The organism is Microbacterium oxydans, from assembly GCF_006540085.1.
Lineage (GTDB): Bacteria > Actinomycetota > Actinomycetes > Actinomycetales > Microbacteriaceae > Microbacterium > Microbacterium oxydans.
The window spans coordinates 734,121-845,233 of record NZ_BJOG01000001.1; the positions used below are offsets into that span (position 1 = coordinate 734,121).

Genomic DNA, 111,113 nt, shown 5'->3' on the forward strand with positions numbered 1-111,113 from the left:
TCCTCGTGCCGGATTCCTCGAACGGGCCGAGGAGGGGCAGACTGGGTGCGTGCGAACCATCCGTGATCTCGACACCGTTGAACTCATCCTCGACGCCCAGGGCCTGCTCGACTCCATCAGGGGTCCGCAGCGCGTGGTGGATGCCGGAACCCTGCGTGCCCTGCAGCAGTCGGGCAACTACGTCGTCGGCTTCTTCGACGGCGAGGGCGAAGACGAGCGCATGGTCGGCGCGTCCATCGCCTTCTTCGGCGAGCCGGCCCGACGTGCGATGCACTCCCACATCACCGCCCTGCTGCCCGAGTACCGCGGGCGCGGCTGGGGTCGCGAGCTCAAGGAGCATCAGCGACAGTGGGCGTTCTCCCGCGACGTCGGCCGCATCACGTGGGTGTTCGATCCGCTGGTGGCGCGCAATGCGCACTTCTTCTTCACGGTGCTGGGTGCCCGTGCCACCGGATACTCGGTCAACCGCTACGGCATCTTCGGCGGCGGTGACGCGGGCGACGAGAGCGACCGACTCGACGTCGAATGGGCACTCGCCGACATCGCCAAGCCCCCGGCCGACGACGCGGTCGTGGAGACCCTCGAGATCCCGGCCGACATCGAGGCGCTGCGCGTCTCCGATCCTGCGGCCGCCCACGAGTGGCGCCTGCGCCTGCGTGCGCAGATGGAGGGCCTGCTCGGCAGCGGCCTCCGGATCGCCGGGTACGACACCGAACGCGGCTACCTCTTCACGGCGTGATGCGGGATGCGCGGAGTGCTCAGCGCACCCCGCGCATCAGCTTCAGCACGGGCTTCACGCTGAGCAGCAGTCCGATGCCGACGACGATCGCGATGCCGCCGAGGATCGAGAAGAACGGCACCTCGTCGTCGGGGTTGTAGAACCGCACGAGCTCGCCTGAGATCGCCGTGCCGAGCGCGATCGACAGGAAGAACAGCGCGACCATCTGGGTGCGGAAGACGGTCGGTGCGAGCTTGGTGGCCGCCGACAGACCGACGGGGGAGATGAGCAGCTCCGCCACGGTGAACACGAAGAGGATCCCGACGATCGCGAGCAGCGGTGTGGAGTTCTCCCCGCCACCGGCGAACGGCAGGAAGAGCAGGAACGCCGACCCCATGATGATCGCCGCCAGGGCGAACTTGACCGGCGTCGAGGGCTGACGCTTCCCCAGACGGGTCCAGATCGCCGCGAAGACGCCCGACAGGATGATGATGAAGACCGGGTTGATCGACTGCACCCACGACACGGGCATCTCCCAGCCGAACAGGTTCCGGTCCAGGCGCTGGTCGGAGTAGATCGTCAGCACCGTGAACTGCTGCTGGTACAGCGACCAGAACGCGACGCTGGTGATGAAGAGCGGCAGGAAGGCCCACACGCGCGAGCGTTCGGTGGCGTCGATCCGACGGCTGCCGAGGATCACCGAGAAGTAGGCGACGGCGGCGATGATCGTGACGCCGATCACGAGGGCGGCCAGGTTGTCCGGGCGGATCACCCCGGTCAGCACCAGGACGGCGATGACCACCACCGCGGCCCCGGCGATGACTCCGACCAGGAGGTACCGGGACTTCGGGAGTGGATTCGGCACCTCACGCGCCGAGGCGGGGAGCGACTTGCGGCCGAACGAGTACTGGATGAGTCCCAGCGTCATGCCGATGGCCGCGAGGCCGAAGCCGTAGTGGAAGCCCAGCGACGACTGCAGGATGCCGGTGAGGATCGGGCCCAGGAACGCGCCGAGGTTGATCCCGAGATAGAAGAGCGAGAAGCCCGCGTCGCGTCGAGGATCGTCTTCGCTGTAGAGAGTGCCGACGACGGACGACGCATTCGCCTTGAGTCCGCCGGATCCGACGGCCACGAGCACGAGCCCGACGCCCACGCCGACCGCGCCGGGGAGCAGCGCGAGGGCGAGGTGTCCCGCGACGATGACCATCGCGCTGACGAACAGCACCCGCTCGGCGCCGAAGAGGCGATCCGCGAGCCAGGCGCCCAGGATCGTCGACAGGTAGACCGATCCTCCATAGGCGCCAACGATGCCGCCGGCGACGGCCTTGGGGATGCCGAGGCCGCCCTCGGTCACCTCGAAGTACAGGTAGATGAGCAGGATGCCCTGCATGCCGTAGAAGCTGAAGCGCTCCCACATCTCGACGCCGAAGATGTGCACCAGTGCCCACGGCTGCCCGAAGAAGCGGGTGTCGTCGTCGCGGGTCCGCGGTGTTCGCGCTGCAGTGCTCATCCCCAGGACGCTACTCCGGCGCAGCCGCGGAGGCCAGGGAGCGCGCGGGAACGACGGATAGAATGGGATGCCCGTGTTCGCGGGTTCTCCTCCCGCATCCGACCATTGGAGCCACCATGGCCGAACAGTCCCGCCTCGACAAGGTCATCGCCCTCGCCCGCCACCGCGGGTTCGTGTTCCAAGCGGGTGAGATCTACGGCGGTTCCCGGTCGGCCTGGGACTACGGCCCCCTGGGCACGGAGCTCAAGGAGAACATCCGCCGCCAGTGGTGGCAGACCTTCGTGCGGGGTCGCGGCGACATGGTGGGCCTGGACTCCAGCATCATCCTCCCCAAGCGAGTGTGGGAGGCGTCGGGCCACGTCGCGACCTTCACCGACCCGCTGGTCGAGTGCCTGCAGTGCCACAAGCGCTTCCGTGCCGACAACCTCATCGAGGACTTCGAGGCGCGCAAGGGCCGCAAGGCCGAGAACGGTCTGGCCGACATCCCCTGCCCGAACTGCGGCACCAAGGGGCAGTACACCGAGCCGAAGGCCTTCTCCGGTCTGGTGAAGACGTATCTCGGCGTGGTCGACGACGAGTCCGGCCTCTACTACCTGCGCCCCGAGACCGCGCAGGGCATCTTCGTGAACTTCTCGAACGTGCTCACCGCGAGCCGCAAGAAGCCTCCGTTCGGCATCGGCCAGGTCGGCAAGGCCTTCCGCAACGAGATCACCCCCGGCAACTTCATCTTCCGCACGCGCGAGTTCGAGCAGATGGAGATCGAGTTCTTCACGCCGCCGGCTGAGGCCCAGGAGTGGTTCGAGCACTGGGTCGAGGCCTGCTGGAACTGGTTCATCGACCTCGGCATCGATCCGGAGAACATGCGTCAGTTCGACGTGCCGGAAGACGACCGCGCGCACTACTCGGCCGGCACGATCGACGTCGAGTACAAGTTCGGCTTCGCGGGCAAGGAGTGGGGCGAGCTCATGGGCGTCGCCAACCGCACCGACTACGACCTCTCCAGCCACAGCGAGGCATCCGGCCAGAGCCTGACGTACTTCGACCAGGCCACGGGCGAGCGCTACACCCCGTACGTGATCGAGCCGTCGTTCGGCCTCACCCGCGCGATGATGGCGTTCCTCGTCGAAGCCTATGTTGAGGAGCAGGTGCCCAACGCCAAGGGCGGTACCGACGTGCGCACCGTGCTCAAGCTCGACCCGCGTCTCGCACCGGTCAAGGCCGCGGTGCTGCCGCTGTCGCGCAACGAGAAGCTGTCGCCGCTCGCCCGCGAGGTCGCCGACACGCTCCGCAGCTCGTGGGCCGTCGACTTCGACGACGCGGGTGCCATCGGCCGCCGCTACCGTCGCCAGGACGAGATCGGCACCCCGTTCTGCGTCACGGTCGATTTCGACTCTCTCGACGACCGTGCGGTCACCGTGCGCGACCGCGACACCATGGCGCAGGAGCGCGTCTCGATCGACGAGCTGCACGCCTACCTCGCGGAGCGTCTGCGCGGCGCCTGAGCGCTCTCACCTCTCTCTCCCTCTCGCTCTCGCTCGCCCTTCGCCGAGACCCATCCCCACCGCCGAGACCCATCGTGATCGGAGCACGTAGGAGTGGGTCTCGAAGGGGAGGGTGGGTTTCGATCCCCGTCATGATCCCCGCACGGCGCGCGCGTAGCGCTCGGAGAGGAGCTGCAGGCGAGGGAGCAGCTCGGGCGGACTCTCGACCGTGAAATCCATCATCAGCATCCCGATGTAGGCGGCGATGGTGTCGAGGCTGTCGGCACCGGTGACGAGGATGCAGTGCTCGTCGTCGACGGGTTCGACCACCCCGACCGCGGCGTGGATGCGGTCGAGCACGGCCTCCGCCGGCGCGTCGATGCGCAGTCGGGCGTGCACGATCCACCCGCTCACCGCGATGGTCCGCATCGCGAAGGCCGTGTAGTCGCCACCCGGGAGCGGTCGCGCGTCGAAGCGGCGGTGCGTCGGCATCCGCAGGTCCATCCAGTCGACCCGGTACGTTCCCCACTCGTCGGCGTCGGGGTCGCGTGCCACGAGGTACCAGCGCCGCACCCAGGTGAGCAGCCGATACGGCTCGACCAGCCGGGGAGCCCCCTCGTAGTCGAAGCGCAGCCACTCCTGGTCGCGGATGGCGCGCGCGATGGCCTGCAGCGACGCGGCGTCGACTTCGGGGTCGGGCGCGTCGGTGTCGTTGTTCTCCGGGGCGCGGTCGACGCTGGAGCGGAGCGCGTCGACGGTGGGGCGCAGGTGCGACGGCAGCACCTGCTCCAGCTTGGCGAGCGCTCTCGCCCCCGACTCTTCGACCCCCGCGATGCCGGCGGCGGCGCGGAGTCCGACCGTGACCGCCACGGCCTCCTCATCGTCGAGGAGGAGCGGAGGGAGGGTGCCGCCCGCCCCGAGACGATATCCGCCGACGGATCCGCGCGTGGCATCGACGGGATACCCGAGCTCGCGCAGTCTCTCGATGTCGTGCCGCACGGTGCGCGAGGAGACACCGAGTCGGACGGCGAGGTCGGTGCCGGAACGCCCGGGGCCGGTCTGCAACAGGGCCAGCAGCGCGAGCAGTCGAGCGGTCGGATCGGCCATCGGAGCTCCTCGAAAAGTCGTGCATCCATTAGGAACGAATCCAACCTAATGCGCTCCTATCTTCGAGCTATGGACAACACGACGCTCAGCTTCCGCCCCTTCACCGTCTCGGTCTCCGCTGCCGAGGTCGCCGATCTTCAGGATCGCCTCGCCCGCACCCGCCTTCCGCAGCCCTCGCCGACGGACGATTGGGATGCGGGCACCCCCAACTCCTACCTGCGTGAAGCCGTCGCCGCCTGGCGCGACTTCGACTGGGCAGCCGCTCAGGAGAGGATCAACGCCGTCCCGCACTTCACCACCGAGATCGACGGCCAGACGATCCATTTCCTCCACGTGCGTTCGGCTCACGAAGGTGCGACCCCACTGCTGCTCGCCCACACCTACCCCGGCTCCTCGATCGACTACCTCGACCTGATCGATCGGCTGGTCGATCCCGTGGCGCACGGCGGCCGTGCCGAGGACGCGTTCGACCTCGTGATCCCGGATGCACCCGGCTACGGGTTCTCGCAGCCTCTGGCATCGGCGGGGTGGACGACGGCTCGGGTCGCGGAGGCGTACGACCGTCTCATGCGCGGTCTCGGTTACGAGAGCTACGGCATCCACGGTTCCGACAACGGCGCCATGGTGGCTCGAGAGCTGGGCCTTCGGGAGCCCGCGGGCTTCCTCGGACTGCACGTGCTGCAGCTGTTCTCGTTCCCGTCGGGCGACCCCGCGGAGTTCGAGAAGCTCGAGCCTGCGGACTACGCCGGCCTGGAGCACATGCAGTGGTTCCAGTCCGTCGGCGGCTACAACGCGATGAACTCGTCGCGTCCGCAGACAGTCTCGGTCGGGATCAGCGATTCCCCGGTGGGGCTGCTGGCCTACAGCGAGCTGTTCAACTCGTTCGGCAACGGTACGTCCTTGGTGCCGCTGGAGAAGATCCTGCTCGAAGTCAGCGTGAACTGGTTCGCGAACGCGGCATCGGGCATGAGCCGCAGTTACCTCGAGAACGCCAGGGCGGATGCCGCTGCTGCTGCCGAGGGCGTAGAGCCGCAGATCAACGCCGCGCGCACCGGGGTCGCGGTGTTCGCGGATGACTTCCAGACGATCCGGGTCTTCGCCGAGCGCGACAACTCGAACATCGTGCACTGGAGCCGCTTCGACGAGGGCGGGCACTTCGCCGCCCTGGAGCGCCCCGACCTGCTGGCGGGCGACATCCGCGCGTTCTTCGCCCCGCAGCACTGACTCCTGTCACGTCGGGCCAGACCCACGCTCCTCGCCGAGACCCATCCGCGCAAACGCTGTTGCGGATGGGTCTCGGCGCGCAGCATGGGTCTCGAACCTCGCGAGCACGCGAGCACGCTCGTGGCGCGACTCTTCGCCCGGACTCAGCCCGTGACCGTGAGGCGCACGCCCTCGCTGCCGCCGGCCTCGACCCAGGCCAGCGAGCGCTCCAGGATGCCGCGGAGCACGTCCAGATCGACCTGCTCCAGGTCTTTGATGTACAGGCAGCCGACACCGGTCGTGTGGGGGCCGAGTTCCGCCAGAGCTTCGGTGTGCGCGTCCACTCCGTCGAACAGGTAGATCGTCGTCGCGGCCTTGCGCGGGGCGAAGCCGAGCAGCCCGCTGTCGCCCTCCGTGCCGGTGGGGTAGCGGTAGTGGCAGGAGCCGAATCCGATGATGGTGCCCCAGGTCTGCGGCTCGCGACCGGTGATCTCCTGCATGAGCGCGGTCAGCGTCTCGGCGTCCCTGCGGCGCACTGCGGGGGAGGAGCGGGCGATGAGCCCGGCTACGTCATCCCCCGTCGGCTTCACTTCGTGGCCTTCGCCGCCGCCTTCATGGCCTTCTTGTGCTCGCGCACCTTGGCGAGGGAGTCGGGCGAGACGATGTCGGCCACGCTGCGGTACGACCCGTCCTCGCCGTAGGGGGCTGATGCCTCGCGCCAGCCCTCGCCGGTGAAGCCGTACTGCTTGCCGAGGAGGGCGAGGAAGATCTTGGCCTTCTGCTCTCCGAACCCGGGGAGTGCCTTGAGCCGCTTGAGCACCTCGGGTCCCGACGGGTCGCCCTGGGTCCACAGCGCGGACGCGTCGCCGCCCCAGTCGTCGACCAGGGTCTGGCACAGCGTCTGAACGCGCGTCGCCATCGACCCGGGGAACCGGTGCACGGCGGGGGTCTGCTTGAAGGCCTCGAGGAACTCGTCCGGCGCCATGCCGGCGATGGTGGCGGCATCAGCCGCTCCGGTGCGCTGCTCGATCTTGAGCGGACCGGCGAACGCGGTCTCCATCGGCACCTGCTGGTCGAGCAGCATCCCCACCAGCAGAGCCAGCGGGTTGTCGGTCAGCAGCTCGTCGGCGGCGGTGTCTCCGGTGATGTGAAGGGCCATGCCTCCACTCTGCCACCGCGGGGGCTGAGCGCGTCAGGCGCTGGCGGCGTCGTCCACGGAGTCGGCCTCCGGCGCGATGCCGTACAGGGCGGCCAGCGCGGCGGTGAACTCGTCGGCGCGGCCCGCGGCAGCGAGTTCGTGCGCACGCACGGTCGGGGTGTGCAGCAGCACGCCGGAGAGGTGTCGCAGGGCCTGCTCGACCTTGCCGTCCTCGTCGCCGCGTGCGCGGGCCCGGGCGATCTCCCGCTCGAGCAGCTCGAAGATGTGCGAGCGGAAGGCCACGACCGACGGGGTCACACTCTGGCGCGCGCCCACCACGTGGAAGGTCTCGGCGGCCTCGCGGACGACGCTGCGAGCGGCATCCGTCGCCTGAAGCTCTTCGAGGGGCGCGTGCAGTCGGATGGTCTCGAGGTCGAGCAGTGCGACGCCCTCGAGCGACGCGACGGCGGGGTCGACGTTGCGGGGCATGCCGAGGTCGACCACGAGCTGACTGTGCGTGCCGACGGGGCAGCCCGCCGCGGCGGGGCCGGTCGGCAGCTGCAGGTGCTCAGGGCCGAGGACCGGTTCCGTGGCGGTGGTGCAGGTGATGAGAAGGCTCGACCGTGCCGCGGTGCGGGCGTACTCGTCGGCGGTGATCGGCCGGATGCCGTGCTTCGCGGCGAAGACCTCGGCACGGCCGGAGGGCGAGTACACCGAGATGTTCACGGCGCCGCGCTCGCGGAGCGTCGCGAGGGTGACGGCCGCGTAGGCGCCGGTTCCGACCAGCAGCACACGCTCCGCAGACCAGTCGGCGATGCGGCTGTCGGCGAGTTCGAGCGCGAGGCGCACCAGAGAACGACCGGCGCGGCCGAGGGCGGTCACGTTCTTGACCTTGCGCTGAGCCTGGCTGGCGCGCTGGAAGAGGCGCTCGAGCTCGGGCGAGGTGGTGCCGTCCTTGCGAGCGGACTTGAGGGCGCGGCGCACCTGACCGGCGATCTCGCCCTCTCCGGAGACGACGGACTCGAGCCCGGATGCCACGGAGAACAGGTGCTCGGCGACGCGACGTCCGGCGTGGACGGTGTAGGCGCCGTCGAGGTCGGCGGCGGGGATGCCGGTGGCGGACTCGACCGCTTCGATCACGGCTTCGACGCCGATGGCGCCTGCGGCGGTGACCGGTTCGTCCATTTCCACGTACGCCTCGAAGCGGTTGCACGTCGCCAGCACGACCGCACCCTGCACACACGGCGTCATGCCCACGATGGTGGGAGCGACGTCGTCGGGGGTGCGGCTCAGGCGTTCGAGCAATTCGAAGGAGGCGGTCTTGTGACTCGCCGTGACACACAGCAGCACAGATCGATTGTACCGGAGCGTCTGCGGGCGAAGGGTCGGTAGCTCGAACTCGGCGGCTCCATAAGGGGTGGATGGGAGGATGGGAGTATGGCCCTCTCCGATGCCCCGCTCCTGCGCGCCCTCGCCGGCGACCGTCCCGCACACGCCCCCGTGTGGTTCATGCGGCAGGCGGGCCGCTCCCTCCCGGAGTACCGCGAGCTGCGTGTGGGCACCCGGATGCTCGACGCCTGCCTGACTCCCGACCTCGCCGCGGAGATCACCCTGCAGCCGGTGCGCCGTCACGGTGTGGACGCGGCCGTCTTCTTCAGCGACATCGTCATCCCGCTGCGGCTCGCCGGGGTCGAGGTGGAGATCGAGCCGGGTCGCGGTCCGGTGTTCGCGAACCCGGTGCGCACGGCGGCCGACGTCGAGCGCGTCACCGCGATCGATCCGGACGATCTGGACGGCACGGCCATCGCCGAGGCCGTGCGGCTCGTCACGGCCGAGCTCGGCGACACCCCGCTGATCGGATTCGCGGGCGCCCCGTTCACCCTCGCCGCCTACCTCGTCGAGGGCGGGCCGTCCAAGGAGCACCTGCGGGCCAGGGCCATGATGCATTCCGACCCGGAGTCGTGGAACCGCCTCGCGGGCTGGTTGGCGCGTGTCTCCCGTCGCTTCCTCGAGACCCAGCGCGACGCCGGGGCATCCGTCGTCCAGCTCTTCGACAGCTGGGCCGGTTCCCTCAGCACGGCGGACTACCGCGCCTTCGTGGCCCCGCACTCGCACGCCGCCCTGTCCGGCATCGGCCTGCCGACGATCCACTTCGGGGTCGGGACAGGTCCCTTCCTCGCCGACATGCGCCTCGACGGTGTTGCCGACGGCGTGGGTGTCGACTGGCGGCTGCCCCTCGACGAGGCCGCTGCGATCCTGGGGCCGGATGTCACGGTGCAGGGCAACATCGACCCCGCGCTGCTCTCCGCACCGTGGTCGGTCCTGGAGGCCCATGTGCGTGACGTCGTCGAGCGGGGTCGCGCGGCGCGCGGGCACATCCTGAACCTCGGCCACGGCGTGCCGCCGGAGACCGACCCGGATCAGCTCACCCGCATCGTCGAGCTGGCGCACACGATCTGACCGTCACCGCCCCCTGCGGAATCGTGCGCCTGATCCGTAGATCCGTGACGGTGAAGCGTCCGGGCGGGAGAACGGGGCGGTGCGAGAATTGACGGCATGAGCCCTGAGTCCTCGTCCGCCGAGCCCTTCGACCTGGCCGCCCGCGCGGCCGAGAAGCACGTGGTGGTCGTCGGTGGGGGCATCGGAGGGCTCGTCGCCGCGCGCGAATGCGCCAAGGTCGGGATGCGCGTCACCGTCCTCGAGGCCGAAGCGGTGCTCGGGGGCGCGATCCGCCGGGTCGACCTCGACGGTGTCACGGTCGATGCCGGGGCGGAGAGCTACGCCACCAGGGGCGGCCTCGTCCGCGCCCTCGTCGAGGAGCTCGATCTCGCCGATCGCATCGTGGTGCCGCAGGCCGGTGGCGCCTGGCTGGCAGGCATCCCCGGTGTCGGAGCTGCCCCGCTTCCGGCGGGCGGCATCCTCGGCATCCCTTCGAATCCGTTCCAGCCCGACGTCCGTCGCATCATCGGGTGGTCGGGTGTCTGGCGCGCATACCTCGATCGGGTGCGTCCGCCCCTCACGATCGGGCACCAGCTGAGCCTCGGGAAGCTCGTCGCGTCGCGCATGGGGGCGAAGGTGCGGGATCGACTCGTCGCCCCCGTGACGACGGGCGTCTACTCCGCGTCTCCGGACGACGTCGACATCGACGTCGCGGCCCCGGGGCTCAATGCCGCCCTGACCAGGGTCGGCTCGCTCTCCGGCGCGGTGCAGACCCTCCGCGACGAAGCCGCGGCGAAAGCTGCGGCGACAGCGCCGGAGGCCGACGGCACCGCCCCAGTCGTGGCGAAGACTCCTGGAGCTGCCGTCGAGGGCCTCTCCGGGGGGATGAGCACCCTCATCGATGCGCTCGCCGCCGACCTGAAGCGCCTCGACGCCGATGTGCGCACGGGCGTTCGGGTGCGCAGTCTCCGCAGGACGGGTGCGACGTGGTCTGTCGAGGCCGAGTCCGCGACGGATGCGGAGCACGGCGGTGAACCGGCGCTCGAGGGCGCACCGGCCGATGAGGACGTCGCGGCGGAATCCGCGCCACCGGTGATCGAGGAGCTCGACGCGGACGCCGTCATCATCGCGACGCCCGAGTCGACGGCGCGAGGACTCCTCGCCGCGGTGATACCGGACCTCCAGAAGACGCAGGCCGCGGCCTCGCCGGAGATCGAGATCGTCACGCTTCTCCTCGACGCCCCCGAGATCGCGTCCGCCCCACGGGGAACAGGTGTGCTCACCGTTCCGGGGAGCCACACGGCCAAGGCCCTGACGCACTCGACCGCGAAGTGGGGCTGGGTGGGGACTGCGGCGGGTTCCCGGGAGATCGTCCGCGTGTCGTTCGGAGCTCAGGGCGAGCCGGCCGCCACCGCTCGGCTGACCGATGACGCGGCGGCTGCACTGGCGCGGAGCGAGGCGGCCGCCCTGCTCGGAGTCGCCATCGCTCCCGAAGCCGTGATCGCCTCGCATCGCGGTCGGTTCGTCCAGTCGCAGCCCGCATCGATCATCGGATCCGGCGAACGGCGCACGGCCGCGCGCGCGGCGATCGAGGCGGTGCCCGGCATGGCCGTGGTCGGCGCCTGGCTTGCGGGGACAGGGCTCGCCCAGGTGATCCCCGACGCCAGGGATGAGGCCGACCGCCTCCGGCGCTTCCTTCTGTGGGACTGAGCGCTTCGACGGACTGAGCGCCATGACCGAGAGAGCGCTCCGTGTCAACCCTCTGACCCATAGATGCCGAAATCGGCATACGGGGTTACGCTGGGTACCTGGCCGCGGGGTGCGAGAGCCTGCGACCGATCCCAACCGGGCGAATCTGGCCGGACTACCGGAACAAGGTGAGGAGACCCCATGAAGGGGAAGATCGGACTCGTCGTCGGACTCGGCGTGGGCTACGTCCTCGGCACCCGTGCCGGACGTGAGCGCTACGAGCAGATCAAGACGCAGTGGCTCAAGGTGTGGCACCTCGATCCCGTGCAGGAGCAGGTCACCAAGGTCAAGGGCTTCGTCGGCGACAAAGCCGCAGCCGTCCCCGGTGCGCTCTGGACCGGCGTCGTGAAGGTCGCGAAGTCCGTCAGCGGCAACGGCACGCCGGGTCAGCGCCTCGACTCCGCGATCGCCACCGGTCGTGAGGCCGCAGAAGACCTGGCCGAGGCGACGGAGGAAGCGGTCGAGGCGGCGAAGGCCACGGCTTCGTCCAGCAAGACCTCGACGTCCGCCTCTTCCAAGCCCGCCGCGAAGAAGCCGGCTGCCAAGAAGCCCGCCGCGAAGTCGGCCACCAAGAAGTCCGGCGCCTGACATGCCCCGCGGATACCGTGATCGTGCCGACGACAGTCTGCTGACTCTCCTCGGGGATCTGCCGGAACTCGTCACGAATCTGGTCAAGGCCGAGATCGACGCGGCGAAGGCGTGGATCTCGCGCACCTCGAAGGACGCCGGCATCGGTTCCGTGTGGTTCCTCGTCGCGCTGTTCTTCCTGTTCTGGGCCGTGCCGGTGATCCTGGTCTTCGCGATCGCGGGTCTGTCGTCATGGTGGCCCGTATGGCTGTCCGCGATCGCGGTGTTCGGCATCCTGATCCTCGCGGTGCTGCTGTTCGCTCTGCTGGGCGTCCTCAAGTTCCGCAAGGTGCTCGCGCGCCAGAATCCGGCTCAGGCCGTAGCCGAAGACATCCGAATCGTGAAGGAGGCCGGCGATGACGAATTCTGAGTCGCTGCCGCGCACCGCCGTCCCCGGCGGGATCGTCGACCCGGTCGCCTCGGCTCGTGCGGAGCTGAAGGCCGCCCTCGCCGCGATCGAGATCAAGGGGAACATCCCGCGCCGGGTCGAGAAGGCGTCGACGCGAGCGGTGGCCAGGGCGCGCGTGTTCGCCGACCGCAACCCGATCGGGGCGGTCGCCGCCACCGTCGGCATCGCGGCGGCGGTCGGCGGCGCGGTCTGGGCGATCGCACGCTTCATCTCGCGCTGACACGCATCTCGCACTGACACGCATCTCGCACTGACACGCATCTCGCACTGGTGCGCAGCATTCCAGGATGTCGTGAGGCGCCCGTCCGGGTGATTAGCGGCTCCTGCGTAAACGAGGCAGACTGGGGAGCATGATGTCCGAAGAGCGCGATGAGAACCCGTCCGGCTTCACCCTCTGGGCCGTCTGGCGACGAAACCCCGACGTCCCCGTGACGGAGAACGACTCGACCGAGCTCGAGACGATCGTCTCCTACATCGAGGACTCGGGCGTGACCGTCCGCGGCTTCTACGACGTCTCCGGGCTCAAGGCCGACGCCGACCTCATGGTGTGGCTGCACGGTGACACGGCGGAGGAGCTGCAGAAGGCGCTGCGCCGCCTGCGTCGCACCGAGCTGCTGCGCTCCCTCCTCCCGGTGTGGAACGTGATGGGCGTGCATCGCGACGCCGAGTTCAACCGTTCGCATGTGCCGGGCTTCCTCCGCGGCATCGGCCCCAAGGACTGGCTCTGCCTCTACCCGTTCGTGCGCACGCCGGAGTGGTACCTCGCCCCGGAGGAGGAGCGTCGCACCATGCTCGCCGACCACGGACGCAAGGGCGCGGCGTTCAAGGGCGTGCTCGCCAACACCGTCGCCTCGTTCGCGCTCGGCGACTACGAGTGGCTGCTTCCGCTCGAGGCCGATGAGCTCACCGACCTCGTCGACATGATGCGCGATCTGCGGTACACCGACGCCCGCCTGTACGTGAAGGAGGAGGTGCCCTTCTACACGGGGCGCAGGCTCCGGTTCGACGAGATCGCGGACGTCCTCCAGTAAGCGCATGAGCACTCCCATCCGTCTCGGTACCCGTCGAAGCGCGCTCGCGCAGGCGCAGTCGGGTCATGTCGCCGCGGCTCTCGAGAAGCTGTCGGGGCGCCGGGTCGAACTCGTCCCGATCACCAGCGAAGGCGACACCAACCGCGCGTCGCTCTCCGAGATCGGCGGGCAGGGCATCTTCGCGACGCGTCTTCGCGAGGCGTTGTTCGCGGGGGAGTGCGACTTCCTGGTGCATTCGCTGAAGGATCTCCCCACCGCCATCCCTGAAGGGCTCGTGATCGCGGCGACCCCGAAGCGCGAAGACCCGCGTGACGTGGTCCTGACCCGTGACGGCACCGCGTTGCACGAACTCCGCTCGGGAAGCACCGTCGGTACCGGCTCACCGCGACGCATCGCCCAGGTCCACCGGCGAGCACCCGGCGCCGAGGTCGTCGACATCCGCGGGAACGTCGATTCCCGGCTCGCCAGAGTCGTCTCCGGTGAGCTGGACGCGGTGATCCTCGCGGCAGCCGGTCTCTCGAGGCTCGACGCGAAGTCGCCGCTCCGACGCGAAGAGCTCGGTCTCGCAGAATGGCCCACCGCGCCGGGACAGGGTTCGCTCGCGGTCGAGACCCGGGCGGACGCCCCGCAGGAGCTGCTCACGGCCCTCGCCGGTCTCGACGACACCGACACGCGTCTGGCCATCACCGTCGAGCGCGCGATCCTGCAGGGCCTGGATGCCGGGTGCCAGGCACCGATGGCCGCTCACGCCGTCGTCGACGGCTCCTCGATCCGCGTCAGGACCGTCGTGTACGCCGCTGACGGGGGTCGCCGGATCGGCCTCGACGTCACGGAAGACCTGAACGGGGAGTATATTCGTCGGAACGGCAGTGGCAATGGAGCGGATGCTGCCGATGGTGCAGACCCGATGCACGCAGCGCGCGAGCTCGGGTTCACTGTTGCCCGTCGGCTGCTCGATCAAGGGGCGGCCGGCCTCGTATCCCGAGAGCAATCCTCATGACCACTTCCGAAATCAAGCAGGACCGACCGCTGGACGGCTGGCGCATCCTCGTGCCCCGTGGCGGGCCGTGGGGCGACAGCGTCGCCGCGAGCCTGCGCGCGCTGGGCGCGGTCCCCGTCGTCGCCCCGCTCATCAACTTCGCGCCGACGACAGACCAGGCGACGCTCGACTCGGCGTTGGCGCAGCTGGCCGCCGGGGAGTTCGACTGGCTGACGGTCACGAGCGCCACCACCGTCGACGTGCTCTTCGCCCACAGGGCGGTCGTGCCGCGTTCGACCAAGATCGCCGCTGTCGGCGAGACGACCGCGGCGGCTCTGCAGGCGGTCGGCTACGAGGTCACGCTGGTCCCGGAGCAGGACAACTCCGCAGAGGGGATGGCACAGCAGCTCATCGCCCTCGAGAAGGAGCCGCGCCGCATCCTCGCGCTGCGCAGCGAGATCGCGAAGCCCGTGCTCAGCCGGCTGCTCTCCGAAGCGGGCCATGATGTGCACGGTGTCGTGGCGTATCGCACGGTCGGCGTCCCGGTCACGGAGCGGATCCGCCGCGATGTGGAGAACGGTCGGATCAACGCGATCCTCATCACGAGCGGTTCGGTCGCCGAGCAGGTGCGCGAGCAGTTCCCGGAGATCCCCGACGACACCCTGCTCGCGGCTATCGGCCCCCGCACCGCGAAAGACGCGCAGCGCGCCGGGCTTCCCGTGTCGGTGGTGGCCGACCGTCAGACGATCGACGCCCTGATCGAGGCCGTCTCGCACTTCACCCTTCCGCACGCGGCCGACGAGTTCGCGCCGTGAGCTTCCCCGACGTGCGACTGAGACGACTGCGGCAGTCTCGTGCAGTACGCGATCTGGTGCGCGAGACCTCGCTGCTGCCGGGGCAGCTCGTCCTCCCGCTGTTCGTGCGAGAGGGCATCACGGATCCCGTGCAGATCGGGTCGATGCCCGGTGTCGCTCAGCACTCCCTCGATTCGCTGCGTGCGGCCGCGGTCGAGGCTGCGGAGGCGGGGGTCGGCGGCGTGATGCTGTTCGGCGTCCCCGAGGTGCGCGACGCCCTCGGCTCGGGTGCCGATGATCCGCATGGGATCCTCAACGTCGCAACCGAAGCGCTCGCGGCAGAGGTCGGCGACGCGCTCGTCGTGCAGACCGATCTGTGTCTCGATGAGTTCACCGACCACGGACACTGCGGCGTGCTCGCGGCCGACGGCTCCGTCGACAACGATGCGACGCTCGAACGGTACACCGCGATGGCTCTCTCCCAGGCGCGCGCGGGGTCGCAGCTGCTCGGGCTGTCCGGCATGATGGACGGCCAGGTCGCCGTGATCCGCAAGGCGCTCGACAGTGAGGGCTTCACGGACACGCTCCTGCTGGCCTATGCGGCGAAGTACGCGAGCGCGTTCTACGGACCTTTCCGGGAGGCAGTGGACTCTCAGCTGAAGGGCGACCGTCGCACGTACCAGCTCGATCCGGGAAACCGTCGCGAGGGCGTGCGCGAAGCAGTGGTGGACGAGGCCGAGGGTGCGGACATCGTCATGGTGAAGCCGGCGATGGCCTTCCTCGACGTGCTCCGCGAGGTGCGCGACACCGTGAGCATTCCGGTGTGGGCATATCAGGTCTCCGGCGAGTACGCGATGATCGAGGCCGCCGGTGCGAACGGGTGGATCGATCGTCGAGCAGCCGTTCTCGAGTCCCTTCTCTCCATCCGCCGCGCCGGTGCGGATGCGGTGCTCACCTACTGGGCCACCGAAGCGGCCGGCTGGCTGCGCGACTGATTCACCGAGGAGCACTCCTTTCATGAACGACCGTAACGACGACCTGTTCTCCGCTGCCCGCGCGGTCATCCCCGGTGGGGTCAACTCCCCGGTGCGTGCTTACGGTTCGGTGGGCGGGACGCCGCGGTTCCTCGCTTCGGCGAAGGGGGCGAAGGTCACGGATGCCGCCGGCCGCGAGTATGTCGACCTCGTCGCGTCGTGGGGCCCTGCGCTGCTGGGGCACGCGCACCCGGAGATCGTCGCCGCGGTGCAGGAGGCCGCAGCCCGTGGCCTGTCGTTCGGCGCTCCGACGGAGGGCGAGGTCGAGCTCGCCGCGTTGATCGCCGACCGTGTGCGGTTCGGCGAGATCCGTCCTGTCGAGCGCGTGCGTCTGGTCTCCACGGGTACTGAGGCGACCATGACGGCCATCCGCCTTGCGCGGGGCGCCACGGGTCGCGACCTGTTGGTGAAGTTCGCCGGTCACTATCACGGGCATTCGGATGGCCTTCTCGCCGAAGCAGGTTCCGGCGTCGCGACGCTCGCGCTTCCGGGGTCGGCAGGTGTCCCGGCACCGATCGCGGCGCAGACGCTCGTGATCGGGTACAACGATCCCGAGGCGCTGGCTGCGGTGTTCGCGGAGCATGGCCAGCGCATCGCCGCGGTCATCGTCGAAGCCTCGGCCGCGAACATGGGCGTCGTGGCCCCGCTGCCCGGTTTCAACCGTCTGATCGCGGAGACCGCCCACGCCCACGGAGCGTTGATGATCCTCGATGAGGTGCTCACCGGATTCCGGGTGCACCCGGCAGGGTTCTGGGGTCTGCAGGCCGCTGCGGGCGAGGACTACCTGCCGGACATCTTCACGTTCGGCAAGGTCGTCGGTGGAGGCATGCCCTTGGCCGCGCTCGGTGGTCGAGCAGATGTCATGGATCTGCTCGCTCCCCTCGGGCCGGTCTACCAGGCGGGCACTCTCTCGGGGAATCCGCTCTCGGTCGCAGCGGGTCTCGCGACGCTGCGGCTCGCGACAGCGGAGGTCTATGCGACGGTGGACGCCGCATCTCTTCGAGTCTCTACCGCCCTCGACGCGGCCCTCACCGACGCCGGCGTGACGCACGCGGTGGCCACCGCGGGCAACCTGTTCAACGCCTCGTTCCGCGCGTCGGCGCCGAGGGACTACGCCGAAGCTCAGGCTCAGGAGTCGTTCCGCTACGCGCCGTTCTTCCACTCGCTGCGTGAGCAGGGGGTGGCGCTTCCCCCGAGCGTCTTCGAGGCGTGGTTCCTGACCGCGGCCCACGGTGAGGACGAGCTGCAGCAGATCGAAGCCGCTCTTCCTGCCGCGGCCGCTGCGGCCGCAGCTGCTCGTCCATAACCGCGCGTTGGTGAGGGCGCGTCCATGACCGCGCGTCCATGAAGGCTCGTCCGTGACTGTGCGTTCGCGCCTGTGCCTTCGTGGCGTCCGTGACTGTGCCTGTGCTTTCGTGGCGTCCGCGGCTGTGCGTTCTGGACCGCGGTCAGACGAACATGACGCGGCGCGGTGATGCGTCGGTGTAGCACCGGCCGAGCGGGCTGGTCCACTCGATGTCGCCGCCGGGGGTCTGTCTCGCGCGCCATCGGTGCTTCTCGGCGATGTCGGGATGCTTCAGCGCGTGGTGCCCGACGCAGAAGTGGCTCAGGTTGTCGATCGACGTCGCTCCGCCCTTCGCATGGTCGTGATTATGGTCGATCTGACACCGGTGGACGGGTGTGCGGCACCCGGGGAATCGACAGTGCTGGTCTCTGGCCTGGAGATGCCGCCGCATCGCCGCCGTCGGGGCGTAGGCGGCTGTGGCCGTCACGATGCCGGCGCGGTCGAGGAAGAGGCGGGACCAGCCGCCGTTGCGTCCGGCGAGGTCGCGGGCGATGTCGGGGTGCAGTGCACCAATGCCGTCGAGCTCGGCAGGCCGTTCGTCGATTCCGGCCAGCGTCTCGGCAGCGATCGTGACCTGGATGCGGGCGTGGATGCCCTCCAGAGCTGTGCCCGCCGCGGCAGAGGGATCCGTGGTCAGGAGCAGGTCGCTGAGCAGGTCGGTGCGGACCGCATCGATGCCTCGCTCATCGGTCGGGGCGGATGGGACACCGAGTGACGGATCCGTCGTGAAGGTGTCTCCGTCGCCGAAGATGACGTGGGCGTCGACGCGTGCGTCGCCGGTGTCCGGTCCGCAGGGTGGCTCGCTGTCGTACGGGTGGCTGTTGAGCACAGGGTCTTCGCGATGGGAGTCGTCGGCTCGCAGGTCCTGCAGAAAGACCCGATCGGCGCCCGAATCGAGGTCGTCCGAGGACAGCGCCGGTGTGTCATCGCCCGGAGAGGGATGGTCGCCTCGTGTGGCGATGACGTGCTGTGCGAGCCGGGTCAGTCGGTCGAGGATCGCGTGGGCGAGATGCTCCGGCAGCACGACCTGCAGCAGCGCGAGGCCGTCGTCGAGCGACCGCAGCGTGACTGACCGCTCCCCGTATGCCCGCCGATGGCGCTCGACCACGGTCTCGCAGGCGAGGGACGACGCGACGCGGCGCACCATCGCGCGGGTGCGTGCGGGAGAATCCTGCTCCGCGACGACGAGTGCGGCAGTGTCGTACAGGGTGAGCGCCTCGGTGGCGGCTCGACCATCGCGAACGGCCTGCCGCACGATGGCGCCCTCGCGCACGATCTCTCGAACGTGTGCCGCACTGATCGCGCCGCGTCGGAACGCGTCTCTGACGACCGGGTGCTCGGCCTCGAGGAAGAGGGCGTCTGTGAAGGCGTACTCGATGCTGCCCTTCGACACGCGACCGGCCGCCGAGTACTCGGCGATCATCGAGCGGTGGATCGCCTCGCGGTGCTGCGGCTGCTCGTGGACATCTTCTTCCTGCAGCCGCAGACGATCGGCGAGCAGCGCAGACGCTTCTGCCTCGAGGATCGCGATGCGTCGGCGCTTCTCCACCCACGCGTCGAGCAGCGTCTCGCGCTGATCGATGTCGTTCGTGGAGGGAGGCATGAGTCGGGTATAGTACATATGTTCGAATAGAGGAAGGGGATGTGGATGACTGGTGCTGATCGACAAGGGATCGTTGCGTTCCTGTGAGCAACTTCCAGACAACTGGCAGGGCCACGCTGGCAGACTGGGGGACATGGTGACGTTGCTGCTGGACCAGACGCAACTGGAGGTCGTGCTCTCGCCGATCGAACGTGCCGCCACCTTCCACCGTGACAACCTCCGGATCGCGCGCGACACCATCGCCAAGGTGCAGCTGACCGAAGATGCCTGGACCTGGCTCCGCGGCGTGCCGAACCCCGGCACGCACATCCCCGGCGTCCTCGCTGCCGGCAGCTGGAAGGCCGCGGGCAGCCTCGACTTCGTGCTGATCCGTCGCCGTCGTCCGAGCGTCGTGATCGATCTCGAGGGCGACGAGCAGTACCGCCGTCTGATCCTCACCACGAGCCACGGGCTCGCGCTCACGCAGGCTCTGCGACTCGACGTGTCGGATGAGCCCGCCAACGTCGAGGAGATCGTGGCGACCGCGCCTGTGCCGGTCTCGAAGGGGCGCCGTCGTCCGGTCATCCGTCCTCGGCCTGCCTGACGCGAGGCGGCTCAGGATTATGAATCCACGGTAGACCCGCTTCTGAATGCGGAACGCCCTCCGGGCCGAGAGGCCGGAGGGCGTTCTTCGTCAGCCGAGTCGCTCAGTTGCGACCGTGTTCGTCGTGGCCGTGCTCGTCGTGACGGTGTTCGTCGTGACGGTGTTCGTCGTCAGGCTCGCTCTGCTCGCCGGCACCGGCGTCGGCGGTTCCGGACTGCTCGGTGCCGTGTTCGTCAGCGCCGAACCCGTCGGGCAGAGACTCCTCGGTGGGCGACTCCTCCGTGGGGGACTCCTCAGCGCCCGGCTCCTCGGCTTCGGATGCGGCGGTGTCGCCCGCCTCTCCGGAATCCGTCGATGCGGCCAGCGGCACCGTGTCGATGACACCGGTGGATGCGACGGTCCAGTGCGCGCCCTCGTCGGAGACGCCGCCCTCGCCGTGCTGCTCCTCGGCCGTCTGGTTCTCGGTGCTCAGCGGGTAATCCCTGGGTTCGTCCTCGTAGTAGGCGCGCGCAGCCGCCGCGAGCATGGAGCTCACCGCCGCGGAGCGCGGATCCTCGTCGTCGGCGGTGACAGCAGCGACATCGTCGGAGGAGTCGGAGTCGTCAGAGGTGGACGCGAGAGTGTCGTCCTCCGTTGGGCCTGCGCCGAGCTGGTCGTCGGACTCGTCGGTGTGCGTCGATTCGGGTGCGTCGTGAAGATCGGCGAAGACCTCGACACCGCTGTGGTGCTCGTTTCCGTTCGCCGGATCCGCTGCCTGATCGCCTGCTGCCTCGGCCGGTGCGGCGGAGCCGAACAGGATCTCATCGAACGATCGTTCCGGAGACTCCTCGGAGGGTGCCTGCTCGGCCTGCGCATGCTCCGCGTCGTGTTCGGCGGCAGGAGCTTCGTCCGTCGAAGCCGAGGCGTCGGACGAAGGCGCGTCCGATTCGTCCGACGTGTGCTCGGAGCGGTCGCCCGTGTCCACGGATGCGGCGAGGTCGTCGACAGGGGCCTCGCCCGCAGGGGCGGCTGCGGCCTCAGCCGCCCAGGCGGCAGCGGCTGCCACCGGGATCGCGACCACGGAGTCGGCCGGAGCCGGCCCGGCCACGGAGGTCTCCGCCCCGGTGACCTCCGCTGCGGTGTCTTCGGAAGCGGTGTCTTCGGAAGCGGTGTCTTCGGAAGCGATGTCCTCCGCCGCGGTGACCTCCGCTGCGGTGTCTTCGGGGGCCGTCGCAGCGAGCTGCGGTGGCGTCGCCGAGATGCTCGGGGCGAACCGGCCACCGCGCATCAGGTCGATGAAGACGTCTTCGAGTGTCGGCCCTCGCTGGACGAGGGTGCTCAGGGCGATGCCCGCGTCGGCGGCGACCGCTCCCACCGTGCCGGCGTCTCCGCCGCGCACCGTGAGGCCCGAACGCAGCACCTCGATGTCGAAGCCGGCCTCCTGCAGCGCGGTCGTCAGCGCGCTGCGGTCCGCGGCGTCCACGATGACGGATCCGCCCTTGGGGTCGGCGAGAGTCTCGATCCCGCTGGAGAGCACGAGCGTGCCCTTCGAGAGCACGAGCACGTTGTCGGCGACCTGCTCGACTTCGCTGAGGACGTGCGACGACACGAGGACCGTGCGCCCTTCGTCCGCGAGGCGACGCATCAGGAGTCGCATCCAGCGGATTCCCTCGGGGTCGAGTCCGTTGGCCGGTTCGTCGAACACGAGCGCGCCGGGATCGCCCAGCAGGGCGTGGGCGACGCTGAGCCGCTGACGCATGCCGAGGGAGAATCCCCCGATGCGGGAGCCGCCTTCACCCTCGAGGCCGACCAGGGAGAGCACTTCGCCGACGCGGGCCAGGGGGATGCCGTTCGCCTTGGCGGCGATGGTCAGCTGACGCTCGGCGGTGCGTCGAGGGCGGTAGACCGTCTCCTCGAGCACGGATCCGATGGTGCGCAACGGCTGCCGCAGCTCGGCGTACGCCGTGCCGCCGATGGTCGCCGTGCCCGAGGTGGCGCGCACCTGGCCGAGGAGGATCCGCAGCGTGGTGGTCTTGCCGGCACCGTTCGGGCCGAGGAAGGCGGTCACGGCACCGGGCTCCACGCGCGCGGAGAAGTCCGAGACGGCGGTCACCTCATTGAAGCGCTTCGTCACGTGCGTGAACTCGAGCACCTGTCCTTCAGGCATCCGTGACCTCTCGTCGCATTTGAACAGTTCCTCCCTATCCTGCCGGAAAAGCCTGTCGGATCCCGCATTTCGCGCGGAATACCGCCTTCCCCGGAAGGGGTAGCCTGGCGAGCGTGACCGAATCCCACGCTGCAGACCGCATCCTCGTCCGCACCGAAGGCGCGCTCGGACGACTCACCCTCAACCGTCCGGAGGCGATCAACGCGCTCGACGTCGACATGATCGAGAGCCTCACCGCGGTCCTGAACGCCTGGCGTGACGACACCGACGTGCAGATCGTGCTGCTCGACGGGGCAGGCGAGCGCGGCATGTGCGCGGGAGGCGACGTGCGCGCTCTGCACGGGCAGATCGTCGCGGGTCAGGCTGACCAGACGGCGGAGTTCTTCCGTGCGGAGTACGCCTTGAACGCCATGATCGCCGAGTATCCCAAGCCCGTGGTGGCACTGGCCGACGGCATCACGATGGGTGGTGGCATCGGGCTGGCCGGCCACGCCGCGATCCGCATCGTCACGGAACGCTCGAAGCTCGCTATGCCGGAGACCCGTATCGGATTCACTCCCGACGTCGGGGGAACCTGGCTGCTCGGCCGCGCTCCTGGGCGTCTGGGCGAGTACTTCGGTCTCACCGGATCCACCATGAGCGGCGCTGATGCCGTCTACCTCGGCTTCGCGGATCACTTCGTGCCATCCGACCGTCTGGACGCATTGCGCGAGGCCCTCGCCTTCCGTGCCGACCCGACCGGTCCCAGTGAGATCGTGCTGCTGTTCGACGAGACCCCGGAGCCCTCGCAGCTCCCGGACGCGCGCGCGTGGATCGATGAGGCCTTTTCCGCCCCCACCGTGAGCGAGATCGTCGAACGATTGAAGGCTCAGGGGACGACGGAGGCGGCGGCGACCGCTGACCTGCTCGAAGACCTCGCGCCCACCGGGCTCACCGTGACGCTCGACGCCGTCCGCGAGGCGCGCGACCTGCCGGGGCTCCGCGCGGCGCTGGAGGGCGAGTACCGTCGCGTGATGTGGTTCGTGAACGAGCATCCCGACCTCGTCGAGGGCATCAGAGCGCAGATCGTCGACAAGGACCGCGATCCGAAGTGGAACCCGCCCACGCTCGCCGAGCTCGCGCCCGACGCCGGCGCCCCCGCGCGCGACTACGTCCCGCAGCCCACGTTGTTCTGAGCCCTCGGGGTCAGGGCGGGCACTCGGGGTCAGGGCGGGCACTCGGGGTCAGGGCGGGTCGCGGTTCCGCAGTGCGCTGCAATCAGCCGCACTTGTTCGCCCGCGTGCAGAAACCGCAGATCGGGGCGGGAAGCGGTTCGCTGTGAGCGAAGGTCCACCATGAGGGGGATACGAATGTCCGCGGATCGTGGCACTCTGTCTTGTGGCCGATTGTCGGTCGGCATCCGTCTGCCGAGAAATCCGCCGTTTCATCCTTCCTAGAAAGTCCGCCTGTGCTGGGAAAAATCCTCCTCCGTTATCTCTCCCGATACCGATGGCTGTTGCTCGCCGTGCTGGTGTTCCAGCTCGCGAGCGTGGCAGCCACTCTCTACCTCCCGCGCCTGAACGCCGACATCATCGACAAGGGCGTCGCCCGGGGCGACACCGGGTACATCTGGAGCACCGGTCTGTTCATGCTCGCGGTCTCGCTGGGGCAGATCATCGCCTCGGTCACCGCGACCTACTTCGCCGCGCGTGCAGCGATGGGTGCCGGGCGCGACATCCGCGCCGACGTCTTCGGCAAGGTCAGCGGCTTCTCCGAGCGTGAGGTGTCGCAGTTCGGTGCCGGTTCGCTCATCACCCGCAACACGAACGATGTGCAGCAGGTGCAGATGCTGGCCATGATGGGCGCGACCATGCTCGTCACGGCGCCGCTGCTCGCGATCGGCGGCATCTTCTTCGCGGTCCAGACCAACGTCGGACTCAGCTGGCTGATCGCCGTCTCGGTGCCGCTGCTGCTCATCCTGGCTGCCCTCGTCATCGGCCGCATGGTGCCGCTGTTCCGCAGTTACCAGGGCAAGCTCGACAACGTCAACCGCATCATGCGCGAGCAGCTCACGGGCGTCCGCGTGGTGCGTGCCTTCGTGCGCGAGCGCATCGAGGAGGAGCGCTTCCGCGGGGCGAACACCGACATCATGGTCGTGGGCCGCAAGGTCGGCTCGCTCTTCGTGCTGCTGTTCCCGCTGTTCATGCTCATCCTCAACGTCACGGTCGTCTCGGTCATCTGGTTCGGCGGTATCGAGGTGAACAACGGCACGGTGCAGGTCGGCACGCTGTTCGCCTTCATGCAGTACATCGGTCAGATCATGGGCGGCGTCATCATGGCGAGCTTCATGGCGATGATGATCCCGCGCGCCGCAGTCTCGGCCGAGCGCATCGGCGAGGTGCTCGACTCCGAGTCCACCCTCGTGCGTCCGGAGAACGGCGTCACCGAGTTCCCGGTCCCCGGATCCGTGGCGCTCGACGATGTCGAGTTCACCTACCCCGGGGCGGACTCGCCGGTGCTCACGGGCATCAGCTTCGCCGCCCAGCCGGGCGAGACCGTCGCGATCGTCGGCTCCACCGGTTCGGGCAAGACGACGCTGATCTCCCTCATCCCTCGGCTCTTCGACGTCTCGGGCGGATCCGTGCACGTCGGAGGCACCGACGTGCGCGAGGCCGACGTCGAGTCGCTCTGGGACAGCATCGGCCTGGTGCCGCAGCGTCCGTTCCTCTTCACCGGCACCGTCGCGTCGAACCTGCGCTACGGCCGTGAGGAGGCCACCGACGAAGAGCTGTGGCACGCGCTCGACATCGCACAGGGTCGTGACTTCGTGGAGGAGATGCCGGACGGTCTCGATTCCCGCATCGCCCAGGGCGGCACGAACGTCTCCGGCGGTCAGCGTCAGCGGCTCGCGATCGCCCGCGCGATCGTGCACCAGCCGAAGATCCTCGTCTTCGACGACTCGTTCTCCGCTCTCGACCTGACAACAGACGCGCGGCTCCGCCAAGCGCTGTGGCGGGAACTCCCGCACGTCACGAAGATCGTGGTCGCCCAGCGCATCTCCACCATCACGGATGCCGACCGCATCGTCGTGCTCGACGGCGGCACCATGGTGGGCGTCGGCACGCATGAGGAGCTGCTCGAGACGAGCGATACCTACCGAGAGATCGTCGAATCGCAGCTGGGGGTGGACGCATGAGCGCGCAGAACGACGACCAGCGCAAGGCCAAGCGGGGCCGCGGCAAGGCAGCTTCGTCCGTCGCCGAGGTCGAGCTGACCGCCGAGGAGAAGTACGAGGCCGAGCTCGCCGAGCAGGCGCGTCAGAACTCCGGCGACTGGGACAGCGTCGCACCGGGCAAGGCCGACAACTTCGGCCCCAGCTTCGCGCGCATGATCGGGCTGCTGAAGCCCTCGGCCATCTGGTTCGTCTTCGTGTCGATCCTCGGCGCGATCGGCGTGGTCCTGACGGTCGCAGCGCCCAAGGTGCTCGCCGAGGCGACCAACCTCGTCTACAAGGGCTTCATCTCCATCCAGCTCGGTCAGCCCACCGACGGCTTCCCCGGCTTCCCCGCCGGCACGTCGCAGGACGTGGTGGTCGACGCGCTGCGGGCAGGCGGACAGGACGACTTCGCGAACCAGGTCGGCGCGCTGGGAGACTTCACGGTCGGCCAGGGCATCGACTTCGACGCGCTGCGGCTCGTCATCGCCGCCGTGCTCGGCATCTACGTGGCCGCCGCCTTCCTCACCTGGATCCAGGGTTACGTCATCAACGTGATCATGGTGCGCACCATGTGGCGACTGCGCGAATCGGTCGAGGCGAAGATCAACCGCCTGCCCCTGGCGTACTTCGACAAGGTGCAGCGCGGCGAGCTGATCTCGCGCGTCACGAACGACATCGACAACATCACGCAGACGATGCAGCAGTCGCTCTCGGGCGCACTCACCTCGGTGCTCACCGTGATCGGCGTGCTCGTGATGATGTTCTCGATCTCATGGCAGCTCGCCCTCGTGGCCCTCATCACGCTGCCTCTCATGGGCGTGATCTTCGGCATCATCGGACCGCGGTCGCAGAAGGCCTTCGGCACGCAGTGGCGCAAGGTCGGCCGGCTCAACGCCCGTGTCGAGGAGGCGTTCTCTGGCCACGCGCTGGTGAAGGTTTTCGGTCGCGAGAAGGACGCACTGGACAAGTTCCAGGACGAGAACGAAGAGCTGTTCCAGGCGAGCTTCAAGGCGCAGTTCCTCTCCGGCATCATCATGCCGGCGATGATGTTCGTCGGGAACCTCAGCTACGTGGGCATCGCGGTGCTCGGTGGTCTGATGGTCGCCAACGGTCAGCTCCGCCTCGGCGACGTGCAGGCGTTCATCCAGTACTCGCAGCAGTTCACGCAGCCGCTGTCCGAGCTGGGCGGAATGGCCGCTGTCGTGCAGTCCGGCACCGCCTCCGCCGAGCGTGTGTTCGAACTGCTGGACGCCGAGGAGCAGGAGGCCGACGACGCCGATGCTCCCGAGCTCGTGGAGGGCAAGGGCGTCATCGAGTTCGAGAACGTCGCGTTCTCGTACACGCCGGATCGTCCGCTCATCCGTGATCTGTCGTTCCGGGTGGAGCCGGGTCAGACCGTCGCGATCGTCGGTCCGACCGGTGCGGGCAAGACGACGCTGGTCAACCTGATCATGCGCTTCTACGAGCTCAGCGGTGGACGGATCATGCTCGACGGGCAGGACATCGCCGAGGTGACCCGCGACGAGCTGCGTTCGCGCACCGGCATGGTGCTCCAGGACCCGTGGCTGTTCGCCGGCAGCATCCGCGAGAACATCCGCTACGGTCGCTCGACCGCGACCGATGAAGAGGTCCTCGCCGCAGCCAGGGCCACCTACGTCGACCGCTTCGTGCACGCCCTCCCCGAGGGATACGACACGGTGCTCGACGAGGATGCAGCGAACGTGTCGGCCGGTGAGCGTCAGCTCATCACCATCGCGCGGGCGTTCGTCGCACAGCCGTCGATCCTCATCCTCGATGAGGCCACGTCGGCGGTCGACACCCGCACCGAACTGCTGCTGCAGCACGCGATGGCCGCGCTCCGAGAGGGGCGCACGTCGTTCGTGATCGCGCACCGACTGTCGACCATCCGCGATGCCGACCTCATCCTGGTGATGGAGCACGGCGACATCGTGGAGAAGGGTACGCACGACGAGCTCATCGCCGCGCAGGGCGCCTATTGGCGTCTGTACCAGTCGCAGTTCGAGCAGGCCGCGACCGACATCGACGCCGAAGACGCTCTCACGGGAACGACGCCGGTCGTCGTCACCGGCGAAGCGGGCGACACCGATGCTGCGGGCGCGGAGGCTGCAGCCGCTGTGGCCGGCGCGTCCGTCGGCGCACAGGTGCCGGCAGCCGAGACGGCCGCGGCGCAGGCCCTGCTGGAAGACGGCGCTGACGGCTCCGATCACCGCTCCTGACCTACGGCATCAACGCACGACGCCCCACCGCCGCTCACGCGGGGTGGGGCGTCGTCGTAGGCGATCGCCGGGGAGTGCGTCAGGGCTGGTCGGCTCTGATCCCGAGCAGCTCGAGCGGGTGGGTCAGACGCCACCAGGGACTCGGCCCCTCGACATCCGCGGCCAGCACCAGCGGAGTCGTCGTGGTGTTGACCGGTCCTGCCGTGGTCAGCGTGCCCACCGTGTCACCCTGTTCGCGTTCTTCGCCGAGGTCGAAGGCGGTCGCGGCGGTCGCGGTCGCGCTGTTCCAGAGCACCACATCGGCGTCGGATTCGGTGATGACGTCGACCTGCTCGCCCCACGGAGTCGTGACGCTGCCGACCACGGTGTCCTTCGCGACGGCCGGCGCCTGCGCCTCCAGTGCGGATTCCGCCTCGGCGAACAGGGAACGCGTGAGAGCGAGTCGCTCGTCGTCTCCGGCTTGATTCAGCGCCGCGGCGAACAGGTGCACCGTGGTGTCACCGATCACGAGGTCCTTCGCGGTGAGAAGGTTCCAGCCGACCAGGGTGCCGGTCTTGATGCCGACGACACCGGGATCGTCGAGCATGCCGTTCGTGTTCACGACGGTGCCCGCACCCGGGAGGTCGACGGACTTGGTGCCGACGATCTCGGCGAAGACCGGGTTCTGCATCGCACGCTCGCCGAGCGCCACCAGGGCCTCGGGCGTGGCCACGTTGCGCTCGTCGAAGCCGGAGGGGGTCACCACGGTGATTCCGGTCAGGCCACGTTCGCGCAACCACACCTCTGCAGCCCTCGCGAACTCGCGCTCGGAGCCCCAGATCTCGGTCGCGAGCCGATCGATGTAGTTGTTCGCGGAACCCATGAGCGTCCCCTGCAACAGCTGGTACTCCGTGAGGACTCCGCCGATGGGCACGTCGAGGGCGGACTGGTCACTGCGCCGGTAGTCCCAGTACTTCACGCTGTCGGCGCGGGTGAACGAGAACTCGGGTCCTTGCTCCCCGACAGCGAGCGGCATGCGGTCGAGCACCATCAGACTGCTGACGACCTTGGTGATGCTCGCGATGCTCACGGCGTCGGGCACCGAAGCCGCCGTCGTCATGCCCGCGATGCCGACGGCACCCGCACCCTCGGTCGGCCAGGTCACGGCGGCGGCAGCGGCGGGAGTCGTCGCGAACTCGACCGACTGCACCGTCGGCGGCACCTCATGGAGGGGCCAGAGCAGTGTGGTGCCGGCGTAGACGGCGACGAGACCGGCGAGCGTGGCCAGCGGGACCAGGACACCCGGGCGGGCGATGGCGGGGCGAAGACGCGCACCGCGCAGCAGACCGCTCGATCGCTCGGCCTCCGAGGTGTCGTCGAGAGTGGCCGTGGCGGTGTGCTCGGCGACGGTCGCGGCGTCCACCCAGGTGAGAGCGGTGGCCGTCGTGGTGTCGTCGGCCCACCGGGGCGCGGCTGTCTCCGACGCGGTGAGTTCGCCGGAAGGATCCGGGACCGTGCGGTCGCGAGGGATGAACGGCGGCTTCGTCAGCGCGGGGTTGGCCGGTTCCGGGGCGCTCACGGCCTCCGGTGGAACGACGGGCTCCGGGTCTACGACCGTCCCCGGAGCATCCGCTCCAGGCGACGTCTGCTCGGCCGTCAGCACCGATCCGCCTGTCGCGGTGTCGGCGGTGTCGGCGGGGGCAGGGCCGTCGTCGCCGACGACGCCCGTCGCCTCGTCGGCGGGATCTGATGCGGTCACTCGTTTACGGTACCCAATCCCGCGCGTGTTCCGCGGCGCCGGGCCCTGTCGCCACGGGGGTGTCGCCGACGGTAGGATCGTCAGCACAACCACGGGAGTCCGGCGAGCCGGGCTGAGAGGGAGCGAATCGCGCTTCGACCGTCGAACCTGATCTGGGTCATGCCAGCGCAGGGAGGAGTTCAGATGAGTACGCCCACGTCCGCATCCACGCAGCAGGCATCCGCCGCCGCACAGGATCCGCACCGCACATCGATCTGGCGCTGGCGCGTCGTCGACATCGTCGTTGCCGCCGTCCTCGGCGTCGCGATCGGCCTCGTGTTCTGGGGATGGAACACGATCGGCTACGCCTGGTTCGGTGCGGCCGATGCTCTGACGCCGGGACTGGGCGGTATCGCCGTCGGCATCTGGCTGCTGGGCGGCGTCGTCGGCGGCCTCGTCATCCGCAAGCCCGGTGCGGCGCTGGTCGTCGAGCTCGTCGCAGCGATCGTGTCGATGCTGATCGGCAACGTGTGGGGCGTCTCGACCGTGCTGTCCGGCATCGTGCAGGGACTCGGCGCGGAGATCATCTTCGCCCTGTTCTTCTACCGGCGCTTCGGAATCGCGGTCGCCGCGCTCGCCGGTGTCGGTGCAGCGGTGGCTGCCTGGGTGTTCGAGCTGTTCTACGGCAGCTCGCCCAACATCCTGAAGTCCGTCGAGTTCAACACGATCTACCTGGTCAGCGTTGTCGTCTCCGGGGCGATCCTGGCGGGTGTCGTCGGTTGGCTGCTGGTGCGCGCGTTGGCGGTCACCGGTGCACTGAACCGCTTCGCCGTCGGGCGAGAGCACGTGCGCGAGGTCTGACCGTGACCATCGCCGCCCCGGCCCGCGTGCAGGCCGCGGGCTGGGGCTGGCGGTACGCCGGTCGGAAGCTCCCCGCCGTCGAGGACGTCTCGTTCACGATCGAACCGGGTGAGCGGGTGCTGCTGCTCGGCGCCTCCGGTGCCGGGAAGTCGACGCTGCTCGCGGGCCTGGCCGGGGTCCTCGGCGGCGACGACGAAGGGGTGCGAACCGGGTCGCTGCACATCGACGGTGCCGCCCCCGAATCCCGGCACGGTCAGGTGGGCCTCGTCCTGCAGGACCCCGATGCGGGGATCGTGCTGTCGAAGGTCGGTGACGACGTGGCGTTCGGGTGCGAGAACCTCGGTGTGCCCGCATCCGAGATCCCCGGTCGCGTCGCGGAGGCGCTGGATGCCGTCGGGCTCGATGTGCCGCTGCAACGCCCCACGAAGGCCCTCTCGGGCGGACAGAAGCAGCGACTGGTGCTCGCCGGTGTGCTCGCGATGCGCCCAGGGCTGCTGCTGCTCGACGAGCCGACGGCGAACCTCGACCCCGAGGGTGTGCGCGAGGTGCGGGCGAGCGTCGAACATGCCGTCGCCTCCACCGGTGCGACGCTGATCGTCGTCGAGCACCGCACACCGATCTGGGTCGATCTGATGACGCGCGTGATAGTGCTCGCGGCCGACGGCGGACTGCTCGCCGACGGGGAACCGGCCCAGGTGTTCGCGGCATACGGCGACGTGCTGGCGGACGCCGGGGTGTGGGTGCCCGACCGGGGGATCGACCTGCCCGTGCTGGAGCAGGTGTCGGCACCGGACGCGCTCACCGCGTCCGACCTGACGATCGGACGGGAGCATGGAGCGCCGGTGCAGCGCGGGCTCGACCTGCGCGTGCCGCGGGGGAACGCGACGGTGATCACCGGGCCGAACGGCGCCGGCAAGTCGACGCTCGCCCTCACGCTCGCCGGGCTCATCCCGGAGCAGGCGGGAGAGGTGCGGTCGGCACCGGAGCTGGCGGGGCGCAAGGGCACGAGCCCGATCCGCTGGACCTCGCGCGAGCTGCTCACCCGCATCGGGATGGTGTTCCAGGAGCCGGAGCACCAGTTCCTGGCCCAGACCCTTCGCGACGAGCTCGCGGTCGGACCGCGGGCACTCGGCTGGGATCAGGCGAAGACGGATGCGGTCGTTGACGGTCTTCTCGAACGCCTCGGCCTCGCCCCGCTCGCCCTCGCCAACCCGTTCACGCTCTCCGGAGGGCAGAAGCGGCGGCTGTCGGTCGCCACCGTGCTGGCCGGGGCGCCGGAGGTCATCGTGCTCGACGAGCCGACGTTCGGACAGGATCGCCGCGGGTGGATCTCGCTCGTCGCCCTGCTGCAGGAGGAGATCGCTGGTGGCCGGTCGATCATCGCGGTCACGCACGACGACGCGGTGATCCGACACCTGGGCGGTCATCGCATCGAGTTGGGGTCGTCGTCGTGACGGCGACCGAGACCGTGCGCCCGGTCTGGCTCGACGGCGTGAACCCGGTGACGAAGCTGCTGCTCGCCCTGCTGCTGTCCGTGCCGCTGTTCGCCTCCATCGACATCACGAGCGCGCTGGCAGCGATCGTCCTGCAGCTGCTCTGCCTGCCGTTGACGGGGCTGCGTCTGTCGACGGTGCTGAAGCGCCTGCTGCCGATCGTGATCTTCGCCCCGATCGCCGGTGTGAGCATGCTGCTGTATGCGGAACCGGCAGGGCGCATCTACTGGACGTTCGGCTTCGCGACGATCAGCGACGACTCCATCACGCTCGCGATCGCGGTGAGTCTGCGAGTGATCGCGCTCGGACTCCCCACGATCCTGCTGTTCGGCGGCACCGACCCGACCGAGCTCGCCGACGCGTTGGCGCAGGTGGCCAAGCTCCCGAGCCGCTTCGTGCTCGGCATCCTCGCGGGAACGCGCATGCTGGGGCTCTTCCTCGATGACTGGCGCACCATGAGCCTGGCCCGTCGCGCGCGCGGTGTGGGCGACCGGGGTGTGCTGCGACGGTTCTTCTCGATGGCGTTCGTGCTGCTCGTGTTCGCGGTTCGGCGCGGCTCGAAGCTGGCGCTCGCGATGGAGGCCAGGGGCTTCGGCTCCGGCATTCCGCGCACCTGGTCGCGTCCCTCCCGGTTGCACCCGCGTGATGCGGTGGCGGGGATCGGCGGAATCGCGATCATGGCACTTGCGCTCGCCGCCGCCGTGCTCGTCGGGACGTTCCGTTTCGTCTGGAGCTAGCTCCGGTCGAGCTGGAAGTAGTGCTCACGGTGCAGTGCGCACCGCTCGTTGAACAGCGCCGAACACCGTGGACATGCCGTCGCCGCGAAGTACTCGGCGATCGTGAGCTCATGCCCGCACGCACCGCAGAGGATCGCCCGTCTGTCGCGCTCATGGGCCGCCCATTGCTGCGCCGCATGCTTCACGGTCTCCTCGTGGCAGCGGTGGCACGGGTAGTACTCGCCGCAGCAGGCGAAGCGGATCGCGATGATGTCGGTCGGGCCCCGATAGTGCACGCACCGGGTCATGTCGTCGACGACCGGACCGAGCACACGCGGCCGATCGTCGGGCACGATACTCACGTCTCGTTCCAGAGTCGACGGTAGTACTCGAGGCGCTCGTGATCGGGGTCGACGCCGTAGGCCTCGATCAGTGTGTCCTCCCAGCCTTCGCCGAAGTTCCACATCGTGCTCATCGAGGCCACGGCGATGTCGGCCCAGCGGTCGGCGACACCGAGAGCGGCGAGATCCACGAAGGCGGCCGGCCGGCCTTCCGCGTCGAGAAGCGTGTTCGGCATGCAGGCATCGCCGTGGCACACCACCAACCGGTCGATCGACGGTTCCTGGAGCAGATCCTCGGGCACGACCGTGCCGCGATCGGCGGCGTTGGCGATCCGCCACTGCGTGCTCCACTCCCAGGGGCACTCGGCCACCGGCAGGGCATCGTGCAGCATCCGCAGGCCGACCCCGACCGCTCGCACCGCGGTCTCCGGCTGGTCGGCCCAGCGGGGGTCGACGGCGCTGCGGGCATCGATCGCGACCGTGACGAGCCACTCGTGTGTGTCGTCCTGGCCCTGCTCGATCACCTCCGGTACGGGGATCCACGTTCGTGCCCACCTCATGCGCTCGGCTTCGTCGCGCATGTTCGCCTCGTCGTCGAGTGGGCCCCACTTGATGTACCGCCCGTCGTCGGTGCGGAAGGTCAGCCCGCCGATCCCGTTGAGCCAGACCGGCTCGAGCGCGGCACCGCGCGCGAGCTCGCGAACCTTCATCGGCACGTCGAGGGAAGCGGAGGGAATGCTCATCCGTCCATCCTGCCCGACGGGCACCGCACCGGCTCAGCGGCGGTCGTCACGGAGGCCCTCCAGATAGGCGTTGTAGGCGTCGAGCTCAGTGGTGCCGTGCGCATCGGCATAGCGATCGGCCGCGGCGGCGCGTGCCGTGTCGTCGCGGAACCACCGGTGCATCACGTAGACGAGCATCAGCAGGGTCGGGGCTTCGCCGTACGACCATGCCAGCCCGCCGGCCAGCTGCTGGTCTTCGAGCGGATTCATCCCGAGCGCCAGAGTCGGTGCGACGAAGTGGTCGACGAGCATGGTGGTCGCCATCATCAGGAAGACGCCGAAGAACGCGTGCAGGGCCGCTTCGGCGAAGACGTCCAGGGCGCGACCGCCGTGCCCGAGCCGCACCGGGAGGGGATCGGAGCTCAGTACCGGGATGGTGAAGAGGATCCCGATAACGAGGAACCCGACCTCCAGAGCGAGGTGGCCTCCGGGTGCTGCGAGCACACGGTCGGCGAGACCGGCCAGGTACAGCCCGTAGAACGCGATCAGGTACATCGGCAGCGCGATCCACGGGCTCAGGATCCACCGGGCGATCCCGCTGCGGAGCCCTCCGTGCGCGATACGCAGCACGACGGCGCCCAGCCCGCGGTGCGGTGTCACCCGCAGGAGGAGCGTGCCCGGTGAGCCGAGGACCAGCAGCGGAGGGATCGCGATCATGAGCGTGAGCTGCTGGAACATGAACACCGACATCAGGGCATAGCCGTACACCTCGACCCCGAGGCCCGTGGTGGCGGCGAGCGCGATGCACCCCAGGAGGAATACGACGGTTCGCCAGACGGGCCACCGACGGTGCTGCCGCCACAACCGGAGCGCCCCGGCCAGATAGGCGACCGCCAGCACTACCGCGACCAGGGGTAGGAGGGGGAACGGCCCAGCGGCAGGACTGAAGACGACCGGTGTGAGGAAGTCTGCGAAGGTCGGCGGGGCATCGGGCATCCAGTCGTTCATCCGGCCGCGTCCTCCCGCGAGCCGTCCGTCCGGTCGATGGTCTGCGTCGTCCGCGCTGCCGCACGCTGGTCGAGCAAGAGCCCGACGACGAGGCCGACACCCCCGATCGCGAGCGCGACATCGGCGAGGTTCCCGATGAACCACCCGTAGGCGAGGAAGTCGGTGACGTGACCGCGACCGAATCCGGGGGGTGCGAGCAGACGGTCGAGCACATTCCCGATGGCACCTCCGAGTATGAAGCCCAACCCCCACGCCCGTCCCCTCGTGCGCGCGCGAGTCGCGGCGACGAACAGCGCGGCCACCGCAGCCACGCCCACCACGGTCAGCACCCACGTCGCCCCTGACCCGAGCGACAGGATCGCGCCGGGGTTGAAGGCGAGCTGCAGGCCCAGCGCATCACCCAGCAGGGGTATCCGCTCCGTCCGGCTGAGTCCTGCGATCGCGGCGGCCTTGCTCGCCTGGTCGATGAGCACGACGATGCCGGCGACGACGAAGGCGATCCCGTACCGGGGACTGTTCTCACGCGACATCGGAACCCTCTTCCCTCGCAGCGGCGTCCGCGCGGTCGCGCCGACGCCGCGCGCGCCCCGAGACGAGAATGCCGAGCGCTCCCGCAGCGAGGAGGAAACCGATCCCGAAGAGGAAGGCGACGCCGAGGAAGCCGAGATCGGTGCGCTCCACCGGCTGTTCGCCGTTCTGCTGTTCATGCGTGGTGCCGGTGGTGGGAGTGGGAGTGGGAGTGGAGGTCGGGGTGGGAGTCGGAGCGGTGGTCGCTGTGCGGCTTTGGACGTCGACGACACTGCGCTGCTCCCCGGCCGCTGCCGACTCCGCACCGATGAACACGATCAGGGCGCTGAGAGCGGCTGCAGCGATCGCCGTGCGGACCGGCCGAGAGGCCGTGCCGACCGGCCGGCTCACCGTCCTCGCCCGTCCGGAGCGAGCGGTTCGCCGTCGTTCGATGTGCGTTTCATGGGGTCTCCTTCGAAGGGGTGAGCGCGGGCGTGGCCTCGGATGTCGTCACGAGGGGGTCGCGGGATTCGGTGCGGGAGCGGGAGCGGGAGCGGGCGCGATCCGGATGCCGGGGCGTGGCCCCTCGTGGCAGGAAGCCGTGGAGCCGCGCGACACCGGCGGAAGGCGCCGTCCTGGTGACGGCGCTTCGACGATCAGGTACGGGAGAGACCCAGCTGGATCAGGGAGACCGCGGTCCCGCAGGGGTGCAGGGGAGAAGCCGGATCTGAGCGCAGCGCGCGCGGTGTCTCCCGGAGGGTCGAGAACTGTCCGGGGCGCCCGAGGACGCGAGAAAGCAGGAGCATCGCGGCGAGGCCGCACAGCACCCCGAGAATGCAGAGTGCGGCACCGACGAGGGTGCTCGTGACGGCGACCGGGAATGCGGCCTGGACCTGGGCCTCGTCCGTTTCGGCGTCGGCGCCGATCGCGGCGGTGTCGTCGAACGCGGCGGTGTCGTCGATAGCGGCGGTGTCGTCGATCGCGGCGGTGTCGTCGATAGCAGCGGTGTCGTCGAACGCATCGATGGCCGCGGCGGCGAGCGAGGGGGCCGCGCCGTTCTCCCCGGCATCGCCGTGTGCGGTCACCGCGAAGGCGAAGAGGAGCAGGAGCGCCAGGCTCACGGTGGTAATGAGGCGCATTATCACCGGCTGGTTGACAGTCGCCGTGGATCGGTGGATCCCGGGCGGGCGGCGCATTCTCCGGATCCTACTCCCACGACCTATCGCGTTCCTTCGAGCGGGAGACGGGAACTAGGCTCGGTCGCGACGCAGTTGCTCAGAGTCGTGGTGATACCAGGAACCACGTAGGCTGATACTGCGTTCCATCACGGCATGTCGCACGACGGCGTTCGAAGGAGAACATCAGATGCAGATCAGTGGACAGGGTGCACTCATCACCGGCGGAGCCTCCGGGCTGGGGCTCGCCACGGCGCGACGACTGGTCGCAGCGGGCGCGCACGTCACGATCATCGACCTCGCCTCATCGAAGGGCGCTGAGGTCGCGGACGAGCTCGGCGGTCTCTTCGTCGCGGCAGACGTCACGAACGCCGAGGAGGTGCAGGCGGCCGTCGCGGCCGCGCAGTCGGCGGCACCGCTGCGCGTCGTCGTGAACTGCGCCGGGATCGCCCCACCCGCCAAGGTGCTCGACCGTGAGGGCAACCCGGCCGTGCTCGCCGACTTCGAGCGCGTGATCCGGATCAACCTCGTCGGCACGTTCAACGTCATCTCCCAGGCCTCCGCCGTCATCGCGAAGAACGAGCTGCACGACGAGGAACGCGGTGTCATCGTGAACACCGCGAGCGTCGCCGCGTTCGACGGGCAGATCGGCCAGCCCGCGTACTCCGCGTCCAAGGGCGGCGTGCACGCGATGACCCTTCCGGTGGCGCGCGAGCTCGCCCGCTACGGCATCCGGGTCTGCACGATCGCCCCCGGCATCATGGAGACGCCGATGCTGATGGGCCTCCCGCAGGCGGCCCAGGACTCCCTGGGTCAGCAGGTGCCCTTCCCGTCCCGTCTCGGCCGCCCCGACGAGTACGCCGCCCTCGTGCAGCAGATCGTCGAGAACGGCTACCTCAACGGCGAGACCATCCGCCTCGACGGCGCCATCCGCATGGCGCCGCGCTGACCCCGCGGCTGTCCCTCCCCTTCGCGATCGAGAACCCAGGAGAACACATGTCCCTTGCAGGCAAGACCATCCTGATGTCGGGCGGCAGCCGCGGCATCGGCCTCGCGATCGCGCTGCGAGCCGCCGCCGACGGTGCGAACATCGCCATGCTCGCGAAGACCGACACCCCGCATCCGAAGCTCGAGGGCACGATCCACACCGCCGCCAAGCAGATCCGTGCGGCGGGCGGCCAGGCTCTCCCGATCGTCGGCGATGTGCGCGACGACGACGACATCACCGAAGCGGTCCTGAAGACGCAGGGTGAGTTCGGCGGCATCGACATCGTGATCAACAACGCCAGCGTCATCGATCTCTCCCGCTCGCTCGACCTGAGCGCCAAGAAGTACGACCTGATGCAGGACGTCAACGTGCGCGGGACGTTCATGCTCTCCCGCGCGGCGGTGCCGATCCTGAAGGATGCCGAGAACCCGCACATCCTCTCGCTGTCGCCGCCCCTCAATCCGTCACCGAAGTGGCTGGGCGCGCACACCGGCTACACCCTCGCGAAGTTCGGCATGACCATGGCGACGCTCGGCCTCGCCGCCGAGTTCGCCCGCGACGGGATCGCCGCCAACACGCTCTGGCCGCGCACCACGATCGCCACTGCCGCGGTGCAGAACCTGCTCGGCGGCGACAAGGTCATGGCCGCGAGCCGCACGCCCGACATCTACGCGGACGCCGCCTATGCCGTGCTGCTCAAGCCCGCCGCGTCGTACACGGGGCAGACCCTCATCGTGGAGGACGTGCTCGAAGCCGACGGCGTGACCGACTTCTCCCGCTATGCGGCGATCCCCGGCACCCCCGACACCGCCCTGTTCCCGGACATCTTCCTCGACTGAGCTCCCTGCTGCCCCAGCTGCCCGAAGTCGGAGGCCGAAGTCGGAGGCCGAAACAGAGACCATCCGACGTCAGGGCCGCGTGTCGGGCGACGCCACGCCGCACTGAACCTGGTTCGTCTCCGTTTTGGTTCGTCTCCGTTTTGGCGGGAGGGGGTGAGGGCGCGTGGTGTGGTGTGGGTGGGGTCAGAACAGCAGGTAGACCGCGCCGAGGATGGTGAGGGCGATCACGATGCGGTCGAACACGCGCTGATTCATGCGGCGGGCGACTCGCAGTCCGAGGAGCGCGCCGACGACGACGAGCGGGGCGAGCACGGCATCCATCAGCAGCACGGGCGTCTCGAACAGCCCGAGGCCCGCGAGGAAGGGGACCTTGATCACGTTGATGATGGCAAAGAACCAGGCGGACGTGCCGAGGAACACCTGCGCGGGGGTGCGGGTGGCCAGGAAGTACATCGACATGACCGGGCCTCCGGCGTTGGCGACCATGGTGGTGAAGCCGCCGAGGGTTCCGTAGGCGCCCGCGAGGATGATGCCGCTGGACGGGGGAGCCGCAGCGTCCGCTCTGCTCTGCCGCCACCGACGCCACAGGGTCACGGCGATCATCAGCAGCAGGATCACGCCGATCGCCCGACGGACCACCCCGTCGCCGGCGAGGGCGAGGAACGCGAAGCCGACCAGCAGCCCGGCGATCACCGCGGGAGCGAGCCGCAGCAGCGTCGGCCAGTGCGCGTGGCGACGGTAGGCGGTGAGGGCGAACAGGTCGCCGACCATCAGGAGCAGGAGGGTCGCCGCCGTCGAGGTGCGTGCCGGCAGCACGGCGGCGAACAGGGCGATGGCCAGGATGCTCCCGCCGGGCAGTGCCGTCTTCGAGATGCCGATCGTCACCGCGGCCACCGCGAGCGCGGCCCAGGCCCACGGGTCGAGGGCGATCACCGTTCGAGCTCGGCGACGATCGCGTCGTAGCCCCGTGCTGTGGCGAGATCGACCGGGAGCACGCCGTCCCCGTCGGGGATGCTCGTGTCTGCTCCGCCGTCGATGAGCGCGCGCACCACGTCGACGTAGGTGGAGGAACCGTCGCCGAGAACGATCGCCTCGTGCAGCGCCGTCCAGTTCAGGTCGTTGATGTGGTTCGGGTCGACACCGGCCTCCAGCAGGATGGCGATGGTCGAGAGGAGTCCGCGTTCGGCGGCGGGGATCAGTGCCGTGCCGCCGAAGCGGTTCGTGCTTGCGAGGTCGGCGCCGTTGTCGAGCGTCAGCAGGAGGATCTCGTCGTGTCCCCGCGCACCGGCGTACAGGTAGGCGGAGTCCTGGATGTCGTCCTTGGCGTTGACGTCCGCACCCGCGTCGATGAGAACGCGCGCCGCGTCGACGTGATCGGCCTTCGTCGCGGCGATCAGTGCGGTCATGCCCCCAGGCCCCCGTGCCTCGAGGTCCGCCCCGTCGTCGATCGCCTTCCGGACGGCGGAGGCGTCTCCGGACGCTGCGGCGGCGAGCAGATCGCGAGTGGCGTCGGTCATGGCGGGCTCCTGGGTCGATGAGCGCGGATCAGGTGCCGACGGAGGCATGGCCGACGTGCAGCCGGTCGCGGTCAAGAGCGCGACCGCGACGGCGCCGATCGACAGCATCCGTCGCGCACCCATGCATCCGGTATACCAAACGATGGGGAGTGTGCGGTGCTCGATCGCGTGGTGTCACTCGCGCGTGGCGGTGAGGGCCGCGGCGAATCGTGCGGCGCGCTGCTCGATGTCGGTCCAGTCGGCGTTCTTGATCGACGCGCCGTTCGCGAGGTCTCCGCCCGCACCGACCGCGACCGCTCCGGCGGCGAACCAGGCGGCGAGGTTGTCGGGGTTCACGCCACCGGTGGGCATCAGCGTGGCGTCGGGGAACGGTCCGCGGAGGGCGCCGAGGTACGACGGGCCACCGAGCGATGCGGGGAAGATCTTCACGACGTCGACGCCGAGCTCGAGTGCGCCCATGACCTCGGTCGGGGTCATGGCGCCGGTCATCACGACCCGGCCCGTGTCGAGCATGCTGCGCGTGAGGTGCGGCAGGGTGCCGGGGCTCACGAGGAACTCGGCTCCCGCGTCTGCAGCCTGCTCGGCCTGCGCGGCCGTGGTGACGGTGCCGGCCCCGACGTAGGCGGCGTCGCCGTGGCGGGTGATGAGCTCGCGGATGACGGCGGGCGCGTCGGGAGTGGAGAAGGTCACCTCGATGCCCGTGACCCCGCCGCGGATGATCGCCTCCGAGGCCTCGAGGGCCAGTTCAGGGGAGGGGGCGCGGAGGACGGCGAGGATGCCGGTCGTGCGGGCGCGGTCGAGACGGTCGGGCATGGGGCTCCTTCATCGGGCGGGCTCGTCCATTCTCCTGGGCGCAGCCTGTAATGACAACTCGATCAGGACGTGTGGGTGTGCGGCCAGGCGTCGATCACGTTCTTGGACTCCTTGAGTCCGAGCCCCGTGTGCTCGCGGAGGGTCTTGATCGCCGCGATGGCCGAGCCGCCCGCGACCTGCGCGTCGATCGTGGAGGCCACCGACGGCGGCAGCGAGGCGCGGACCGACGACGGGGTCGCGGTGATCGACGAATGCGGCGCGGTCGTGTGAGAGACGGCTGCGGGGTGCGGAGCCGTCGTGCTGACCGACCAGTGCTCGATACGGTCCTTCGCGTCTTTGAGCGAGACGCCGGAGTGATCGCGGTAGAGCTTGATGGCGTGGATCTTCTGACCCGCCACCACGAGGCGGTCGACCTCGGCGACGACCTCCGGGGTCAGCCCTGGAGCCGCAGCGGCGGAGGCGGAAGGGGCGGTGGAGAACCCCGGGGGATCCGGGAGTTTCGGGCGCATCCCTCGGACGGCCACGGCGAGGACGGCGACGACCACGATCAGGCCGACGACGATCGCGATGATCCACAGCACGGCATCCATGGCCTCAGTCTAGGGAGGCAGCCGCTCGCGCCCGGGGTCTTCCCATCCGCCACCGCGTACCCTGGAAGGTATGACCGAGACTCCCCGCACGCGCGAGACGCGCCCCGCAGCACCCGCGTCGTCGCGTTCGGGGGCCGTCCGCGAGACCAAGAAGCCGCAGGTGCGCCCTGCGACCGAGGGCTGGACGCAGCAGAAGGATGCCGAAGGGCGCCCGCTCCTGCAGTTCGCGAGCCCCAAGCGCGGGAAGCCCCCCGTGCACCTCGCCGACCTCACCCCGGCCGAGCGCATCGACAAGGTGAAGGAGCTCGGCCTGCCCGGCTTCCGTGCGAAGCAGCTCGCGACGCATTACTTCCGGCACTACACGTCGGACCCCGAGCAGATGACCGACCTCCCCGCGGACACCAGGGAGCAGCTCGTCGCCGGGATGCTGCCGCCGCTGCTCACCGAGGTGCGACGCCTCGAGACCGACCGCGGTGACACGATCAAGTTCCTGTGGCGCCTGCACGACGGGGCCCTGGTCGAATCGGTGCTCATGCGCTACCCCGGCCGCATCACGCTGTGCGTGTCGAGCCAGGCAGGCTGCGGCATGAACTGCCCCTTCTGCGCGACCGGACAGGCGGGACTGACCCGCAACATGTCGACCGCCGAGATCATCGAGCAGATCGTGCGGGCCAACCGGCTGATCGCCGAGGGTGGCCTGGGCGGCAAGAAGGCCGACGACCACAGCATGGAGCGTGTCTCGAACATCGTCTTCATGGGCATGGGTGAGCCGCTCGCCAACTACAAGCGCGTGATGGACGCCGTGCGCACGATGGTCGCCCCGCAGCCCGACGGCCTCGGCATGAGCGCTCGCGGCATCACGGTCTCGACCGTCGGCCTGGTACCGGCGATCAAGAAGCTCGCCGATGAGGGCATCCCGGTCACTTTCGCCCTCTCGCTGCACGCCCCGGACGACCATCTGCGCGACGAGCTCATCCCGGTGAACTCGCGGTGGAAGGTCGACGAGGCCCTCGACGCGGCCTACGACTACTACGCCAAGACGGGTCGTCGCGTCTCGATCGAGTACGCGCTGATCAAGGACATGAACGACCACGCCTGGCGCGCCGACCTGCTGGCGGACAAGCTCAACCAGCGCGGACGCGGGTGGGTGCACGTGAACCCGATCCCGCTCAACCCGACCCCCGGCTCCATCTGGACGTCGTCGGACAAGGACGTGACGGACGAGTTCGTGCGCAGGCTCAACGACGCCGGCATCCCGACGACCCTCCGCGACACCCGCGGCAAGGAGATCGACGGGGCGTGCGGTCAGCTCGTCGCCACGACCGAGGACGAGGCGGCTTCCGCCGCACTGGCCTGAGGCGTCGAGTCGGCCTGAGGCGCCGAGTCGGCCTGAGGCGCCGAGTCGGCCTGAGGCGTCGAGTCGGCCTGAGGGATGCCGTCGCGGCGTCCGTCAGCGGCGCCGAGTCGTTCGGCGCGGTCGAGCCACCGGGTGATGGTCGCGGGCGTCGCATCCTTGACGCCGAGCATGCGATGGGTGCGCACCGAGCGGATCCCGCAGAAGCGCATCGTTCCGCGGGCGACGTGGGTCTGCGCGGGCAGTCCCGTGAACGGTGCGAAGAACCAGGGCGTGTCCGCGAGCAGCAGCAGCCGGCCGTGCCGCGCCGGCAGCAGCCCGTCGGGGAGCCCAAGCTTGTTGTAGCGGTACTCCTGCTGCGGTAGCAGGGCCCTGTCGAAGAAGCCCTTGAGCAACGCCGGGACGGAGCCCCACCACAGCGGCGTCGCGATGACCACGGTGTCGGCCTCCTGCAACGCACGCTTCGCGTCGACGAGGTCGGGCTCCAGCGTCATGCGCTCGCGGTAGCCGAAGCGCAGGCTCGGGTCGAAGTCGAGGTCGCGCAGGGCGAGTGCGCGTGCGTCACCGTGCCCCGCCGCATAGCGCTGCGCGAGCGACGCGGTCAGGGAGCGGGCGTCGGGGTGGCCGTCGATCACGAGAGCGGGCATGGCTGATTCCTATCTGGACAGTGTCAAGCTGGTGGACACTGTCAAGATAGGAGAGGATGTTGCTCATGTCAAGTTCGAAGGACGGCTATCACCACGGCGATCTCGCCCGTGCGCTCGAGGACGCGGCGATGCAGCTGCTGGAACGCATGCCCGCAGCCGAGATCAGCCTGCGCGAGGTCGCACGCGCCGCGAACGTGAGCCACAACGCCCCGTACCACCACTTCTCCGACCGGCTCGGACTGCTCAAGGCGATCGCCGAACGCAGCATGGCCGACCTCCTCGAACAGGTGCGTACGGCGACCGAGTCCGCGTCGACGCCCGAGGCCGCGCTCACCGCCGGCGGCGGCGCATACATCCGCTTCGCCGTCGAGCATCCGCATGCGTTCGACGCGGTGTACGACCCCACGGTCTGCATCCCCGGCTCGCCCACGGCCACGATGGCCCCGCTGATCGACGGACTCGAAGCCGTGCTCGCCCAGGCAGCCGTCGGCGCCGGCCTCGATCGTCCGACCGATGCGGTGGCGCTGTGGGGGCTGATCCACGGGCTGGGCACCCTCGCCGCCGCCGGCCACTTCACCCTCGACGCGGCGCTCGCGACCTACGCTGCCGCGCTCGACCGGCTGCTCTGACGCCGCTCCGGTCGCGATATGACACCCGAATGGCCGCAGATGGCTGGAATATCGCGACGGGAGCAGCCAACCTGAGAGGCCGCAAAGGACTCTTCCACGTTTTCCACAGGCGATCTTTCGTAGATTGTTCGAATGCCCTATTCCGCCCATCGACCGGGTCGTTACGACTCGCAGGGTCGGATCATCCTCGACAGCGAACCCGACGCCGTCACGGATGACCTCGACTTCCTGCGCGAGTTCGAGCCCACCGGACCCGAAGACGCCGCCCGAGACGCGTCCTCGTCCGAGGCGACCCCGATCGCCGACGCCGTCACCGCAGAAGAGACCGCAGAGCCGGCCCCGGACGCATCCGCCCCGGTGAAGCCCGCACGTGCGCCCCGTGTCCGCCGGCCCCGCAAGAAGCGAGAACCCCGCGCTCCCGGCTCGCGCGCTCGCACCCTCGCGATCCTCGGCGGTGCGGAGGGCGAGATCCTCGACCGTGTCCCCGGTGAGACGCCCCGCTTCGTGCAGATGTTCTTCGTGCTCGCAGGCACCGCTCTGGTGTCCGCGATCTCGATGCTGTTCGCCCTGACCACCGGCGTGCAGGCGGCGGTCTGGCTGGCCGTGCCGCTGGCGCTGGTCTGGGCGCTCATCATCTTCAACCTCGACCGCTTCCTCACCTCGACCATGAGCTCGACGAGGAATGTCTGGCGCCTCATCGGGCTCGCCATCCCGCGTGTGATCATGGCTGCGATCATCGGCTTCGTCGTGGCAGAGCCGCTCGTGCTGCAGATCTTCCACAACGACATCGCCCGCGAGGTCGCCTCCACCAACATCACCCAGTCGCAGTCCGACCAGGAGGCTCTCGAGTCCGGTCCGGAGAAGATCGCGCTCGACGCGGCCTCCGCCAAGGTCGCCGAGCTCGAGAACCAGGCGGCCACGGGCATCGTCGCAGGAACCGACTCCTCGTCGGCCACCGAGTCGGCGGCTCAGGCCACGGTCGATGACGTCACCGCGAAGATGACCGCCCAGCAGGCCGTGATCGATCAGGCTCGGGTGCTGTATCAGTGCGAGCTGACCGGTGAAGGCGCCGGCACTGTTCCCGGCTGCACCGGCGTCAACGGCCAGGGTGCCAGCTCCGATGCCGCCAAGGCCCAGCTCGCCGAAGCACAGCAGACCTACGACGCGCTCGCCGCACAGCTGCGCACCGCGAACGAGGAGCTCGCCGCTGCCGGCACCGCGGCCAAGGAGAACACCACCTCGTCCGAGGCGCAGAACCGTGAGCAGGCGAAGTCGCAGCTGCCGACGGCTCGTGACTCCTACGACCAGGCGCTCGCCGCGTACAACGCGCGCGCCGATGCCGTGGCGCAGGGCAACGCGGGAGCGGTCGGCCTGCTCAGCCAGATCAGCGGACTGAACCGACTCAGCGAGAAGGAGCCCACGATCCTGTGGGCGCACATCCTGATCGCGGCCCTGTTCTTCATGATCGAGCTGCTGCCGGTGCTGGTCAAGGTGCTCACGAGCTATGGCGACCCGAGTCTCTACGAGAAGGCCGCCGCGATCCGCAAGCAGGTCGCCCTCGACAAGGTGACGGCTGAGGGGTTCCGCGACCGTGCGCAGATCGTGACGGATCAATCCCAGGAGATACAGGCGGAGTCCGGTTCCGGCGAGCCGCAGACGCGCGCGGAACGTCGGGAGGCGGCCGAGGCGCAGGAGCGGGAACGGGCGGAGAAGCGCGCGCAGGCGCAGACGCTCGAGGAGCAGGAGCAGCTGGTTCGTCCGACGATCGGCTGAGCTGAGCCACGCGGCAGGGAGCCGGTCGGCTGGTGCTCAGAGGAGCTGAGGAATCCGCTCCGACATCGGTGGTGCCTGCTCTGGTTCGATGTCGCGGATCCGGGTGGTTCGGAGCGCCGGGTCGTCGCGGACGGCGACGGCGATGGAGCGGATCAGCGCCACGGTGGACGGTGTGCGTGCCCAGTGCGCTCCTGTGATCAGCGCCTCGATCGCCGGAAGCGCCGCGTTCGCCGTGTCGGTCTCGCCGGACGACCACATCCGCATCCCGTTCACCGCGCCCGACGATGTGCTCACCGAAGGTATCCGCCGGCTCGGTGGGGCGTGGCGCGAGTATCGGGAGACTCTCGGGATGCGTTCCTAGGATGACCCGCATGACACGGATGCAGCGCCGGACTCTGTGGATCTCGATCGTCGGCGTGCTCGCCGTTCTCGCCTACGCCGCGTTCGCCGCCGTGCAGATCCTCGTGCTCAACCCGCTCGCCGCAGCCCCCGGTCGAACGCTCGACGAGATTCGTTTCGCGATGTCGGAAGCCGGGGAGAGCCTGATGCCGGGTCAGGTTCTTCTCGTCCTCGGCATCGGCGTCGCACTCGCCGTGGTGCTCGCGGTCGTCGCGGTCCGCACGGGCGCGCACCCGCTCGTCCCGGTGATGGGATTCCTGGCCCTGCTGATGCTCGGTGCGATCGGCTACTTCGCGGCCTCGTTCGGTGCCGGCATGGGGCTCGCCGACGCCTTCGGCATCAGCGGCGGCGACTACTCGCCCTGGGCTGTGCCGCTCTATGTCGTGAGTGTGCTCTCGGGGGTCGTGCTCGTCGCTGTGGGGGCCGTGGTCTCCGCGCGCCGAAGCGGTGCCGCAGCGCCCGACTGAGGCCGTCCGCCTCCATCCGGCCCCGCCGGCGCGGGCAGCCAGTAGCGTTGGTCCATGGTCAACTATCGCTATCTCGGCAACAGTGGTCTCAAGGTCTCGGAGATCACCTACGGCAACTGGGTCACGCACGCATCGCAGGTCGAGGACGACGCCGCGGTCAAGACCGTGCACGCCGCCCTGGACGCCGGCATCACCACCTTCGACACCGCGGACACCTACGCGAACACGGCGGCCGAGGTCGTGCTCGGCAAGGCCCTGGAGGGTCAGCGTCGCGAAGGGCTGGAGATCTTCACCAAGGTCTACTTCCCGACCGGGCCCAAGGGTCCGAACGACACCGGCCTGAGCCGCAAGCACATCTTCGAGTCGATCAACGGTTCGCTGACGCGTCTCGGCACCGACTACGTCGACCTCTACCAGGCGCACCGCTTCGACTACGAGACCCCGCTCGAGGAGACGTTCCAGGCCTTCGCCGACGTCGTCCGTCAGGGCAAGGCGCTCTACATCGGCGTCTCGGAGTGGACCGCGGAGCAGCTGCGTGAAGGGCACGCGCTGGCGAAGCAGCTCGGCATCCAGCTCATCTCCAACCAGCCGCAGTACTCGATGCTGTGGCGGGTCATCGAGGGCAAGGTCGTCCCCGCGTCTGAGGAGCTCGGCATCTCGCAGATCGTCTGGTCGCCGATGGCGCAGGGTGTGCTGAGCGGAAAGTACCTGCCGGGTCAGCCGGTTCCGGAGGGCTCTCGGGCGACCGACCCGCACAGCGGCGCCGACTTCATCAAGAGCTTCCTGCAGGACGACATCCTCACCGCAGTGCAGCGCCTCAAGCCGATCGCGGAGCAGGCGGGGCTGTCGATGCCGCAGCTCGCGATCGCGTGGGTGCTGCAGAACCCGAACGTGGCGGCGGCCCTCGTCGGCGCCTCCCGTCCGGAGCAGCTCGCCGAGACCGTCAAGGCCTCCGGTGTGAAGCTCGACGCCGACACGATGACCGCGATCGACGAGGCTCTCGGCGACACGGTCAACCGCGACGCCGAGAACACCTACTCGGTCTCACCGAAGTCCCGGCTCGTCTGACTTCCTGATCCAGACGCCGAGACCCATCGGAAACGCCGAGACCCACTCCCGCTGACGTGTGCGGGGGTGGGTCTCGGCGTTGGGGGTGGGTCTCGGCGCTGGGTTACTCCTTCACCGCGCCGGCGGTCAGGCCCTGGACGATCCAGCGGCTGGCGAGGGCGAACATCACCATCGTCGGGAGGATCGTCAGCACAGCCGCGGCGCTCATGGAGCCCCAGTCGATGTTGAACGTGGAGATGAAGCCGTTCAGCGCCGATGGCACGGTGCGGTTCGCGTCGGTGTTCATCAGCACGACCGACAGGAACAACTCGTTCCAGCAGTTCACGAAGTTGAAGATGAACGCCGCGATGATGCCGGGGGTCATCACCGGCACGAGCACCCGGAACAGGGCGCCAAGGCGCGAGCAGCCGTCGATCATCGCCGCTTCTTCGAGCGCGTCGGGGACGTTCTCGAAGAAGCCCCGCAGCATGACCGTGGAGAACGGGATGCAGATCGCGATGTAGACGAGGATGAGCCCCGGCTTGGTGTCGACGAGGCCGAGGTCGGTCATCATCGAGTACAGCGGTCCGAGGGCGATGAACGCCGGGATCATCTGCGTCAACAGGAACGCGATGAGCACCGCCCCCTTGCCGCGGAACTCGAACCGCGCCAGCACGTAGGCGCTGAGCAGCGCGATGAGCGTCGCCACCGCCCCGGCTGAAACCGCCACGATGGCCGAGTTCGCCAGGAACGTCCCGAACGAGCTCTTCTCGAACAGGCTCGTGAAGTTGTCCAGCGAGGGTTCGCTCGGCCAGTACTCGATCGGGAAGCGGTTGATGGTCCCCGGCGACTTGAACGCGGTGAGCGTGATCCAGTACAGCGGGAACAGGGTGATCAGCAGCCACAGCCCCAGGCCGACGACACGCACCACGCCGCCCGCCGTGACACGGGGCTTCGGGCGCGGTGCGGCCTTCGGGTCGGGGACCGTGATGCGACGGGTCTCCGTGACCGAGGATCCGGTCCGGACGGATGAGGTGATGGTCATCGCTGCACTCTCCGCATCGCCATCAGGTAGAACGCGCAGAAGACCATGAGGAATGCCACGACGATGAGCCCGATGGCGCTCGCGATGCCGTAGTTGCCCTGCTGCGTGTAGTTGATCATCCAGGTCGTGATGATGTGGGTCTGGTTGGCCGGGCCGCCGTTCGTCATCGCGTAGATGATGTCGGGGAAGTTGAAGATCCAGATCACGCGCAGCAGGATCGTCAGCAGCAGCGTCATCGAGATGTACGGGATGATGATGGAGAACAGCTGCCGCACCTTGCCGGCGCCGTCCAGGCTCGCCGCCTCCAGCATCTCGTCCGGCACCGACTGCAGAGCTGCGAGGATCATGATCGCGAAGAAGGTCACGCCGTACCAGATGTTCGCGACGATCACGGCGAACATCGCGAGCTTCGGGTCGGCCAGCCACGGCAGCGGGGCGTCGATCAGGCCCGCTTTCATGAGCAGGTCGTTGACGACGCCGAACTCGGCGTTGAACATCCAGCGGAACAGCATGCCGATCAGGAAGCCGGACACCGCCCACGGGAAGAACACCAGCGCCTGGTAGAGCCCGCGGAAGCGGAAACGCTTGCGCAGCGCGAGCGCGATGAGGAAGCCGATCACGAGCTGCGGCACGAGCGAGCCGACCACCCAGAGCACCGAGTTCCAGGCGACGGTCGGGAAGGCGGGATCCCGGAACACGGCGAGGAAGTTGTCGAAACCCACGAACGGCGTCGACGTCAGGTCCCACAGGTTCCAGTCGTGGAAGGCCATGCGGGCGCCCTGCAGCATCGGCCAGTAGGTGAACCAGCAGACGAAGACGATCGCCGGCGCGAGGAACGCCAGCAGCGTGAGCGCCGTGCGGCCCCGGAAGGGGCGGCGACGCGATGCCGGGGAGGCCCCGCCGGCCGGCTGCTGCGAAGCAGTGGCGACGGAGCCTCCCTCATGAGCGGTGCGGGCCACGGATCAACCCTTCTCCGCGGCGTACTTCTCGGTCCAGAACGCATCCCACGAGGCGAGGAGATCCTTCGTGGACATGTTGCCGAGCAGCACGTTCTGCACGTCCTGGTCGGACTTCTGGATCCACTCGGTCCACCAGCTGACCCCGCGCGGCTGGCGCACATTGACGTAGGTCTCCGGGTCCTCGGTCATGGTGACGTAGCTGGTCCACGGGCCGGACGAGTAGAAGTCGTCATCTGCGGCGGAGGCGATGATGGGCACCAGGCTGTTGGCCTGCGCGAACTCGGTCGCGGGCTCGGCGGACGACAGGAACTCGACCAGCTTGACCGCCGCCTCCTTGTTCTCGCTGTTCTCCGCGACGCCCCAGCCGGCGACGGCGAGAGGCTGCGCGGCCTTGCCGGACGGGCCGACGAGCAGCGGGGCGGTGTCCCACTGGTCCTCGGTCAGCGATGAGTCCTGCACCGTCGCGATGACCTCCGGGTCCTGCAGGAGGAAGGCCGTTGTGCCGTTCGTGAACCCGGCGACCATCTCGGGGTAGCCCCACGACACAGCGGACGGCGGCGACGCCTCCTTGAAGAGGTCGAAGTAGTCGTCGACGGCATCCTGTGCCTCGGGAGCCGCGAAGATCGTCGAGCCGTCCTCCATGAGGAACGCGTCCTCCGTGTCGAGGCCGTCGATAGTGTAGGCCTCGATCGCCGCGACGACGTTGCTGTTCGCGTTCTGGCCGCCGCGGAAGGCGTACCCGTAGATGTTGTTCGACGGGTCCTGGATCGCCGACGCCTGCTCCAGCAGGTCCTTCCAGCTGTGCGGCGGGCCGTCGAAGCCGGCATCCTTCACGAGGTCGGTGCGGTAGAACAGCGACAGCCCGTAGAAGCCGTAGGGGACGAAGTAGCTCTTCCCGTCCTCCGCGACCGAGGCGGACTGCGCGTTCTCGGTCAGCGCGTCCCAGCCGTCCCACTTCTTCAGGTCGGGCCCGAGGTCGTACAGCCAGCCGTTGTTCGCGAACGGCCCGACGGTGATGTCGCGCACCTCGAGCACGTCGACACCCTTGCCGGACTGCAGCATCTGCTGGATCTTCTGGTCGGCCTGCTCGGTGGGCGGGGAGACGAGGGTGACGGTGATCTTCGGGTTGGCCTTCTCGAAGTCGTCGAGCAGCCCGCGCAGCAGCTCCGTACGGGCGGGGTTGGTCAGGCTCTCGACCATCTGCAGCTGGACGGAGCCGTCGTCGGAGGGGCCGGAGCCTGCGGAGCAGCCGGTGAGTGCGAGGACGGCGACGGTGCCGAATCCCGCTGCGGTCGTCAAGATCTTGTTCTTCACGATGTGCCTCTCGATGGGGGTGGGGGTGGGTGTTGCGGTCGGGTGGACGGACGTTCGCGTTCAGGGAAGGACGAGGGAGTCGGCCTGGCGGATGCCGGCGCGACGGAGGATCTGCGGGATGCAGCGTTCGACGAAGGCCTCGTAGTCGGATGCCTCGTTGTAGAGGTGTGCGGACAGCCGGAAGTAGCCGACGCCGCGGAAGCTCGTGAATGCCGTCTCGACACCGACCTCATCGAGCAGGTCCATGCGCAGGGCGTCGGCCTCTTCGCGCGTCGCGCCGAGCCCGAGCGGAAGACGCACGAGCCGCATCGACGGCACAGGGGAGGGGAGGGGAGTGAGGGGGTCCTCGTCACTGTACGGGCGCAGAGCCTCGGCGATCAGTTCGGCGCCGGCGTCGGCGATCTCCGCCATCGCCGTGCGAGCCGCTGCCCACCCGAACTCGCTCTCGATAAAGTCGATGGCGGTCGGAGTGGCCAGGTACGTGGTCGCGTCGATCGTGCCCTGCGTGTCGAAGCGCGAGGGGTACGGCTCGCGCGCGGCCCAGGAGTCGATCAGCGGCCAGAGCTCGTCGCGGTCGGGCGCCGTCGTGACCAGAAGAGCCGAGCCCCGCGGCGCGCACGGCCACTTGTGCATGTTGCCGAACCACCAGTCCCCGCCGGCGACAGCGGCCGCGTCGGGGACCAGGCCGGGGGCGTGAGCGCCGTCGACGAGGGTGCGCACGCCGTGTTCGGCTGCGGCGTCGGCGATACGTCGGGTGGGCAGGAGGCGGGCGGTCGGCGAGGTGATCTGGTCGACGACGATCAGTCGGGTACTCGGCCTGAGCTCGTCGGCGAAGAGCTGCACGATCTCGTCATCGGAGGCGAGCAGCGGCACCGCGACGGCGCGGACCGTCGCGCCGAAGCGCCGGGCGAGGCGTTCGGCGCCCATCGTGATCGCGCCGTACCCCTGATCGGTCACGAGGATCTCGTCGCCGGCGTCGAGTCGCAGGGCATTGAAGACCACGGTCGCGGCGGCGGAGGCGTTGGGCACGAAGGCGCTGTCCTCGGCTCGGGCACCGACGAACGGGGCGGTGCGCTCGCGGGCCTCCTGCACGCGCTCCGCGATGCGCGGGAACCACTCGACGGGGCTGAGGTCCGCGCGGCGGCGCAGAGCGTCCTGCTGCGCGACGACGACGGACGGGACCGCGCCGAAGGACCCGTGGTTCAGGTGGATCACGGACGGGTCGAGGGGCCAGGCGTCGCGCGCTGGCATGCCGGAGGTCAGCGTGAGCGGTGCGGGGAACAGCGGTGCGGGCATCGGTCCTCATCGGTGAGTTCGGGCGAGTTGTTGCACAACTTTGCCACAGGGCTGCCGTTTCCGCTACAAAACTCCGGTGATGAAACATACTTGTCATACGAGTTTGCGGAAACACCGCCTTCCGACAGACTTCACGAAGAGCGGCGGAGTGTCTGGAGGACGACGATGAGCGCACTCGACACGGCGCTGCACGGGCTGCGGGCCTTGATCGCGGACGGCGCGCTGCGGCCGGGCGACCGGCTTCCCAGCGAGGGAGAGCTCTGCGAGACCCTCGGTGTCTCCCGCGGATCCCTGCGCGAGGCGATCCGTACCCTCGCCGCCCTCGGGGTGCTCGAGACGCGACACGGATCGGGCAGCTACGTCAGCGAGCTGCGCGCCGCCGACCTGATCGGCAGCCTCTCGCTCACCGTCGGACTGCTGCCGATGGCGGGCGTGCTCGAACTGACGGAGCTGCGCCGAGTGCTCGAACCCCACGCCGCTGCACTGGCCGCGGCGCGCATCGACGACGAGACGGTGGAGTCGCTGGACCGCGTGCTCGACGAGATCGAGGCGACCACCGACTTCGAGGCGCAGTCACGGCTCGATCACGAATTCCACATGGCGATCTCCGCGGTCGCGGGCAACGAGGCGCTGACCAGCCTCATCGACGTGCTGCGCTCGCGCTCCCGGGCGTATCGCATCTCCGACCCCGAGGATGCCGCGGAGCTCAAGATCCACTCCGATGCCGGGCACCGCGCCATCCTGCGCGGCCTGGCCGCGGCGGATCCGGTGGCTGCGAGTGCCGCGGCCTCCGCGCACGTCGCGTACACGGAGTACTGGGTGCGCAAGTACTCCGGACTCTGACGCCCCCGACACCCAGCGTCGAAACCCATCGTTGTCGCCCAGACCCACGCCCAGCGGCGGCTTTCACCGTGGGTCTCGGCGCGGACCGTGGGTCTCGGCGGGGAGGGGGCGGGAGACCTCAGCCGAGGGTGATGTCGACCTGGATCTCGGCGGCGATGCGCTCGAGGTCGGCGCGCAGGGCGTCGAGGTCGACGTCGGCCGGCACCTTCGCGGTGACCGACGCCTCGAACAGGCGCCCGCCCGCCATCGCGGCATCGCGCGTCTCGGTGGCGAGCTCCTCGATGCTCAGGGCGTGAGCGTTCAGCACGCCGGAGACCTCGCGCACGATGCCGGGTCGGTCGTTGCCGAGCACCTGGATCTCGAGCAGCCGATCGTCGGCGGCGGCTGCGTCCGAGCTGCCGGTGAGCACGGCGAGGGTGAGCAGCCCTTGACCCTGTAGGCCGCGGAGCGCCGACGTCAGCTCGGCCTCCTTGTCGTCGGCGACCGAGACCTCGATCACGCCCGCGAACGTGCCGGCGAGCTCGGCCAGCGAGCTGTTCTCCCAGTTGCCGCCGTGCGCATCCACGACATCGGCGACGGCGGCAACGAGGCCAGGACGGTCTGCGCCCGCGACGGTGAGGATCAGAGTAGTCATGCGGCCAGCGTAGCCCGCTGCCCTCACTCCACCCAGACCCCGGTCTCCAGGAACCGCTCCAGCAGGGCGCGGTGCGGGGCGAGGTCCCAGCCCTGCCGTGCGACCCACTCGTCGGAGTAGTAGGTGCCGGCGTAGCGGACTCCGCTGTCGCAGATCAGGGTCACGACGCTGCCGGTCTCGCCCGCAGCTCGCATCCGGGCGATGAGCTGGAACGCGCCGTAGAGGTTCGTGCCCGTCGACCCGCCGGCCCAGTGCAGGGTGCGTTCACGCAGCAGGCGGATCGCGGCGATCGACCCCGCATCGGGGACCTGGATCATCTCGTCGATCACGGTGGGCACGAACGACGCCTCGACGCGCGGGCGGCCGATGCCCTCGATGCGACTCGGGCGTCCGGCCGGCGGATCCACCGTGCCGGCCCAGCCGTCGTAGAAGGCTGAACCCTCCGGGTCGACGACCGCGACCTTGGTGTCGTGCATCCGGTACTTCACGTAGCGGCCGAATGTGGCGCTGGTGCCTCCCGTGCCCGCACCCGTGACGATCCAGGTGGGGATGGGGTGGCGCTCCTGGGAGAGCTGGCTGAACACGCTCTCGGCGATGTTGTTGTTGCCGCGCCAGTCGGTCGCGCGCTCCGCGAACGTGAACTGGTCGAGGTAGTGGCCGGTGCAGTCCGATGCGAGGCGCTGCGCCTCGGGCGACATGTCCTCCGCGCGGTCGACGAAGTGGCAGGTGCCGCCGTAGAACTCGATGAGGTCGATCTTCTCCTGCACCGTCGAACGCGGCACGACGGTGATGAACTTCAGGCCCAGCATCCGGGCGAAGTACGCCTCGGAGACCGCGGTCGACCCACTCGACGATTCCACGAGCGTGGTGTCTTCGCGGATGCGTCCGTTCACCAGCCCGTAGAGGATGAGTGACCGCGCGAGGCGGTGTTTGAGGGACCCCGTCGGGTGCACCGACTCGTCCTTGAGGTACAGGTCGATGCCCCATTCGGGCGGCAGCGGGAACAGGTGCAGGTGCGTGTCGGCGCTGCGGTTGGCATCGGCTTCCAGCAGGGCGATCGCGGTGCTGGTCCAGTCGCTCATGCCCTCGAGACTACCGGGCGGTCAGCCGACCGTTCCGGCGCGCGATGCCCCGCCCTCGCCGTCCACGTGCAGCAGCGAGGCCTGCGACTGCTCCTGCTGCAGCTGGAACTCGAAGCGCGACCGGTCGCCGCGGTGATACGCGATGAAGTACTCGATGGGCGTGCCGTCGGCGCTGCGGCTGATGCTGCGCAGACGCAGCAGGGCCGAACCAGCGCTGACGCCGAGATGCTGCGCCTGCTCGTGCGTGGCCACGGTCGCCTCCGCCGAGCGCACGCCGTGCGTCGCAACGATGTCGTTGTCGGCGAGCAGCCGGTACAGCGACGCCTCGGTCAGGTCGGCGCCGAGCGTCACCGAGCCCACGGCGTCGGGCATCCAGGTCGTCGAGAGCGACCACGGCTCGCCGTCGACGTGGCGCAGACGCTCCAGCACGACGACGGCAGAGCCGACGGGCACCTCCAGGGCGAGCGCGATCTCTTCATCCGCCGTCGTCCGCTCGTGGCGCAGCACGTCGCTGTGCACGTGGCCACCACGGCGCTCGACGTCGTCGTACAGGCCCACGAGGGTGTGCACCAGGCTCTCGCTGGTGCGGGGCCGGGAGACGAAGGTGCCCTTGCCCTTCACGCGCTCGACGAGCCCCTCGTGTTCGAGCTGGGCGAGCGCTTGACGCACCACGGTGCGGGAGATGCCGTAGCGCTCGCACAGCCGGTGCTCGCCGGGGAGCGGATCGCCGGGCTGCAGGCCGTCGCGGGCGATGCCGTCGATGATCAGCTGGCGCAGCTGGTCGTACATGGGCGCGGCGGAATGCCGATCGATCGCGTCGTCGACGATGGCCATCAGTACGCCACCCCCGCGTGCAGGATCACGTTCGCGTAGGGGGTGAACTCCCCGGAGCGCACGAACGCGCGGGCGCCCTGGCTGAGCTTCTTGAAATCGACGTGCGGGATGAGCTCGATCTCGAAGCCCTCACCGGCGAACCGCTCCCGCAACGCCTCGAGCACTTCGGGACTCTGCTCCGCCACCTCGGCCGAGACGGTGGCGCCCTCGACCACCAGCTCGGCGAGCACGGTGTCGAGCACGTCGAGGAAGGCCGGAGCCCCCGGTCGATACGCCAGGTCGATGCGCTCAGAGCCTGGCGGGATGGGCAGGCCCGCATCGGTGACGACGATCAGGTCGGTGTGCCCGGTCTCGCTGATCACGCGGGAGAGCGCGGGGTTGATCGTGGTGGCGGTCTTTCGCATGGGTCTCCTCGGTTCTCCGGATGCGCGGATCGCGGAGTTCAGCTCGCGACGGATGTGGTGGTGCGCTCGGCCAGGAATGCCTCGACCTCCGCGCGGTGGGGAAGGCTCGGCGATGCGCCCTGCTTGGTGACCGTGAGCGCGCCCGCCGCCGTTGCCAGCCGCACGGCGTCCTCCAGGCTGCTCCCGCTGGCGAGAGCTGCACCGAGATAGCCCGCGTAGGCGTCTCCCGCTGCTGTCGTGTCCACGGCGTCGACGGGGAACGGCGGGATCACGGCGGCGCCCTCCGCCGTCACGACGCATGACCCCTGGCCCGCGAGTGTGATGACCGCGGCGCCCACCCCCTGTGCGAGGAACCAGCGGCCGGCGCGCTCGGCCGAGTCCGCGTCCGTGACCTCGATGCCGCTGATCAGCGTCGCCTCGGTCTCGTTGGGGGTGACGATGTCGATGCTCCGCCAGATCTCGGTGTCGAGCTCGGCGGCAGGGGCGGGATCGAGGATGACCGTCATCCCGTGTTCGCGTCCCCGCGCGGTGATGTGCGCGGTGAGTGCGGAGGGGGTCTCGAGCTGCGTGAGCAGCACCGACGTGGTGGGAGCGAGAGCCGCGAGTGCCTCGTCGATCTGTGCGGCACTCAAGGCCGCATTGGCCAGCGGCACCATCACGATGTCGTTCTGCGCCGAGGAGTCGACGCGGATGTGCGCCACACCGGTCGGGCCGGGAACCGTGCGCAGGTGCGCCAGGTCGACCCCGGCGGCCGTGAGCCCGTCGACGACGAGATCGTGGAAGAGGTCGTCGCCCACGCAGCCGACGAAGCTCGTCCGTGCCCCCGAGCGCCCGGCGGCGACGGCCTGGTTGGCACCCTTGCCTCCCAGCATGAGCGTGAATTCGTCGCCCAGGATGGTCTCGCCCCTGGCGGGGAGGCGTCCGGAGAAGGTGGTGACATCGGCCGTGACGCTTCCGACGATCACGACGCCGGTGCGATCCTGGGGGTGTGCGGGGGTCATCTCGCTCCTGATCTCCTTCGACGGCAGGTGTAGCCGACGCTTTGACAGACCGCGGTGGCTGTCATTACATTAGCCGAATCCGCACCTGTAACGACAGGTTGTCCGCGAGGAGACCCCGATGAACCCGATCGCGCCACGCCTGTACGTCGACAGCGCCGACGTCGACCGCGTCTCCCGCCTGCTCGCCGCCGGGGTGGTGCACGGCGTCACCACGAACCCGACGATCCTCGAGCGAGGCGGTCGCACCGCAGCCGACATCCCCGAGCTCTACGCCCGATGGGAGGCGGAAGGCGCGCGTGAGATCTTCTTCCAGACGTGGGGAGGCGACACGGACTCCTTCCTGCGCAATGCCGAGGGCATCCGCGCGCTGGGCGAACGGGTAGCGGTGAAGGTGCCAGCGACCACTGCGGGCTTCGCCGCGGCATCGAACCTCGTGCGCGACGGCGCGACCGTGCTCGTCACCGCGGTGTACTCGGTCGCGCAGGCGCTCGCGTGCGCCTCGATCGGCGCCCAGTACATCGCGCCCTACCTCGGTCGGATGCGCGACGCCGGCCTCGACGGCGACCACACCATCGCACGGATGCAGGAGGTGTGTGCGGGCAGCGACTCGAACGTGCTCGCCGCCTCGCTGCGTTCGGCCGACGACATCACGGGGCTGCGCCTGGCCGGAGTGCCGTACTTCACCGCAGCGCCCGACGTGCTGGACGAGGTGCTCTTCCACGAGGTGAGCGACAGCTCCGCCACCGAGTTCGACGCCGCGATGGTGCGCCTCGGCGCCTGAGCGACGCCCCGGAGCGGATCAGCTCGCCGCGGCCTGACGCAGCCAGCGCTCGACACCCGCGATGTGCGCGGTGGCGAGCGAGGTCGCGAGGGCGGAGTCGTGCTGGGCGATCGCGTCGGCGATGGCCCGGTGCTCCGACAGGGTGCGCTCGACCGCGCCGGCCTCCGTGAGACCGCGCCAGACCCGCGCACGCACGGTCTGGCTGCTCAGGTGCTCGATCAGGCTCGCGAGATACGCGTTGCCCGACATCGCGACGATCTCACGGTGGAAGCGGATGTCGTGGTCGACGAGCGCCTCGATCGTGACGGCCGCATCGACCGCGTCGACTTCGTCACGCAGCTCGGAGATCTGCTCCTCGGTGCCGAGCGTGGCCGCCAACCCCGTCGCCTGCGACTCCAGCATCCGACGGACCGCGAAGATCTCGAGCATCGAATCGTCGTCGTGCATGTCGACGACGAACGAGATCGCCTCCAGCAGCAGGTGGGGTTCCAGGCTCGTGACATAGGTGCCGTCGCCTCGTCGCACGTCCAGCACCCGGATGACCTCGAGCGCCTTGACCGCCTCGCGCATGGAGTTGCGGGAGAGGCCGAGCCGTTCGGACAGCTCCTTCTCCGGGGGAAGCCGATCGCCCGGGGCGAGTTCGCCCGCCACGATCATCGCCTTGATCTTCTCGATCGCCTCGTCGGTGACTGCCATGGCGTCATCCTAGCGATTGATCGGATGTCTCCGGCAGGATGGGAGCCATGCGTGTTCTCGATTCACATCTGCACCTCTGGGATCCGGAGGCCCTGACCTACACGTGGCTCGACGGGCCGCTCTCAGGACGTTTCGCCGGGGCGGAGCTGGAGCGTGCCCGTGTGGCGCGTGCGGAGACCGAGCGGTCGATCTTCGTGCAGGCGGAGACCGTCGAAGACGACTTCCTCGACGAGGTGCGCTGGGTCGAGGAGCTCGCCCCCGCGGCGGGCGTGATCGGGATCGTGGCCGGCATCCGTCTGGATCGGGGTACCGACACGGTGGTGCACCTGGAGAGTCTCGCGGCGGAGCCTCTCGTCGTCGGCGTGCGTCACCTCCTGCAGGACGGCCCTGACGGGTTGGCCCTCTCCGCCGCATTCGTGACCGGAGCGCGGGAGGTGGCTCGGCGGGACCTCGCCTTCGACGCCTGCGTCCGTGCCGAGCAGCTGCCCGAGGTGGCGCGTCTCGCGGCAGCGATCCCCGAGCTGCGGATCGTGCTCGACCACCTCGGCAAGCCGGCGGTCGGCACGGCTGCTGCGCCGCTCGCGCCCTCAGCCGAATGGGTACGCGACCTGACGGAGGTGGCGGGCCACGCGAACGCGTTCTGCAAGCTCTCCGGTCTGCAGGCGGAGGCAGGGGGAGACTGGGCGGCGGAGCAGCTGGTGCCGTTCCTCGACGTGGCCGCCGATGCCTTCGGCGTCGAGCGCCTGATGTGGGGGAGCGATTGGCCCGTCTCGGCGATCGGTCCGGCCGAGTCCGCTGCGCCCGACGCACCCGAGCACGAGAAGGTGGCCTACCAGCCCACGGCACGATCGCGCGGGGCCGATGTCGTCATCGCGTGGGCGGAGGCGCGCGGCCACGATGTCGACGCCCTGTTCTGGCGCAACGCCGAGCGGTTCTACCGGATCGACGCCTCGGCCTGAGGTTTTCGAATCGCGCAACCGGTCCGATCCATGCTTCGGATGTCCAGAGTGCGGATGGAGCCGGTTGCGCGATTCGAAAGCGAGGGGCTACTCCGCGCGCAGGCGCAGCTGGGCCATGCCGCCGTCGACCTCGATGAAGGTTCCGGTGGTCGAGCCGGCTGACGGGCCCACGAGGTAGGCGACCGCCGCAGCGACCTCGTCGGGGCTGACCAGGCGTCCGTGGGGCTGGCGCGCTTCGAGGGCGGCGCGCTCCGCGGCGGGATCGGTGGCCGAGTCGAGAAGTCGCCCCACCCATGGGGTGTCTGCCGTTCCCGGGTTGACGGCGTTCACGCGGATGCCTTCGCGCAGGTGATCGGCGGCCATCGCACGGGTGAGGGCGGAGACCGCACCCTTCGACGCACTGTAGAGCGCGCGCTGCGGCAGGCCGGTGGTCGAGGCGATGGAAGCCGTGTTGCAGACCGCGGCCGCCGGCGACTTCCGCAGCCAGGGCAGGGCGGCAGACGTGACGCGGGCGATGCCGGTCACGTTGACCGAGAGCACTCGGGCCCACTCGTCGTCGTCGTTCGCGGCGATGTCGCCCTGCGCGCCGATACCGGCGTTGTTCACGACGATGTCGATGCGTCCGAACTTCTCGCCGACGGCAGCCACAGCGGCGTCGACGCTCGCGCGGTCGGAGACGTCGGCCGTGAAGGCGGCGAAGGCGGGGTCGGCCGTGGCGGTGTCGCGATCGAGCACCGCGATCGTCGCTCCGTCGGCGTGCAGGCGCTGTGCGATCGCCGCGCCGATTCCGGATGCTCCGCCGGTGACGATCGCCACCAGTCCGTTCAATGCGCTCATTTCCGGGCCTCCCATGCCACGAACTCCTGTCGCTGACGACCGAGGCCGTCGATCTCGATCTCGACCACGTCGCCCGCGGCCAGGTAGGGGTACTTGCCCGACAGTGCGACGCCCTGCGGGGTGCCGGTGAGGATCAGGTCGCCGGGCTCGAGCGTCACGTACTGCGACAGGTGGTGCACGATCTGCTCGACCGTGAAGATCATGTCGCTCGTGTTCGAGTCCTGCCGCGGCTCGCCGTTCACGAAGCTGCGCAGGCCGAGCGCCTGGTGGTCGACCTCGTCGGGGGTGACCAGCCAGGGTCCGGTCGGATTGAAGCCGGCGGCGATCTTGCCCTTCGACCACTGCCCCCCGGAGACCGCCATCTGGAAGTCGCGCTCGGACACGTCGTTCGCGGCGACGAAGCCGGCCACGTGCGCCATCGACTCCTCCGGCGAGTCGAGGTACGCGGTGCGGGTGCCGATCACGATACCGAGCTCGACCTCCCAGTCGGTCTTCTCGCTGCCGCGGGGGATCGTCACCGTGTCGTCAGGGCCGACGACCGTGTTCGGCGTCTTGAGGAAGAGGATCGGGATGGTGGGCGGCTCCGATCCCGACTCGGCCGCGTGGGCGGCGTAGTTCATGCCGATGCAGATCACGGCGCTCGGCCGTGCGATCGGGGCGCCGACGCGCAGGGAGGAGGCATCCGCGAGCTCGGGGAGTTCTCCGGCATCGCGGGCGGCGGTGACGCGGGAGCCGAAGTCGCTCTCGAGGAAGGCTCCGTCCACATCGGATGTTACGGGGCGGAGGTCGAGGTATCGGTCGCCCTCCACGAGGACGGGGATCTCATTCCCGGGGGTGCCGAGCCGCGCGAACTTCATGTTTCTCCTGATCGGTCGGGAGGCCGCGACGAGGCGGCCGGTCTCGTTGACAGTATAGACATCGGATGTTTACACTCCAAGAGATCCGCACGGAGAAATCACCCGTGCATGGAGAGGAATCCCGTGAGCCGTATCGTCGCCCTCGACACCACCGACATCCGCTTCCCCACGTCTCTGAGCCTGGACGGGTCGGATGCGATGAACCCCGACCCCGACTACTCGGCCGCGTACGTCATCGTGCGCACCGACGCGGACGACGACATCGAGGGGCACGCCTTCGTCTTCACGATCGGCCGCGGCAACGATGTGCAGGTCGCCGCGATCGACGCGCTCGCCGGCCACCTGGTCGGACGCGAGATCGAGCCTCTGCTCGACGACATGGGCGGCACGTTCCGTGACATCATCGGCGACTCGCAGCTGCGCTGGCTGGGTCCTGAGAAGGGCGTCATGCACATGGCCATCGGCGCCGTCATCAATGCGCTGTGGGACATCAAGGCCAAGCGTGCGGGCCTGCCGCTCTGGCAGCTCCTCGCCCGCATGACGCCGGAGGAGCTTGTCGACCTCGTCGACTTCCGCTACCTCACCAACGCCCTCACCCGCGAGGACGCCCTCGGGATCCTGCGGGCCGCAGAGCCCGGTAGGGCCGAGCGGGAGCAGCAGCTGCTCGCCACCGGCTACCCGGGCTACACGACCAGCCCCGGCTGGCTCGGCTACTCCGATGAGAAGCTCGAACGCCTCGCCCGCGAGGCCATGGCCGACGGTTTCACCCAGATCAAGCTCAAGGTCGGCGCCGACCTGCAGGACGACATCCGCCGCTTCCGCAAGGCGCGCGAGGTGTGCGGCCCGGACTTCCCGATCGCGATCGACGCGAACCAGCGCTGGGAGGTGTCCGAGGCGATCGAGTGGGTGAACGCGCTCGCCGAGTTCCACCCCGCGTGGATCGAGGAGCCCACGAGTCCCGACGACGTGCTCGGTCACGCCGAGATCGCCAGAGGCATCGCCCCGATCCGCGTCGCCACCGGTGAACACGCGCAGAACCGCGTCATCTTCAAGCAGCTGCTGCAGGCCGAGGCCATCGCCGTCATGCAGATCGACGCCGTGCGGGTCGCGGGCGTGAACGAGAACATCGCCAACCTGCTGCTCGCCGCCAAGTTCGGGGTGCCGGTCTGCCCGCATGCCGGCGGCGTCGGTCTGTGCGAGGCCGTGCAGCACCTGTCGATGTTCGACTTCGTCGCCGTCACCGGCACGCGCGAGGGCCGGATGATCGAGTTCGTCGACCACCTGCACGAGCACTTCGTGGTGCCGACCGACATCCAGGGCGGCTCTTACATGGCTCCCACCACGCCGGGCACGGGCATGGAGATGAAGGCCGACAGCATCGCCGCGTACACCTGGACGGGCGCGCATGTCGGCGTCTGACGGTGTGATCGTGCCTGACCGCCTGACCGTCCCGACTCTCGGCTATGGTGCCGCCAACGTCGGCAACCTCTTCCGTGAGCTGTCCGACGACGACGCGTGGGCCGTGTTGGACGCGGCGTGGGAGAACGGCATCCGCTTCTACGACACGGCTCCGCACTACGGCCTCGGGCTCTCCGAGCGTCGCCTCGGCACCTTCCTGCAGACCAAGCCGCGCGACGAGTACGTGCTCTCGACCAAGGTCGGCCGGCTGCTGCGCCCGAACCCCGACCACGCCGGCGGCCTCGACACCGCGAACGACTTCCACGTGCCTGACGACCTCCAGCGCGTGTGGGACTTCTCGGCGGACGGCATCCGGACGAGCCTGGACGAGTCCCGCGAGCGGCTCGGCATCGAGCGCATCGACCTCCTCTACCTGCACGACCCGGAGCGGCACGACCTCGACCTCGCGCTCGCCGAGGCCCTTCCGGCCCTGGAGCAGCTGCGCGCGGACGGCGAGGTGACCGCGATCGGCATCGGCTCGATGGTGTCGGAAGCCCTCGCGGCATCCGTGCGTTCCGCGGACCTCGACCTCGTGATGGTGGCCGGCCGCTACACGCTGTTGGAGCAGCCCGCAGCGGTCGACGTGCTGCCCGCGTGCCGGGAGACCGGGACCGGGATCGTCGCGGCGTCGGTGTTCAACTCCGGACTGCTGGCCTCGAACGAGCCGCGGAGGGATGGCCGCTACGAGTACGGGCAGCTCCCCGACGAGCTGTGGGAGCGCCTGGTGCGCATCGCCGCGGTGTGCGCCGACCACGATGTGCCCCTGCCGGCCGCGGCGATCCAGTTCCCGTTGCAGTCCGAGGTCGTACGCTCGGTCGTGGTGGGTGGCAGTCGTCCGGCGCAGCTGCAGCAGAATGCGGAGTATGCCGCCCTCGACATCCCGGCCGCGCTGTGGGACAACCTCGCAGCGGAGGGGCTCATCCCGGCCGGCTCAGGCGTCTCCTGAACCACCCGACGGCTCGACGAGAGGAGCACTCGTGCTCGAAGGAATCCATCCCCTGCTGACGGGAGAGCTGCTGCTGCACCTCGACCGCATGGGGCACTCCGATGCCGTGGTCGTCGCCGACGCGCACTTCCCCGCGTGGGGTCTGGGCGCACGTGTGATCGACCTGCCCGGCACCACGACGCCTGAGGTGGTGGCTGCCATCCGCACCGTGCTGCCGCTGGACGACGCCCCCGGCCTCGATCTGATGACCTCGGCCGACGGCGAGGTGCTCGACGTGCAGCGCGAGCTCATGGCGGCGGCGGGCACAGCCGTGGACACGACGGCCTTCGTCGAGCGGTTCGCCTACTACGAGGTCGCGAAGACCGCGTATCTGATGGTGCGCACGGGTGAGACGCGCAAATACAGCAACGCGCTGCTGCGCAAGGGTGTGGTCGGCCACCCCTCGGCCTGACGAAGGAGCGAGGCCTCGCGGCAGCCAGAGAACGACCGTCTCAGCGACCGACGGTCGACTCCCGCACGATGAGCTCGGCGGGGAACGGCGTCGTCGCGGGCGGGGGTGCCGAGGGGTCGGCGAGCTGTGCCAGCAGGGCGACCCCGGCGGCGCGGCCGATCTCGTAGCCGGGCTGCCGCACGCTGGTGAGCGGGACGACACCCTGGTGCGCCTGGGCGACGTCGTCGAACCCGATGAGTGCGATCTCCTCCGGCACGCGGACGCCGTGGCGCAGGAGCTGCGTGAGCACGCCGAGCGCCACCATGTCGTTCGCGGCGAACACGGCGTCGGGCCGCTCGGCGGGGGGCAGGGCGATGATCCGCATGCCGGCCTCCAGGCCGTCCTCGGTCGCCAAGTGCGGCACTTCGACCGTCGACACCGTCGCGTCCGTGTCGGCGACGGCTTCGCGGAGCCCGGCCAGACGATCGTTCGACTGGCTCACCGCCGGGTTGCCGAGGAACAGGATGCGTCGTCGCCCGAGATCGACGAGATGCTTCCCCGCGAGGCGGCCGCCGGCACGATCGTCGAACAGCACGGATGCGACCTTCGATGAGTCGGGGATCGGTCCCACCACGACCGAGCGGATGCCGCGATCGGCGAGCGCCTCGAGGCGCGGTACGACGTCGCCGAGCGGATAGATGACGATGCCCTGCACACGGTGCGCCTCGAACATGTCGAGGTTGCGTCGCTCCTGTGTCTCGTCGCGGTCGCTGTTGCTGAAGAAGAGCGACCAGCCGCCCTCGCGCGCCACGTCCTCGACGCCGCGCGAGAGGTCGTGGAAGTAGGGCAGCCAGGCATCGAGGAGGATGAGCGCCAGCGCCTTGCTGGAGCCGGCCCGCAGCTGCCGAGCGGATTCGTTGGGCACGAAGTCGAGCTCTTCGATCGCGGCCCGTACCCGCTCGCGGCTCGCGGCTCCGAGCACGTGCGGGTGATTGAGGTAGTTCGACACGGTGGAGGAGGAGACTCCCGCGAGGGCGGCGACGTCCTTGACGCTCGCTGGCATGGGGCTCCTTCGTCTTCTTCGTCTTCGTCTTCGTTGTCTTCATCGTCGCCGCGGCGATCGGGGCTCCTGACCGCGGTGGCGGCCTCAGGATATCGGAGGAGTTGCAACGTGCCAAGAAAGTTCTTGACACCGCTGCCGCCCCCGACGTAGCGTGACTCGCACACCGGACTTGGCACGTGCCAAGTCCGGGGCGGCGACGGTGCCGGACACCCGCTGTGAGAGGTCTCATGAACATCGGCTGTCACGGTCTGGTCTGGACGGGGAATTTCGATGCCGAGGGCATCCGTCTGGCGGTGCAGAAGACCAAGGAGGCGGGCTTCGACCTCATCGAGTTCCCGCTGATGGATCCGTTCTCCTTCGACGTCGCGGTCGCGAAGGATGCTCTCGAGGAATACGGCCTCGACGTCAGTGCGTCGCTCGGCCTGTCCGAGGCGACCGACGTCACGAGCTCCGACCCCGTGATCGTCGCGGCCGGTGAAGCCCTGCTCATCAAGGCCGTCGACGTGCTCGCGGATCTCGGAGGGAAGCACTTCTGCGGCGTGATCTACAGCGCGATGAAGAAGTACATGGAGCCGGTGACCACCGAAGGGCTCGCGAGCAGCCGGGACGTGATCGCGCGGGTGGCCGACCATGCCTCCGAGCGCGGAGTGTCGGTCTCGCTCGAGGTCGTGAACCGCTACGAGACGAACGTGCTCAACACGGCGCGGCAGGCTCTCGCGTACGTCGCCGAGGTCGACCGGCCGAATCTCGGGATCCACATCGACACGTACCACATGAACATCGAGGAGTCGGATATGTTCGCGCCGGTCCTCGATGCCGCACCCGCCCTGCGCTACGTGCACATCGGCGAGAGCCACCGCGGCTATCTGGGAACCGGCACCGTCGACTTCGACGCGTTCTTCAAGGCGCTCGGGCGCATCGGGTACGACGGCCCGATCGTGTTCGAGTCGTTCTCGTCGGCGGTCGTCGCCCCTGACCTCAGCCGCATGCTCGGCATCTGGCGGAACCTCTGGAACGACAACGTCGAGCTGGGTGCCCACGCGAACGCCTACATCCGCGACAAGCTCGTCGCGGTCGAGTCGATCCGCCTGCACTGAGTCGGCGAAGGGCGGGAAAGATCAAGATGTCATTACAGGTCTTCCCAACCTCGTCGACGTTAGATACATTTAGATACAACTTGCGCTGCCCGTAGCGTAGGACGCAGAATTGATCCGATGTTTGCGGCGGAATGATCCGTCGACATCGAAGCAGAACCTTCAAGGAAGCAGGTGAGCGCATGAGTGGACCCATCCTCCGGGTCGAGGGGATCAGCAAAGGATTCCCCGGCGTGCAGGCGCTGAAGGACGTGCATCTCGAGGTGCACGCCGGCGAGGTGCTCGTGCTCGTGGGTGAGAACGGCGCGGGAAAGTCGACCCTGATGAAGATCCTCTCCGGGATCTACACCAAGGACGAGGGGACGATCACGTTCGAGGGTCAGGAGGTCGAGCTCACGAGCCCTCTTCAGGCGCAGGAGCTCGGCATCACGATCATCCATCAGGAGCTCAACCTGATGCCCGATCTGACCGTGGCGCAGAACATCTACGTCGGGCGGGAGCCGACGACGGGCCCGTTCCTGTCGGAGCGCAAGCTCAACGCCCAGACCGCAGACCTGCTGCAGCGCCTCGACATCCACCTGAACCCGCGGCAACTCGTCGGCGAGCTCACGGTGGCCGAGCAGCAGATGGTCGAGATCGCCAAGGCCCTGTCGTTCAACGCCAAGGTGCTCATCATGGACGAGCCCACCTCGGCCCTCACCGACACCGAGGTCGAGACGCTGTTCGTGCTGATCGAGCAGCTCAAGGCGCGTGGCACCGGGATCGTCTACATCTCGCACCGCATGGACGAGCTGCGTCGCCTGGCCGATCGGGTGACCGTCCTGCGTGATGGCACATACATCGGATCACTCGACCGGTCCGAGATCACCATCCCGACGATCATCGAGATGATGGTCGGACGTGTGATCGACGAGGGAACCCGTCCTCAGGCCCGCGAGCACGCCAACGACCCGATCGTCCTCGATGTGCAGGGGCTGTCGACCAGGAACCTTCTCAAGGACGTGTCCTTCCAGCTGCACAAGGGCGAGATCCTCGGGTTCGCCGGGCTGATGGGTGCGGGACGCACCGAGACCGCGAGGGCGGTGATCGGCGCCGACCATCGCGACGGCGGCACCATCGCGATCGACGGTCGCACCGTGAAGATCGCCCAGCCCGCCGACGCGGTGCAGCACGGCGTCGGATACCTCTCGGAGGACCGCAAGCTCCTCGGGCTGATGCTCGAGCAGGACGTGACGTTCAACACCGTGCTGGCCTCGCTCGGCTCCTACGCCAACGCGATCGGCTGGATGGGCGACAGCAAGGCCAAGAACCGCACCAAGGAGTACGTGCAGCAGCTGCGGGTGAAAACCCCCTCGGTCAACCAGGTGGTCAAGCTCCTCTCCGGAGGCAACCAGCAGAAGGTCGTCATCGCCCGGTGGCTGATGCGCGACTGCGACATCCTCATCTTCGACGAACCGACGCGAGGCATCGACGTCGGCGCGAAGGAGGAGATCTACCGCCTCATGCAGCAGCTCGCTGATGCAGGCAAATCCATCATCGTCATCTCATCCGAGCTCCCGGAGATCCTCCGCGTGGCGAACCGCATCGCGGTGTTCGCCAACGGCCGCATCACCGGGACGCTCCGCAACGAGGAAGCAAGCCAGGAGAAGATCATGCAACTCGCAGCCCACGGGGAGGAAGACTGATGAGCGCTCCGCAGCAGCCCGGATCGTCGACGACGACGATCATCCAGACCGCCGTGAACGAGAACACGGACAAGAGAGACGTCGGCGCGTTCCTGAAGCGTCAGTTCCAGCAGTCGCTGGCGTTCGGCACGCTCATCGTGCTGATCATCTTCTTCTCGATCGCCAGCCCGAACTTCTTCACCTTCAGCAACATCGCCACGGTGCTGCTGTCGACGGCGGTCATCGGCATCCTCGCCCTCGGCACCACCTTCGTCATCATCACCGGCGGCATCGACCTGTCGATCGGCACCGGCATGGCGCTGTGCGCCGTGATGACGGGTGTGTTCGTGACCAACATGGGGCTCCCGGTGTGGGTCGGCGTGATCGGCGGCGTCCTGACCGGTGTGCTGATGGGGCTCGTGAACGGTGTGAACATCACGTTCCTCCGCCTCCCGCCGTTCATCGCCACCCTCGCGATGATGATGATCGCGGGCGGCCTCGCCCTCGTGATCTCGGGTGTCGCACCGATCTACTTCTCGACGTCGGCCCCCGACTTCAAGAAGATCGCCCTCGGCGTGATCATCCCCGGCATCCCGAACGCCGTGCTCGTGACAGCGGTGCTCGCGGTCATCGCGTACCTGGTGCTGTCGAAGACGCTCCTCGGCCGGTACACGTTCGCGATCGGCTCGAACGAGGAGGCCACGCGCCTCTCGGGCGTCAACACGCGTCGTTGGACGATCCTCATCTACATGTTCGCCGGAGCTTTCACCGGGGTCGCCGGCATCGTCATCGCCTCGCGGCTCGATTCGGCCCAGCCGCAGATCGGCACCGGATACGAGCTGCAGGCGATCGCCGCGGTCATCATCGGCGGCACCTCGCTGCTGGGAGGACGCGGATCCATCCTCGGCACCGTGATCGGCGCCCTCATCATGAGCGTGCTCGTGAACGGGTTGCGCATCATGTCGATCCAGCCCGAGTGGCAGAACATCGTCGTCGGCGTGGTCGTGCTGCTCGCGGTGTTCCTCGACTCGCTGCGCAACCGACAGCGCACCTGAGACCTGGACGGCGGCGAAAACCCGTGCCCGTCGTCGTCCTCCGGCCCCGGCCGACACCCCGCGGAGACATCCGCACAGGCACCTGGAATGTCCACAGCGCCGGCTCGTCCGGCATCCACACAGAACAAACCGAGTCGTACCCAAACAATGGAGTTTTCATGAAATTCGGGAAGAAGACCGCACTCGTGGCCCTGGTGGCCGCATCCGCACTGGTGTTCGCCGGCTGTGCCGGCGGAGGCGGCGACGTGATCGAAGAGGGCTCGAGCAGCGGCGGCAGCAGCGACGGCGAGATGTACATCGCCATGGTCTCGAAGGGCTTCCAGCACCAGTTCTGGCAGGCCGTCAAGAAGGGAGCGGAGGACAAGGCGAAGGAGCTCGGCGTGAAGATCACGTTCGAGGGTCCTGCCGCCGAGACCGAGATCGCGCAGCAGCTCGAGATGCTGACCGCCGCGATCGACAAGAACCCGAACGCCATCGCCTACGCCGCCCTCGACCCCGAGGCGTGCGTCGCCCCCCTCGAGCAGGCCAAGGCGAAGGACATCCCCGTCGTCTACTTCGACGCCCCCTGCAACGGCGACGTCGGGCTCAGCCTGTCGGCCACCGACAGCAAGGTCGCCGGTGCGCTCGCTGCCGAGCACATGGCCGACCTGATCGGCGGCGAGGGCCAGGTCGCCATCGTCGGTCACTCGCAGATCAACTCGACCGGTGTCGAGCGCCGCGACGGCTTCGTCGACAAGATCGAGGCGGACTACCCCGACATCGAGATCGTCGACATCCAGTACGGTGACGGCGACCACCTCAAGTCGGCCGACATCGCCAAGACCCTGATCGCGGCCCACCCCGACCTCAAGGGCATCTACGGGACCAACGAAGGCTCCGCCATCGGTGTCGTGAACGCCGTGAACGAGCTGGGCCTCGAGAAGGGCAAGATCACGATCGTCGGTTTCGACTCCGGCGCAGCGCAGATCAACGCCATCAAGGACGGCACCATGGCCGGCGCCATCACGCAGGACCCGATCGGCATCGGCGCACAGGTCGTGCAGGCCGCCTACGACGCCGCCAACGGTGACTCCGTCGAGAAGTTCTACGACACCGGTTCGTACTGGTACGACAAGAGCAACATCGACGATGAGAAGATCGCGGCCGTGCTCTACGAGTGACACCGCAACGCTGAAGAAGCCCCTCACCTCCGGGTGGGGGGCTTCTTCGTTGCCAGGTGGGTGCGTATGGGGCGGAGTGGGGGTGGTACCTGGGTCAGACCCGACGGAGGAAGGTGAGCTGCGACGAGGGTTCGACGATGAGCTCCTGCAGCGCGGCGTTGAAGGGGACACCGGCGGGGGCGGAGAGATGGGCGTGGAAGGCCGCCTCATCGCGGTAGACCTCGTACACGAAGAAGCGGTCGGGATCGTCGACGAGCCGGGACGCGTCGAAGACGAGGTTGCCCTCCTCGGCGCGCACGACATCGGCGAACGCACGCAGCAGGGTGGCCACCATGTCCCCGGTGCCTGGTCGTGCAGTGAAGGTGGCATGCAGGACGGTCGGCTCTGACACAGTGTCTCCTCGGGGCTGTCGGATGCGGATGTGGATGCCCATGTGCATGCTCTTGTTCCGGCCCATGCTCGGGTTCAGGTGGAGAGCGTCAGCAGTCGGGCCGGTGTGGTCGCGAGCATCCGGTGCACCGCTTCGTCGCCGATCGCGTCGCGCAGGCGTGGGAGGTAGCGCTCGCCGAGGTAGGCGAGTCCTGGCATGCCGCCGTAGGCGACGTACCGCGTGCGACGAGCCACGTCGCCACCGAGCACGATCCGGTCCCCGGCGCCGCGCTCCACGACAGCGACCGTCAGGGCGAGCAGCTCGGCATCGGAGCGGGTGCGGGGTCGTGCGAAGCCGTCGTAGCCGAGGTGGGCTCCGCGATCCGCGAGGGAGACGTGCAGGCCGGGATCGGGGTCGCGGTCGGCGTGTGCGAGCACGACGCGGTCGGCGGACACCCCCTCGGCCGCGAGCAGATCGAGCACCTCGTGAGCCGCCGTGCCGAATTCCAGGTGCACCATGACAGGCGCCCCCGTCGCGCGGTGCGCCTCGGCCACCGCGACCAGCGTGGTGCGCTCGAACGGGCTGATGCGCCAGTAGTCGGCGCCGCCCTTGAGCATCCCGGCGCGCACGGGCGCGCCGTCGGGCGCTGCGGCGATGGACACCTCTGGGGCCTCGAAGATCTCCGCATCGTCGGCGGGCATGCCGCGTGTGATGTCGGCGATGAAGAGGGCGGCCAGACGGTCGGCGGTCCACACCTGCATCGGATGGTCTGCGCCGTAGTGGGCTTCACGGTGCAGTCCGGTCGTCGCGACGATGTGCAGTCCGGTCGACGCACTGATCCGCGCCAGGGCGGAGGCGTCGCGGCCGACACCGAAGGGGGTGGCATCCACCATCGCCTCGAATCCGCTCGCCTGCAGCAGGGCCGCCTCTTCGCCCGAGGCCTTCTCGTCGTCGAGCTCGTCTCCCGGCAGCAGCGGTGACACCTGGAACAGGTGCTCGTGGTAGTCCACGCGCCCGAGCAGCGCCGGGGCGATGTCCCCGAGCACCGTGCGGACGACGGCGGACATCAGCGCACCGACTCCGCGGCCTCGGCGAGTCGCTCGACGGTCTCGGGTGTGAGATCGAGCTCGAACACGTCGGCGACGACCTGCGACCAGCCGTGGATGAAGTAGCGCCAGCCGTCGACCACGTGCAGGTCGCGAACCGTGGCCTGCGCTTCGGCCTGATGGAGGAACTCGAGCGAGCCGCGGTAGTTGAACTCCCACGCGTACGCGCCATCGGGGAACACCACCGCGTCGGTCAGGGGGGAGCCGGGGCGGTCCTTCCCGAGTCCCGTCGCATTGGCGATCACCGAGCCGGCCGGCGCAGCCGCGACGAGGGCATCGGCTTCTTCCGGCGTCGTGGTGACGACGTATTCGATCAACCCCTCACGGGTGCCGTGCTGGCGGTGCACCTCGCGCAGGTGGTCGAGCTTGTCCTGCGTGCGGGCGGTCACCGTGATCCTCGACGGGGAGTCGGGGCGTTCGGCGAGAGCCCAGCTGAGAGCGGTGCCCGAGCCTCCGGCCCCGAGGATCACGACCGCAGCCCCCGTGCGGGTGAAGTGGTCCGTGGGCAGGAAGTCGTTCAGCGCGAGGTCGACCGTGATCGGGTCCTTGGCCCTTCCCGACAGCGTCCGCCCCCGCTTGGAGATGCTGGAGATCTCGGAGCACGACACCGCGAACGGGTCGAGTTCGTCGAACAGGTCGGAGGCGGCGGCGAACACGTTCATCTTGTGCGTGGTCACCAGGGCCCCGCGGTGGTGCGGATCGTCGCGGATCTGCTCGACCATCGCGCGATACTGCACGGGGTCGGCATCCATCGGCAGGTCGTGACCGACCAGGGTGCGCGTCGGCAGGTCGAGGATGTCGGCCCAGAGCGGGAACACCTTCATGATCGACGAGGAGGCGGTGGTCACCCCGACGAAGCCCATGTAGTCGGCGGCGACCGTCTCGGATCCGGAGGTCACGGTGTCGGCGGTGGTGGTCATCGGGTCTCCTCGGAGGCGGGGATTGGGACGGGATGCGCGGGCTCGCCGCCGGAGAGGACGGCGATCACGTCGGCGAGCGAGAGGGAGCCCATGTTGTCGACCGCCTGTGTGGTCTGCGCGCCGAGGTGCGGGGTCACGATGACCCGGTCGGCGAGCTCCGGCGCGAGCAGGGGACTCGCGTGCGCTGCGGTGTCCCCGTCGAGCGTGTCGGCCGCGTAACCGGCGAGCACGCCGTCGTGCAGTGCCCTGGCCACTGCGGCCTCGTCGACCAGGTCCCCTCGGGCGGTGTTGACCAGCACCGTGCCTGGCCGCATGCCGGCGAGGCGCTCCGCATCGACGAGTCGCTGGCCGCCCGGGGCGTGCAGAGTGATCACGTCGGCCGCGCGGAACAGGTCGTCGACCGAGGCGGGTTCCGCCCCGCGGGCGCGCACCACGTCGTCGGGCACGAACGGGTCGGCCGCGAGCACGCGCGGACCGAAGCCGCTCAGACGCGCAGCGACGCCCTGGCCGATCCGGCCGAAGCCGACGATGCCGACCGTGGCGGCGCCGAGCTCCCGTCCACGTCGAACCCCCCAGTCGCCCGCGCGCACCCGGCGGTCGCCGTCCGGCACGAACCGCAGCGCGGCCAGCATCAGACCGACAGCGTGATCGGCCACGGCGTCGGCGTTCGCGCCGGGGGTGTTCGTCACGGGGATGCCGCGATCGCGCGCGGCAGCGAGGTCGACCGACTCGGTGCCCACTCCGTAACGGGCGACGATCTTGAGCTTCGGGGCCGCGGCGAGGTGCGCATCGGTGATGGCGCCGGTTCCTGCGATCCAGGCATCGGCGCCGTGCAGCAGCGACCGCAGCTCGTCCATGTCGTGGTGCGCGGGCCCGCGGAGGACGCGGTGTCCGGACTGCGCTGCCCGCTCCACCAGATCGAGGTCGCCGTCCGAGAAGGATCGGCTGGTGACGAGGATCACAGCCATCAGCGCGGCCGTCCGGCGAACCACGGCGCGAGGGCCGCGTAGGCATCCGCGAACCGCGCGTGCCGTTCGGCGTACACGGCATGGCGGCCAGCATCCGGGGTGAACTCGGCGGTGACCTCGCTGAGGGCACGTGCTGCCGAGAAGTCGGTGATCCCGAGCCCGACCGCGGCCGTCACGGCGGCTCCGAGGCTGTTCGCCTCCTCGACGATCGTGCGGCGACGAACGGGAACTCCCCAGACGTCGGCGAGCACCGACAGGTACACGTCGCTCTGCGCTCCGCCGCCGACCGCATCGATGCGGTCGATCACGGCGCCCGACGCGCGGAATGCCTGGATGCAGCTGAGCAGGTTGAACGCGGTGCCCTCCAGCACGGCGCGAACGAGGTGGGCCCGACCGTGGTGCCGCGAGAGACCGACGAATGCGCCACGGGCGTCCGGGTCCCACAGCGGGGAGCGCTCACCGAGCAGGTACGGGAGGAAGTAGAGGTCGTCGGTGTCGACATCGGCGGAGGCCTCGGCCGTCAGCCGTCCGGTCTCCGGGTGGGCGGGGTCGGGGGAGAGGGCCTCGGCGATCCACTGCACGGAGGCACCGCCGGCCTGCATGGTCGCCGTGGGCACGAACGAGCCGGGGACGACGTTGTCGAACGTGAAGGTGCGCATTCCCGGATCGTGCAGCGGAGCGTCCGCTGCGAACGAGATCCACGACGAGGTGCCGAGGCACACGTAGGCGCCGTCCTCCGGAGCGACCACGCCCGATCCGACCGCGGCCAGGGGGCCGTCGCCGCCGCCCATCACCACACGCACGCCCGTGTGCAGCCCGAGCGCGGTCGCAGCGGCATCCGTCAGTGCTCCCGCGATCTGCGTCGACTCGAGGATCTCGGGGAACAGCGCGCGGTCGAGGCGTGCGGCCCGCAGCACCTCGTCCGACCAGGTGCCGGCCGCCTGGTCGTAGGCGTTGGTGCCTGACGCGTCGGAACGGTCCGTCGCCAGACGCCCGGTGAGGCGCAGCACGATGAAGTCCTTCGCGACACAGACCCGGCGCACGCGCGCCCAGACGTCGGGCTCGTTGTCGCGCACCCACATGATCTTCTCGACCGAGTAGGTGGGGTTCAGACGGTGCCCCAGGATCCCGTACGCGCGTTCGGCGCCGATCGCGTCCTCGAGCTCGCGCTGCTGGGCTCCGGCTCTCGTGTCGGCCCAGATGATCGCCGGTCGCGCGGGCTCGCCCTCGGCATCGAGGAGGACGGCGCCCATCATCTGTCCGCTCACCACGAGTCCGACGATGTCGCTCGTGGGCGTGCTGGTGCGGGCGATCAGGTCACGTGTGGCGGCGACGACCGCGTTCCACCAGTCGTCCGGGTTCTGCTCGGCGACGCCGCCCGCGGCGAAGTGCGCGGGGTAGGCGACGGTGACCGAGGCGACGATCCGGCCGTCGTCGTGGTGCAGGGAGGCCTTGTTCCCCGTCGTGCCCAGGTCGTGCGCGATGATCATGGCGGCGCCTATCCCGCGTACGGACGCAGCTCGACGCCCTCGGGCGACCGGTAAGCCCGCGAACCCATCCCGTGCTCCAGCACCCAGCCGTAGTCGTGGCCCGCTCCACCCGGGTACACCGCGAGGAAGGAGTACGGCTCGTCGCCGGTGTTCACCGAGCGGTGCGCCCACCCAGGCGGGATGTAGCCGATCGTGCCAGGGAGCATGTCGAGCCATTCGGTGCGCTCGCCGTCGAACATGAGCAGTCCGCCGCGACCTTTCAGCGCCAGATAGATCTCGCCCTGATGGTTCGGGTGCTGGTGGCCCTTGGTCATCCAGAGCTCTCCGCTCGTGTCCCCGGGCATGATCGTGGTGATCGACTGGGGCAGCTCGCGGTCGACCTCGGGCACGGGGGAGCTGACCACGGTGTAGACCACGGGGTTCTCGCCGGCTGATGCCGTGGACCAGGCCTCTGCGTCGAGGAAGAGCCCCTCGAGGTCGGACATCCGCCGGGTGAGAGTCGGCCCTTCGGGCGAGAGCGTGAGCTTCTCGGCGTCGAAGGCGATCGCCAGGGGGGAGATCGGCGGGGCGTGGAACTCGGGCATCGGTGCTCCTCGTAACGGGTGCTGCGACGCTGCGCAACCTGTAATGACAGGTTCACCCTACCTGTTATGACAGGTTGCGTCCAGATCTCCCGGCCCTTCGAATCGCGCGAATGATTGGATCCGAGCGTCAGATGCAACTATTCGCGCGATTCGAAAGTGAGGCGCCCCGCCGTCGCGTCAGCTCAGGCTGGACCCCGCGACCGCGGCATCGATGAGGTCGGCGATCGCGGCCGGCTGCGACGCAAGGGAGGCGTGGCTCGCGTCGAGCTCGATGATCTGACGCGGGTTCATGCGCGTCGCCATGCGTCGTTCGTTGTCGGGATTGATCATCCGGTCGGCGGTCGAGACCTGGTACCAGGTGGGCTTCGCCTTCCATGCGGGCGCCGTCACGGTGTCACCGAACGTCGACCCCAGGGGGGCCTTCTGGGTGACGGCCATGACCAGCGCGTCGTCGGCGGAGAGGTCCTGGGCGAAGCTCTCGTGGAAGCGGTCCTGTGCGATCCACAGATAGCCGTCCGAGTCGGGGGTGATGGCGTCGACCGCGGCCGGTGGGTTCTCCTGAGTGATCTGCCCTGCGCTCTCGCCGGCGTCGGGAGCGAACGCCGCCACGTAGACGAGGCCCACCACGTTGGGCAGGTCGCCGGCCTCCGTGATGACGGCGCCGCCGTAGGAGTGCCCGACGAGGAGGACGGGACCGTCGATCTGACGGACCATCTTCTGCGTGCGCTCTGCGTCGTCGGCGAGGGAAGTGAGCGGGTTCTCGACCGCGTGCAGATCGTCGTAGCCGCGGCGACGAAGTTCGAGGATCAGGGGACCCCAGTGAGCCGCCCCTCCCCAGAAGCCGTGGACCAGGACGATGGCGGGCTTGTCGGACATGTTCGTCTCCTGTCTTTCGCGGTCGCTCGTGCAGTGCGCGCGTGACCTTCGGTTGGTTCCTGGTCTGGAACCAAGAAGAGAGTAGGTTGGACTCTGGGGCAAAAACCATGACTGATGACCTACGAAAACATGCCGATCCTGCATCGACTACCGATCATGCCGTGGACGCGCTCTCCGAAGCACTCCTGCACGCTCGCCTGGACGGGCGGGACGCGATGCTCTACGCGCCGCCCGCTCCTTTCCACGTGGACATCCCCTCGGGCGTCACTCGAGTGCACTTCGCCGTCGACTCGCGGCTGATCGTCCGGGTCGACGGTCAGGCGATGCCGATCGTGCTCGAGCCCCGTGATTTCGTGCTGGTCCGTCAGGGGCTCGCGCACAGCATCGCCACCGCCGATTCGACGGTCCCCGCCCGCGAGCTGGTCGAGTCCGACCGCGGCATCGGCGCGGAGGCGGCGCCGGGCTGGGTCACCGGCGAGTTCCGCACGCAGAGCGAGCTCGGCGGCCCGTCGATGGCTGCTCTTCCCCCGGTGGTGCACATATCGTCGGCCCGGCCGGGAAACGAGTGGCTGGCGCTGAGCCTGCGACTGCTGCTCGATGAGCTCGGACAGCGCCGACCCGGCGCGTGCATCATGATCTCGCGCATCCTGGACCTGGTCTTCATCCATGCCCTGCGGGAGTGGTCGGCCTCCGACAAGGTCGAGCCGGGGTGGCTGGCCACCGCGCTCGACCAGACCCTCGCGCCGGCCTTGGCGGCGATCCACCGTAATCCCGAGCATCCGTGGACGGTCGACGACCTCGCAGCCCTGACGCACCAGTCACGGTCCGCCTTCGCCCACCGGTTCACCGCCGTCGTCGGTCAGTCGCCTGCCGCCTACGTGGCGGAGCGTCGGATGCTTGCCGCCTCGAAGCTTCTCGAGACCACGGCGATGGCGGTCGGTGCCGTCGCGCATGCGGTCGGGTTCGAATCGGAGGCGGCGTTCTCGCGAGCCTTCCGCCGGCGCTTCGGTCGTTCACCGCTGGCCTGGCGGAAGCACTCCCGCCCGCGCATGGCGGGTGTCGGCGCGGGTGCGTCGGAGGAGGCTCCCGCGCCGGCTCAGGCCCAGGACTCTGCGTCGGCTCAGGATTCTGCGTCGGCTCAGGATTCTGCGTCGGCTCAGGAGTCGGCGTCGGCTCAGGACTCGGCGCGGCGCGCGCGGTAGGCGGCGACGGCGTTGCGGTTCGCGCACGTGGTGGAGCAATAGCGCTTCGAGCGGTTGCGGGAGAGGTCGAGCGCGATGGCCCGGCAGGTGTCGTCCTCGCAGACGGTGAGGCGCGAGCCCTCGTCGGCACGGATGACGTCGATCAGGGCCATCGCGGTCTCGATCAGGATGCGTTCGGCAAGGGGCTGCTCGTCCGCCACCGCGTGCAGATGCCAGTCCACGCCGTCATGACGGCGCAGCGCGGGGGTGAGGCGGGACTCCGCGAGGGCGTCGTTGACGTGCGCGGCCATCTCGTCGCGCGGCGCCAGCAGCATCGCACGGAGCCGGGGACGCAGTCCGCGAAGCGAGGCGACCTCGGCCTCATCGCGGTCCAGGCGGCCGGTGTAGGGGAACTCGTGGAGGAAGGTGCCCTCGTCGTCGATGTCGGTGAGTGTGTCCGGCTGCTCCGCCGAGTTCGCGAGCCAGACCGCGGAGCGCAACGCCTCTTCCGTGTCATCGGTGAAGATCATATTGACATGTTACAACGCGCGGGAGTAGCGTCATCGATCATGAGCATGGTGAGCGATGACGCAGTTGTGCACTCCGCCAGGGGTGTGCGTCTCGGGCTGCCGCTCGCCCTCGCCGCGGCCTTCGCCTTCGGCATGTCGGGCGGATGGGCGCGGGGGCTCATCGACGCCGGGTGGAGTCCCGGTGCCGCCGTCACCGCGCGCATCTGGGTCGCCGCCCTCGTGCTGCTCGTCCCCACGATCCTGTCGCTGAGAGGACGATGGGCGCTGCTGCGGCGCAATGCGGGCATGATCCTCGCCTACGGGCTGCTCGCGGTCGCCGCGACCCAGCTCTTCTACTTCCAGGCGGTCGCGGTGATGGACGTCGGGCTGGCGCTGCTCATCGAGTACACCGCCCCGGTCGCGGTACTGCTGTGGCTCTGGCTGCGGAGAGGGGAGCGGCCGAGCCGCAAGAGCCTGCTCGGTGCGGCGATCGCTTTCGTCGGGCTCGTGCTCATGCTCGACGTCCTCACGGGTGCCGACGTCAACGTGCCCGGAATCCTGTGGGCACTCGGCGCCATGGTGGGCGCTGCCGCCTACTTCGTGCTGTCCGCCAAGGCCGACACGGGATTGCCGCCCCTCGCCCTGGCCGGCAGCGGGCTCCTGCTCGGGGCACTCGGGCTCACTGCGGCCGGCGCGATCGGCGTGCTGCCGATCGCATGGACGACCGACGACATCTCCTACCGGTTCGGCAGTGTTCCCTGGTTCGTCCCGGTGCTCGCGATGGGGGTGGTGGCGACCGCTCTCGCCTATCTGCTGGGCATCGCCTCGACGCGCATGCTGGGGTCGCGGCTCGCTTCCTTCGTCGCACTCGCGGAGGTCGTGGCCGCGCTGCTGTTCGGCTGGCTGCTGCTCGGCCAGCTCCCCGACCTGCTGCAGGCCTTCGGCGGTGTGCTGGTGTTGATCGGCGTGGTCGTGGTGAAGCTCGGCGAACCCGCCCCTCCCGACCGGAGCGGGGTTTTGTATACGTACAGTCGGCGCAGGGGGTGAGAGGAGGGAGCGCAGGGCGGGTTTATGTATACACTGAGGGGATGAGTCTCGTCGCTGAACGCACCTCCGCGGGTGACCGCGCGTATGCGGCGCTGCTCGACGGCATCCAGTCCGGTGCCCTGCCGGCCGGCTTCGTGCTCGGCGAGGTCGAGCAGGCCGAGCGCCTGGGAGTGAGCCGTACACCGATGCGCGAGGCGCTCCGTCGCCTGATCGCCGACGGGCTCGTGGTGCAGCAGTCTCCGCGCGTCACCGTCGTGGCAGACCTCGACGCCGACGACATCCGCTCCCTCTTCGAGATCCGTCGGGCGCTCGAGGAATCCTCGGCACGCCTCGCCGCCGCCCGGGGCGACGCGCAGCTCTTCGCAGCCCTCGCCGACGAGTTCGCGCATGTCGACCTCGACGCCGTCGAGGGCCGAGACGCCTATTACGCGCTCATCGCCCGCTTCGACGCGGCCCTCGACGCGGCCGTCGCCAACGGCTACATCGCCTCCGCGCTGCGCACCGTGCGCACCCACCTCGTGAGAGTGCGGCGGATGGCCAGGGACAAGCCGGCCCGACTCGCCGCCTCCGCCGCCGAGCACCGCACCATCGCGGAAGCACTCGCCGCCCGCGACGGCGACCTCGCCGCCCATGCCACGCACGTGCACCTGCACAACGCGCTCGCCGGCATCCTCGACTCCCTTGATTCCCGTAACAGTGAAGGATAAGAAATGACCGTCAGCCACCACGTCCGTGTGCACCGCAGCGACGAGAACCTCGCCAGGGAAGACCAGCTCGCCTGGAAGATCGCCGAGGTCGCCGCCGACCGGGTCGAGGTCGAGCAGCCCGTCGTCGACATGATCATCAACCGCATCATCGACAACGCGTCGGTGGCCGCCGCTTCCCTCACCCGTGCGCCGATCAACGCGGCTCGTGCGCAGGCGTTCAGCCACCCCGTCTCGACCGGCGGCGTCGGCGCGAACCTCTTCGGCGCCGAGCTCGATCACCGCACCAGCCCCGAGTGGGCGGCCTGGGCGAACGGCGTCGCCGTGCGTGAACTCGACTACCACGACACGTTCCTCGCAGCCGAGTACTCGCACCCCGGCGACAACATCCCGCCGATCCTCGCGGTCGCTCAGCACACCGGCAAGGACGGCCAGGCTCTCGTGCGCGGCATCGCCACCGGCTACGAGATCCAGATGGACCTGGTGCGCGCGATCTGCCTGCACAAGCACAAGATCGACCACGTCGCCCACCTCGGCCCGTCCGCGGCCGCCGGTATCGGCACTCTCCTCGGTCTCGACGTCGAGACGATCTACCAGGCGGTCGGCCAGGCGCTGCACACCACGACCGCCACCCGCCAGAGCCGCAAGGGTGAGATCTCCACCTGGAAGGCGCACGCCCCGGCCTTCGCCGGGAAGATGGCCGTCGAGGCGGTCGACCGGGCGATGCGCGGTCAGACCAGCCCCGCGCCGATCTACGAAGGTGAAGACGGCGTGATCGCGTGGATGCTCGACGGCAAGGACGCCTCGTACGACGTGCCGCTGCCCGCCGCCGGCGAGCCCAAGCGCGCGATCCTGGACTCGTACACGAAGGAGCACTCCGCCGAGTACCAGGCCCAGGCGCTGATCGACCTCGCCCGCAAGCTCGGCCTGCAGAACCCCGCGCTGCGCGACCCTGCGAACATCGAGTCCATCGTCATCCACACCAGCCACCACACGCACAACGTGATCGGCTCGGGCGCGAACGACCCGCAGAAGTACGACCCCACCGCGTCGCGCGAGACCCTCGACCACTCGGTGCCGTACATCTTCGCGGTGGCCCTGCAGGACGGCGGCTGGCACCACGTCGACTCCTATGCCCCCGAGCGCGCTGGTCGCGCCGACACGGTCGCGCTGTGGCACAAGATCACCACGGCCGAGGATGCCGAGTGGACGCGCCGCTACCACTCCGAGGACCCGGCCGAGAAGGCGTTCGGCGGTCGCGTCGAGATCCGCCTCACCGACGGTGAGGTCGTGGTGGACGAGATCGCCGTGGCCGATGCGCACCCCCTCGGAGCGCGTCCTTTCGCCCGCGAGAACTACATCGCGAAGTTCCGTCTGCTGGCGCAGCCCGTGCTCGAGCCCGCCGAGATCGAGCGTTTCCTCGCCCTCGTGCAGCGCCTGCCCGAACTGACCGCTGCCGAGGTCGGCGAATTGTCGATCGTCGCGAAGCCCGGACTGCTCGAAGCCGCCGACGCCCCGAAGGGTCTGTTCTGATGCTGTACTCCACCGTCACACCTGCCGAGAAGAGGCGCCTCTTCCGGGAGCGACTGGCCTCCGGGGAGCTGCTGCGCTTCCCCGGCGCGTTCAATCCGCTGAGCGCCCGACTGATCGAGCAGAAGGGCTTCGACGGCGTCTACATCTCCGGCGCCGTGCTCTCCGCCGACCTGGGGCTCCCCGACATCGGCCTCACCACGCTCACCGAGGTCGCCGGCCGCGCCAAGCAGATCGCCCGCATGACCGACCTCCCCGCGATCGTCGACGCCGACACTGGCTTCGGGGAACCGATGAACGTCGCCCGCACGATCCAGGAGCTCGAAGACGCGGGTCTCGCCGGCACCCACATCGAGGACCAGATCAACCCGAAGCGCTGCGGTCACCTCGACGGCAAGGCCGTGGTCGACGAGAACACCGCGATCAAGCGGATCCGTGCGGCGGCCGACGCCCGCCGCGACGAGAACTTCCTCATCATGGCGCGCACCGACATCCGGGCCGTCGAGGGGTTGGACGCCGCGATCGACCGCGCGAAGGCGCTGGTGGATGCCGGCGCCGACGCCGTGTTCCCCGAGGCGATGCGCACCCTGGGCGAGTTCGAGGCGATGGCCGAGGCGCTCGACGTGCCGATCCTGGCGAACATGACCGAGTTCGGCAAGAGCGAGCTGTTCTCCGTCGACAGCCTCCGCGACGCCGGAGTGAACCTGGTCATCTGGCCGGTGTCGCTGTTGCGCATCTCGATGGGGGCTGCCGGCCGCGCACTGGATACTCTGAACGACGAGGGGCACCTGACCTCGAAGCTCGGCGAGATGCAGCACCGCGCCGATCTCTACGATCTGATCGACTACGAGTCGTACAACCACTTCGACTCGGGCGTCTTCAACTTCACCATCACGAAGGAGTGACCATGACCGAGCCGGACATCAAGAAGGGCCTCGCGGGCGTCGTCGTCGACACGACCGCGATCTCGAAGGTCAACCCCGAGACGAACAGCCTGCTGTACCGCGGCTACCCGGTGCAGGAGCTGGCGGACACCCAGCCCTTCGAGGCGGTGGCGTATCTGCTGTGGAACGGCGAGCTGCCGACCCCCGAAGAACTCGCCGCGTTCCGGCTGGAGGAGCGGAAGCACCGCGCGCTCGCCGACAACGTGAAGGCGGCGATCGACCTGGTGCCGCTCGAGGCGCATCCGATGGACGAGGTGCGCACCGCGGTCAGCCTGATCGGCGCGTCCGATCCCGGCGCCGGGGGTTCGGTGCTCGATGCGGGCGGCAGCCCGGAGCAGAACCTCGAGCGCAGCATCCGGCTGTTCGCCGCGCTGCCGGCCATCGTCGCGTACGGTCAGCGTCGCCGTCGCGGTCAGGAGCTCATCGCCCCGCGCGACGACCTCGACTACTCGGCGAACTTCCTCTGGATGACCTTCGGGGAGGAGGCGGACGACGTCGTGGTCGACGCCTTCAACCGGTCGATGATCCTCTACGCCGAGCACTCCTTCAACGCTTCGACCTTCACCGCGCGGGTGATCACCTCGACGCTGAGTGACATCTACTCGGCCGTCGTCGGTGCCATCGGTGCACTCAAGGGTCCGCTGCACGGAGGGGCCAACGAGGCCGTGCTGCACATCTTCGACGAGATCGGGTCGGCGGACGCGGTGGAGTCCTGGCTCGACAAGGCCCTCGCGGAGAAGCGCAAGATCATGGGCTTCGGGCACCGCGTCTACAAGAGGGGCGACTCCCGCGTGCCGACCATGAAGGCCGCGCTCGACACCCTGGTGGAGCACTACGACCGCCCGGAGGTCGCGGCTCTGTACGACGCGCTCGAGTCGGAGTTCGTCGCCCGCAAGGGCATCTACCCGAACCTCGACTACCCCTCTGGTCCCGCGTACAACCTGATCGGCTTCGACACCCTCACCTTCACGCCGCTGTTCGTCGCGGCACGCGTGACCGGGTGGACGGCCCACGTGATCGAACAGGCGGGATCGAACGCGCTGATCCGTCCGCTGTCCTTCTACGACGGACCGGACGAGCGGCACATCTCCGCCTGACCCGATCGACGAAAGGCCCTGATGCGTCGACCGCATCGGGGTCTTTTCGTCGTGCTTAGCGCGGTGGGATCCCCGCGGTCAAGGCGGTGCACCGAATTCCTCCTCGGAGTAAGACAGATGCCGGGGTGCTTCCGCCCCGCGCACGAAGGAGGGTCCATGTCCGCATCCGACGCCGCCGTCAAGGAGGTCAGGTCACTCGTCCCCGCACGTATGGACCGGCTGCCGTGGTCGCGATTCCACTGGTTGATCGTCGTCGGGCTCGGGTTCTCGTGGATCCTCGACGGCCTCGAGGTTCAGATCGTCGCCGCGAACGGGTACGCCGCGACCCTCGGCATGGGCCCGGCCGAGGTGGGGCTCGCCGGCACGTGCTACCTGCTCGGTCAGGTCTTCGGTGCCCTCTTCTTCGGACGCCTCACCGATCGCCTGGGACGCAAGAAGCTCTTCCTCGTCTCCCTTGCCGTGTACCTCGTGGGCTCCGCGGTCGCAGGGCTCGCCTTCGCGCCGTGGTTCTTCTACATCTGGCGCTTCGTGGCCGGCGCCGGTATCGGCGGCGAGTACGCGGCCATCAACTCGGCGATCGACGAGATCATCCCGGCGCGCTACCGCGGACGTGTCGACATCGCGATCAACGGCACCTACTGGGGTGGTGCGGCGCTCGGTGCCGTGGCCAACGTGTTCTTCCTGAACACCGACATCCTTCCCGAGGACATCGGGTGGCGGCTCAGCTTCTTCCTCGGACCCCTCCTCGGACTGCTGCTCATCTACATGCGCCGGCACATCCCGGAGAGCCCGCGCTGGCAGATGACGCACGGACGCGAAGAGGCGGCGGAGCGCAATGTCGACGAGATCGAGGAGCGCATCCGCAAGGAGGGCAAGACGATCCCACCCGTCGACGAGAGCAAGGCCATCACGGTCAAGGAGTACGGCCGCGTGCCGTTCCTCGTGATCGCGAAGGTGCTGTTCAAGAAGTACCCGCGGCGCACGCTGGTGGGCATCACGATGATGGTGACGCAGTCCTTCCTCTACAACGCCATCTTCTTCACGTACGCGCTGGTGCTGGAGAACTTCTACGACACCCCGCCCGCTTCGGCGTCGCAGTACTTCATCGTGTTCGCGGTCGGGAACCTCGCCGGGGCGCTCATCCTCGGGCACTTCTTCGACACCTGGGGGCGGCGGCGGATGCTGTTCGGCACCTACATGCTCGCCGGCCTGATCCTGCTGGTCAGCGCCTTCCTGTTCAACGCCGGGGTGCTGAACGCCGCGACGCACACGGCGTTCTGGTGCGCTTCGTTCTTCTTCGCGTCGGCCGGAGCATCCGCCGCCTATCTGACGGTCAGCGAGATCTTCCCGCTGGAGCTGCGCAGCCAGGTCATCTCGTACATCTTCTCGATCGGTCAGCTGGTCGGCGCGATCGCTCCGGTGCTCTACGGTGCCTTGATCGGGCAGAGCGCCGAGAGCGGCGACCGCGGTCCGCTCTTCTGGGGCTATGTGCTCGGCGCGTCGATCATGATGTTCGGCGGCATCGTCTGCGGCGTCTTCGGCGTGAGCGCCGCGGGCAAGTCACTGGAGGACATCGCGGATCCGCTCTCGCTCGTGGATTCGCCCGACGAGGGGGTCTCGCCGGGGAAGGGGACCTGAGCCGGCGCTCAGCGGGCCCGGAGCCAGCGGCGGATGCGACCACGCGCGTTCCGGTAGGGGGATGAGGTGTTGAGCGAGATCATGCGCCCCATCGTCCAGGTGCGGTACCACGGGGTGCCGTAGAGCTCCTGGTCCGAGCGACTCAGGACGAGGGCTTCGATCCGCTGCTCTGCGTCGTCGAGGCGTGCACGCAGCTCCACCCAGGACGCGTTCTCGTGGTCGCGGGAGAAGTGCTGAGCCAAAGCCCCGAGGTCGTTCCAGCCGAAACCTGCCGCCGGCAGCTCGTCGGGGAGCCCGGCGGCGCGACGCTCGTGCCAGGTGAGCACCTGCTCGTTCCAGCCGATCAGATAAGCGAGAAGGTCCGCCGGACTCATCATGGTGTCCTTGACATGACCGGGCAGCACGAGTTCGCGGGCGGAGTCCGTCGGCACCCGATCCAGGTCGGCGCACAAGCGCGCGTACTCCGTCCGGATCGCCGTGAGCAGGTCGTCCTTCGTCGCGGGGACAGCCATCAGTGCGTCCGGCTGTCCCGCGCGAAGAAGGGTCGGGGCCAGGCGCCCAGCGCGAGCACCGCCAGCACGGTCTGGATCAGGCCGGTCGCGAAGAAGATGCCGTGCAGCGGCGACCAGACGAGCATCATGGCGATCTCGACGAAGATCCAGATCATCATCGTCAGCCCGGCCGCCGCGTGCATCGCCCACGCGACGCCGAATCGGCCGAACTGCGCGACGAGAGCCAGCGCCTGCACGCCGCCGACGACGACGCCCAGGATGATCCCCGGCCAGACGTAGGAGTCGAAGATGCTGCCGTCGAGCCATTCGGGCGGCAGTCCCATCCCGCCGCCGACCGTCAACCCGACCATTCCGATCAGAGCCGACAGGAGGTTGAGCGCCGCGACGGTGGCGAGAGCGATGCGGAGGGCGCGGGGTGTCGATCGCATGGGCTCACCGTACCGGCCGGTGCCCGCGTGGCGCGGGAGCGGCGGGCGTGGAAAACCGATGCTCGCGGTCGCTCAGGAGCACGACGCCGAGCGCGCGGTCAGCGGGCGAGCCAGCTCCGCAGCGAGCGGGTGACGAACGGGAGCACCCAGTACGCCATGATCGGCGTGAGCACGAGAGTGGTGACGAGCACGCGCAGCCAGATCGGCAGCTCGTTCCAGCCGGGGACGGGGCTCATCGCGTAGGTGAAAGCGAGGTTCACCGGGAAGAAGCCGAGCCAGATCGAGGTCGCCTGCTTCCAGCGCGGCGGGGCGGGTGCGACAGTGACCGTCTCGGTGGTGCCGTCGGAGGACGGAAGCGTGATGGTCCCGGTCGTCGGCTCGTCGAACCAGCCCTCGATCCCGGTGCGGCGCTTGGAGCGCTCGCTGCGCACGAAACCTTCGCCCATCGACAGCCACCATGCCCGCTCGGCCGACTGCTCCCACGCGGTGAGCGAATCCTCGCTCGCGAAGCGGTAGAGCATGTGCCAGACCTGCGAGTCTTCGCCGGCGCGCACCCAGCCTGAGCCGAGGAAGCCCGGATACTTCGTCGCGAGGTTCACCCCCGTCTGCACCCAGGCGGTCGCCTCGACGATGCGCTCGGGGTCGACTTCGCGGCGGATGGACACGGTGAGGGGTTCGGACATGGTGCGGTCCTCGGGAACGGGCGCCAGGGGTCGGGGCGCCGGAGCGGATGCGCCAGGGTGACGGCGCTTGGTCGATTCTAATTCGGTTGCGGGAGGTTCCCGGCCGGATCCGCCCGTGCACAGAGAGACCCCCGCCGACCCGATTCGGCGGGGGTCACGCGGCGTGGGAGCCGCGACGGGAGCGAGAACGCTCACCGTGCGCGCGGTGGACGTGACACCCGATCCGGTCTGAGTCTCTGTCCGCGCATCTGCAGTTCTACCCGGGCGAGATGGCCGGACGGTGAACGCGGTGCGAACACCCGACACTGCCGCGCGCGAGGTCGATCCGGAAGATACAAGGATGTCCTAGTAAATGTCCGGTGCTCCGAGTAAACTCCCCAATGTGCCAACGACGGCACGGAGGGATGTCACACAATGACTCGTACTATCCCGCACTTCGTGGGCGGATCGCTTCTCACTCCCGATTCGGGTCGCTTCGCCGACGTGTTCGATCCGAGCACGGGCGCTGTGCAGGCCAGGGTTCCGCTCGCATCGGCCGACGAGGTGCGCCGCGTGATCGGGAACGCCGAAGAGGCGCAGGTGGGGTGGGCAGCGACCAACCCGCAGAAGCGCGCCCGCGTGCTGCTGCGCTTCCTCGACCTGGTGCAGCGCGAGATGACGTCTCTGGCCGAACTCCTCGCGAGCGAGCACGGCAAGACGGTCGACGACGCGAAGGGCGACATCCAGCGGGGGCTCGAGGTCATCGAGTTCTCCGCCGGTGCTCCGCACCTCCTCAAGGGCGAGTACTCCACCGGCGCCGGAACCGGCATCGACGTGTACTCGATGCGGCAGCCGCTCGGGGTCGTCGCCGCGATCACACCCTTCAACTTCCCCGCCATGATCCCGCTGTGGAAGGCCGGCCCCGCGCTCGCCGCCGGCAATGCGGTCGTGCTCAAGCCCAGCGAGCGTGACCCTTCCGTGCCGGTGCGCATCGCCGAACTCTTCCTCGAGGCGGGCCTGCCCGCCGGCGTCCTCAACGTGGTGCACGGCGACAAGGAGGCGGTCGACACGCTGCTCACCGACGACCGCATCCGCGCGGTCGGCTTCGTCGGGTCCACGCCCATCGCGGAGTACATCTACGCGACGGCCGCAGCCCACGGCAAGCGCGCGCAGTGCTTCGGCGGTGCCAAGAACCACATGATCGTGATGCCGGATGCCGACCTCGACCAGGCCGTCGACGCGCTGATCGGCTCCGGCTACGGCTCGGCGGGCGAACGCTGCATGGCCATCTCGGTCGCCGTGCCGGTGGGGCAGGAGACCGCAGACGCCCTCGCCGCGAAGCTCACCGAACGTGTCGCCCAGCTGCGGGTGGGCCCTTCCCTCGCCGCGGACGTCGACTACGGACCTCTGGTCACGCGGGCGGCCGTCGAACGGGTGGAAGGCTACATCCAGCAAGGGATCGACGAGGGTGCGACGCTGCTCGCCGACGGTCGCGGCTTCACGGTCGAAGGGCACGAAGAGGGGTTCTATCTCGGACCGACCCTGTTCGACCACGTCACCACCGACATGGCGATCTACCGCGAGGAGATCTTCGGCCCTGTGCTCGTGATCGCCCGCGCCGCCGACTACGAGGAGGCGCTGCGCATGGCCTCGGAGCACGAGTACGGCAACGGGGTCGCCATCTTCACGCGCGACGGCGACGCGGCTCGTGACTTCGCCGCCCGCGTCGAGGTCGGGATGGTCGGGGTGAACGTGCCGATCCCCGTGCCGATCGCCTATTACACGTTCGGCGGGTGGAAGCGCAGCGGCTTCGGCGACCTCAACCAGCACGGCACCGATGCCTTCCGCTTCTACACGAAGACCAAGACGGTGACGAGTCGCTGGCCCGCGGCAGGCATCCGCGACGGCGCCAGCTTCGTCATCCCCACGATGCACTGACCCTTCGACAAGCTCAGGGACCCAACTTCTAAGGAAAAGCGATGACCATGACCACCGTCACCACCACCGCCGAGGAGCGCGAGGCGATCATCGGCGCCGTCCGCGAGTTCGCCGAGACCGAGCTCGCCCCCTACGCCGCGGAACGCGACGAGAAGCACCTGTTCCCCCGGGAATCGCTGAACCGTGCAGGAGAGCTCGGGCTCGGCGGTATCTACGTCGACGAGGAGTTCGGGGGCAGTGGACTCAGTCGGCTCGACACCGTCGCGATCTTCGAGGAGCTCGCGAAGGGTGACCCGGCGGTCGCGGCGTACATCTCCATCCATAACATGGTCGTGTGGATGATCGACACCTACGGTGATGACAGCCAGCGCGCGACGTGGTTGCCGCAGCTCACCGCGATGTCGGAGTTCGGCGGCTACTGCCTCACAGAGCCGGGGGTGGGGTCTGATGCGGCCAACGTCGCGACGAGTGCGGTCCGCGACGGCGACGATTACGTGCTCACGGGAGTGAAGCAGTTCATCTCCGGTGCGGGCGAGGCCGCCGTCTACGTCGTGATGGCGCGCACGGGAGAACCGGGAGCACGCGGTATCAGCGCGTTCCTCGTGCCGGGAGACTCCGAATCCCTCAGCTTCGGCGCACCGGAGAAGAAGATGGGGTGGCATGCGCAGCCCACCCGACAGGTGATCCTCGACGGCGTCCGAGTCCCGGCATCCGCCATGCTCGGCGACGAGGGACGCGGGTTCGCGATCGCGATGTCCGCGCTCAACGGCGGTCGGCTCAACATCGCCGCGTGCTCGCTGGGCGGGGCGCAATGGGCGCTCGACAAGGCTGTGCAGTACGTCCACGAGCGGATGGCGTTCGGCGAACCGCTCGCCGAGAAGCAGTCGATCCTGTTCGCGATCGCCGACATGCGCACCGACCTGCACGCCGCACGCCTCATGGTGCGCGATGGCGCGCAGGCGGTCGACGAGCACGCGCCGGACGCGACGATGCGTTGCGCCATGGCCAAGCGGTTCGCGACCGATGCCGGATTCGACGTCGCCAATCGCGCCCTGCAGCTGCACGGCGGCTACGGCTACCTGCAGGACTACGGGATCGAGAAGGTGGTCCGCGACCTGCGGGTGCACCAGATCCTGGAAGGAACGAACGAGATCATGCGTCTGATCGTCGGACGCGAGATGCTGCGACCGGCGGGCTCGGCGTCCGTGCAGCGTGGCGGAGATCAGATGCGGAGCGCATCATGACCGGGTCGTCGTCGAAAGCGGCCGTGGCCTTCCTCGGACTTGGGCACATGGGACTGCCGATGGCGAAGAACCTCGTCGCCGCCGGTCATGAGGTGCACGGCTTCGACCTGGTTCCGGCGGCGATCGAGGCAGCGCGGGCGGCCGGCATCGCGGTGGCGGCGAGCGGGGCGGAGGCCGTGGCGGAGGCGGATGTCGTCATCACGATGTTCCCCGCCGGGAAGCACGTGATCGAGGCGTATCGCACCGAGCTGCTCGCGGCTGCGCGACCCGGCACGCTGTTCATCGAGTCGTCCACCATCGCGGTCGACGAGGCCCGTGCCGCGCACGCGCTCGCTCTCGCCGCCGGACACCGCAACGTCGATGCCCCGGTGTCCGGGGGAGTGGTCGGCGCGGAGAACGGCACTCTCGCGTTCATGGTGGGCGGGTCGGACGAGGACTTCGCCGCGGCACTTCCGCTCCTCGAGGTGATGGGAAAGCGCATCGTGCACTGCGGCGGATCTGGGCTCGGACAGGCGGCCAAGGTCTGCAACAACATGGTGCTCGCGGTCTCGCAGATCGCCGTCGCGGAGGCATTCGTGCTGGGGGAGCGCCTCGGGCTCGAGCACCAGGCGCTCTTCGACGTCGTGTCCCAGGCGTCAGGGCAGTGCTGGTCGATCACGACGAACTGCCCCGTGCCCGGACCGGTGCCCACGAGCCCGGCGAACCGCGACTACCAGCCCGGATTCGCCGGTGCATTGATGGCGAAGGACCTCGGTCTCGCGCTGCAGGCGATCGAGCAGACGTCGACGGATGCGCGGATGGGCCGACTCGCCCAGGAGATCTACGCCGCGTTCGCTGCCGGAGACGGGGCGAGCCGCGACTTCTCCGGCATCATCACCGACATCCGCGACGACCGCGTGTGATGACGGCCGTTCGAATCGCGCGAATGGTTCCATCGGGCACCTGGGAGCCACCATTTGCGCGATTCGAACGCAGGGGTGAAGGTGGAACGCAACCACGACGGAGAGGGCGACATGACCGAGTACGAGACGATCCTGGTCGAGCAGCGCGGACGGGTGGGGTGGATCACCCTGAACCGGCCGGAAGCGCTGAATGCGTTGAACAGCAGAATCGCCGAGGAGGTGACCGCCGCCGCGCTCGCTTTCGATGCGGACGAGGGCGTCGGCGCGATCGTGGTCACCGGGTCGGAGAAGGCGTTCGCCGCGGGTGCCGACATCAAGGAGATGGAGGGCATGTCGGCGGCGCAGATGCTCGAGACCGATCACTTCGGTGTGTGGCATGAGTTCGCCGCGGTGCGCACCCCCGTGATCGCGGCCGTCTCCGGGTTCGCGCTGGGCGGCGGGTGCGAGTTGGCCATGATGTGCGACATCATCCTCGCGGCCGACAACGCCAAGTTCGGGCAGCCCGAGATCAATCTCGGCGTGATCCCCGGCATGGGCGGCACGCAGCGTCTGATCCGTGCAGTCGGCTACTACAAAGCAGCCGAGCTCGTGCTCTCCGGCCGGTTCATGGGGGCGGAGGAGGCCGAGCGCTCCGGCCTCGTGTCCCGTGTCGTGCCGACCGCGGAGCTCCTGACCGAGGCGACGAAACTCGCCGACACCATCGCCTCGAAGTCGCTCCCGTCCGTGTTCGCCGCCAAGGCCGCGCTGGACGCGGCGATGGAGACGACCCTCGCCGAAGGGCTCGCGCACGAGAAGCAGGCGTTCGCCGCGCTGTTCGACACCGCGGATCAGAAGGAGGGCATGTCGGCCTTCCGGGAGAAGCGGTCACCGGACTTCCAGAACCGCTGACCGCTCGTGAACGACTCCGCAGAACTGAGGACGCCATGCCGGAAGCGGCGCTCTGCGTGGTGCCCGATGAGTACTTCTGCGGAGTTCGTCACGCCGTCAGCTGCGGAGTGCGTCGACGATCTTCGTGATCCGGCGTTCGCGCGTCGCCTCCTGCTTCGCCTCGGCCACACTTCGCGCGTGCTCCTTGCGCACCGAGTACGACAGGGCGTCGAAGGCGGAGCGCAGTGCGGGGTCGGCGTCCAACGCGGCGGCGAGCTCGGGCGGAACGTCGACCGTGCGCTCGGCCGCATCCACTCTGATCACGGCGTCGATCTCCTGGCCGATGTCGAGCCCGAGGTCGGCGCGGACGGCCTTGCTGAAGCCGATCATGTTCTCGCTGCCCATGCGTGCCAAGCGCAAACGCGCGGTGCGCCCACCGATCGTCACGGCCACGGGGAACGCCTTGCCCGCACCCAGGGACGCGACCTGATCGTCGGTGAGCAGGATGGCCGCCGCGGGGCCGCGGCCGGTGAGGACGGTGTGCAGGCGCAGTTCGCTCATGCCGAAAGAGTACGCCCGGGCTCCCCGAACTCGGCGGCGAGAATCGCGTTGCGCTCGGAGATCAGGCGGCGCATGTATCTGCCGAGGACCAACGCGTCGACTAGCCGACCGAGCGGACCGAACGGTGAGCGGAACGTCACGGTGTCGCGCATGAGCGTGCCGTCCGGATGCTCCTCGAAGCGGTGCTCGTGCAAAAACGCGGCGAACGGCCCGGCGATCTGCCGATCCGAGAACCCGTGCGGCGGATCGACGTCGAACACCCGCGAGCGCAGTCGGAACGGGATGCCGAAGTGGCGTGCTCGCCAGGTCGCCGTCGTCCCCTCGGTGAAGACGCCGCCCGCCGGCGCCTCGACCATCGTCTCGCCGAATCGGGCCATGCTCTTCACGTGCAGTTCGGGGTCGAGCGAGGCGGCGAACACCTCGGCGGGCGGCGCGCCGATGACCGTCTCGAGCGCGAACCGCGGCATGTCAGAGCGCTTCGGGCTGCGGACGCGGGTCGGCGAAGTCACCGGCGTCCTTGCGCAGCCGGGCCACGATCGCCACGAGCTCCGCCGCGTCGTCGCGGCTCAGGCCGGGCTCGGCGAAGACGTCGGCGTTGAGAGCCCGGGTGGCGCGCTCCACGAGTTCCCGACCGGATTCGGTCAGCACGAGGAGTGCGGCGCGTCCGTCGTGCGGGTGCGGCTCACGCGCGATCAGACCATCGCGGACCAGACGCTCGGCCGTGCTCGTGACCGTGGTCGGGTGCACCTGGAGGCGGGCGACCACGCTGGACAGCGGAAGGCTGCCCGCGCGGCTGAACGCGAGCAGTCGCAGCACCTCGTAGCGGGCGAAGCTCAGGGCGAACGGCTTGAGCGCCGCGTCGACGCGTGCGAGCAGCAGCTGCTGGGCCCGCATGACCGAGGTGACCAGGGCCATGCCGTCGGCGGCCTCCGTCCATCCGTGCGCGAGCCACTGCCGCTTCGCCTCGGCGAGCGGATCGATGGGGAGCGGACGGGGTCTGGCCATCTCTCTACGGTAGTGGCGGGAGTGCGGGGCGCGGCGACGGCGCGCGACGCACTCGATCTCGGCACATCTCAGCCCCAGTCAGCGCTGAGTCTCAGTCGCAAGTGGGTTGGTACTCAGTATCGCGGTCTAGAATTGCAGGAGTCGTGAGGAGCAATCGATGAAGATCTTCGTCCTGGTCAAAGAGGTGCCGGACACCTATGGCGATCGCAAGCTGAATCTCGAGACCGGACTCGCCGATCGCGCGGCGGGCGACGTCGTGCTCGACGAGATCACCGAGCGGGCCCTCGAGGTCGCGCTCAGCTACGCCGACAAGAACGACGGCACCGAGGTGGTCGCGGTCTCGATGGCTCCGGAGAGCTCGACCGCGTCCGTGCGCAGGGCTCTCGCGATCGGTGCCGGATCCGCCGTGCACATCGCCGATGAGCAGCTCACCGGCGCCGATCTCGGACTCACCGCCGAGGTGCTGGCCGCGGCCATCCGCCGCGGCGCTCCCGACCTCGTCATCACCGGCAACCTGTCGACGGACGGCTCCGGTGGAGTGATCCCCGCGATGCTCGCCGAGCACCTCGGATTCGCCCAGGCCACCGCTCTCACCTCGGTCGAGATCGCCCCCGACGGCATCTCCGGAGTGCGAGGCGCCGACGCCGGGAGCCAGCCGGTGTCGGCGCCGCTGCCCGCCGTGATCTCCATCACCGAGGCGCTCCCCGACGCACGCTTCCCGAACTTCAAGGGCATCATGGCGGCGAAGAAGAAGCCGCTCGAGGTGCTCTCCCTCGCCGACCTCGACGTCTCGGCCGATCCGTCCGTCGCCCCGCGCACCATCATGACCGCGGTGGCGGAGAAGCCCCCGCGCGCGGCCGGAGTGAAGATCATCGACGAGGGCGACGCCGCCGACAAGCTCGTCGACTACCTCGTGCAGAACAGGCTGGTGTGAGATGACCTCTTCCGAGAACCCGATCCTCGTCCTCGTCGACATCGACCCCTCCGGTTACGTCGCGACCAGCACGGCCGCCCTCATCGGCGCCGCCTCCACGATCGGTTCGCCGGTGGCCCTGATCGTCGGCGGCGGTCCCGCGGCCGTGGATCAGGCAGCGGCGGCGGGGGCATCCGTGGTGCTGACCGCCGACGGGGACCCGGCTGCGCTCACGGTGCCGGTCGTCGACGCACTGCAGGCAGCCGCAGCCCAGGTGCGACCCGATGCCGTCCTCATCTCGAACTCGATCTCCGGCCGCGACGTCGCCGGGCGCTTCGCGGTGCGCACGAAGAGTGCGCTGTCGGTCGATGCCGTCGGGGTCTCGCGCGATGACGAAGGCGTCGTGGCCCACCACTCGGTCTACGGCGGGGCGTACCTGGTCGATTCGGCTCCCACGTTCGGGACTCCGGTGATCACGGTGCGTCAGGGAGCTGTCGACGCGCGCGCCGAAGCCGTCGCATCGCACTCGGTCGAGGTGCTCGATGTCACTCCGTCCGGGGCCGTCGCGGCCACGGCGGGCCCGGTCGAGGCGGTGGAGGTCGCCTCCTCCCGTCCCGAGCTGCGGGGAGCCACGAAGGTGGTCTCCGGTGGCCGAGGTCTCGCGTCGAAGGAGAAGTTCGTGCTCGTCGAAGAGCTCGCCGACGCGCTCGGCGCGGCCGTCGGTGCCTCGCGCGCCGCCGTCGACGCGGGCTACATCCCGCAGTCCCATCAGGTCGGACAGACCGGGGTCTCGGTGTCGCCGCAGCTGTATGTCGCACTCGGCATATCCGGAGCGATCCAGCACCGCGCGGGCATGCAGACATCGAAGAACATCATCGCCATCAACAAGGACGCGGACGCGCCGATCTTCGACGTCGCGGACTTCGGCATCGTCGGCGATGTGTTCACCGTGGTCCCACAGGTGATCGCGGCGCTCGAGGCACGGAAGAAGTAGCCATGGCGACGCGGATGCTGCGACGCGGTCTGCCGCGCGTGCCTGGAGGAGATCCCTGGCCTCCCGCTGATGCGGTGGCGGAGGATGCCACGGTGGATGATCGGGCGGCGGACGCGGTGACGAGCGCGGCGCCCGACGAGCCCGCGACAATTCCGGAGGTCGCGGTGTCTTCGGACGTCGACGTGCCTGTCCGGGCCACCGGCCCCGGCGGCCCGGCATCGCCGGCGACCGTGACGGCTGCTGTTGCAGCGGCCGCTCCGGCAACGGCCGGTGGGGCAGCGCGGATCCGTCGCGGTCTGCCGCGTGTGCCGGGCGGGGAGCCTTGGCCGCCTTCGACGTCGCCGACCGCCCCCACTTCTCCCGCCGAGGTGCCCGAACCCGCTGCGGCAGTACCCGCTCCCTCTCCGGGATCGGCGGTGTCGGACCCCGTGCCGGCTGCGTCAGCATCCGTGCCAGCGCCCGCGGCGTCGACCCCCACAGCGGACATCTCTGCGGCAGAGACCTCCGCCCCCGTCGCGGTGGCCACGGCCGACGGCACCGGTGTCCGACGCGGCTTGCCTCGTGTCGCCGGCGGAGACCCGTGGCCGCCCGCCGACACTGTTCCCCTCTCTGCTGTCGCCCGAGCCGAGCCCGTCGCGCCCGAGCCCGTCGCGCCCGAGCCCGTCGCGCCCGAGTCCGTCGTGCCGGCCGCAGTCGTTGCCGTCGCGGCTGCCGCGACTCCTGCCGTTGCGACCGGACCGTCGTCCGTGCTCGCCGACGTCTCGACTCCGCTCCCGTGGACGCAGACCGTGTGGAACGGACGAGCGCCCCGACACCTCCCACAGACGTCGGCCCCGACGACCGGCCGCCCGCGCCCGACGTGGACCCAGGCGATCGGTGTGCTGTTCGGAGCCGCTGCGCTCGGGGTGCTCGCCGGAGCCGCCATCGCGTTCGTGCGCACGCTCCTGAGCTTCCCGTTCATGCAGGACTTCCTGGCGGCCTTTCCCGGCGAGTACGAGCCCGGGATCGCCGTCGAGCCGGGATTCGCCCCGTGGATCGGGTGGCAGCACTTCTTCAACATGTTCCTGATGGTGCTGATCATCCGCTCGGGGTTGCAGGTGCGCACCGAGAAGCGTCCGACGGTCTTCTGGACCCCTCGCAACAACGCGAAGGGCAAGATCAGCCTCAACCTGTGGTTCCACCAGTCGCTCGACATCCTGTGGCTCGTCAACGGCGTGATCTTCGTCGTGCTGCTGTTCGTCACGGGGCACTGGGTGCGCATCGTCCCGACCAGCTGGGAGGTGTTCCCGAACGCCCTCTCGGCGGCCCTGCAGTACATCTCGTTCGATTGGCCGCACGAGAACGGCTGGAACAACTACAACAGCCTGCAGCAGCTCGCCTACTTCGCCACCGTGTTCATCGCGGCGCCGCTCGCCGCGATCACCGGCTTCCGCATGTCGGGGCTGTGGCCGAAGAAGGCCGAGAAGCTGTCGAAGGCGTACCCGGTCGAGTGGGCGCGGGCGCTGCACTTCCCGATCATGCTGTACTTCGTGGCGTTCATCATCGCGCACGTGGCGCTCGTCATGTTGACCGGGTTCCTGCGCAACCTGAACCACATGTTCGCGTCGCAGGACGCGGTGACGTGGACCGGATTCTGGGTGTTCATCCTGTCGCTCGTGGTGATCGCAATCGGATGGGCGGCTGCGCGTCCGCTCGTGCTCGCCCCCATCGCCAAGGTGTTCGGCAAGGTCTCGGGTCGGTGAGCAGATGAGCGACGAGGTCATCGCCGAATACTGGCGCACCGTGCGGACCACCCTGCCTCACCTCCCGGAGACGCGGCCGGAAGCCTGGGGGTTCGGGGCGACGTCCGAGCACGCCGACGAGTTGCTGGCACTCGTGCTCGACGGCATCAAGGTCGGCACCGCGTCGTCCCTCTGGGATTACGAAGCGACCGGCGACCCTCTCCCCGCTGTGGGCGAGCTCAGCATCATCCTGGACGGCACCGGCGCCCCGCGGGCTGTGATCGAGACCACGACGATCGACATCACGCCGTTCGACGAGGTCGACGAGGCCCATGCCTTCGCCGAGGGGGAGGGCGACCGCACGCTGGCGTACTGGCGCGAGGTGCACGAACGCTACTGGCGCACCCACTCCGAGAACCCGCGCGGCTACGAACCGGACATGCCGGTGGTCTGCGAGCGGTTCCGGCTGGTGTTCCCGGCCTAGAGAGTCCCGAGGGACTGAAGGAGAGGCGCGATCATGGCTGAGGCATACATCGTCGACGCGGTCCGTTCGCCGGTCGGCAGGCGCGGCGGATCGCTCGCCGAGGTCCACCCTGTGGACCTCGGCGCCCACAGCCTTCGGGCGCTCGTCGACCGGACGGGGATCGACCCCGGTGCGGTGGACGACGTGATCCTGGGCGTCATCGACGCGATCGGCGGCCAATCCGGCAACGTGGCCAGGACGGCCCTGCTCGCCGCCGGATTCCCCGAGCACGTTCCCGGGGTGACCATCGACCGGCAGTGCGGGTCGAGCCAGCAGGCCGTGCACTTCGCGGCGCAGGCCGTGATGAGCGGCACGAGCGACCTCGTGATCGCGGGCGGACTGCAGAACATGTCGCAGGTGCCGTTGACCGCCGCGGCCACCGTGGGGGAGTCCTACGGCTTCACCACGCCGTACGCGCAGTCGCCCGCCTGGACCGACCGCTACGGCAATCAGGAGATCTCGCAGTTCGCCGGTGCCGAGCTGATCGCCGAGAAGTGGGACATCTCCCGCGAGGAGATGGAGCGGTTCGCCCTGGAGAGCCATCGTCGTGCAGCCCTGGCGCAGGACGAGGGTCGCTTCATCCGTGAGATCGCTCCGCTGAACGGTCTCGACCACGACGAGGGTGTGCGCCGCGACACCACGCTGGAGCGGATGGCGGGGCTCGCGCCGCTGCGGGAGGGTGGACGGATCACCGCCGCCGTGTCGTCGCAGATCAGCGATGCGTCCAGCGCCGTGCTCATCGCCAGCGGGCAGGCCGTGCGTGACCACGGGCTCTCGCCCCGTGCCCGCATCCATCAGATGACGGTGCGCGGCGACAGTCCGATCCTCATGCTCACCGCTCCGATCCCCGCCACGAAGCTCGCGCTGGAGCGCGCGGGGATGCGGGTCTCCGACATCGACCTGTTCGAGGTGAACGAGGCCTTCGCTCCCGTGGTGCTCGCCTGGATGCGCGAGCTCGATGCTCCGCACGAGAGGGTGAACGTCAACGGCGGAGCCATCGCGCTCGGTCACCCCATCGGCGCGACCGGGACCAGGCTGATGACCACGATGCTCAACGAACTCGAACGCACGGGCGGACGCTACGGTCTGCAGGCCATGTGCGAGGGCGGCGGGGTCGCGAACGTGACCATCGTCGAACGGCTCTGACGCCCCTGATCCCGCGGTGACGACAGAGCGGGCCGCCTCCCGGGGGAGACGGCCCGCTCTGCACGTGCTCGGAGGGTCAGGGGCGGACGAAGCGCACTTCGGTCAGCGTCTCGCCCAGGAACGGCTCGGTGTGCGATGCGCCGTCGAGGTGGAATCCGTTGCGGGTGTAGAACCGGTGCGCGCGAGGGTTGTCCTCGGCGACCCACAGGTACAGCGGCTCGTCCTTCTCCACGGCGGCGTCGAACAGCTTCTGGCCGATGCCGGTGGAGTGATAGGCGTCGAGCAGGTAGATGAAGTAGAGCTCGCGGAACGCCGGAGCGTCCTTGTCGCGGGCGGGGCCGGAGCCGACGAAGCCCACGATCTCCCCGTCGACCAGCGCGGCGTTCATCTTGAACTCGGGGCCCTGCGAGGCCCAGTGCGTCCACAGTTCGGCCATGCGGCGGGGCGAGACCTTCTCCAGCGCCGCCTTGCTGATCAGGTGGTCGTAGGTCTCGTGCCAGCACTGCGCATGCACGCGACCGAGGGCTTCCGCATCCACATCACGGACCGGACGGACGATGACTTCAGGCTGGGCTTCGGCGCTCATGGTCGTGACTCTACGCGCGGCGTCCGCGAAGGGGAAATCGAGGGGATGTTCGATGACACCCTTCCCGCGGTCATGGAGGTTTCGCACAACGATGTTCGCCGATCGTGCACTCCTGGCTACGATCGATGCTCGTGAACGTGATCTGGCGGACCCTCCTGGTGATCCTCGGCGCTCGCCGCCGCGTGCGACGGGGGAAGGCCCTCGACCCCACCGCCGTCGGCAGCATCACCCTGACCACGCTGCCCACCGACATCGACATCCTGCGCCATATGAACAACGGCCGCTACCTGTCGTTGTTCGACCTCGGGCGCTGGGACCTGCTCATCCGCACCGGACTGTTCGATGCGATGAAGGACCGGGGCTGGTATGCGGTCGTCTCCAGCGAGACGATCACGTTCCGCAAGTCGCTGCAGCTCTGGCAGCGGTTCGAGGTGCAGTCGCGTTTCATCGGGCACGACGACAAGGCGCTCTTCATGGAGCACCGCGCCGTCGTGGACGGCGAGGTCTACGCACGGGCGATCGTGCGGGCCAGGATGCTGCGACGCACCGGAGGGACCGTCAGCAACGAGGAGCTTTTCGCGGCCGTGGGCAAGCCGGAGGGTGTTCCGGAGATCGACGCCTGGGTGCACGACTGGGCAGCGGCCTCGGCGCTCCCTCCCGTGCGGGCGAAGGCCCCGAGCGTCTGGGGCTGAGCGTCTGGGGCTGAGTTCGAAAACCCCGAGGGGCTGAGCGGCAGAGGAACGTTCTCTCCGTCCGCACCGGCGCGGTAGCTTAGGCGTGTGCTGGCGATCCTGACGACGACCGGCGCCCCAGGGCTAACAGCTACAGACGGCCTCCGATGATCTTTCCGTAGCAGAGAAGCTTGCCATCTTTGATGCCTGTCGCGACTTCCTGGCCGATCAACTTGTTCCATTTCGTCGTGACGGTCCAGGAGTAGGCGTAGCAGGCCGAACCTTTGGCTCGGATCGCACTATCGACGTTCTTCGGCATGGTGCCTGAGCACGCACTCGATGAGATGCCCTTGCGGATGTCGTATGAGCAGCCGATGTCAGCGTGCGCGGCGGCCGCGCCTGCGAGGGTCATCACGCCGGCGAGGGCCAGAGCCGTGAACCCATTTCGGACCCGATTTCGCCACCGGACTCTGATCGTCTTGGTCAAGGTAATCCTCCATTCTCGCCCGAAGGAAGTCGTCCCCCAGGCGTTATCGGAAGTCACTGTATCCCTCGTTTCGAATCGCGCAGTTGGTTGCATCCGGGTCCAAAACACAACCAGTTGCGTGATTCGAGAGCTTCGAGCGGCTCCGAACGGGTGGGATCCCGGGAATCCGGGGTGTCCAGACCTAGGCTGAAATCCATGGCAGACCTCCCGCCGGATGCCGTGGCATCCGCATCCCTCGCAGACCGTGCCGTCGAGCTGGCTCGGCGGTGGACGATCGAGGCCGCGGCGACAGAACCAGACCCCGCGGCCGCTCGGCTCGCCGGAGTGCTGCAGGACGTGAACGGACTCCCGTTCACCCTGGGGTTCGTCGACGGCGTCATGCGTCCGGAGAGCCTGACCGCCGCGGCCTCGCAGCTGCACCGCATCGCCCCGATCGTGCCGGAGTTCCTGCCCTGGTACCTGCGCTCGGTGGTGCGCCTGGGTGGCGGGGTCGCGCAGATCCTCCCGACGCCCGTGGTGCCGATCGCCCGTCGGGTGCTCCGGGACATGGTGGGGCACCTGGTCGTCGACGCGCGCCCTGCCAAGCTCGGCGCCGCGATCGAGCGGATCCGCGCCGACGGCTCCCGGCTCAACCTCAACCTGCTCGGCGAGGCCGTGCTCGGGGAGGCGGAGGCCCGACGACGGCTCGACGGCATCCACGCGCTCGTCCGCCGTCCGGACGTGGACTACGTCTCGGTGAAGGTCTCGGCGATCATCAGCCACCTGTCGATGTGGGCTTTCGACGAGGTCGTCGACGAGGTGGTCGAGCGGCTCCTTCCGCTGTATCTCGCGGCGGCGGCCGACGGCACCTTCATCAACCTGGACATGGAGGAGTACCGCGACCTCGACCTCACGATCGCCGTCTTCACGCGCATCCTCGAGGACTCCCGACTGGCCGGGCTCGAAGCCGGGATCGTGCTGCAGGCGTACCTGCCGGACGCGCTGCCCGCCCTGCAGGAGCTCACCGCGTGGGCGCAGGACCGCGTGGCGCACGGCGGCGCCCGCATCAAGGTGCGTCTCGTCAAGGGGGCGAATCTCGCGATGGAGCACGTCGAGGCGCGGATGCACGGGTGGACGCCTGCGACCTACGACACCAAGCTCGACACCGACGCGAACTACCTGCGCTGCCTCGACTGGGCGCTGCAGCCGGAGCACACGGCTGCGGTGAAGATCGGCGTCGCGGGGCACAACCTCTTCGGCATCGCCTACGCCTGGCTGCTGGCGGGCGAGCGGGGCGTGCGGGAGGCCGTGGAGTTCGAGATGCTGCTCGGCATGGCCCAGGGGCAGGTGCGAGCCGTCTCGCGCGAGGTCGGACCGGTGCTGCTCTACGTGCCGGTGGTGGAGCCAGCGGAGTTCGACGTGGCCATCAGCTACCTGGTGCGCCGGCTCGAGGAGAACGCCTCGCCGGACAACTTCCTCTCCGCCGCCTTCCGGCTCGGCGAGGACGAGTCGCTGTTCGTCCGCGAGCAGGATCGCTTCCTCGATGCGCTCGACAGGGCGGGCGACCCGACGCTGCGCATCGGACCCCGTCGCACGCAGGACCGTCTCGCCCCCGTGCACGAGTCGCTGCGCCCTGCACCCGTCGCCCCGGTGCCGGAGACCGACCTGACCAAGGCGGTGCTCGGCATCTCCCGCGGCTCGGACGACAGCGGCCGGGAGGCGTTCCTGGAGACCGCGGTCTACTCCGCCCGCGAGCTGGAGCAGGACACCGGCGGAGCCCCGGGCTTCGCGAACACCGTCGACAGCGACCCCGCGCTTCCCGCCAACCGCGAATGGGCGCGCGAGGTGCGCGAGCGCATCGCGACCTCCGACCTGGGGTCTGCCACGATCGCGGCGGCGCAGGTGTCCGATGCGGACGAGCTCGAGCGGGTCGTGCACGGTGTGCGTCGTGCTGCCCCGGCCTGGGGCGGGCGACCTGCCGCCGAGCGTGCCGAGGTGCTGTTGCGTGCCGCGGCTGCACTCGAGGCCCGTCGCGGAGACCTCATCGAGGTCGCGGCCTCCGAGACCGGCAAGGTCTTCGCAGAAGCCGACATCGAGGTGAGCGAGGCCGTCGACTTCGCGCGGTACTACGCAGCCAAGGCCAGGGAGCTCGACGCGATCGCCGGCGCCGTGTTCGTCCCGGCATCCGTCACGGTCGTCACGCCGCCCTGGAACTTCCCCGTCGCCATTCCCGCCGGAGGAGTGCTCGCCGCGCTCGCCGCAGGTTCCGGTGTGGTCTTCAAGCCCGCACCGCAGGCCCGTCGCTGTGCGGCGGTGATCGCCGAGACGCTGTGGGAGGCCGGGATCCCCCGCGACCTGTTGGCGCTCGTCGACGTCGAAGAGGGGGAGCTCGGTCGCGAGCTCATCACGCACGACGCCGTCGACCGGGTGATCCTCACCGGGGCGTGGGACACGGCGGCGCTGTTCCGCTCCTGGCGCCCGGATCTGCCGCTGCTCGCCGAGACCAGCGGCAAGAACGCGATCATCATCACCCCTTCGGCCGATCTCGATCTCGCGGTCGCCGACCTCACCAAGAGCGCGTTCGGACATGCCGGGCAGAAGTGCTCGGCGGCGTCGCTCGCGATCCTCGTGGGGCCGGTCGGACGCTCGGCCCGGTTCGCCCGCCAGTTGGCCGATGCCGTGCGCTCGCTGCACGTCGGTCCTCCTACCGATCCGCTGGCCGAGGTGGGGCCGGTGGTCGAGCAGCCGCAGGGCAAGCTCGCCTGGGCGCTGAGTGAGCTCGAGGGCGACGAGCAGTGGCTGATCGCGCCGTCTCTCGCCGCGGCGGACGACGGCAGCCGACGGCTGTGGCGTCCCGGCGTGCGCGTCGGGGTGCAACCGGGATCGCGTTTCCACACCGAGGAGTTCTTCGGCCCCGTGCTCGGGGTGATGCACGCCCCGACCCTCGCGCGCGCCGTGGAGATGCAGAACGCCGTCGCCTACGGACTCACCGCAGGGCTGCACACCCAGGATCCGGAGGAGCTGTCGTACTGGCTCGACCGGGTGCAGGCGGGCAATCTCTACGTGAATCGCGGCATCACCGGCGCGATCGTGCAGCGTCAGCCCTTCGGCGGATGGAAGCGCTCCTCGGTCGGCCCCGGCGCGAAGGCGGGTGGGCCCAACTATCTCATCGGTCTGGGATCGTGGCACTCGCAGTCGGGAGGGCCGGCCTCCAGCACCCTGCACCTGCGCGGGCTCGATTCGCGCATCACCGCGGTGATCGAGGCGGCACAGTCCTCGCTCGCGTATGAGTCGTTCGAGTGGCTGCGGCGCTCGGCTCTCTCGGATGCGCTGGCCTGGGATCGGGAGTTCGGCCAGGTGCGCGACGTGTCGCGTCTGGGAGTCGAGCGCAACCTGTTCCGCTATCGCCCCGTGCCCGTCGAAGTGCGCGCGACCGACGACGCCGCGCTGCACGACCTGCTGCGCGTGGTGATCGCCGGGGTGCGCTCCGGCGCCAGGTTCGTCATCTCGACCCCTTCCGGATTGCCCGCCGAGGTGCGCCGAGCGCTCGGAGACCTCGACGCCCCGGTGTTCCTCGAGAGCGACGACGAGTGGTTGCAGCGGCTGCTCCGTCAGGACGCCGACCTCGAAGGCGTCACACTGCCGGCGAGCGATCGAGTGCGACTGGTCGGCGGTCGTGAGGGTGTCGCCGCTCTCCGCGCGGAGCTGGCCGCGGCTTCCGCTGGCGATCCCGACCTCGCGGTGTACGACGGCGAGGTGACGGCGGCCGCCCGCATCGAGCTGCTGCCGTTCGTGCACGAGCAGTCGATCTCGATCACCGCGCACCGTTACGGCAACCTCGACGCGTGGAGCAGCGACGTGATCTGAGCCGCATGTAAAGAATTCTTGACACTTCTGGCGAGCGGCCGTACGCTGAACGTGTCAAGAATCTTTTACATCGGAGGCGTCGTGGTCTACGAAGAGCGCAATGCGTGGGCGGGACTCATCGTGAGCCCCATCGTGATGGTCGTGTACGTCGTGCTGGTCCTCCAGCAGGCTGGAGGAGGGCCGCTCACCGATGTGGACTGGTTCCCGCTCATGCTGTGGGTGATCGGCGGGGGCATCGTCGCGACGATCCTGCTCAGCGTGGTGTGGGGCATCATCGCCGGGATGAGCGATCCCGACGGGGTCGGCCGCTCCGACATCCGCGACCGCGACATCAGCCGCATGGGTGGGCGGGTGGAGCAGGCCTTCATCGTGATCGCCGGCCTCGGGGTGATCGCGCTGTGCGCTGTCGGGGCCGACGTCTTCTGGATCGCGAACACCATGTTCGCGGGCTTCGCGGTAGCCGCGCTCGTCGGCGGTGTCGCCAGGGTGATCGCCTACCGGCGAGGCCTCGTCTGATGGTCAAGCCCACTCTCGTCTCCAACACCATCCGCGCTCATCGCGAGAGGGCGGGACTCACTCAGGCCGAGCTCGCGCGCACGGTCGGCGTGACGCGCCAGACGCTCATCGCCATCGAACAGCAGAGGTACTCGCCGACGCTCGAACTCGCCTTCCAGATCGCCCGCGCCTTCGGGGTGGGCCTCGACGACGTCTTCGAGTACCCCGACACATCAGGAGCAGGATCATGAGCCGATCGATGAAGGCGTGGACCAGGAAGACGTACGGGCCCGCCGACGGCGTCGCCCTCGAACACACCTCGATGCCGGTTCCTCGACGCGGCGAGGTGCTGCTGCGCGTGCGCGCCACGGCCCTGAACGCGGGCGACGTGCGTCTTCTGCTCGGTGATCCTCTGCTCGTGCGACCGGTGTTCGGGCTGACACGTCCGAAGCACCCGGTGCGCGGCATGGAGGTCGCGGGCACCGTGGTGGCGCTCGGGGCCGATGTCGTCGGTGCTGAGGTCGGCGAAGAGGTGGTCGGTGAGCTCGTCGGCGGGGGAGGGCTCGGCGAGTATGTCCGGGTTCCCGCCGCTCGGCTGGTGCCGATCCCCACCGACATCGCGGCAGACGCCGCTGCCTGCCTGCCGGTCGCCGGTGGTACCGCCTGGCAGGCGCTCGACCTCGCCGGGGTCGGACTCGCAGACGGTGGCCACGCGGCGGGTGGGGCGCCGCGCGTGCTGATCATCGGTGCATCCGGAGGCGTCGGCACGTTCGCCGTGCAGCTCGCGACTCTCCGCGGAGCCGAGGTATGGGCGACCTGTCGCGACCGCAACGCGCCGCTGATCGAGCAGCTCGGCGCGGTGCGCACGTTCGACCACAGGGAGTCGCCGTTGAGCACGCTCGCGGACGGCCGATTCGACGCGATCATCGACATCGCGGGAGGGATGCCGCTGCGCGAGCTGAAGCGTCTCGTCGTTCCCGGCGGCACAGTCGTGCTGGTCACCGGCGACGGCGGCCATGTGCTCGGCCCCGTCCCACGGATGCTGCGCGCGGTGTTCCTGTCGATCGGCTCGCGGAGCATCCGACCGCTCGCCGCGACGCCACGCCCCGAGGTGCTGGCGAAGCTGCTCGACCTCGTGGCCGAGGGGCGGATCGTCCCCGTCATCGAGCGCGAGTATCCCTTCGCCGAGGCATCGGCGGCTCTCTCCCGACTGGAAGCCGGCCACACGGTGGGCAAGCTCGTGGTCGCCGGCACCGCGGTCTGAGCGCTCATCGGCGGTGTTCTGGTGCCGCACCGACAGCGGTGTGGCGGAGCACCCCCCACCGCGCTCTGGCGGTGCACAGGGGGCGGGTGACAGAATGGACCCCGGCGTGCCCGAGTCGCATCTTCCCCGACGCCCGCTCGATCGAGCGAAGGGTCGAAGGACCGCCGGGCCCCTGGACAGCGTCCGCCGCGCCCGTCCTCCGAGGAGAGCTCCCATGTCGACGCCTGAAGCCGCCGTCTCCACCGCCCCCGCCCGCACCGCGCACCACCGCCACTACCTGATGTGCAAGCCGGAGCACTTCACCGTCAACTACTCCATCAATCCGTGGATGGAGCCGTCGAAGCCCACCGACACCGCGAAGGCGGTCGCGCAGTGGCAGAAGCTCCACGACCTGTACGTCGAGCTGGGCCACGACGTCGAGCTCATCGAGCCGCTCGCCGGATACCCCGACATGGTCTACACGGCCAACGGCGGGTTCCTCATCGACGGCCGCGCCTATGTGCCCGAGTTCCGCTTCGTCGAGCGCCAGGGCGAGGCTCCCGCCTTCGCCGACTGGTTCCGCGGCGCGGGCTACGACACCGTGATGCCGAAGGAGGTCAACGAGGGCGAGGGCGACTTCCTGCTCGTCGGTGACGTGATCCTCGCCGGCACCGGCTTCCGCTCGACCGGCGACAGTCACCGCGAGGTCGGCGAGGTCTTCGGCCGCGAGGTCGTGTCGCTCAACCTGGTCGACCCGCGCTTCTACCACCTCGACACCGCGATCGCCGTGCTCGATCCGGTGCAGGGTCTCGAGAACGGCGGCCCGGAGCACGCGAACATCGCGTACCTCCCCGGTGCCTTCGACGACGCGAGCCGCGCCGAGCTCGAGAAGCGCTTCCCCGACGCGATCCTGGTGTCGGACGAGGACGGCTCGGTGTTCGGCCTGAACTCGGCGAGCGACGGCTACAACGTGATCATCTCCCCGCGCGCGAAGGGCTTCGAGAAGCAGCTGCGCGAGCGCGGTTACAACCCGATCATGATCGACCTTTCCGAGCTGCTGCTCGGCGGCGGCGGCATCAAGTGCTGCACGCTCGAGCTTCGGGGCGCGAAGTGACCGCGCTGGAGGCAGGCGCCGATGTGAACACCGAGCCGCACGTCGCACACAACTACCACCCGCTGCCCGTGAACATCGCCCGCGCAGAGGGCGCGTGGGTGACGGATGTCGAGGGCAAGCGCTACCTCGATCTGCTCGCCGCGTATTCCGCCGTGAACTTCGGACACCGGCACCCGGCACTCGTCGCCGCGCTCACCGAGCAGCTCGGGCGGGTCACGCTCGTCAGCCGTGCGTTCCAGAGCGACCGCCTCGAACCGTTCGCCGCGGCGCTGGCGGAGCTCGCCGGCAAAGACCTCGTGCTGCCGATGAACACCGGTGCCGAAGCCGTCGAGACCGGCATCAAGGTCGCCCGCGCGTGGGGCTACCGCGTCAAGGGCATCGCCGAGGGCAGGGCACGCATCATCGTCGCGGCCGGGAACTTCCACGGACGCACGACCACGATCGTCAGCTTCAGCGACGACGAGCAGGCGCGCGACGACTTCGGGCCCTACACGCCCGGCTTCGACGTCGTGCCGTACGGCGACGCGGACGCCATCGCCGCAGCCATCACCGACGACACTGCCGCCGTGCTCGTAGAGCCGATCCAGGGCGAGGCAGGGGTCGTGATCCCGCCGGAGGGATACCTGCGCCGCATCCGCGAGATCTGCGATGAGAAGAACGTGCTGTTCATCGCCGACGAGATCCAGGCCGGTCTCGGTCGCGTGGGAGAGACGTTCGCATGCGACCGCGAGGGCGTCGTGCCCGACCTGTACCTGCTCGGTAAGGCTTTGGGCGGCGGCATCCTCCCGGTCTCGGCCGTGGTCGGCGACTCCGATGTGCTCGGTGTGATCCGTCCCGGCGAGCACGGCTCGACGTTCGGCGGCAACCCGCTCGCCGCAGCCGTGGGCCTGCGCGTCGTCGAGATGCTGCAGACGGGGGAGTTCCAGGAGCGCGCCCGTGCGCTGGGAGCCCATCTGGAGCAGGCGCTGCAGCCGCTGATCGGCCACGGCGTCACGGCCGTGCGCATCGCGGGACTCTGGGCCGGGGTCGACATCGACCCCGCGAAGGGCACAGGGCGGGAGATCGCCGAGAAGCTGCTCGAACGCGGCGTGCTCGTGAAGGACACGCATGGACAGACGGTGCGCATCGCGCCGCCGCTGGTGATCCGTGCGACCGAGCTCGACTGGGCGGTGGAGCAGCTCAAGCTCGTGCTGGGCGCCTGACCGACCCGCCGACACGGACAGCGCCACCGCTGTCACGGCCGTCGACTGGGGATGAGACGGCTGGCGGTGGCGCTGTCCTCGTGCCGCTCAGGCCGGTGGGGAATCCGGGTCGAGCGTCTTGAGGGTGTCCTCTTCGGCGGCGTTGTCGGCGTCGAGCTGGTCCTCGGTGTTCTCGTCGCCGCCGAGGGCCGCACGATGGCCCTGGCCGGCGTCGCCCTGGATGGCTCCTCCGGTGGACTCGCCGCGCGAGGCATCACCCTGGATGGCTCCGCCGGTGCCGTCGCCCTGGCCGGAGTCCTCGTCCGGTGCTCCGACTCCGGGTGCGCCCTCTGCCGGGTCCTGCGGGTGGGGGGTGCGTTCCGTGTTCTCGTCCATGCGACGACGCTACGTCGGGTGCGGCCCTCCGCAGAGGGCATTGACAAACAGGCCGAGGATGCTCAGTCGTCGGGGTCGCGCCGCTTGGCGGTGCGGATCGGCGTGGTCACGGCGGCCTCGTCGCTGAACTCGATCGGGTCGACCTCGATCACGCTGAGCGGGCGGGTCTCGTCGAGTGTGAGCAGGAAGCGGCGGTTCTCGTCGCGTCGCAGGCGCCCGGACGTCGCCACCCAGATCACGCCGATCGCACAGGCGACGAATCCGGCCGTGCCGCCGAGCATGATCGCAGCGCGCGGCCCGAACGTGTCGGCGACCCACCCCGCGATCGGAGCGCCCACCGGGGTCGAGCCCATGATCACCGCCATGTAGAGCGCGAGCACACGGCCGCGCAGTGCGGGATCGGTGGTGATCTGCACGTAGCCGTTGGCGGTGGTGAGCAGCGTCACGATCATGAACCCGGTGAACGTCAGGGTCACGGCGTACGACGCGTAGCTGGGCATCACGGACGGCACGAAGGCGGCGATCCCGAACCCTCCGGCAGCCAGGATCACCACCCGTACCCGGGCCCGGTCGCGACGTGCGGCCAGCAGGGCGCCGATCAGCGACCCGATGGCCAGCACCGAGCTGAGCACACCGTATCCGTCGGCTCCCGCACCGAACTCGAGTGCCATGGTCGAGGCGAAGATCGGGAAGTTCATGCCGAAGGCGCCGATCAGGAAGACCGTGACGAAGACGACCTTCAGGTCGCTGCGTCCCCATACGTACCGGAAGCCGGCTGCCAGGCCACCGCGGCTGCGGTTCTTCAGCCGAGGGGCGAGCAGGCTGCGCCGCATCAACAGGAGCGCGAGGAGCATCGCCAGGAAGGTCGCGGCGTTCACGATGAACACCCAGCCCGAGCCGATCGCCACGATCAGCAGGCCTCCGACGGCCGGTCCCACCATGCGGGCGAGGTTGAACGACGCCGAGTTGAGGGCCACCGCGTTCGAGGTGTCGCCGGTGGAGACCATGTCCGAGACGAACGCCTGCCTGGCCGGGGCGTCGAAGGCGTTCACGATGCCGAATCCGAGGGCGAACCCGAACATCATCGGCAGCGTCATGAGGTCGTTGAGCAGCAGCACACCGACCGCGATGGCCAGGGCCAGCAATGCCGACTGTGTCGCGAACAGGATGTGCCGGCGGTCGAAGCGGTCGGCCACCCACCCCGTCATGCTCACGAGCACGAGGGGAGGCCCGAACTGCAGGGCCATGGTGACGCCCATCGCCGTGGCGTCGTTGTCGGTGAGCTCGGTGAGCACCACCCAGTCCTGCGCGGTGGCCTGCATCCATCCGCCGACGTTGGAGATCAGGGCGCCCGCGAACCAGATCCGGTAGTTGATGTTCGCGAACGAGCGGAACATGGCGCTCATCTCTCCACCACCCGCCGCATCAGGGCGCTCGCTTCGCGCAGTGTGGTCAGCTCGGCCTCGGTGTAGTCGACCTCGCGCAGCATGTCGGCCAGCAGCTCGTCGCGCCGGCGGATGGTCTCGACCACGATCTCGGCACCGGCCGGGGTGATGTCGACCTGCACGCGTCGCCGGTCGTCCTCGTCGGGGGTGCGCACGACGAAGCCCTGCTCCTCGAGGCCGTTGATCGTGCTCGTCATCGACGGCGCGGTCACGCGTTCGCGTTCGGCGAGGGTCGAGACCGTGCGTCGGCCGTTCATGCGCAGGTCGGCGAGCACCGCCAGCTGCGCGTCGCTCATCGAGTCGGCGGCGCGGGCGCAGCGGAGGCGGCGGGCCAGCCGGAACGTGGCCATGCGAAGGTCTGTGGCGGTGAGGCGGAGGGATTCATCAGACGCAGACATTACTTAGATAGCCTATCTAATTTTCCGGATGCCGTCGCGGCAGCGGGCACAATGGAGGGGTGACCCGAACGCTCGCCTTGGAAATCGCCGTGCAGGACCCCGCCGGAGTGCGCATCGCCAAGGAGGTCGGCGCGGCACGCGTCGAGCTCGCGACGGCTCTCGCCCTCGGTGGACTCACCCCGTCGCCCGCGACGATCGAGCTCGCCGTCGAGACGGCAGGGGTCGATGGCCCCGAGGTGCACGTGCTGATCCGCCCGCGCGCGGGCGGCTTCCACTACGACGACGACGAACTCGCCGTGGCCGAGCTCGATGTGCGCCGCGCGATCGCCGCCGGTGCTGCGGGCGTGGTCATCGGCGCCCTCGACGCCGAGGGGCGACTCGACCTGTTCGCCATGGCGCGCCTCCGAGATGCCGCAGCCGGCGCACCCGCGACGCTGCACCGCGCGATCGACGTGACGGCCGATCCGGTCGCGACGCTGCGGAGCGCCCGCGAGCTGGGCCTGCGTCGGGTGCTCACCTCGGGGGGAGCGTCGGCCGCGATCGACGGCATCGACACGTTGCGTGCGCTCGTCGCGGCCGCAGAGGGCGAGATCGAGATCATGGCGGGCAGCGGCGTCGATGTGGCGAGCGCTCCGCTGCTCGCAGCCGCGGGCGTGGACGCGATCCATTTCTCCGCGAAGCGTGCCGTGAACGAAGACGGCGGGGTGCGGATGGGGTCGGCCTCCGACGGGGTCGGCGGCTACGAGGTGACCGATCGCGACACCGCCTTCGCGATCCGCGACGCCCTTGCACGGTAGCCGCCTCTTCCGGTGATGGGTAGGCTCGCAGCGTGATGGATACCCGCGAGTTCACCGATGCCTATGGTGTCGACATCGTCTACGACGTCCATCCCGCCGAGGGGACCCCGCGCGGCGTGGTGCAGCTGCTGCACGGCGTCGGAGAGCATGCAGGGCGGTACGGTGCGCTGATCACCGCGCTCACGGCTGCCGGATTCCACGTCTACGCCGACGACCACCGCGGTCATGGCCGCACCGGCATCCGCCAGCACGGCGGCCCGGAGAAGCTCGGCCGTCTGGGCAAGGGCGGGCTGCGTGCGGCCGTGGAAGCCGTCTGGCAGCTGACGGGCATCATCCGCGAGGAGAATCCCGATCTGCCGCTCGTGCTGCTCGGGCACTCGTGGGGATCATTCCTCGCACAGATGCTCGTCAACGAGCACCCGGACGCGTGGGACGCCGTGATCCTGTCCGGCTCTGCCCTGCGCATGCCGGGCTCACTGAACGCCGCTCCGCTGAATGCGCGCTGGGCAGGTGAGGGCGCGACCGGGCTGGAGTGGCTCAGCCGAGACCCCGCCGTGTGGACCGCGTTCGACGAGGATCCGCTGACCACCGATGTGCCGCTGCTCAAGCTGTTCGGCCCGATCGAGGCGGCGAAGCTGTACGGCCGCCCTGCCAAGGACCTGGGGCACGACATCCCGATGCTCCTGCTGGTCGGGCGGGACGACCCGGTGGGCGGACCGCGCAGCGTGCA

Annotated in this window: 114 protein-coding genes and 1 riboswitch (1 of these 115 only partly in view); of the genes, 62 read left to right on the forward strand and 52 right to left on the reverse strand. The window is 69.2% G+C overall.

The genetic code is table 11. The annotated features are described in order from the left end of the window. The first annotated feature begins 49 nt into the window (after nt 1–49). Nucleotides 50–739, forward strand: coding sequence for a GNAT family N-acetyltransferase (locus tag MOX01_RS03445; protein WP_058631699.1), 690 nt, complete (start codon nt 50–52; stop codon nt 737–739). Nucleotides 740–758: 19 nt separating this feature from the next. Here the strand turns inward: MOX01_RS03445 and MOX01_RS03450 are convergent, their stop codons facing one another. Then, the gene (locus tag MOX01_RS03450) at nt 759–2,228 is read right to left on the reverse strand and encodes a peptide MFS transporter (RefSeq protein ID WP_058631698.1); all 1,470 of its coding nucleotides are present in this window, start codon (nt 2,226–2,228) and stop codon (nt 759–761) included. A gap of 116 nt (nt 2,229–2,344) precedes the next feature. On the opposite strand from MOX01_RS03450, the gene MOX01_RS03455 reads away from it, so the two are divergent. Next, the gene (locus tag MOX01_RS03455) at nt 2,345–3,730 is read left to right on the forward strand and encodes a glycine--tRNA ligase (protein WP_141368382.1); all 1,386 of its coding nucleotides are present in this window, start codon (nt 2,345–2,347) and stop codon (nt 3,728–3,730) included. A gap of 129 nt (nt 3,731–3,859) precedes the next feature. Here the strand turns inward: MOX01_RS03455 and MOX01_RS03460 are convergent, their stop codons facing one another. Beyond that, nucleotides 3,860–4,816: a helix-turn-helix transcriptional regulator gene (locus MOX01_RS03460; protein WP_046747480.1), complete on the reverse strand. Its 957-nt coding sequence runs from the start codon at nt 4,814–4,816 to the stop codon at nt 3,860–3,862. Between the two features lie 69 nt (nt 4,817–4,885). On the opposite strand from MOX01_RS03460, the gene MOX01_RS03465 reads away from it, so the two are divergent. Further along, entirely contained in the window at nt 4,886–6,040 is a 1,155-nt protein-coding gene (locus MOX01_RS03465; RefSeq protein WP_141368384.1) for an epoxide hydrolase family protein, read from the forward strand. Nucleotides 6,041–6,183: 143 nt separating this feature from the next. Here MOX01_RS03465 and MOX01_RS03470 read toward each other — a convergent pair whose 3' ends face one another. From MOX01_RS03470 to MOX01_RS03480, 3 genes are read right to left on the reverse strand one after another with little or no spacing between them, the layout of a single operon-like run. Then, nucleotides 6,184–6,609, reverse strand: a complete 426-nt coding sequence (locus MOX01_RS03470) for a DUF1801 domain-containing protein (protein ID WP_061017816.1) — start codon at nt 6,607–6,609, stop codon at nt 6,184–6,186. Beyond that, the gene (locus MOX01_RS03475) at nt 6,606–7,178 is read right to left on the reverse strand and encodes an HhH-GPD-type base excision DNA repair protein (protein WP_058631694.1); all 573 of its coding nucleotides are present in this window, start codon (nt 7,176–7,178) and stop codon (nt 6,606–6,608) included. The genes MOX01_RS03470 and MOX01_RS03475 overlap by 4 nt, the downstream gene beginning before the upstream one ends. A gap of 33 nt (nt 7,179–7,211) precedes the next feature. Then, a complete protein-coding gene (locus tag MOX01_RS03480) occupies nt 7,212–8,507 on the reverse strand; it encodes a glutamyl-tRNA reductase (protein ID WP_061017813.1) in 1,296 nt (431 codons plus the stop codon). Nucleotides 8,508–8,594: 87 nt separating this feature from the next. Here MOX01_RS03480 and hemE point away from each other — a divergent pair, with 87 nt between their 5' ends. From hemE to hemL, 10 genes are all read left to right on the forward strand, one after another. Continuing rightward, nucleotides 8,595–9,617 carry a uroporphyrinogen decarboxylase gene (gene hemE / locus MOX01_RS03485; protein WP_141368386.1) on the forward strand — a complete coding sequence of 341 codons (1,023 nt, stop codon included), beginning with the start codon at nt 8,595–8,597 and terminating at the stop codon, nt 9,615–9,617. Nucleotides 9,618–9,713: 96 nt separating this feature from the next. Further along, nucleotides 9,714–11,306, forward strand: coding sequence for a protoporphyrinogen/coproporphyrinogen oxidase (locus MOX01_RS03490; RefSeq protein ID WP_058631693.1), 1,593 nt, complete (start codon nt 9,714–9,716; stop codon nt 11,304–11,306). Between the two features lie 180 nt (nt 11,307–11,486). Beyond that, entirely contained in the window at nt 11,487–11,933 is a 447-nt protein-coding gene (locus tag MOX01_RS03495; protein ID WP_046747488.1) for a hypothetical protein, read from the forward strand. A gap of 1 nt (nt 11,934) precedes the next feature. Further along, the gene (locus MOX01_RS03500; RefSeq protein ID WP_046747489.1) at nt 11,935–12,342 is read left to right on the forward strand and encodes a phage holin family protein; all 408 of its coding nucleotides are present in this window, start codon (nt 11,935–11,937) and stop codon (nt 12,340–12,342) included. Further along, nucleotides 12,329–12,601 carry a hypothetical protein gene (locus tag MOX01_RS03505; RefSeq protein ID WP_046747490.1) on the forward strand — a complete coding sequence of 91 codons (273 nt, stop codon included), beginning with the start codon at nt 12,329–12,331 and terminating at the stop codon, nt 12,599–12,601. The genes MOX01_RS03500 and MOX01_RS03505 overlap by 14 nt, the downstream gene beginning before the upstream one ends. A 130-nt stretch (nt 12,602–12,731) precedes the next feature. Next, complete coding sequence (gene hemQ, locus MOX01_RS03510) at nt 12,732–13,412, forward strand: hydrogen peroxide-dependent heme synthase (RefSeq protein ID WP_046747491.1); 681 nt, start codon at nt 12,732–12,734, stop codon at nt 13,410–13,412. Between the two features lie 4 nt (nt 13,413–13,416). Then, complete coding sequence (gene hemC, locus MOX01_RS03515) at nt 13,417–14,412, forward strand: hydroxymethylbilane synthase (protein WP_058631692.1); 996 nt, start codon at nt 13,417–13,419, stop codon at nt 14,410–14,412. Continuing rightward, a complete protein-coding gene (locus MOX01_RS03520; protein ID WP_046747493.1) occupies nt 14,409–15,206 on the forward strand; it encodes a uroporphyrinogen-III synthase in 798 nt (265 codons plus the stop codon). The genes hemC and MOX01_RS03520 overlap by 4 nt, the downstream gene beginning before the upstream one ends. After that, a complete protein-coding gene (gene hemB, locus MOX01_RS03525; protein ID WP_141368388.1) occupies nt 15,203–16,180 on the forward strand; it encodes a porphobilinogen synthase in 978 nt (325 codons plus the stop codon). The genes MOX01_RS03520 and hemB overlap by 4 nt, the downstream gene beginning before the upstream one ends. 22 nt (nt 16,181–16,202) lie before the next feature. Next, the gene (gene hemL, locus MOX01_RS03530; protein ID WP_141368390.1) at nt 16,203–17,525 is read left to right on the forward strand and encodes a glutamate-1-semialdehyde 2,1-aminomutase; all 1,323 of its coding nucleotides are present in this window, start codon (nt 16,203–16,205) and stop codon (nt 17,523–17,525) included. 142 nt (nt 17,526–17,667) lie between these two features. Here the strand turns inward: hemL and MOX01_RS03535 are convergent, their stop codons facing one another. Then, nucleotides 17,668–19,167, reverse strand: a complete 1,500-nt coding sequence (locus MOX01_RS03535) for an HNH endonuclease signature motif containing protein (RefSeq protein WP_141368392.1) — start codon at nt 19,165–19,167, stop codon at nt 17,668–17,670. 133 nt (nt 19,168–19,300) lie between these two features. On the opposite strand from MOX01_RS03535, the gene MOX01_RS03540 reads away from it, so the two are divergent. Then, a complete protein-coding gene (locus tag MOX01_RS03540) occupies nt 19,301–19,750 on the forward strand; it encodes a hypothetical protein (RefSeq protein ID WP_046747664.1) in 450 nt (149 codons plus the stop codon). A gap of 103 nt (nt 19,751–19,853) precedes the next feature. Here the strand turns inward: MOX01_RS03540 and MOX01_RS03545 are convergent, their stop codons facing one another. Continuing rightward, nucleotides 19,854–21,896, reverse strand: a complete 2,043-nt coding sequence (locus MOX01_RS03545) for an ATP-binding cassette domain-containing protein (RefSeq protein WP_141368394.1) — start codon at nt 21,894–21,896, stop codon at nt 19,854–19,856. A 113-nt stretch (nt 21,897–22,009) separates the two neighbouring features. Between MOX01_RS03545 and MOX01_RS03550 the strand changes: the two genes are divergently transcribed. The 3 genes from MOX01_RS03550 to MOX01_RS03560 all read left to right on the forward strand — a co-directional run bounded on the left by MOX01_RS03550 (nt 22,010) and on the right by MOX01_RS03560 (nt 27,329). Then, a complete protein-coding gene (locus MOX01_RS03550; protein ID WP_061016862.1) occupies nt 22,010–23,071 on the forward strand; it encodes an enoyl-CoA hydratase/isomerase family protein in 1,062 nt (353 codons plus the stop codon). Nucleotides 23,072–23,343: 272 nt separating this feature from the next. Next, complete coding sequence (locus MOX01_RS03555) at nt 23,344–25,071, forward strand: ABC transporter ATP-binding protein (RefSeq protein ID WP_058631687.1); 1,728 nt, start codon at nt 23,344–23,346, stop codon at nt 25,069–25,071. After that, entirely contained in the window at nt 25,068–27,329 is a 2,262-nt protein-coding gene (locus tag MOX01_RS03560; RefSeq protein WP_141368396.1) for an ABC transporter ATP-binding protein, read from the forward strand. The genes MOX01_RS03555 and MOX01_RS03560 overlap by 4 nt, the downstream gene beginning before the upstream one ends. Nucleotides 27,330–27,408: 79 nt before the next feature. Here MOX01_RS03560 and MOX01_RS03565 read toward each other — a convergent pair whose 3' ends face one another. Beyond that, entirely contained in the window at nt 27,409–29,067 is a 1,659-nt protein-coding gene (locus tag MOX01_RS03565) for a D-alanyl-D-alanine carboxypeptidase family protein (RefSeq protein ID WP_141368398.1), read from the reverse strand. Between the two features lie 81 nt (nt 29,068–29,148). Beyond that, nucleotides 29,149–29,258: riboswitch (TPP riboswitch) on the forward strand. On the opposite strand from MOX01_RS03565, the gene MOX01_RS03570 reads away from it, so the two are divergent. The 3 genes from MOX01_RS03570 (at nt 29,251) to MOX01_RS03580 (ending at nt 32,137) form a co-directional block, all read left to right on the forward strand. Further along, complete coding sequence (locus tag MOX01_RS03570) at nt 29,251–29,907, forward strand: ECF transporter S component (RefSeq protein WP_046747499.1); 657 nt, start codon at nt 29,251–29,253, stop codon at nt 29,905–29,907. (Overlaps the previous riboswitch by 8 nt.) A gap of 2 nt (nt 29,908–29,909) precedes the next feature. Beyond that, nucleotides 29,910–31,361: an ABC transporter ATP-binding protein gene (locus MOX01_RS03575; RefSeq protein ID WP_371861834.1), complete on the forward strand. Its 1,452-nt coding sequence runs from the start codon at nt 29,910–29,912 to the stop codon at nt 31,359–31,361. Continuing rightward, complete coding sequence (locus tag MOX01_RS03580; RefSeq protein ID WP_141368401.1) at nt 31,358–32,137, forward strand: energy-coupling factor transporter transmembrane component T family protein; 780 nt, start codon at nt 31,358–31,360, stop codon at nt 32,135–32,137. The genes MOX01_RS03575 and MOX01_RS03580 overlap by 4 nt, the downstream gene beginning before the upstream one ends. Here the strand turns inward: MOX01_RS03580 and MOX01_RS03585 are convergent. The 6 genes from MOX01_RS03585 to MOX01_RS19070 form a co-directional block, all read right to left on the reverse strand. Beyond that, complete coding sequence (locus tag MOX01_RS03585; RefSeq protein WP_230977790.1) at nt 32,134–32,478, reverse strand: CHY zinc finger protein; 345 nt, start codon at nt 32,476–32,478, stop codon at nt 32,134–32,136. The two genes, MOX01_RS03580 and MOX01_RS03585, sit on opposite strands and share 4 nt — an antisense overlap. Continuing rightward, complete coding sequence (locus MOX01_RS03590; protein WP_058631683.1) at nt 32,475–33,200, reverse strand: aminoglycoside 3'-phosphotransferase; 726 nt, start codon at nt 33,198–33,200, stop codon at nt 32,475–32,477. The genes MOX01_RS03585 and MOX01_RS03590 overlap by 4 nt, the downstream gene beginning before the upstream one ends. A 33-nt stretch (nt 33,201–33,233) precedes the next feature. Further along, nucleotides 33,234–34,187 carry a cytochrome c oxidase assembly protein gene (locus MOX01_RS03595; protein ID WP_230977791.1) on the reverse strand — a complete coding sequence of 318 codons (954 nt, stop codon included), beginning with the start codon at nt 34,185–34,187 and terminating at the stop codon, nt 33,234–33,236. After that, nucleotides 34,184–34,717, reverse strand: coding sequence for a signal peptidase II (locus MOX01_RS03600; protein WP_141368403.1), 534 nt, complete (start codon nt 34,715–34,717; stop codon nt 34,184–34,186). The genes MOX01_RS03595 and MOX01_RS03600 overlap by 4 nt, the downstream gene beginning before the upstream one ends. After that, a complete protein-coding gene (locus tag MOX01_RS03605) occupies nt 34,707–35,105 on the reverse strand; it encodes a hypothetical protein (protein WP_141368405.1) in 399 nt (132 codons plus the stop codon). Before MOX01_RS03605 ends, MOX01_RS03600 begins: the two co-directional genes overlap by 11 nt. Nucleotides 35,106–35,350: 245 nt before the next feature. Then, nucleotides 35,351–35,815: a hypothetical protein gene (locus MOX01_RS19070; RefSeq protein WP_170224110.1), complete on the reverse strand. Its 465-nt coding sequence runs from the start codon at nt 35,813–35,815 to the stop codon at nt 35,351–35,353. A gap of 244 nt (nt 35,816–36,059) precedes the next feature. Here MOX01_RS19070 and MOX01_RS03615 point away from each other — a divergent pair, with 244 nt between their 5' ends. Continuing rightward, entirely contained in the window at nt 36,060–36,818 is a 759-nt protein-coding gene (locus MOX01_RS03615; RefSeq protein ID WP_046747505.1) for an SDR family NAD(P)-dependent oxidoreductase, read from the forward strand. A 47-nt stretch (nt 36,819–36,865) separates the two neighbouring features. Beyond that, the gene (locus tag MOX01_RS03620) at nt 36,866–37,696 is read left to right on the forward strand and encodes an SDR family oxidoreductase (RefSeq protein WP_141368407.1); all 831 of its coding nucleotides are present in this window, start codon (nt 36,866–36,868) and stop codon (nt 37,694–37,696) included. Nucleotides 37,697–37,879: 183 nt separating this feature from the next. Here MOX01_RS03620 and MOX01_RS03625 read toward each other — a convergent pair whose 3' ends face one another. The 4 genes from MOX01_RS03625 to MOX01_RS03640 form a co-directional block, all read right to left on the reverse strand. Continuing rightward, nucleotides 37,880–38,629 (reverse strand): sulfite exporter TauE/SafE family protein, encoded by a 750-nt coding sequence (locus MOX01_RS03625; RefSeq protein ID WP_141368409.1) that lies wholly within the window; start codon nt 38,627–38,629, stop codon nt 37,880–37,882. Continuing rightward, on the reverse strand, nt 38,626–39,213 hold the full coding sequence (locus MOX01_RS03630; RefSeq protein WP_230977793.1) for an ankyrin repeat domain-containing protein: 588 nt from the start codon (nt 39,211–39,213) through the stop codon (nt 38,626–38,628). Before MOX01_RS03630 ends, MOX01_RS03625 begins: the two co-directional genes overlap by 4 nt. A 174-nt stretch (nt 39,214–39,387) precedes the next feature. After that, nucleotides 39,388–40,026 carry a bifunctional 4-hydroxy-2-oxoglutarate aldolase/2-dehydro-3-deoxy-phosphogluconate aldolase gene (locus MOX01_RS03635; RefSeq protein WP_141368413.1) on the reverse strand — a complete coding sequence of 213 codons (639 nt, stop codon included), beginning with the start codon at nt 40,024–40,026 and terminating at the stop codon, nt 39,388–39,390. A gap of 62 nt (nt 40,027–40,088) precedes the next feature. Continuing rightward, nucleotides 40,089–40,616, reverse strand: a complete 528-nt coding sequence (locus MOX01_RS03640) for a ribosomal protein L7/L12 (RefSeq protein WP_141368415.1) — start codon at nt 40,614–40,616, stop codon at nt 40,089–40,091. A 70-nt stretch (nt 40,617–40,686) separates the two neighbouring features. Here MOX01_RS03640 and rlmN point away from each other — a divergent pair, with 70 nt between their 5' ends. Continuing rightward, nucleotides 40,687–41,973, forward strand: coding sequence for a dual-specificity RNA methyltransferase RlmN (gene rlmN / locus MOX01_RS03645; RefSeq protein ID WP_058631673.1), 1,287 nt, complete (start codon nt 40,687–40,689; stop codon nt 41,971–41,973). Here the strand turns inward: rlmN and MOX01_RS03650 are convergent. Then, nucleotides 41,922–42,617, reverse strand: a complete 696-nt coding sequence (locus MOX01_RS03650; RefSeq protein ID WP_141368417.1) for an NAD(P)H-dependent oxidoreductase — start codon at nt 42,615–42,617, stop codon at nt 41,922–41,924. The two genes, rlmN and MOX01_RS03650, sit on opposite strands and share 52 nt — an antisense overlap. A gap of 65 nt (nt 42,618–42,682) precedes the next feature. On the opposite strand from MOX01_RS03650, the gene MOX01_RS03655 reads away from it, so the two are divergent. Next, nucleotides 42,683–43,246 carry a TetR/AcrR family transcriptional regulator gene (locus tag MOX01_RS03655; RefSeq protein ID WP_058631744.1) on the forward strand — a complete coding sequence of 188 codons (564 nt, stop codon included), beginning with the start codon at nt 42,683–42,685 and terminating at the stop codon, nt 43,244–43,246. Nucleotides 43,247–43,378: 132 nt separating this feature from the next. Further along, complete coding sequence (locus tag MOX01_RS03660; RefSeq protein ID WP_058631671.1) at nt 43,379–45,019, forward strand: DUF4407 domain-containing protein; 1,641 nt, start codon at nt 43,379–43,381, stop codon at nt 45,017–45,019. A gap of 36 nt (nt 45,020–45,055) precedes the next feature. Here MOX01_RS03660 and MOX01_RS19075 read toward each other — a convergent pair whose 3' ends face one another. Beyond that, nucleotides 45,056–45,313, reverse strand: a complete 258-nt coding sequence (locus MOX01_RS19075; protein ID WP_157543483.1) for a hypothetical protein — start codon at nt 45,311–45,313, stop codon at nt 45,056–45,058. Between the two features lie 77 nt (nt 45,314–45,390). Here MOX01_RS19075 and MOX01_RS03670 point away from each other — a divergent pair, with 77 nt between their 5' ends. Both MOX01_RS03670 and MOX01_RS03675 read left to right on the forward strand, forming a co-directional pair. Further along, on the forward strand, nt 45,391–45,885 hold the full coding sequence (locus MOX01_RS03670) for a hypothetical protein (RefSeq protein ID WP_141368419.1): 495 nt from the start codon (nt 45,391–45,393) through the stop codon (nt 45,883–45,885). 54 nt (nt 45,886–45,939) lie between these two features. Further along, a complete protein-coding gene (locus tag MOX01_RS03675; protein ID WP_046747514.1) occupies nt 45,940–46,953 on the forward strand; it encodes an aldo/keto reductase family protein in 1,014 nt (337 codons plus the stop codon). Between the two features lie 103 nt (nt 46,954–47,056). Here MOX01_RS03675 and MOX01_RS03680 read toward each other — a convergent pair whose 3' ends face one another. Genes MOX01_RS03680 through MOX01_RS03695 form a run of 4 tightly spaced genes read right to left on the reverse strand, consistent with a single transcriptional unit; the run spans nt 47,057 to nt 51,546 of the window. Beyond that, nucleotides 47,057–47,977: a carbohydrate ABC transporter permease gene (locus tag MOX01_RS03680; RefSeq protein ID WP_197077676.1), complete on the reverse strand. Its 921-nt coding sequence runs from the start codon at nt 47,975–47,977 to the stop codon at nt 47,057–47,059. Then, the gene (locus tag MOX01_RS03685) at nt 47,974–48,936 is read right to left on the reverse strand and encodes a carbohydrate ABC transporter permease (protein WP_141368421.1); all 963 of its coding nucleotides are present in this window, start codon (nt 48,934–48,936) and stop codon (nt 47,974–47,976) included. The genes MOX01_RS03680 and MOX01_RS03685 overlap by 4 nt, the downstream gene beginning before the upstream one ends. A gap of 3 nt (nt 48,937–48,939) precedes the next feature. After that, the gene (locus MOX01_RS03690; RefSeq protein WP_058631668.1) at nt 48,940–50,250 is read right to left on the reverse strand and encodes an ABC transporter substrate-binding protein; all 1,311 of its coding nucleotides are present in this window, start codon (nt 50,248–50,250) and stop codon (nt 48,940–48,942) included. Nucleotides 50,251–50,310: 60 nt separating this feature from the next. Beyond that, nucleotides 50,311–51,546, reverse strand: coding sequence for an aminotransferase class V-fold PLP-dependent enzyme (locus MOX01_RS03695; RefSeq protein ID WP_141368423.1), 1,236 nt, complete (start codon nt 51,544–51,546; stop codon nt 50,311–50,313). Nucleotides 51,547–51,711: 165 nt separating this feature from the next. Here MOX01_RS03695 and MOX01_RS03700 point away from each other — a divergent pair, with 165 nt between their 5' ends. Beyond that, entirely contained in the window at nt 51,712–52,389 is a 678-nt protein-coding gene (locus MOX01_RS03700; protein WP_046747518.1) for a FadR/GntR family transcriptional regulator, read from the forward strand. Between the two features lie 118 nt (nt 52,390–52,507). Here the strand turns inward: MOX01_RS03700 and MOX01_RS03705 are convergent, their stop codons facing one another. From MOX01_RS03705 to MOX01_RS03725, 5 genes are read right to left on the reverse strand one after another with little or no spacing between them, the layout of a single operon-like run. Continuing rightward, nucleotides 52,508–53,023 (reverse strand): glycine cleavage system transcriptional repressor, encoded by a 516-nt coding sequence (locus tag MOX01_RS03705; protein ID WP_061017509.1) that lies wholly within the window; start codon nt 53,021–53,023, stop codon nt 52,508–52,510. Between the two features lie 23 nt (nt 53,024–53,046). After that, entirely contained in the window at nt 53,047–54,105 is a 1,059-nt protein-coding gene (locus MOX01_RS03710) for a PLP-dependent cysteine synthase family protein (protein ID WP_058633088.1), read from the reverse strand. Between the two features lie 21 nt (nt 54,106–54,126). Continuing rightward, on the reverse strand, nt 54,127–54,939 hold the full coding sequence (locus MOX01_RS03715) for a GntR family transcriptional regulator (protein WP_061017507.1): 813 nt from the start codon (nt 54,937–54,939) through the stop codon (nt 54,127–54,129). Continuing rightward, complete coding sequence (gene rbsD / locus MOX01_RS03720) at nt 54,939–55,343, reverse strand: D-ribose pyranase (RefSeq protein ID WP_113681631.1); 405 nt, start codon at nt 55,341–55,343, stop codon at nt 54,939–54,941. Before rbsD ends, MOX01_RS03715 begins: the two co-directional genes overlap by 1 nt. Nucleotides 55,344–55,381: 38 nt before the next feature. Beyond that, a complete protein-coding gene (locus MOX01_RS03725; RefSeq protein ID WP_141368425.1) occupies nt 55,382–56,344 on the reverse strand; it encodes a ribokinase in 963 nt (320 codons plus the stop codon). 118 nt (nt 56,345–56,462) lie between these two features. Between MOX01_RS03725 and MOX01_RS03730 the strand changes: the two genes are divergently transcribed. Continuing rightward, nucleotides 56,463–57,125 carry a transaldolase family protein gene (locus tag MOX01_RS03730; protein ID WP_058633092.1) on the forward strand — a complete coding sequence of 221 codons (663 nt, stop codon included), beginning with the start codon at nt 56,463–56,465 and terminating at the stop codon, nt 57,123–57,125. An 18-nt stretch (nt 57,126–57,143) separates the two neighbouring features. Here MOX01_RS03730 and MOX01_RS03735 read toward each other — a convergent pair whose 3' ends face one another. Continuing rightward, nucleotides 57,144–57,821 carry a FadR/GntR family transcriptional regulator gene (locus tag MOX01_RS03735; RefSeq protein WP_141368427.1) on the reverse strand — a complete coding sequence of 226 codons (678 nt, stop codon included), beginning with the start codon at nt 57,819–57,821 and terminating at the stop codon, nt 57,144–57,146. 47 nt (nt 57,822–57,868) lie between these two features. Here MOX01_RS03735 and MOX01_RS03740 point away from each other — a divergent pair, with 47 nt between their 5' ends. Beyond that, nucleotides 57,869–58,780 (forward strand): amidohydrolase family protein, encoded by a 912-nt coding sequence (locus tag MOX01_RS03740; protein ID WP_141368429.1) that lies wholly within the window; start codon nt 57,869–57,871, stop codon nt 58,778–58,780. An 87-nt stretch (nt 58,781–58,867) separates the two neighbouring features. Here MOX01_RS03740 and MOX01_RS03745 read toward each other — a convergent pair whose 3' ends face one another. After that, nucleotides 58,868–59,617, reverse strand: coding sequence for an SDR family NAD(P)-dependent oxidoreductase (locus tag MOX01_RS03745; RefSeq protein ID WP_046747526.1), 750 nt, complete (start codon nt 59,615–59,617; stop codon nt 58,868–58,870). Then, entirely contained in the window at nt 59,614–60,474 is an 861-nt protein-coding gene (locus tag MOX01_RS03750) for a fumarylacetoacetate hydrolase family protein (RefSeq protein ID WP_046747527.1), read from the reverse strand. Before MOX01_RS03750 ends, MOX01_RS03745 begins: the two co-directional genes overlap by 4 nt. Before the next feature lie 123 nt (nt 60,475–60,597). On the opposite strand from MOX01_RS03750, the gene MOX01_RS03755 reads away from it, so the two are divergent. From MOX01_RS03755 to MOX01_RS03765, 3 genes are read left to right on the forward strand one after another with little or no spacing between them, the layout of a single operon-like run. After that, complete coding sequence (locus MOX01_RS03755) at nt 60,598–61,893, forward strand: L-fuconate dehydratase (RefSeq protein ID WP_141368431.1); 1,296 nt, start codon at nt 60,598–60,600, stop codon at nt 61,891–61,893. Beyond that, nucleotides 61,880–62,878, forward strand: coding sequence for an aldo/keto reductase (locus MOX01_RS03760; protein WP_141368433.1), 999 nt, complete (start codon nt 61,880–61,882; stop codon nt 62,876–62,878). Before MOX01_RS03755 ends, MOX01_RS03760 begins: the two co-directional genes overlap by 14 nt. Nucleotides 62,879–62,909: 31 nt before the next feature. Further along, nucleotides 62,910–63,329 (forward strand): RbsD/FucU family protein, encoded by a 420-nt coding sequence (locus MOX01_RS03765; RefSeq protein ID WP_141368435.1) that lies wholly within the window; start codon nt 62,910–62,912, stop codon nt 63,327–63,329. A 40-nt stretch (nt 63,330–63,369) separates the two neighbouring features. Here MOX01_RS03765 and MOX01_RS03770 read toward each other — a convergent pair whose 3' ends face one another. After that, nucleotides 63,370–64,371 (reverse strand): LacI family DNA-binding transcriptional regulator, encoded by a 1,002-nt coding sequence (locus MOX01_RS03770; protein WP_141368437.1) that lies wholly within the window; start codon nt 64,369–64,371, stop codon nt 63,370–63,372. 227 nt (nt 64,372–64,598) lie between these two features. Here MOX01_RS03770 and MOX01_RS03775 point away from each other — a divergent pair, with 227 nt between their 5' ends. From MOX01_RS03775 to MOX01_RS03790, 4 genes are all read left to right on the forward strand, one after another. Continuing rightward, nucleotides 64,599–65,468, forward strand: a complete 870-nt coding sequence (locus MOX01_RS03775; protein ID WP_061015291.1) for a sugar phosphate isomerase/epimerase family protein — start codon at nt 64,599–64,601, stop codon at nt 65,466–65,468. Nucleotides 65,469–65,647: 179 nt separating this feature from the next. Continuing rightward, the gene (locus tag MOX01_RS03780) at nt 65,648–67,150 is read left to right on the forward strand and encodes a sugar ABC transporter ATP-binding protein (RefSeq protein WP_046747533.1); all 1,503 of its coding nucleotides are present in this window, start codon (nt 65,648–65,650) and stop codon (nt 67,148–67,150) included. Then, nucleotides 67,150–68,184, forward strand: a complete 1,035-nt coding sequence (locus MOX01_RS03785; RefSeq protein WP_171011018.1) for an ABC transporter permease — start codon at nt 67,150–67,152, stop codon at nt 68,182–68,184. The genes MOX01_RS03780 and MOX01_RS03785 overlap by 1 nt, the downstream gene beginning before the upstream one ends. A gap of 158 nt (nt 68,185–68,342) precedes the next feature. After that, nucleotides 68,343–69,344 carry an ABC transporter substrate-binding protein gene (locus MOX01_RS03790; RefSeq protein WP_046747534.1) on the forward strand — a complete coding sequence of 334 codons (1,002 nt, stop codon included), beginning with the start codon at nt 68,343–68,345 and terminating at the stop codon, nt 69,342–69,344. Nucleotides 69,345–69,438: 94 nt separating this feature from the next. Here MOX01_RS03790 and MOX01_RS03795 read toward each other — a convergent pair whose 3' ends face one another. The 7 genes from MOX01_RS03795 to MOX01_RS03825 form a co-directional block, all read right to left on the reverse strand. Continuing rightward, entirely contained in the window at nt 69,439–69,735 is a 297-nt protein-coding gene (locus MOX01_RS03795) for a putative quinol monooxygenase (RefSeq protein WP_230977795.1), read from the reverse strand. Nucleotides 69,736–69,809: 74 nt separating this feature from the next. Then, nucleotides 69,810–70,781 carry a phosphotriesterase family protein gene (locus tag MOX01_RS03800; protein WP_141368439.1) on the reverse strand — a complete coding sequence of 324 codons (972 nt, stop codon included), beginning with the start codon at nt 70,779–70,781 and terminating at the stop codon, nt 69,810–69,812. Further along, the gene (locus tag MOX01_RS03805) at nt 70,781–71,740 is read right to left on the reverse strand and encodes a shikimate dehydrogenase (protein WP_141368441.1); all 960 of its coding nucleotides are present in this window, start codon (nt 71,738–71,740) and stop codon (nt 70,781–70,783) included. Before MOX01_RS03805 ends, MOX01_RS03800 begins: the two co-directional genes overlap by 1 nt. Beyond that, a complete protein-coding gene (locus MOX01_RS03810) occupies nt 71,737–72,708 on the reverse strand; it encodes a phosphoglycerate dehydrogenase (RefSeq protein ID WP_061015293.1) in 972 nt (323 codons plus the stop codon). Before MOX01_RS03810 ends, MOX01_RS03805 begins: the two co-directional genes overlap by 4 nt. Further along, nucleotides 72,708–74,198, reverse strand: a complete 1,491-nt coding sequence (xylB, locus tag MOX01_RS03815; protein ID WP_141368443.1) for a xylulokinase — start codon at nt 74,196–74,198, stop codon at nt 72,708–72,710. The genes MOX01_RS03810 and xylB overlap by 1 nt, the downstream gene beginning before the upstream one ends. A gap of 8 nt (nt 74,199–74,206) precedes the next feature. Next, on the reverse strand, nt 74,207–74,782 hold the full coding sequence (locus MOX01_RS03820) for a glucose-6-phosphate isomerase family protein (RefSeq protein WP_058632952.1): 576 nt from the start codon (nt 74,780–74,782) through the stop codon (nt 74,207–74,209). 177 nt (nt 74,783–74,959) lie between these two features. After that, a complete protein-coding gene (locus MOX01_RS03825) occupies nt 74,960–75,658 on the reverse strand; it encodes an alpha/beta hydrolase (RefSeq protein ID WP_141368445.1) in 699 nt (232 codons plus the stop codon). 161 nt (nt 75,659–75,819) lie between these two features. On the opposite strand from MOX01_RS03825, the gene MOX01_RS03830 reads away from it, so the two are divergent. Beyond that, nucleotides 75,820–76,860 carry an AraC family transcriptional regulator gene (locus tag MOX01_RS03830; protein ID WP_211368702.1) on the forward strand — a complete coding sequence of 347 codons (1,041 nt, stop codon included), beginning with the start codon at nt 75,820–75,822 and terminating at the stop codon, nt 76,858–76,860. Here the strand turns inward: MOX01_RS03830 and MOX01_RS03835 are convergent. Next, a complete protein-coding gene (locus tag MOX01_RS03835) occupies nt 76,833–77,369 on the reverse strand; it encodes a CGNR zinc finger domain-containing protein (RefSeq protein WP_061017000.1) in 537 nt (178 codons plus the stop codon). The genes MOX01_RS03830 and MOX01_RS03835 overlap by 28 nt on opposite strands. 39 nt (nt 77,370–77,408) lie before the next feature. On the opposite strand from MOX01_RS03835, the gene MOX01_RS03840 reads away from it, so the two are divergent. From MOX01_RS03840 to MOX01_RS03865, 6 genes are all read left to right on the forward strand, one after another. Continuing rightward, nucleotides 77,409–78,395 (forward strand): EamA family transporter, encoded by a 987-nt coding sequence (locus MOX01_RS03840; protein WP_141368447.1) that lies wholly within the window; start codon nt 77,409–77,411, stop codon nt 78,393–78,395. Nucleotides 78,396–78,436: 41 nt separating this feature from the next. Further along, nucleotides 78,437–79,102, forward strand: coding sequence for a GntR family transcriptional regulator (locus MOX01_RS03845; RefSeq protein WP_141368449.1), 666 nt, complete (start codon nt 78,437–78,439; stop codon nt 79,100–79,102). Between the two features lie 3 nt (nt 79,103–79,105). Beyond that, a complete protein-coding gene (locus tag MOX01_RS03850; protein WP_141368451.1) occupies nt 79,106–80,632 on the forward strand; it encodes an MmgE/PrpD family protein in 1,527 nt (508 codons plus the stop codon). Further along, on the forward strand, nt 80,632–81,534 hold the full coding sequence (gene prpB, locus MOX01_RS03855; protein WP_058632947.1) for a methylisocitrate lyase: 903 nt from the start codon (nt 80,632–80,634) through the stop codon (nt 81,532–81,534). Before MOX01_RS03850 ends, prpB begins: the two co-directional genes overlap by 1 nt. Before the next feature lie 2 nt (nt 81,535–81,536). After that, a complete protein-coding gene (locus MOX01_RS03860; RefSeq protein WP_141368453.1) occupies nt 81,537–82,670 on the forward strand; it encodes a bifunctional 2-methylcitrate synthase/citrate synthase in 1,134 nt (377 codons plus the stop codon). A 156-nt stretch (nt 82,671–82,826) separates the two neighbouring features. Beyond that, complete coding sequence (locus MOX01_RS03865) at nt 82,827–84,308, forward strand: MFS transporter (RefSeq protein ID WP_141368455.1); 1,482 nt, start codon at nt 82,827–82,829, stop codon at nt 84,306–84,308. Nucleotides 84,309–84,316: 8 nt separating this feature from the next. Here MOX01_RS03865 and MOX01_RS03870 read toward each other — a convergent pair whose 3' ends face one another. From MOX01_RS03870 to MOX01_RS03880, 3 genes are all read right to left on the reverse strand, one after another. Next, nucleotides 84,317–84,820, reverse strand: coding sequence for a ClbS/DfsB family four-helix bundle protein (locus tag MOX01_RS03870; RefSeq protein WP_141368457.1), 504 nt, complete (start codon nt 84,818–84,820; stop codon nt 84,317–84,319). Beyond that, nucleotides 84,820–85,248, reverse strand: a complete 429-nt coding sequence (locus MOX01_RS03875; protein WP_211368704.1) for a hypothetical protein — start codon at nt 85,246–85,248, stop codon at nt 84,820–84,822. The genes MOX01_RS03870 and MOX01_RS03875 overlap by 1 nt, the downstream gene beginning before the upstream one ends. A 98-nt stretch (nt 85,249–85,346) precedes the next feature. Further along, nucleotides 85,347–85,931: an antibiotic biosynthesis monooxygenase gene (locus tag MOX01_RS03880; protein WP_046747548.1), complete on the reverse strand. Its 585-nt coding sequence runs from the start codon at nt 85,929–85,931 to the stop codon at nt 85,347–85,349. A gap of 414 nt (nt 85,932–86,345) precedes the next feature. Between MOX01_RS03880 and MOX01_RS03885 the strand changes: the two genes are divergently transcribed. The 4 genes from MOX01_RS03885 to MOX01_RS03900 all read left to right on the forward strand — a co-directional run bounded on the left by MOX01_RS03885 (nt 86,346) and on the right by MOX01_RS03900 (nt 90,882). Next, nucleotides 86,346–87,848: a CoA-acylating methylmalonate-semialdehyde dehydrogenase gene (locus tag MOX01_RS03885; RefSeq protein WP_141368459.1), complete on the forward strand. Its 1,503-nt coding sequence runs from the start codon at nt 86,346–86,348 to the stop codon at nt 87,846–87,848. A gap of 41 nt (nt 87,849–87,889) precedes the next feature. Further along, nucleotides 87,890–89,092 (forward strand): acyl-CoA dehydrogenase family protein, encoded by a 1,203-nt coding sequence (locus tag MOX01_RS03890; RefSeq protein ID WP_046747550.1) that lies wholly within the window; start codon nt 87,890–87,892, stop codon nt 89,090–89,092. After that, entirely contained in the window at nt 89,089–89,994 is a 906-nt protein-coding gene (gene mmsB / locus MOX01_RS03895; RefSeq protein ID WP_113680572.1) for a 3-hydroxyisobutyrate dehydrogenase, read from the forward strand. The genes MOX01_RS03890 and mmsB overlap by 4 nt, the downstream gene beginning before the upstream one ends. 111 nt (nt 89,995–90,105) lie before the next feature. Continuing rightward, nucleotides 90,106–90,882 carry an enoyl-CoA hydratase-related protein gene (locus MOX01_RS03900; protein ID WP_046747679.1) on the forward strand — a complete coding sequence of 259 codons (777 nt, stop codon included), beginning with the start codon at nt 90,106–90,108 and terminating at the stop codon, nt 90,880–90,882. A gap of 96 nt (nt 90,883–90,978) precedes the next feature. On the opposite strand, the gene MOX01_RS03905 is transcribed toward MOX01_RS03900, so the two are convergent. Genes MOX01_RS03905 through MOX01_RS03915 form a run of 3 tightly spaced genes read right to left on the reverse strand, consistent with a single transcriptional unit; the run spans nt 90,979 to nt 92,427 of the window. Then, nucleotides 90,979–91,422 (reverse strand): YdeI/OmpD-associated family protein, encoded by a 444-nt coding sequence (locus MOX01_RS03905; RefSeq protein WP_061017017.1) that lies wholly within the window; start codon nt 91,420–91,422, stop codon nt 90,979–90,981. Then, a complete protein-coding gene (locus MOX01_RS03910) occupies nt 91,419–91,931 on the reverse strand; it encodes an SRPBCC family protein (RefSeq protein WP_230977796.1) in 513 nt (170 codons plus the stop codon). Before MOX01_RS03910 ends, MOX01_RS03905 begins: the two co-directional genes overlap by 4 nt. Next, entirely contained in the window at nt 91,891–92,427 is a 537-nt protein-coding gene (locus MOX01_RS03915; RefSeq protein WP_045264412.1) for a MarR family winged helix-turn-helix transcriptional regulator, read from the reverse strand. The genes MOX01_RS03910 and MOX01_RS03915 overlap by 41 nt, the downstream gene beginning before the upstream one ends. A 157-nt stretch (nt 92,428–92,584) precedes the next feature. Between MOX01_RS03915 and MOX01_RS03920 the strand changes: the two genes are divergently transcribed. The 5 genes from MOX01_RS03920 to MOX01_RS03940 all read left to right on the forward strand — a co-directional run bounded on the left by MOX01_RS03920 (nt 92,585) and on the right by MOX01_RS03940 (nt 97,724). Further along, nucleotides 92,585–93,361, forward strand: a complete 777-nt coding sequence (locus tag MOX01_RS03920; protein ID WP_058632939.1) for an electron transfer flavoprotein subunit beta/FixA family protein — start codon at nt 92,585–92,587, stop codon at nt 93,359–93,361. Nucleotide 93,362: 1 nt separating this feature from the next. Further along, complete coding sequence (locus MOX01_RS03925) at nt 93,363–94,334, forward strand: electron transfer flavoprotein subunit alpha/FixB family protein (protein ID WP_141368461.1); 972 nt, start codon at nt 93,363–93,365, stop codon at nt 94,332–94,334. Nucleotides 94,335–94,426: 92 nt separating this feature from the next. Continuing rightward, complete coding sequence (locus MOX01_RS03930; protein ID WP_307723491.1) at nt 94,427–96,076, forward strand: cytochrome b/b6 domain-containing protein; 1,650 nt, start codon at nt 94,427–94,429, stop codon at nt 96,074–96,076. Between the two features lie 4 nt (nt 96,077–96,080). Continuing rightward, nucleotides 96,081–96,539 (forward strand): ASCH domain-containing protein, encoded by a 459-nt coding sequence (locus tag MOX01_RS03935; RefSeq protein ID WP_141368463.1) that lies wholly within the window; start codon nt 96,081–96,083, stop codon nt 96,537–96,539. Between the two features lie 33 nt (nt 96,540–96,572). Next, complete coding sequence (locus MOX01_RS03940; protein WP_141368465.1) at nt 96,573–97,724, forward strand: acetyl-CoA C-acetyltransferase; 1,152 nt, start codon at nt 96,573–96,575, stop codon at nt 97,722–97,724. A gap of 76 nt (nt 97,725–97,800) precedes the next feature. On the opposite strand, the gene MOX01_RS03945 is transcribed toward MOX01_RS03940, so the two are convergent. Continuing rightward, on the reverse strand, nt 97,801–98,310 hold the full coding sequence (locus MOX01_RS03945) for a GNAT family N-acetyltransferase (protein WP_045264712.1): 510 nt from the start codon (nt 98,308–98,310) through the stop codon (nt 97,801–97,803). 131 nt (nt 98,311–98,441) lie between these two features. Here MOX01_RS03945 and MOX01_RS03950 point away from each other — a divergent pair, with 131 nt between their 5' ends. Beyond that, nucleotides 98,442–99,002 (forward strand): acyl-CoA thioesterase, encoded by a 561-nt coding sequence (locus tag MOX01_RS03950; protein WP_058632957.1) that lies wholly within the window; start codon nt 98,442–98,444, stop codon nt 99,000–99,002. Between the two features lie 130 nt (nt 99,003–99,132). Here the strand turns inward: MOX01_RS03950 and MOX01_RS03955 are convergent, their stop codons facing one another. Beyond that, nucleotides 99,133–99,468 carry a hypothetical protein gene (locus tag MOX01_RS03955; protein ID WP_141368466.1) on the reverse strand — a complete coding sequence of 112 codons (336 nt, stop codon included), beginning with the start codon at nt 99,466–99,468 and terminating at the stop codon, nt 99,133–99,135. A 195-nt stretch (nt 99,469–99,663) separates the two neighbouring features. Here MOX01_RS03955 and MOX01_RS03960 point away from each other — a divergent pair, with 195 nt between their 5' ends. From MOX01_RS03960 to rocD, 6 genes are all read left to right on the forward strand, one after another. After that, nucleotides 99,664–103,314: a proline dehydrogenase family protein gene (locus tag MOX01_RS03960; RefSeq protein WP_141368468.1), complete on the forward strand. Its 3,651-nt coding sequence runs from the start codon at nt 99,664–99,666 to the stop codon at nt 103,312–103,314. A 51-nt stretch (nt 103,315–103,365) separates the two neighbouring features. Beyond that, nucleotides 103,366–103,830 (forward strand): hypothetical protein, encoded by a 465-nt coding sequence (locus MOX01_RS03965; RefSeq protein ID WP_230977797.1) that lies wholly within the window; start codon nt 103,366–103,368, stop codon nt 103,828–103,830. Then, entirely contained in the window at nt 103,830–104,060 is a 231-nt protein-coding gene (locus MOX01_RS03970; RefSeq protein WP_141368470.1) for a helix-turn-helix transcriptional regulator, read from the forward strand. Before MOX01_RS03965 ends, MOX01_RS03970 begins: the two co-directional genes overlap by 1 nt. After that, nucleotides 104,057–105,073 carry an NAD(P)-dependent alcohol dehydrogenase gene (locus MOX01_RS03975; protein ID WP_141368472.1) on the forward strand — a complete coding sequence of 339 codons (1,017 nt, stop codon included), beginning with the start codon at nt 104,057–104,059 and terminating at the stop codon, nt 105,071–105,073. Before MOX01_RS03970 ends, MOX01_RS03975 begins: the two co-directional genes overlap by 4 nt. Nucleotides 105,074–105,287: 214 nt before the next feature. Further along, on the forward strand, nt 105,288–106,166 hold the full coding sequence (ddaH, locus tag MOX01_RS03980; protein WP_046747564.1) for a dimethylargininase: 879 nt from the start codon (nt 105,288–105,290) through the stop codon (nt 106,164–106,166). Further along, entirely contained in the window at nt 106,163–107,368 is a 1,206-nt protein-coding gene (rocD, locus tag MOX01_RS03985; RefSeq protein ID WP_058632929.1) for an ornithine--oxo-acid transaminase, read from the forward strand. Before ddaH ends, rocD begins: the two co-directional genes overlap by 4 nt. 87 nt (nt 107,369–107,455) lie before the next feature. Here rocD and MOX01_RS03990 read toward each other — a convergent pair whose 3' ends face one another. The 3 genes from MOX01_RS03990 to MOX01_RS04000 all read right to left on the reverse strand — a co-directional run bounded on the left by MOX01_RS03990 (nt 107,456) and on the right by MOX01_RS04000 (nt 109,586). After that, a complete protein-coding gene (locus tag MOX01_RS03990; RefSeq protein ID WP_045264425.1) occupies nt 107,456–107,743 on the reverse strand; it encodes a hypothetical protein in 288 nt (95 codons plus the stop codon). Nucleotides 107,744–107,805: 62 nt separating this feature from the next. Then, entirely contained in the window at nt 107,806–109,140 is a 1,335-nt protein-coding gene (locus MOX01_RS03995; RefSeq protein ID WP_141368830.1) for an MFS transporter, read from the reverse strand. Between the two features lie 5 nt (nt 109,141–109,145). Then, entirely contained in the window at nt 109,146–109,586 is a 441-nt protein-coding gene (locus MOX01_RS04000) for a MarR family winged helix-turn-helix transcriptional regulator (RefSeq protein WP_046747567.1), read from the reverse strand. Nucleotides 109,587–109,645: 59 nt separating this feature from the next. Here MOX01_RS04000 and MOX01_RS04005 point away from each other — a divergent pair, with 59 nt between their 5' ends. Together MOX01_RS04005 and MOX01_RS04010 are read left to right on the forward strand one after the other, a co-directional pair. Then, complete coding sequence (locus MOX01_RS04005; protein ID WP_058632928.1) at nt 109,646–110,383, forward strand: copper homeostasis protein CutC; 738 nt, start codon at nt 109,646–109,648, stop codon at nt 110,381–110,383. A 35-nt stretch (nt 110,384–110,418) separates the two neighbouring features. Continuing rightward, nucleotides 110,419–111,113 carry the 5' portion of an alpha/beta fold hydrolase gene (locus MOX01_RS04010; RefSeq protein WP_046747569.1) on the forward strand. Its footprint extends 157 nt past the window's final position, so 695 of the gene's 852 nt are visible here — the first part of the coding sequence; the start codon lies at nt 110,419–110,421; the stop codon falls past the right edge of the window.

Bases quoted from the DNA above. Each gene is read 5' to 3' on its own strand.
- MOX01_RS03450 (WP_058631698.1), bottom strand. From the start codon at position 2,228: ATGAGCACTGCAGCGCGAACACCGCGGACCCGCGACGACGACACCCGC.
- MOX01_RS03455 (WP_141368382.1), top strand. From the start codon at position 2,345: ATGGCCGAACAGTCCCGCCTCGACAAGGTCATCGCCCTCGCCCGCCAC.
- MOX01_RS03460 (WP_046747480.1), bottom strand. From the start codon at position 4,816: ATGGCCGATCCGACCGCTCGACTGCTCGCGCTGCTGGCCCTGTTGCAG.
- MOX01_RS03465 (WP_141368384.1), top strand. From the start codon at position 4,886: ATGGACAACACGACGCTCAGCTTCCGCCCCTTCACCGTCTCGGTCTCC.
- MOX01_RS03475 (WP_058631694.1), bottom strand. From the start codon at position 7,178: ATGGCCCTTCACATCACCGGAGACACCGCCGCCGACGAGCTGCTGACC.
- hemE (WP_141368386.1), top strand. From the start codon at position 8,595: ATGGCCCTCTCCGATGCCCCGCTCCTGCGCGCCCTCGCCGGCGACCGT.
- MOX01_RS03490 (WP_058631693.1), top strand. From the start codon at position 9,714: ATGAGCCCTGAGTCCTCGTCCGCCGAGCCCTTCGACCTGGCCGCCCGC.
- MOX01_RS03495 (WP_046747488.1), top strand. From the start codon at position 11,487: ATGAAGGGGAAGATCGGACTCGTCGTCGGACTCGGCGTGGGCTACGTC.
- MOX01_RS03500 (WP_046747489.1), top strand. From the start codon at position 11,935: ATGCCCCGCGGATACCGTGATCGTGCCGACGACAGTCTGCTGACTCTC.
- MOX01_RS03505 (WP_046747490.1), top strand. From the start codon at position 12,329: ATGACGAATTCTGAGTCGCTGCCGCGCACCGCCGTCCCCGGCGGGATC.
- hemQ (WP_046747491.1), top strand. From the start codon at position 12,732: ATGATGTCCGAAGAGCGCGATGAGAACCCGTCCGGCTTCACCCTCTGG.
- hemC (WP_058631692.1), top strand. From the start codon at position 13,417: ATGAGCACTCCCATCCGTCTCGGTACCCGTCGAAGCGCGCTCGCGCAG.
- MOX01_RS03520 (WP_046747493.1), top strand. From the start codon at position 14,409: ATGACCACTTCCGAAATCAAGCAGGACCGACCGCTGGACGGCTGGCGC.
- hemL (WP_141368390.1), top strand. From the start codon at position 16,203: ATGAACGACCGTAACGACGACCTGTTCTCCGCTGCCCGCGCGGTCATC.
- MOX01_RS03535 (WP_141368392.1), bottom strand. From the start codon at position 19,167: ATGCCTCCCTCCACGAACGACATCGATCAGCGCGAGACGCTGCTCGAC.
- MOX01_RS03540 (WP_046747664.1), top strand. From the start codon at position 19,301: ATGGTGACGTTGCTGCTGGACCAGACGCAACTGGAGGTCGTGCTCTCG.
- MOX01_RS03545 (WP_141368394.1), bottom strand. From the start codon at position 21,896: ATGCCTGAAGGACAGGTGCTCGAGTTCACGCACGTGACGAAGCGCTTC.
- MOX01_RS03560 (WP_141368396.1), top strand. From the start codon at position 25,068: ATGAGCGCGCAGAACGACGACCAGCGCAAGGCCAAGCGGGGCCGCGGC.
- MOX01_RS03570 (WP_046747499.1), top strand. From the start codon at position 29,251: ATGAGTACGCCCACGTCCGCATCCACGCAGCAGGCATCCGCCGCCGCA.
- MOX01_RS03590 (WP_058631683.1), bottom strand. From the start codon at position 33,200: ATGAGCATTCCCTCCGCTTCCCTCGACGTGCCGATGAAGGTTCGCGAG.
- MOX01_RS03595 (WP_230977791.1), bottom strand. From the start codon at position 34,187: ATGAACGACTGGATGCCCGATGCCCCGCCGACCTTCGCAGACTTCCTC.
- MOX01_RS03600 (WP_141368403.1), bottom strand. From the start codon at position 34,717: ATGTCGCGTGAGAACAGTCCCCGGTACGGGATCGCCTTCGTCGTCGCC.
- MOX01_RS03615 (WP_046747505.1), top strand. From the start codon at position 36,060: ATGCAGATCAGTGGACAGGGTGCACTCATCACCGGCGGAGCCTCCGGG.
- MOX01_RS03620 (WP_141368407.1), top strand. From the start codon at position 36,866: ATGTCCCTTGCAGGCAAGACCATCCTGATGTCGGGCGGCAGCCGCGGC.
- MOX01_RS03630 (WP_230977793.1), bottom strand. From the start codon at position 39,213: ATGACCGACGCCACTCGCGATCTGCTCGCCGCCGCAGCGTCCGGAGAC.
- MOX01_RS03635 (WP_141368413.1), bottom strand. From the start codon at position 40,026: ATGCCCGACCGTCTCGACCGCGCCCGCACGACCGGCATCCTCGCCGTC.
- MOX01_RS03640 (WP_141368415.1), bottom strand. From the start codon at position 40,616: ATGGATGCCGTGCTGTGGATCATCGCGATCGTCGTCGGCCTGATCGTG.
- rlmN (WP_058631673.1), top strand. From the start codon at position 40,687: ATGACCGAGACTCCCCGCACGCGCGAGACGCGCCCCGCAGCACCCGCG.
- MOX01_RS03650 (WP_141368417.1), bottom strand. From the start codon at position 42,617: ATGCCCGCTCTCGTGATCGACGGCCACCCCGACGCCCGCTCCCTGACC.
- MOX01_RS03655 (WP_058631744.1), top strand. From the start codon at position 42,683: ATGTCAAGTTCGAAGGACGGCTATCACCACGGCGATCTCGCCCGTGCG.
- MOX01_RS03660 (WP_058631671.1), top strand. From the start codon at position 43,379: ATGCCCTATTCCGCCCATCGACCGGGTCGTTACGACTCGCAGGGTCGG.
- MOX01_RS03670 (WP_141368419.1), top strand. From the start codon at position 45,391: ATGACACGGATGCAGCGCCGGACTCTGTGGATCTCGATCGTCGGCGTG.
- MOX01_RS03675 (WP_046747514.1), top strand. From the start codon at position 45,940: ATGGTCAACTATCGCTATCTCGGCAACAGTGGTCTCAAGGTCTCGGAG.
- MOX01_RS03680 (WP_197077676.1), bottom strand. From the start codon at position 47,977: ATGACCATCACCTCATCCGTCCGGACCGGATCCTCGGTCACGGAGACC.
- MOX01_RS03695 (WP_141368423.1), bottom strand. From the start codon at position 51,546: ATGCCCGCACCGCTGTTCCCCGCACCGCTCACGCTGACCTCCGGCATG.
- MOX01_RS03700 (WP_046747518.1), top strand. From the start codon at position 51,712: ATGAGCGCACTCGACACGGCGCTGCACGGGCTGCGGGCCTTGATCGCG.
- MOX01_RS03705 (WP_061017509.1), bottom strand. From the start codon at position 53,023: ATGACTACTCTGATCCTCACCGTCGCGGGCGCAGACCGTCCTGGCCTC.
- MOX01_RS03710 (WP_058633088.1), bottom strand. From the start codon at position 54,105: ATGAGCGACTGGACCAGCACCGCGATCGCCCTGCTGGAAGCCGATGCC.
- MOX01_RS03715 (WP_061017507.1), bottom strand. From the start codon at position 54,939: ATGGCCATCGTCGACGACGCGATCGATCGGCATTCCGCCGCGCCCATG.
- rbsD (WP_113681631.1), bottom strand. From the start codon at position 55,343: ATGCGAAAGACCGCCACCACGATCAACCCCGCGCTCTCCCGCGTGATC.
- MOX01_RS03725 (WP_141368425.1), bottom strand. From the start codon at position 56,344: ATGACCCCCGCACACCCCCAGGATCGCACCGGCGTCGTGATCGTCGGA.
- MOX01_RS03730 (WP_058633092.1), top strand. From the start codon at position 56,463: ATGAACCCGATCGCGCCACGCCTGTACGTCGACAGCGCCGACGTCGAC.
- MOX01_RS03735 (WP_141368427.1), bottom strand. From the start codon at position 57,821: ATGGCAGTCACCGACGAGGCGATCGAGAAGATCAAGGCGATGATCGTG.
- MOX01_RS03740 (WP_141368429.1), top strand. From the start codon at position 57,869: ATGCGTGTTCTCGATTCACATCTGCACCTCTGGGATCCGGAGGCCCTG.
- MOX01_RS03745 (WP_046747526.1), bottom strand. From the start codon at position 59,617: ATGAGCGCATTGAACGGACTGGTGGCGATCGTCACCGGCGGAGCATCC.
- MOX01_RS03750 (WP_046747527.1), bottom strand. From the start codon at position 60,474: ATGAAGTTCGCGCGGCTCGGCACCCCCGGGAATGAGATCCCCGTCCTC.
- MOX01_RS03760 (WP_141368433.1), top strand. From the start codon at position 61,880: ATGTCGGCGTCTGACGGTGTGATCGTGCCTGACCGCCTGACCGTCCCG.
- MOX01_RS03770 (WP_141368437.1), bottom strand. From the start codon at position 64,371: ATGCCAGCGAGCGTCAAGGACGTCGCCGCCCTCGCGGGAGTCTCCTCC.
- MOX01_RS03775 (WP_061015291.1), top strand. From the start codon at position 64,599: ATGAACATCGGCTGTCACGGTCTGGTCTGGACGGGGAATTTCGATGCC.
- MOX01_RS03780 (WP_046747533.1), top strand. From the start codon at position 65,648: ATGAGTGGACCCATCCTCCGGGTCGAGGGGATCAGCAAAGGATTCCCC.
- MOX01_RS03785 (WP_171011018.1), top strand. From the start codon at position 67,150: ATGAGCGCTCCGCAGCAGCCCGGATCGTCGACGACGACGATCATCCAG.
- MOX01_RS03790 (WP_046747534.1), top strand. From the start codon at position 68,343: ATGAAATTCGGGAAGAAGACCGCACTCGTGGCCCTGGTGGCCGCATCC.
- MOX01_RS03800 (WP_141368439.1), bottom strand. From the start codon at position 70,781: ATGTCCGCCGTCGTCCGCACGGTGCTCGGGGACATCGCCCCGGCGCTG.
- MOX01_RS03805 (WP_141368441.1), bottom strand. From the start codon at position 71,740: ATGACCACCACCGCCGACACCGTGACCTCCGGATCCGAGACGGTCGCC.
- MOX01_RS03810 (WP_061015293.1), bottom strand. From the start codon at position 72,708: ATGGCTGTGATCCTCGTCACCAGCCGATCCTTCTCGGACGGCGACCTC.
- xylB (WP_141368443.1), bottom strand. From the start codon at position 74,198: ATGATCATCGCGCACGACCTGGGCACGACGGGGAACAAGGCCTCCCTG.
- MOX01_RS03820 (WP_058632952.1), bottom strand. From the start codon at position 74,782: ATGCCCGAGTTCCACGCCCCGCCGATCTCCCCCCTGGCGATCGCCTTC.
- MOX01_RS03825 (WP_141368445.1), bottom strand. From the start codon at position 75,658: ATGTCCGACAAGCCCGCCATCGTCCTGGTCCACGGCTTCTGGGGAGGG.
- MOX01_RS03835 (WP_061017000.1), bottom strand. From the start codon at position 77,369: ATGATCTTCACCGATGACACGGAAGAGGCGTTGCGCTCCGCGGTCTGG.
- MOX01_RS03840 (WP_141368447.1), top strand. From the start codon at position 77,409: ATGAGCATGGTGAGCGATGACGCAGTTGTGCACTCCGCCAGGGGTGTG.
- MOX01_RS03845 (WP_141368449.1), top strand. From the start codon at position 78,437: ATGAGTCTCGTCGCTGAACGCACCTCCGCGGGTGACCGCGCGTATGCG.
- MOX01_RS03850 (WP_141368451.1), top strand. From the start codon at position 79,106: ATGACCGTCAGCCACCACGTCCGTGTGCACCGCAGCGACGAGAACCTC.
- prpB (WP_058632947.1), top strand. From the start codon at position 80,632: ATGCTGTACTCCACCGTCACACCTGCCGAGAAGAGGCGCCTCTTCCGG.
- MOX01_RS03860 (WP_141368453.1), top strand. From the start codon at position 81,537: ATGACCGAGCCGGACATCAAGAAGGGCCTCGCGGGCGTCGTCGTCGAC.
- MOX01_RS03865 (WP_141368455.1), top strand. From the start codon at position 82,827: ATGTCCGCATCCGACGCCGCCGTCAAGGAGGTCAGGTCACTCGTCCCC.
- MOX01_RS03870 (WP_141368457.1), bottom strand. From the start codon at position 84,820: ATGGCTGTCCCCGCGACGAAGGACGACCTGCTCACGGCGATCCGGACG.
- MOX01_RS03875 (WP_211368704.1), bottom strand. From the start codon at position 85,248: ATGCGATCGACACCCCGCGCCCTCCGCATCGCTCTCGCCACCGTCGCG.
- MOX01_RS03880 (WP_046747548.1), bottom strand. From the start codon at position 85,931: ATGTCCGAACCCCTCACCGTGTCCATCCGCCGCGAAGTCGACCCCGAG.
- MOX01_RS03885 (WP_141368459.1), top strand. From the start codon at position 86,346: ATGACTCGTACTATCCCGCACTTCGTGGGCGGATCGCTTCTCACTCCC.
- MOX01_RS03890 (WP_046747550.1), top strand. From the start codon at position 87,890: ATGACCATGACCACCGTCACCACCACCGCCGAGGAGCGCGAGGCGATC.
- mmsB (WP_113680572.1), top strand. From the start codon at position 89,089: ATGACCGGGTCGTCGTCGAAAGCGGCCGTGGCCTTCCTCGGACTTGGG.
- MOX01_RS03900 (WP_046747679.1), top strand. From the start codon at position 90,106: ATGACCGAGTACGAGACGATCCTGGTCGAGCAGCGCGGACGGGTGGGG.
- MOX01_RS03905 (WP_061017017.1), bottom strand. From the start codon at position 91,422: ATGAGCGAACTGCGCCTGCACACCGTCCTCACCGGCCGCGGCCCCGCG.
- MOX01_RS03915 (WP_045264412.1), bottom strand. From the start codon at position 92,427: ATGGCCAGACCCCGTCCGCTCCCCATCGATCCGCTCGCCGAGGCGAAG.
- MOX01_RS03920 (WP_058632939.1), top strand. From the start codon at position 92,585: ATGAAGATCTTCGTCCTGGTCAAAGAGGTGCCGGACACCTATGGCGAT.
- MOX01_RS03925 (WP_141368461.1), top strand. From the start codon at position 93,363: ATGACCTCTTCCGAGAACCCGATCCTCGTCCTCGTCGACATCGACCCC.
- MOX01_RS03935 (WP_141368463.1), top strand. From the start codon at position 96,081: ATGAGCGACGAGGTCATCGCCGAATACTGGCGCACCGTGCGGACCACC.
- MOX01_RS03940 (WP_141368465.1), top strand. From the start codon at position 96,573: ATGGCTGAGGCATACATCGTCGACGCGGTCCGTTCGCCGGTCGGCAGG.
- MOX01_RS03945 (WP_045264712.1), bottom strand. From the start codon at position 98,310: ATGAGCGCCGAAGCCCAGCCTGAAGTCATCGTCCGTCCGGTCCGTGAT.
- MOX01_RS03960 (WP_141368468.1), top strand. From the start codon at position 99,664: ATGGCAGACCTCCCGCCGGATGCCGTGGCATCCGCATCCCTCGCAGAC.
- MOX01_RS03970 (WP_141368470.1), top strand. From the start codon at position 103,830: ATGGTCAAGCCCACTCTCGTCTCCAACACCATCCGCGCTCATCGCGAG.
- MOX01_RS03975 (WP_141368472.1), top strand. From the start codon at position 104,057: ATGAGCCGATCGATGAAGGCGTGGACCAGGAAGACGTACGGGCCCGCC.
- ddaH (WP_046747564.1), top strand. From the start codon at position 105,288: ATGTCGACGCCTGAAGCCGCCGTCTCCACCGCCCCCGCCCGCACCGCG.
- MOX01_RS03990 (WP_045264425.1), bottom strand. From the start codon at position 107,743: ATGGACGAGAACACGGAACGCACCCCCCACCCGCAGGACCCGGCAGAG.
- MOX01_RS03995 (WP_141368830.1), bottom strand. From the start codon at position 109,140: ATGTTCCGCTCGTTCGCGAACATCAACTACCGGATCTGGTTCGCGGGC.
- MOX01_RS04000 (WP_046747567.1), bottom strand. From the start codon at position 109,586: ATGTCTGCGTCTGATGAATCCCTCCGCCTCACCGCCACAGACCTTCGC.